Source organism: Imbroritus primus, assembly GCF_964332355.1.
Classification (GTDB): domain Bacteria; phylum Pseudomonadota; class Gammaproteobacteria; order Burkholderiales; family Burkholderiaceae; genus Imbroritus; species Imbroritus primus.
Genome location: NZ_OZ201293.1, coordinates 1,765,456 through 1,880,798, shown reverse-complemented (window position 1 = coordinate 1,880,798; position 115,343 = coordinate 1,765,456). Strand labels below are relative to the sequence as shown.

At 63.6% G+C, this 115,343-nt stretch carries 93 protein-coding genes, 4 tRNA genes and 1 other RNA gene (2 of these 98 only partly in view); 65 read left to right on the top strand and 33 right to left on the bottom strand.

What is annotated here, in order from left to right; genetic code table 11:
• The 3 genes in view from ACQ3C8_RS08570 to ACQ3C8_RS08560 are tightly spaced (at most 26 nt apart) and all read left to right on the top strand, a layout consistent with a single transcriptional unit that may run on beyond the window.
• Nucleotides 1-213, top strand: partial view of a choline/carnitine O-acyltransferase gene (locus ACQ3C8_RS08570; protein ID WP_428851281.1) — the 3' end only. It extends 1,539 nt beyond the left edge of the window; only the last 213 of its 1,752 coding nucleotides appear in the window; the start codon falls outside the window, past its left edge; the stop codon is at nt 211-213.
• Nucleotides 194-1,594 (top strand): methyltransferase domain-containing protein, encoded by a 1,401-nt coding sequence (locus ACQ3C8_RS08565; RefSeq protein ID WP_428851280.1) that lies wholly within the window; start codon nt 194-196, stop codon nt 1,592-1,594. Before ACQ3C8_RS08570 ends, ACQ3C8_RS08565 begins: the two co-directional genes overlap by 20 nt.
• A 26-nt stretch (nt 1,595-1,620) precedes the next feature.
• Nucleotides 1,621-2,772, top strand: coding sequence for a TauD/TfdA family dioxygenase (locus ACQ3C8_RS08560; protein WP_428851279.1), 1,152 nt, complete (start codon nt 1,621-1,623; stop codon nt 2,770-2,772).
• Here ACQ3C8_RS08560 and ACQ3C8_RS08555 read toward each other — a convergent pair.
• The 6 genes from ACQ3C8_RS08555 to ACQ3C8_RS08530 form a co-directional block, all read right to left on the bottom strand.
• On the bottom strand, nt 2,691-3,917 hold the full coding sequence (locus ACQ3C8_RS08555) for an MFS transporter (protein ID WP_428851278.1): 1,227 nt from the start codon (nt 3,915-3,917) through the stop codon (nt 2,691-2,693). The genes ACQ3C8_RS08560 and ACQ3C8_RS08555 overlap by 82 nt on opposite strands.
• Before the next feature lie 511 nt (nt 3,918-4,428).
• The gene (gene lysS, locus ACQ3C8_RS08550; RefSeq protein ID WP_428851277.1) at nt 4,429-5,946 is read right to left on the bottom strand and encodes a lysine--tRNA ligase; all 1,518 of its coding nucleotides are present in this window, start codon (nt 5,944-5,946) and stop codon (nt 4,429-4,431) included.
• Nucleotides 5,947-5,990: 44 nt separating this feature from the next.
• Nucleotides 5,991-6,734 (bottom strand): SDR family oxidoreductase, encoded by a 744-nt coding sequence (locus ACQ3C8_RS08545; protein ID WP_009521176.1) that lies wholly within the window; start codon nt 6,732-6,734, stop codon nt 5,991-5,993.
• An 80-nt stretch (nt 6,735-6,814) separates the two neighbouring features.
• Nucleotides 6,815-7,919 (bottom strand): peptide chain release factor 2 gene (gene prfB, locus ACQ3C8_RS08540; protein WP_138750372.1). Its coding sequence is split into 2 segments (ribosomal slippage): nt 6,815-7,837 and nt 7,839-7,919, totalling 1,104 coding nucleotides; the frame shifts between segments, so codons are not numbered across the junction.
• Nucleotides 7,920-8,129: 210 nt separating this feature from the next.
• Complete coding sequence (gene recJ / locus ACQ3C8_RS08535) at nt 8,130-9,827, bottom strand: single-stranded-DNA-specific exonuclease RecJ (protein ID WP_428851276.1); 1,698 nt, start codon at nt 9,825-9,827, stop codon at nt 8,130-8,132.
• Complete coding sequence (locus ACQ3C8_RS08530) at nt 9,824-11,038, bottom strand: hypothetical protein (RefSeq protein ID WP_428851275.1); 1,215 nt, start codon at nt 11,036-11,038, stop codon at nt 9,824-9,826. Before ACQ3C8_RS08530 ends, recJ begins: the two co-directional genes overlap by 4 nt.
• Nucleotides 11,039-11,241: 203 nt before the next feature.
• Here ACQ3C8_RS08530 and ACQ3C8_RS08525 point away from each other — a divergent pair, with 203 nt between their 5' ends.
• From ACQ3C8_RS08525 to ACQ3C8_RS08515, 3 genes are read left to right on the top strand one after another with little or no spacing between them, the layout of a single operon-like run.
• Nucleotides 11,242-12,492 carry a lipoprotein-releasing ABC transporter permease subunit gene (locus ACQ3C8_RS08525; protein WP_009521172.1) on the top strand — a complete coding sequence of 417 codons (1,251 nt, stop codon included), beginning with the start codon at nt 11,242-11,244 and terminating at the stop codon, nt 12,490-12,492.
• Entirely contained in the window at nt 12,485-13,171 is a 687-nt protein-coding gene (lolD, locus tag ACQ3C8_RS08520) for a lipoprotein-releasing ABC transporter ATP-binding protein LolD (protein ID WP_428851274.1), read from the top strand. Before ACQ3C8_RS08525 ends, lolD begins: the two co-directional genes overlap by 8 nt.
• Nucleotides 13,172-13,186: 15 nt before the next feature.
• Nucleotides 13,187-14,023 (top strand): TatD family hydrolase, encoded by an 837-nt coding sequence (locus ACQ3C8_RS08515; RefSeq protein WP_428851273.1) that lies wholly within the window; start codon nt 13,187-13,189, stop codon nt 14,021-14,023.
• A 413-nt stretch (nt 14,024-14,436) separates the two neighbouring features.
• Here the strand turns inward: ACQ3C8_RS08515 and ACQ3C8_RS08510 are convergent, their stop codons facing one another.
• Complete coding sequence (locus ACQ3C8_RS08510; protein ID WP_428851272.1) at nt 14,437-14,628, bottom strand: hypothetical protein; 192 nt, start codon at nt 14,626-14,628, stop codon at nt 14,437-14,439.
• A gap of 18 nt (nt 14,629-14,646) precedes the next feature.
• On the opposite strand from ACQ3C8_RS08510, the gene ACQ3C8_RS08505 reads away from it, so the two are divergent.
• The 12 genes from ACQ3C8_RS08505 to ACQ3C8_RS08450 all read left to right on the top strand — a co-directional run bounded on the left by ACQ3C8_RS08505 (nt 14,647) and on the right by ACQ3C8_RS08450 (nt 27,760).
• Entirely contained in the window at nt 14,647-17,070 is a 2,424-nt protein-coding gene (locus ACQ3C8_RS08505; RefSeq protein WP_428851271.1) for a DNA internalization-related competence protein ComEC/Rec2, read from the top strand.
• 201 nt (nt 17,071-17,271) lie between these two features.
• Nucleotides 17,272-18,732, top strand: a complete 1,461-nt coding sequence (locus ACQ3C8_RS08500; protein WP_009521167.1) for a circularly permuted type 2 ATP-grasp protein — start codon at nt 17,272-17,274, stop codon at nt 18,730-18,732.
• Nucleotides 18,733-18,778: 46 nt separating this feature from the next.
• Complete coding sequence (locus ACQ3C8_RS08495) at nt 18,779-19,759, top strand: alpha-E domain-containing protein (RefSeq protein WP_009521166.1); 981 nt, start codon at nt 18,779-18,781, stop codon at nt 19,757-19,759.
• A 122-nt stretch (nt 19,760-19,881) separates the two neighbouring features.
• On the top strand, nt 19,882-20,700 hold the full coding sequence (locus ACQ3C8_RS08490; protein WP_428851270.1) for a transglutaminase family protein: 819 nt from the start codon (nt 19,882-19,884) through the stop codon (nt 20,698-20,700).
• Between the two features lie 205 nt (nt 20,701-20,905).
• Nucleotides 20,906-21,724, top strand: coding sequence for a peptidase (locus ACQ3C8_RS08485; protein WP_428851269.1), 819 nt, complete (start codon nt 20,906-20,908; stop codon nt 21,722-21,724).
• A 12-nt stretch (nt 21,725-21,736) separates the two neighbouring features.
• Nucleotides 21,737-22,594 carry an alpha/beta fold hydrolase gene (locus ACQ3C8_RS08480; protein ID WP_428851268.1) on the top strand — a complete coding sequence of 286 codons (858 nt, stop codon included), beginning with the start codon at nt 21,737-21,739 and terminating at the stop codon, nt 22,592-22,594.
• 118 nt (nt 22,595-22,712) lie between these two features.
• Nucleotides 22,713-24,368, top strand: coding sequence for a CTP synthase (locus tag ACQ3C8_RS08475; RefSeq protein ID WP_009521162.1), 1,656 nt, complete (start codon nt 22,713-22,715; stop codon nt 24,366-24,368).
• A gap of 26 nt (nt 24,369-24,394) precedes the next feature.
• The gene (locus ACQ3C8_RS08470) at nt 24,395-24,685 is read left to right on the top strand and encodes a DUF1330 domain-containing protein (protein WP_009521161.1); all 291 of its coding nucleotides are present in this window, start codon (nt 24,395-24,397) and stop codon (nt 24,683-24,685) included.
• Between the two features lie 95 nt (nt 24,686-24,780).
• Nucleotides 24,781-26,070 carry a phosphopyruvate hydratase gene (eno, locus tag ACQ3C8_RS08465; RefSeq protein WP_009521160.1) on the top strand — a complete coding sequence of 430 codons (1,290 nt, stop codon included), beginning with the start codon at nt 24,781-24,783 and terminating at the stop codon, nt 26,068-26,070.
• 123 nt (nt 26,071-26,193) lie between these two features.
• On the top strand, nt 26,194-26,532 hold the full coding sequence (gene ftsB, locus ACQ3C8_RS08460) for a cell division protein FtsB (RefSeq protein ID WP_428851267.1): 339 nt from the start codon (nt 26,194-26,196) through the stop codon (nt 26,530-26,532).
• 6 nt (nt 26,533-26,538) lie between these two features.
• Nucleotides 26,539-27,102, top strand: a complete 564-nt coding sequence (pnuC, locus tag ACQ3C8_RS08455) for a nicotinamide riboside transporter PnuC (RefSeq protein WP_428851266.1) — start codon at nt 26,539-26,541, stop codon at nt 27,100-27,102.
• A 61-nt stretch (nt 27,103-27,163) separates the two neighbouring features.
• Nucleotides 27,164-27,760: an AAA family ATPase gene (locus ACQ3C8_RS08450; protein ID WP_428851265.1), complete on the top strand. Its 597-nt coding sequence runs from the start codon at nt 27,164-27,166 to the stop codon at nt 27,758-27,760.
• Between the two features lie 70 nt (nt 27,761-27,830).
• On the opposite strand, the gene ACQ3C8_RS08445 is transcribed toward ACQ3C8_RS08450, so the two are convergent.
• From ACQ3C8_RS08445 to ACQ3C8_RS08435, 3 genes are all read right to left on the bottom strand, one after another.
• Nucleotides 27,831-28,265 carry a hypothetical protein gene (locus tag ACQ3C8_RS08445; RefSeq protein ID WP_428851264.1) on the bottom strand — a complete coding sequence of 145 codons (435 nt, stop codon included), beginning with the start codon at nt 28,263-28,265 and terminating at the stop codon, nt 27,831-27,833.
• 89 nt (nt 28,266-28,354) lie between these two features.
• The gene (locus tag ACQ3C8_RS08440; protein ID WP_428851263.1) at nt 28,355-29,374 is read right to left on the bottom strand and encodes an Hsp33 family molecular chaperone HslO; all 1,020 of its coding nucleotides are present in this window, start codon (nt 29,372-29,374) and stop codon (nt 28,355-28,357) included.
• 2 nt (nt 29,375-29,376) lie between these two features.
• On the bottom strand, nt 29,377-29,901 hold the full coding sequence (locus tag ACQ3C8_RS08435) for a gamma carbonic anhydrase family protein (protein WP_009521154.1): 525 nt from the start codon (nt 29,899-29,901) through the stop codon (nt 29,377-29,379).
• A 74-nt stretch (nt 29,902-29,975) separates the two neighbouring features.
• Here ACQ3C8_RS08435 and ACQ3C8_RS08430 point away from each other — a divergent pair, with 74 nt between their 5' ends.
• On the top strand, nt 29,976-30,824 hold the full coding sequence (locus tag ACQ3C8_RS08430) for a ferritin-like domain-containing protein (RefSeq protein ID WP_428851262.1): 849 nt from the start codon (nt 29,976-29,978) through the stop codon (nt 30,822-30,824).
• Here the strand turns inward: ACQ3C8_RS08430 and ACQ3C8_RS08425 are convergent.
• Nucleotides 30,813-33,377 (bottom strand): AI-2E family transporter, encoded by a 2,565-nt coding sequence (locus ACQ3C8_RS08425; protein ID WP_428851261.1) that lies wholly within the window; start codon nt 33,375-33,377, stop codon nt 30,813-30,815. The two genes, ACQ3C8_RS08430 and ACQ3C8_RS08425, sit on opposite strands and share 12 nt — an antisense overlap.
• A 240-nt stretch (nt 33,378-33,617) precedes the next feature.
• On the opposite strand from ACQ3C8_RS08425, the gene ACQ3C8_RS08420 reads away from it, so the two are divergent.
• Nucleotides 33,618-34,544 (top strand): alpha/beta fold hydrolase, encoded by a 927-nt coding sequence (locus ACQ3C8_RS08420; protein ID WP_428851260.1) that lies wholly within the window; start codon nt 33,618-33,620, stop codon nt 34,542-34,544.
• Nucleotides 34,545-34,656: 112 nt separating this feature from the next.
• Here the strand turns inward: ACQ3C8_RS08420 and ACQ3C8_RS08415 are convergent, their stop codons facing one another.
• A complete protein-coding gene (locus tag ACQ3C8_RS08415; protein WP_428851259.1) occupies nt 34,657-35,697 on the bottom strand; it encodes an NAD(P)/FAD-dependent oxidoreductase in 1,041 nt (346 codons plus the stop codon).
• A gap of 407 nt (nt 35,698-36,104) precedes the next feature.
• Between ACQ3C8_RS08415 and ACQ3C8_RS08410 the strand changes: the two genes are divergently transcribed.
• The 9 genes from ACQ3C8_RS08410 to ACQ3C8_RS08370 all read left to right on the top strand — a co-directional run bounded on the left by ACQ3C8_RS08410 (nt 36,105) and on the right by ACQ3C8_RS08370 (nt 47,491).
• A complete protein-coding gene (locus tag ACQ3C8_RS08410) occupies nt 36,105-40,253 on the top strand; it encodes a hypothetical protein (protein WP_428851258.1) in 4,149 nt (1,382 codons plus the stop codon).
• A 159-nt stretch (nt 40,254-40,412) separates the two neighbouring features.
• Nucleotides 40,413-41,243 (top strand): 3',5'-nucleoside bisphosphate phosphatase, encoded by an 831-nt coding sequence (locus tag ACQ3C8_RS08405; RefSeq protein WP_428851257.1) that lies wholly within the window; start codon nt 40,413-40,415, stop codon nt 41,241-41,243.
• A gap of 21 nt (nt 41,244-41,264) precedes the next feature.
• Nucleotides 41,265-41,888 (top strand): L-threonylcarbamoyladenylate synthase, encoded by a 624-nt coding sequence (locus tag ACQ3C8_RS08400; protein WP_009521147.1) that lies wholly within the window; start codon nt 41,265-41,267, stop codon nt 41,886-41,888.
• Nucleotides 41,889-41,940: 52 nt separating this feature from the next.
• Nucleotides 41,941-42,606, top strand: coding sequence for a site-2 protease family protein (locus tag ACQ3C8_RS08395; RefSeq protein WP_009521146.1), 666 nt, complete (start codon nt 41,941-41,943; stop codon nt 42,604-42,606).
• 6 nt (nt 42,607-42,612) lie between these two features.
• Nucleotides 42,613-43,812: a tryptophan--tRNA ligase gene (locus ACQ3C8_RS08390; protein ID WP_428851256.1), complete on the top strand. Its 1,200-nt coding sequence runs from the start codon at nt 42,613-42,615 to the stop codon at nt 43,810-43,812.
• Nucleotides 43,812-44,399: a class I SAM-dependent methyltransferase gene (locus ACQ3C8_RS08385; protein ID WP_428851255.1), complete on the top strand. Its 588-nt coding sequence runs from the start codon at nt 43,812-43,814 to the stop codon at nt 44,397-44,399. Before ACQ3C8_RS08390 ends, ACQ3C8_RS08385 begins: the two co-directional genes overlap by 1 nt.
• Nucleotides 44,400-44,561: 162 nt before the next feature.
• Nucleotides 44,562-45,446, top strand: a complete 885-nt coding sequence (gene dapA / locus ACQ3C8_RS08380; RefSeq protein WP_009521143.1) for a 4-hydroxy-tetrahydrodipicolinate synthase — start codon at nt 44,562-44,564, stop codon at nt 45,444-45,446.
• 62 nt (nt 45,447-45,508) lie between these two features.
• On the top strand, nt 45,509-46,699 hold the full coding sequence (bamC, locus tag ACQ3C8_RS08375; RefSeq protein WP_009521142.1) for an outer membrane protein assembly factor BamC: 1,191 nt from the start codon (nt 45,509-45,511) through the stop codon (nt 46,697-46,699).
• Between the two features lie 15 nt (nt 46,700-46,714).
• On the top strand, nt 46,715-47,491 hold the full coding sequence (locus tag ACQ3C8_RS08370) for an MBL fold metallo-hydrolase (RefSeq protein WP_428851254.1): 777 nt from the start codon (nt 46,715-46,717) through the stop codon (nt 47,489-47,491).
• Nucleotides 47,492-47,764: 273 nt separating this feature from the next.
• Here the strand turns inward: ACQ3C8_RS08370 and ACQ3C8_RS08365 are convergent, their stop codons facing one another.
• A complete protein-coding gene (locus ACQ3C8_RS08365) occupies nt 47,765-47,983 on the bottom strand; it encodes a hypothetical protein (protein WP_037029172.1) in 219 nt (72 codons plus the stop codon).
• 288 nt (nt 47,984-48,271) lie between these two features.
• A complete protein-coding gene (locus ACQ3C8_RS08360; protein ID WP_428851253.1) occupies nt 48,272-49,474 on the bottom strand; it encodes a JmjC domain-containing protein in 1,203 nt (400 codons plus the stop codon).
• Nucleotides 49,475-49,485: 11 nt separating this feature from the next.
• Between ACQ3C8_RS08360 and ACQ3C8_RS08355 the strand changes: the two genes are divergently transcribed.
• Nucleotides 49,486-50,004, top strand: a complete 519-nt coding sequence (locus tag ACQ3C8_RS08355; protein ID WP_009521139.1) for an FKBP-type peptidyl-prolyl cis-trans isomerase — start codon at nt 49,486-49,488, stop codon at nt 50,002-50,004.
• Nucleotides 50,005-50,073: 69 nt separating this feature from the next.
• Here the strand turns inward: ACQ3C8_RS08355 and ACQ3C8_RS08350 are convergent, their stop codons facing one another.
• From ACQ3C8_RS08350 to ACQ3C8_RS08340, 3 genes are all read right to left on the bottom strand, one after another.
• Nucleotides 50,074-51,141 (bottom strand): hypothetical protein, encoded by a 1,068-nt coding sequence (locus ACQ3C8_RS08350; protein WP_428851252.1) that lies wholly within the window; start codon nt 51,139-51,141, stop codon nt 50,074-50,076.
• Entirely contained in the window at nt 51,141-53,711 is a 2,571-nt protein-coding gene (mutS, locus tag ACQ3C8_RS08345) for a DNA mismatch repair protein MutS (protein WP_428851251.1), read from the bottom strand. Before mutS ends, ACQ3C8_RS08350 begins: the two co-directional genes overlap by 1 nt.
• A gap of 100 nt (nt 53,712-53,811) precedes the next feature.
• Nucleotides 53,812-54,057 (bottom strand): transcriptional regulator, encoded by a 246-nt coding sequence (locus ACQ3C8_RS08340; RefSeq protein WP_037029205.1) that lies wholly within the window; start codon nt 54,055-54,057, stop codon nt 53,812-53,814.
• Nucleotides 54,058-54,543: 486 nt separating this feature from the next.
• Between ACQ3C8_RS08340 and ACQ3C8_RS08335 the strand changes: the two genes are divergently transcribed.
• The 4 genes from ACQ3C8_RS08335 to ACQ3C8_RS08320 all read left to right on the top strand — a co-directional run bounded on the left by ACQ3C8_RS08335 (nt 54,544) and on the right by ACQ3C8_RS08320 (nt 60,145).
• On the top strand, nt 54,544-56,148 hold the full coding sequence (locus tag ACQ3C8_RS08335) for a Re/Si-specific NAD(P)(+) transhydrogenase subunit alpha (RefSeq protein WP_428851250.1): 1,605 nt from the start codon (nt 54,544-54,546) through the stop codon (nt 56,146-56,148).
• 38 nt (nt 56,149-56,186) lie between these two features.
• The gene (gene pntB / locus ACQ3C8_RS08330; protein ID WP_428851249.1) at nt 56,187-57,599 is read left to right on the top strand and encodes a Re/Si-specific NAD(P)(+) transhydrogenase subunit beta; all 1,413 of its coding nucleotides are present in this window, start codon (nt 56,187-56,189) and stop codon (nt 57,597-57,599) included.
• 318 nt (nt 57,600-57,917) lie between these two features.
• Complete coding sequence (locus tag ACQ3C8_RS08325) at nt 57,918-59,588, top strand: L,D-transpeptidase family protein (RefSeq protein WP_428851248.1); 1,671 nt, start codon at nt 57,918-57,920, stop codon at nt 59,586-59,588.
• Nucleotides 59,585-60,145 carry a DUF882 domain-containing protein gene (locus tag ACQ3C8_RS08320; RefSeq protein WP_428851247.1) on the top strand — a complete coding sequence of 187 codons (561 nt, stop codon included), beginning with the start codon at nt 59,585-59,587 and terminating at the stop codon, nt 60,143-60,145. The genes ACQ3C8_RS08325 and ACQ3C8_RS08320 overlap by 4 nt, the downstream gene beginning before the upstream one ends.
• Nucleotides 60,146-60,207: 62 nt before the next feature.
• Here ACQ3C8_RS08320 and ACQ3C8_RS08315 read toward each other — a convergent pair whose 3' ends face one another.
• Nucleotides 60,208-61,026 (bottom strand): inositol monophosphatase family protein, encoded by an 819-nt coding sequence (locus tag ACQ3C8_RS08315; RefSeq protein WP_428851246.1) that lies wholly within the window; start codon nt 61,024-61,026, stop codon nt 60,208-60,210.
• A gap of 111 nt (nt 61,027-61,137) precedes the next feature.
• On the opposite strand from ACQ3C8_RS08315, the gene ACQ3C8_RS08310 reads away from it, so the two are divergent.
• Nucleotides 61,138-61,974, top strand: coding sequence for an RNA methyltransferase (locus ACQ3C8_RS08310; RefSeq protein ID WP_428851245.1), 837 nt, complete (start codon nt 61,138-61,140; stop codon nt 61,972-61,974).
• Nucleotides 61,975-62,125: 151 nt separating this feature from the next.
• Nucleotides 62,126-62,872: a serine O-acetyltransferase gene (gene cysE, locus ACQ3C8_RS08305; RefSeq protein ID WP_009521129.1), complete on the top strand. Its 747-nt coding sequence runs from the start codon at nt 62,126-62,128 to the stop codon at nt 62,870-62,872.
• 53 nt (nt 62,873-62,925) lie between these two features.
• On the opposite strand, the gene ACQ3C8_RS08300 is transcribed toward cysE, so the two are convergent.
• From ACQ3C8_RS08300 to ACQ3C8_RS08285, 4 genes are read right to left on the bottom strand one after another with little or no spacing between them, the layout of a single operon-like run.
• Nucleotides 62,926-63,696, bottom strand: coding sequence for a UDP-2,3-diacylglucosamine diphosphatase (locus ACQ3C8_RS08300; protein ID WP_428853053.1), 771 nt, complete (start codon nt 63,694-63,696; stop codon nt 62,926-62,928).
• Between the two features lie 42 nt (nt 63,697-63,738).
• Nucleotides 63,739-64,239 carry a peptidylprolyl isomerase gene (locus ACQ3C8_RS08295; protein ID WP_009521127.1) on the bottom strand — a complete coding sequence of 167 codons (501 nt, stop codon included), beginning with the start codon at nt 64,237-64,239 and terminating at the stop codon, nt 63,739-63,741.
• Between the two features lie 30 nt (nt 64,240-64,269).
• The gene (locus ACQ3C8_RS08290; RefSeq protein WP_428853052.1) at nt 64,270-64,845 is read right to left on the bottom strand and encodes a peptidylprolyl isomerase; all 576 of its coding nucleotides are present in this window, start codon (nt 64,843-64,845) and stop codon (nt 64,270-64,272) included.
• A gap of 16 nt (nt 64,846-64,861) precedes the next feature.
• Nucleotides 64,862-65,437 carry a tetratricopeptide repeat protein gene (locus ACQ3C8_RS08285; RefSeq protein ID WP_428851244.1) on the bottom strand — a complete coding sequence of 192 codons (576 nt, stop codon included), beginning with the start codon at nt 65,435-65,437 and terminating at the stop codon, nt 64,862-64,864.
• A gap of 228 nt (nt 65,438-65,665) precedes the next feature.
• Between ACQ3C8_RS08285 and cysS the strand changes: the two genes are divergently transcribed.
• The 8 genes from cysS to ACQ3C8_RS08245 all read left to right on the top strand — a co-directional run bounded on the left by cysS (nt 65,666) and on the right by ACQ3C8_RS08245 (nt 76,603).
• A complete protein-coding gene (gene cysS / locus ACQ3C8_RS08280) occupies nt 65,666-67,054 on the top strand; it encodes a cysteine--tRNA ligase (RefSeq protein ID WP_428851243.1) in 1,389 nt (462 codons plus the stop codon).
• Entirely contained in the window at nt 67,054-67,905 is an 852-nt protein-coding gene (locus tag ACQ3C8_RS08275) for a DNA-3-methyladenine glycosylase family protein (RefSeq protein WP_428851242.1), read from the top strand. The genes cysS and ACQ3C8_RS08275 overlap by 1 nt, the downstream gene beginning before the upstream one ends.
• Before the next feature lie 206 nt (nt 67,906-68,111).
• Nucleotides 68,112-69,083 carry an acetyl-CoA carboxylase carboxyltransferase subunit alpha gene (locus ACQ3C8_RS08270; RefSeq protein ID WP_009521122.1) on the top strand — a complete coding sequence of 324 codons (972 nt, stop codon included), beginning with the start codon at nt 68,112-68,114 and terminating at the stop codon, nt 69,081-69,083.
• A 142-nt stretch (nt 69,084-69,225) separates the two neighbouring features.
• On the top strand, nt 69,226-70,593 hold the full coding sequence (gene tilS / locus ACQ3C8_RS08265) for a tRNA lysidine(34) synthetase TilS (RefSeq protein ID WP_428851241.1): 1,368 nt from the start codon (nt 69,226-69,228) through the stop codon (nt 70,591-70,593).
• A gap of 263 nt (nt 70,594-70,856) precedes the next feature.
• Nucleotides 70,857-72,107: an aspartate kinase gene (locus ACQ3C8_RS08260; RefSeq protein WP_009521120.1), complete on the top strand. Its 1,251-nt coding sequence runs from the start codon at nt 70,857-70,859 to the stop codon at nt 72,105-72,107.
• 96 nt (nt 72,108-72,203) lie between these two features.
• A tRNA-Ser gene (locus tag ACQ3C8_RS08255) sits at nt 72,204-72,297 on the top strand.
• Between the two features lie 822 nt (nt 72,298-73,119).
• Complete coding sequence (locus ACQ3C8_RS08250; protein ID WP_428851240.1) at nt 73,120-75,309, top strand: TonB-dependent receptor; 2,190 nt, start codon at nt 73,120-73,122, stop codon at nt 75,307-75,309.
• 13 nt (nt 75,310-75,322) lie between these two features.
• The gene (locus ACQ3C8_RS08245; RefSeq protein WP_428851239.1) at nt 75,323-76,603 is read left to right on the top strand and encodes a PepSY-associated TM helix domain-containing protein; all 1,281 of its coding nucleotides are present in this window, start codon (nt 75,323-75,325) and stop codon (nt 76,601-76,603) included.
• A gap of 18 nt (nt 76,604-76,621) precedes the next feature.
• On the opposite strand, the gene ACQ3C8_RS08240 is transcribed toward ACQ3C8_RS08245, so the two are convergent.
• The gene (locus tag ACQ3C8_RS08240) at nt 76,622-77,638 is read right to left on the bottom strand and encodes a LacI family DNA-binding transcriptional regulator (RefSeq protein ID WP_428851238.1); all 1,017 of its coding nucleotides are present in this window, start codon (nt 77,636-77,638) and stop codon (nt 76,622-76,624) included.
• A gap of 130 nt (nt 77,639-77,768) precedes the next feature.
• Here ACQ3C8_RS08240 and ACQ3C8_RS08235 point away from each other — a divergent pair, with 130 nt between their 5' ends.
• The 6 genes from ACQ3C8_RS08235 to ACQ3C8_RS08210 all read left to right on the top strand — a co-directional run bounded on the left by ACQ3C8_RS08235 (nt 77,769) and on the right by ACQ3C8_RS08210 (nt 84,750).
• Nucleotides 77,769-79,475, top strand: a complete 1,707-nt coding sequence (locus ACQ3C8_RS08235; protein WP_428851237.1) for a thiamine pyrophosphate-binding protein — start codon at nt 77,769-77,771, stop codon at nt 79,473-79,475.
• 9 nt (nt 79,476-79,484) lie between these two features.
• Entirely contained in the window at nt 79,485-80,201 is a 717-nt protein-coding gene (locus tag ACQ3C8_RS08230) for an SDR family NAD(P)-dependent oxidoreductase (RefSeq protein WP_428851236.1), read from the top strand.
• 91 nt (nt 80,202-80,292) lie between these two features.
• Nucleotides 80,293-81,276 (top strand): Bug family tripartite tricarboxylate transporter substrate binding protein, encoded by a 984-nt coding sequence (locus tag ACQ3C8_RS08225; RefSeq protein ID WP_009524100.1) that lies wholly within the window; start codon nt 80,293-80,295, stop codon nt 81,274-81,276.
• A gap of 2 nt (nt 81,277-81,278) precedes the next feature.
• Complete coding sequence (locus ACQ3C8_RS08220; protein WP_009524101.1) at nt 81,279-82,049, top strand: SDR family NAD(P)-dependent oxidoreductase; 771 nt, start codon at nt 81,279-81,281, stop codon at nt 82,047-82,049.
• 197 nt (nt 82,050-82,246) lie between these two features.
• Nucleotides 82,247-83,713, top strand: a complete 1,467-nt coding sequence (locus ACQ3C8_RS08215; protein ID WP_428851235.1) for an NAD-dependent succinate-semialdehyde dehydrogenase — start codon at nt 82,247-82,249, stop codon at nt 83,711-83,713.
• Nucleotides 83,714-83,961: 248 nt separating this feature from the next.
• Nucleotides 83,962-84,750, top strand: a complete 789-nt coding sequence (locus ACQ3C8_RS08210; protein ID WP_428851234.1) for a hypothetical protein — start codon at nt 83,962-83,964, stop codon at nt 84,748-84,750.
• A 76-nt stretch (nt 84,751-84,826) separates the two neighbouring features.
• Here the strand turns inward: ACQ3C8_RS08210 and ACQ3C8_RS08205 are convergent, their stop codons facing one another.
• On the bottom strand, nt 84,827-85,735 hold the full coding sequence (locus ACQ3C8_RS08205) for an NAD-dependent epimerase/dehydratase family protein (RefSeq protein ID WP_428851233.1): 909 nt from the start codon (nt 85,733-85,735) through the stop codon (nt 84,827-84,829).
• A 450-nt stretch (nt 85,736-86,185) separates the two neighbouring features.
• On the opposite strand from ACQ3C8_RS08205, the gene ACQ3C8_RS08200 reads away from it, so the two are divergent.
• Both ACQ3C8_RS08200 and ACQ3C8_RS08195 read left to right on the top strand, forming a co-directional pair.
• Entirely contained in the window at nt 86,186-86,761 is a 576-nt protein-coding gene (locus ACQ3C8_RS08200; RefSeq protein ID WP_428851232.1) for a hypothetical protein, read from the top strand.
• A gap of 318 nt (nt 86,762-87,079) precedes the next feature.
• Nucleotides 87,080-87,634, top strand: a complete 555-nt coding sequence (locus ACQ3C8_RS08195) for a cytochrome b (RefSeq protein ID WP_428851231.1) — start codon at nt 87,080-87,082, stop codon at nt 87,632-87,634.
• 177 nt (nt 87,635-87,811) lie between these two features.
• On the opposite strand, the gene fabI is transcribed toward ACQ3C8_RS08195, so the two are convergent.
• Entirely contained in the window at nt 87,812-88,606 is a 795-nt protein-coding gene (fabI, locus tag ACQ3C8_RS08190) for an enoyl-ACP reductase FabI (protein ID WP_428851230.1), read from the bottom strand.
• Nucleotides 88,607-88,967: 361 nt separating this feature from the next.
• On the opposite strand from fabI, the gene ACQ3C8_RS08185 reads away from it, so the two are divergent.
• The 5 genes from ACQ3C8_RS08185 to ACQ3C8_RS08165 all read left to right on the top strand — a co-directional run bounded on the left by ACQ3C8_RS08185 (nt 88,968) and on the right by ACQ3C8_RS08165 (nt 95,529).
• Nucleotides 88,968-90,740: an extracellular solute-binding protein gene (locus ACQ3C8_RS08185; RefSeq protein ID WP_428851229.1), complete on the top strand. Its 1,773-nt coding sequence runs from the start codon at nt 88,968-88,970 to the stop codon at nt 90,738-90,740.
• Nucleotides 90,741-90,819: 79 nt separating this feature from the next.
• On the top strand, nt 90,820-91,875 hold the full coding sequence (locus ACQ3C8_RS08180) for a microcin C ABC transporter permease YejB (RefSeq protein WP_428853051.1): 1,056 nt from the start codon (nt 90,820-90,822) through the stop codon (nt 91,873-91,875).
• Nucleotides 91,876-91,910: 35 nt separating this feature from the next.
• On the top strand, nt 91,911-92,978 hold the full coding sequence (locus ACQ3C8_RS08175; protein ID WP_428851228.1) for an ABC transporter permease: 1,068 nt from the start codon (nt 91,911-91,913) through the stop codon (nt 92,976-92,978).
• Nucleotides 92,975-94,645, top strand: coding sequence for an ABC transporter ATP-binding protein (locus ACQ3C8_RS08170; RefSeq protein ID WP_428851227.1), 1,671 nt, complete (start codon nt 92,975-92,977; stop codon nt 94,643-94,645). The genes ACQ3C8_RS08175 and ACQ3C8_RS08170 overlap by 4 nt, the downstream gene beginning before the upstream one ends.
• Nucleotides 94,646-94,830: 185 nt before the next feature.
• Complete coding sequence (locus tag ACQ3C8_RS08165) at nt 94,831-95,529, top strand: C40 family peptidase (protein WP_428851226.1); 699 nt, start codon at nt 94,831-94,833, stop codon at nt 95,527-95,529.
• A 94-nt stretch (nt 95,530-95,623) separates the two neighbouring features.
• Here the strand turns inward: ACQ3C8_RS08165 and ACQ3C8_RS08160 are convergent, their stop codons facing one another.
• Nucleotides 95,624-96,550 carry a patatin-like phospholipase family protein gene (locus ACQ3C8_RS08160; protein WP_428851225.1) on the bottom strand — a complete coding sequence of 309 codons (927 nt, stop codon included), beginning with the start codon at nt 96,548-96,550 and terminating at the stop codon, nt 95,624-95,626.
• A gap of 213 nt (nt 96,551-96,763) precedes the next feature.
• Between ACQ3C8_RS08160 and ACQ3C8_RS08155 the strand changes: the two genes are divergently transcribed.
• The 5 genes from ACQ3C8_RS08155 (at nt 96,764) to ACQ3C8_RS08135 (ending at nt 99,980) form a co-directional block, all read left to right on the top strand.
• Nucleotides 96,764-97,795 carry a Fe(3+) ABC transporter substrate-binding protein gene (locus ACQ3C8_RS08155; RefSeq protein WP_009524114.1) on the top strand — a complete coding sequence of 344 codons (1,032 nt, stop codon included), beginning with the start codon at nt 96,764-96,766 and terminating at the stop codon, nt 97,793-97,795.
• A gap of 184 nt (nt 97,796-97,979) precedes the next feature.
• A complete protein-coding gene (gltX, locus tag ACQ3C8_RS08150; RefSeq protein ID WP_428851224.1) occupies nt 97,980-99,374 on the top strand; it encodes a glutamate--tRNA ligase in 1,395 nt (464 codons plus the stop codon).
• 174 nt (nt 99,375-99,548) lie between these two features.
• Nucleotides 99,549-99,624 (top strand) — tRNA-Ala (locus tag ACQ3C8_RS08145).
• Nucleotides 99,625-99,755: 131 nt separating this feature from the next.
• Nucleotides 99,756-99,831 (top strand) — tRNA-Glu (locus tag ACQ3C8_RS08140).
• Between the two features lie 72 nt (nt 99,832-99,903).
• Nucleotides 99,904-99,980 (top strand) — tRNA-Asp (locus ACQ3C8_RS08135).
• A 359-nt stretch (nt 99,981-100,339) separates the two neighbouring features.
• On the opposite strand, the gene ACQ3C8_RS08130 is transcribed toward ACQ3C8_RS08135, so the two are convergent.
• The 6 genes from ACQ3C8_RS08130 to trxA form a co-directional block, all read right to left on the bottom strand.
• Nucleotides 100,340-101,743, bottom strand: a complete 1,404-nt coding sequence (locus ACQ3C8_RS08130; RefSeq protein WP_428851223.1) for an MATE family efflux transporter — start codon at nt 101,741-101,743, stop codon at nt 100,340-100,342.
• A 20-nt stretch (nt 101,744-101,763) separates the two neighbouring features.
• Nucleotides 101,764-103,548 (bottom strand): ArnT family glycosyltransferase, encoded by a 1,785-nt coding sequence (locus ACQ3C8_RS08125; RefSeq protein ID WP_428851222.1) that lies wholly within the window; start codon nt 103,546-103,548, stop codon nt 101,764-101,766.
• A 141-nt stretch (nt 103,549-103,689) separates the two neighbouring features.
• On the bottom strand, nt 103,690-103,956 hold the full coding sequence (locus tag ACQ3C8_RS08120; RefSeq protein ID WP_009524118.1) for a type B 50S ribosomal protein L31: 267 nt from the start codon (nt 103,954-103,956) through the stop codon (nt 103,690-103,692).
• 149 nt (nt 103,957-104,105) lie between these two features.
• On the bottom strand, nt 104,106-104,933 hold the full coding sequence (locus ACQ3C8_RS08115) for a zinc-dependent peptidase (protein ID WP_428851221.1): 828 nt from the start codon (nt 104,931-104,933) through the stop codon (nt 104,106-104,108).
• 108 nt (nt 104,934-105,041) lie between these two features.
• A complete protein-coding gene (rho, locus tag ACQ3C8_RS08110; RefSeq protein ID WP_009524120.1) occupies nt 105,042-106,304 on the bottom strand; it encodes a transcription termination factor Rho in 1,263 nt (420 codons plus the stop codon).
• Between the two features lie 210 nt (nt 106,305-106,514).
• Nucleotides 106,515-106,841 carry a thioredoxin TrxA gene (gene trxA, locus ACQ3C8_RS08105; protein ID WP_009524121.1) on the bottom strand — a complete coding sequence of 109 codons (327 nt, stop codon included), beginning with the start codon at nt 106,839-106,841 and terminating at the stop codon, nt 106,515-106,517.
• A 367-nt stretch (nt 106,842-107,208) separates the two neighbouring features.
• Here trxA and ACQ3C8_RS08100 point away from each other — a divergent pair, with 367 nt between their 5' ends.
• Together ACQ3C8_RS08100 and ACQ3C8_RS08095 are read left to right on the top strand one after the other, a co-directional pair.
• Entirely contained in the window at nt 107,209-110,115 is a 2,907-nt protein-coding gene (locus tag ACQ3C8_RS08100) for a PD-(D/E)XK nuclease family protein (RefSeq protein WP_428851220.1), read from the top strand.
• 20 nt (nt 110,116-110,135) lie between these two features.
• A complete protein-coding gene (locus ACQ3C8_RS08095) occupies nt 110,136-113,708 on the top strand; it encodes a UvrD-helicase domain-containing protein (RefSeq protein WP_428851219.1) in 3,573 nt (1,190 codons plus the stop codon).
• 258 nt (nt 113,709-113,966) lie between these two features.
• Here ACQ3C8_RS08095 and ffs read toward each other — a convergent pair.
• Nucleotides 113,967-114,065: signal recognition particle sRNA small type (gene ffs / locus ACQ3C8_RS08090), an RNA gene on the bottom strand.
• Nucleotides 114,066-114,163: 98 nt separating this feature from the next.
• Here ffs and dnaX point away from each other — a divergent pair.
• A protein-coding gene (gene dnaX / locus ACQ3C8_RS08085) for a DNA polymerase III subunit gamma/tau (protein ID WP_428851218.1) crosses the window boundary here: on the top strand, nt 114,164-115,343 show its start. Its footprint extends 1,205 nt past the window's final position; 1,180 of the gene's 2,385 nt are visible here — the first part of the coding sequence; the start codon lies at nt 114,164-114,166; the stop codon falls past the right edge of the window.

The following is a 115,343-nucleotide window of genomic DNA, read 5'->3' as shown; positions in this document are numbered from 1 at the left end:
TCTGCGATCCGCTTCAGTACTTTCGCTCCGGCCGCGCCGGATGGATTTGGCATTGGCTACACGCTAAGGGAAGCGACCATGCGGCTCAGCGTCACGGCCACGAACGCCGCGCATGGCCGTTTCTGCGACCTGTTGCGGGCGGGTAGCTTGCAGTTGCACGAATTTCTGACTGACACATACACGGAGACCCCCCATGCGCTCGATCTTCAGTGAGAAAGAAACCGAAGCCTTCTATGATCGCGAAGACGCCAAGTACCGTTCCTTCTGGGACCACGAAGGCAGCCTGCACTGGGGATACCTGCCACCTGACCGTAGCGGGCCCGCGTCGCTGGTTTTCAAGCAAGGCTGCGAGCGATGGAACATGATGATGCTCGAAGCAAGCGGTATCACGGCCTCATCGCGCGTACTCGATCTTGGATGCGGCAATGGCAATACCGCCATCTGGCTCGCGCAGAAAACCGGTTGCGAGGTCGTGGGCGTGGATCTGAGCGGTGTGCGTGTACAGAACGCGCGCGACAAGGTCGCAGCCCTGGGTGGCGACCTGAATATCAGCTTTGTGAAAGGCTCGGTGCTCGATCTACCCCTGGAAGATAACTCCTTTACCCATGCGTGGAGTCAGGCCACCTTCTACCATGTGCCGCAGCGCATCGGCGCGGTGCGCGAGGCCTTCCGTGTGCTGCAGGATAGAGGTGTACTGGTGTTCGACGACCTGGTATCGCCCACCCGGGAAGTCAATTTCAACGCCTTACGATTCGTCTATGAGCGGCTGCTGTTTCAACCTGAAATGAGCCATGCCGACTATCTCTGCGCACTGCGGCAGCATGGCTTCTTCGTGCGACAGCATCTGGATCTCAGCCAGCATCTGGACGGAAATTACGACCTGCTGTCGCGCATGGCTGCGGAGCGCTATCCCGAACTCAGCGATGCCTACCGCCACATGTGCAAGGCTATCCATGAACGGCAGGTCGGCTGGAGTTTTTTCCAGGCCGTCAAGATCGCGGATTGCCTCAACTGGGTGTACGAGGGCGGCGAGGAAACGCCGCTGCACCAGAAGTACGATACATGGGCACACCGCTACGACAGCGACCTGGCCACGTCATACCGCAACTGCCCGGCGCAGGCTGCCGCGCTCCTGTCCCGGCTCGTGCCGCATGATGCAGCGATTCTCGATGCCGGTTGCGGCACCGGAATGGTGGCGGAAGCGCTGACCGGCTTCGGCCATGCCAATCTCACCGGCACGGACCAGTCGGCGGAAATGCTCTCGGCCGCGGCACGCAAGCGGCTGTACCAGCAACTCAAGCAACACGATCTGCACGACGACGCCTTGCCATATCCTGCCGATACGTTCGACGCCGTTACCGCCATCGGCGTGTTTACGTTCAATCATGTCCGCCCCGACGCGCTCGACAAGCTGGTTGCGATGCTCAGGCCGGGCGGGCTGCTCGTGGTCAGCGCGCGGGCCGACTACATGGCGCAGACTCCTGAGTTCACACGCCGGTTGAAGGCGCATTCTTTGACCCAGCTTGCGCGACGGGAGCTGCTCATCTTCGGACAGGAACAAATCTGCCTGTTTGTGCTGCGCAAGCAGGGATGACTGCCATGACTGCCTCATCCGCGTCGGTGCCTGGCTGCCTGGAAATCGGCGGTCAAACATTCCATCTGACCTGGTTGCGCGACAACTGTACCTGTCCGCACTGCCGCGATCCCAGTTCATTCCAGAAACTCTTCGACATCTCGCTGGTGCGGCGGCCACCCGGCATGCAGCATCACGCCATCGATGGTGATACGCTGCACATTGTCTGGGACGAGTCGCCGCCGCATGAAAGCCGGTATGCGCTGACCTGGCTGGCGCGGCAGCCGACGCGGATTGTGTCAGTCGAGCAGCAAATTCCTCCCGTCCTGTGGCGTGCCGAAACCTGGGGGCGGCAGCACCTGCCCTGGCATACGCTGCCAGCCGAGTCCGCAGAGTCGCAAACCTGGCAGGACGATCTGCTCCGCCTGGGTTTCGTGTTGTTCCGCGACGTGGAGCTCGACGCGCTCGATCGCTTCGTCTCGTCAATCGGCCCGATTCACTACACCGAGTATGGCCGCTTCGCGCACATCCGCTCATCGAGCGGCGCCCAGGATCTGTCCGAAAGCGGCTGCGCGCTGACACCGCATACCGACTACTCCACCTACATGCACACGGCGCCGCTGTTGCAGTTCCTCTATTTCAAGGTGAATGCGGCGAACGGGGGTGAAACGGTGCTTGTGGATGGATTCCAGGCTGCGACCGACTTCCGGCGTGACCATCCGGAAGCGTTCTCGATCCTCGTCGAGACACCCATCGAATTCCAGCAGTTCTATCAGGGCTGGCGCTACCACTTTATCCGACGCCGGCCGATCATCGAACTGAACGAAGCAGGGGATATCAGCGGAGTCTTCTTCGGGCATTCCCACTGCTTCAACTGGAAACTCGCACCCGAACGGGTCGATGCGTTCTATGAGGCGTACGTGGCGTTCTTCCGCTACCTCAAGCATCCGGATTACCAACTGGTCGTTAAGCTTCAGGCCGGCGAGTGTGTTGCCGTACAGAATGGCCGGCTGCTGCATGGACGGCGCGCTTTTGATCCGACTAGCGGCGATCGCCATCTGATCGATGCCTATGTTCCGTGGGAATACTTCATCGCACGCTTGAATTTCCTGCGCGATCAGGCCGACTTTTGCGCCGATTCTTGTGTTGACTCTTGCGTGCCCACGTCACCGATCCCGGCTGGCAGGATGATGGCCTGAAGAATGGCCAGCACGGCAATGGCGGCCAGGATGATCTGCAAGGAAAGATAGTCGCCGGCAACCCCGCCACCGGTCGCGCCGAGCGCCAGGCCTGCGGACGAGATCAGGTTATACAGCGCGCCGATTGCTCCGTGGGCAAGCGTGGCCGTGGAGCGTTCCATCGCGCGTGACATCATGTCCATAAGCGGCGACATCCAGTATCCCATTGAGATTCCCGTCAGGCCGATCGCTACGGCAAATCCCCACACCGACGCGGGCAGCCCTGCCACCAGTAGCAGCGCGGCCGTGACGATCAGGCCGGAGCGTAGCGCGGTGGTCACGGGGCGGCTGCGCTGGCGGTCCCAGTAGCGTGCGGCGAACAGGCTGGAGAGGCTGTAGCTGAGCGTGAAGACGGACAGCACAATGCCCAACTGGAACGGCGTGACTTGGAATGCTGATACGAGATAGCGCGGCAGCAGGATTTCGAACAGACCGAGCAGCACCATGCCGCTGGCCAGCAGCAGGATGACCGGCACGACTGCAGGCAGGCGCAGGAAACCCAGCATGGAAAAATGCGCGGTCACGGCTGCGTCGGATTGCCGTGGCTCGCGCAAAAGGATCAGCGCCGCGCAGGCCAGCGTGGCATACAGCACCGCGAGCATGTGGAAGGTCAAGGGGTAGCCGATCCGCTCTGCGATCCAGCCGGACACCACCGGTCCCACCAGCAATCCCGCCATGCTCGCGCTGCTGCAGATCGCCAGCGCCTGCGTGCGTTTTCCGTCCATGAACTGGCGGGCCACCATCGCCAGCGTGGAGGTCCAGAGCAGGGTGGCCGAGAGTGACTGGAGCACCCGGCCCATGAATAGCATCGGCAGCGTACTGGCCTGCGCAATCATCAGGCAGCCCAGCACGGCCATCAGGAGTGCGCCGCCGATCAGCCGATGCCGGGCGTGGCGATCTGCCAGCCGGCCGAATGCGAGGCTGAGCGACATCATGATGAGGGGATACAGACCGAGAAACAGACCCGCCATGGCGCCACTCATCCCGAAGCGTTGCATCAGCTCGGGCAGTAGCGGAATCATCGCGCCGTACATCAGCATGTCGACGAATATGACGATGGCGATCAGCGCGAGACCGGCGGGTGGGTGTTTCCACAGGTTCAACATGGGGCTCCTTCGTCGATGCTGTCAGCGATCCATTGCTGCTGATGTCGCACTGCTTACCGTGGTCGCTGGAGTAACTATAGATGTACAGCACGACAGTGAGTCATGTTTTTTGATTTGTTTGTCGCGCGAGATCGATTGAATGATCTCGCCCATCGATGTGTGCCGATCGCTTGAGCGCCGCGAAGTGTAAAGATGCTGCCGCGGTAAGAAAATTCCTAAGTGTTTGAACGGGAACCGACAAACGTGATGAGGATGGTGACGTTATCCGTGGCCGTTTTCAGCAAGCGGGGAGAGACTCGACACTCTGGTTGACGGGAGCGTCGGGATTGGGAGTGACCCGAGGAGCCGGATGGGACTGGCAGCCGCTTCGCTTATCGATTCAGCCTGCGGCAGCGGATCCATGCATGCGATAGACAAATAGTCTCGCGGCAATAAAAAAGCCTCCCAGGCGGGAGGCTTTCATCCGGCATCACGCTGCACCACGCAGCCGCCATGCTCATGGCCACATGCCTCAATCCTCTTTCCGCAGATGCGGGAACAGAATCACGTCGCGGATATTCGGGCTGTCGGTCAGCAGCATCACCAGCCGGTCGATACCGATGCCGCAACCGCCTGTCGGGGGCATGCCGTACTCGAGGGCGCGAATGTAGTCGGCATCGTAGAACATGGCTTCCTCGTCGCCGGCATCCTTCTGTTCGACCTGCTTGCGGAAGCGCGCAGCCTGGTCTTCCGGATCGTTCAGCTCCGAGAAGCCGTTGGCAATCTCGCGGCCGGTGATGAACAGCTCGAAACGTTCGGTAATGCCCGGCACCGTGTCCGAGGCGCGCGCGAGCGGTGATACTTCGACGGGGTAGTCGATGATGAAGGTCGGCTCCCACAGCTGGCTCTCGGCGGTTTCCTCGAACAGTGCCAGCTGCAGTGCGCCGATGCCGGCGTTCTTCAGGTTGGCGGCATCCGGATTGACGCCGAATTTGCGCAGTTCGGTGCGCAGAAATTCCGCATCGGCCAGTTGTGCATTGGTGTACTGCGGTGCGTATTTCTGGATGGCGCCAGTGATGGTCAGGCGGTGGAAGGGTTTGGACAGATCCAGCTCGCGGCCCTGGTAGGTGAGCACGGCCGAGCCCTGGGCATCGATGGCGGCATTGCGGATCAGGCTTTCGGTAAAGTCCATCAGCCAGCGGTAGTCCGTGTAGGCCGCGTAGAACTCCATCATCGTGAATTCTGGATTGTGACGCGGACTCACGCCTTCGTTGCGGAAGTTGCGGTTCACCTCGAACACGCGCTCGAAGCCGCCGACGATCAGGCGCTTGAGGTAGAGCTCCGGGGCGATGCGCATGTACATCTGCATGTCCAGCGCATTGTGGTGCGTGATGAAAGGCTTGGCTGCCGCGCCGCCCGGGATCGGGTGCAGCATCGGCGTTTCAACTTCCATGAAGCCGGCATCGGCCATATGGCGGCGCAGCGAGGAGAGGGCCTTGGTGCGCGCGCGGAAGGTGTTGCGCGTTTCCGGCGACACGATCAGGTCGACATAGCGCTGGCGGTACTTCATCTCCTGGTCGGCCAGGCCATGGAACTTGTCCGGCAACGGGCGCAGCGACTTGGAGAGCAGGCGCAATTCCTTCACCAGCACCGAGAGCTCACCCTTGTTCGTACGGAACAGTGTGCCGCGCGCGGCGATAATGTCGCCCATGTCCCAGTGCTTGAAGGCCGCGTAGGCTTCTTCGCCAAGGTTGTCGCGCGTGATGTAGAACTGGATCTGGCCGCTACCATCCTGCACCGTGGCGAAGCTGGCCTTGCCCATGATGCGCTTGAGCATCATGCGGCCGGCGATGGCGATCTGGATCTGCTTGGCTTCGAGCGTCGGCTGGTCGGCATCGACATAGCGTTCGTGCAGATCGGCCGCGTGATGCGTCGGCTGGAAGTCGTTGGGATAGGCGACGCCGTGCTGCCGCAGCGCCTGCAGTTTCTCGCGACGCTCCGCCATGATCTGGTTTTCGTCGGCGGCGGGAACGGGGGTCGGTTCGGTCATGATGGTCGTGAAATGTATAAGGCTTGAATCGGTGCAGAAGGTGCTTACTTGCGCAGGTCGTCGAGTTCGGTCGCGCCAAAATCGTCGCGTTCGAGATATTTCTTGATGGCCGCTGCAACCGTGTCGGGGGATGCGAGGTTGCCTTGCGACTTCAGGTCGCGGAAGCGCTCCACCTGGGCGAATTCCTGTGTGCGGATGATGTCCTGCATGCCGGTGTCGATTACGCCCGGCGCCAGGGCCACGGCGCGTACGCTTTTTCCTGCCGGGCGGGCGGCATATTCGGCGTTGATCGAGCGCACGAACATGTCGAGGCCTGCCTTGCCGGCGCAGTAAGCGCTCCAGCCTTCGATCGGCCGACGGGCAGCACCGGAGGAGATGGCCAGTACGCGGCGGGTGCAGTTCCAGCCATCAGTCGCCTGGATGAAAGCTGCCGTGGTCAGCATGGGCGAGACCAGGTTGAGTTGCAGATGTGGCACCAGCGTAGCGGCCTCGAGGGCAGCCAGGTCGCCGATCGGCTCCACCACGCCGGCATTGAGGATCAGCGTCGCCATGCCGAAGCCGCCGGGCAGAGCGGCGAGCGTGTCACGCGTCCACTGCTGCGCGGCGTCCGTGTCGGCGAGGTCGCGGCAATGCCAGTCGAGCGGTACGCCGGCCTGCTGCGCGGCTTCGCGCAGGGCGGGATTGTCGCGCCGTGCCACGCAGACCAGATGATGGCCGGGCTGCAGCAGGGCGCGGACCAGGGCCTCGCCCAGGCCGCGCGACGCACCGGTGATCACGAACAGTTTCATGGCAGCCCCTCGGGGTGTCGGTTACGGGTAGTGCAGCAGGGCAGTTGACGTGCTGCCCCGCTGGCCGGACTTGCAGTGACTTACAGCCCTTGCTTCAGGCTGGCGGAAATAAACGGATCTAGATCGCCATCGAGCACCTTCTGGGTGTTCGAGATCTCGACGTTGGTGCGCAGGTCCTTGATGCGACTCTGGTCGAGCACATAAGACCGGATCTGGTGGCCCCAACCCACATCGGTCTTGGATGCTTCCAGCTTGTCCTGCTCGGCCTGGCGCTTGCGCAGTTCGAATTCGAACAGGCGCGACTTCAGCATTGTCATGGCTTCCGCGCGGTTGCGGTGCTGCGAGCGGTCGTTCTGGCACTGCACCACGATGCCGGATGGAATGTGCGTGATCCGCACGGCCGAATCGGTCTTGTTGATGTGCTGGCCGCCCGCGCCCGAGGCGCGGTAGGTGTCGATGCGCAGGTCGGCTGGATTGACCTCGATCTCGATGGAGTCATCCACCTCCGGATAGCAGAACACGGAAGAGAAGGACGTATGGCGCCCACCCGACGAGTCGAACGGCGACTTGCGCACGAGGCGGTGCACGCCGGTCTCGGTTCGCAGGAAGCCGTAGGCGTATTCGCCTTCGATCTTCACGGTGGCGCTCTTGATGCCGGCTACGTCGCCCTCGGATTCTTCCAGCACCTCGGCCTTGAAGCCCTTGCGTTCGCAGTATTTCAGGTACTGGCGCAGCAGCATGGAGGCCCAGTCGCACGCCTCGGTGCCGCCCGCGCCGGCCTGGATGTCGATGAAGCAGTTGGCCGGGTCCATCGGGTTGGAGAACATGCGGCGGAATTCCATGTCTTCCACCACCGCTTCCATGGCCTGCGCATCGGCCTCGATGGCCTCGAGCGTGTCTTCGTCGCCTTCCTCGCGCGCCAGTTCGAGCAGTTCCTGGGCACCGTCGAGGTCAGCCTTGAGCTTGGTCAGGCGCTCGACCACGTCTTCCAGTGATTTCTTCTCGCGGCCGAGTTCCTGGGCGCGCTTGGCGTTGTTCCAGACTTCCGGGTCTTCGAGTTCCTGGGAAACTTCGATCAGGCGTTGGGCTTTGACATCGAAGTCAAAGATACCCCCGGAGCTCGGCTTCGCGCTCGGCGAGGTCGGCCAAAAGGGTTGCGATACTGTTGAGGCGCTCTGCTTCCATGATCTTCCAGCGATCCAAAACCTTGAATTATAACGGAATGACGGCCGTTCCTAGGGTTTTTGCGCGACTTTCCGCACCTGGAAAATGCGTGCGAAAGCACACGTGATGGCTCCGCATGCCGCTGCGGCCGTTCGGGCCGTGCGAAAAATCGGCTGCCGGGGCTGCGGCAGCCGTATGGGTGCGAAGCGTCCCCCAAGGTAGACGGCGGCGTTACTCAGCGTGCTCGACAATCAGCTGGACACGCGTGCGCCCGTTGAAGGTGTTGTTGTCGAGCCGGTATGCCACGAACGCGCTGCGCCCTAATTCCACTGCATGGTTGAACCAGATGGCGTCGAAGCGTTCGTTGCCGCGGCCCAGTTGCAGCTTCAGGTGCTTGTCTTTGAGCAGGGCCTGACTCAGTACCGCGAACTCGCCGGCAAACACCGGGGCGGGAAAGCCCTGGCCCCACACCAGTTCCTCGAGCATGCTGACGAACTGCGTGGTCATGTGGCTGGCATCGATGTCACCGTCGGTTTCGAGCACGCGCGCCAGGGCGTCGTCGTCGAGCCACTCCTTGCCGACGGCCTCGAAAGCCTGGCGGAACAGGCCAAAATCATCGGCGCGCAGGGTGAGGCCGGCAGCCATCGCATGTCCGCCGAATTTCACCAACAGGCCCGGATGACGTTTGGAAACCAGGTCAAGCGCATCGCGCAGGTGAAAGCCGGGGATGGAACGCCCGGATCCTTTGATGTAGCCGTCGTCACCCGGGGCAAACGTGATCGTCGGACGGTGGAATTTTTCCTTGATGCGCGAGGCGACGATGCCGATCACGCCCTGGTGCCAGGTGTCGTTGAACAGGCTGAGCGTGGTGCAGGCCTGGGGGTCGAGTCCGTCCAGCGGCTGCGCCATGATGGCCAGCGCTTCTTCCTGCATGCCGGCTTCGATGGCGCGGCGCTCGCGGTTCATGCCATCGAGCTCCTGGGCGATTTCCCAGGCACGCGCGGGATCGTCGGTGGTCAGGCATTCGATGCCGAGCGACATGTCGGCCAGCCGGCCGGCGGCATTGAGGCGCGGACCCAGCCCAAAGCCGAGGTCGAAGGTGGTGGCGCGCGATGCCTCGCGGCCGGCCGCGCGAAAGAGTGCGGCCACGCCGGCATGCATGCGCCCGGCGCGCATGCGCTTGAGACCTTGCGCCACTAGCGTGCGGTTATTGGCATCGAGCTTCACCACGTCGGCCACGGTGCCGAGCGCCACGAGGTCGAGCAGCGCATCGAGGCGCGGCTGGCTCTGCGCGGTGAAGATGCCGCGCTCCCGCAATTCGGCGCGCAGCGCGAGCAGGACGTAGAACATCACGCCCACGCCTGCCAGGTTCTTGCTGGGGAAGGTGCAGCCTGGCTGGTTGGGATTGACAATCACGCGCGCTGCGGGCAGTTCCGCGCCGGGCAGGTGATGGTCGGTGACCACCACGTCGATGCCGCGTTCATTGGCGGCGGCTACGCCATCTACGCTGGCGATGCCGTTGTCGACGGTCACGATCACGTCCGGCGAGTGCTGTGCGGCGAGCGTGACGATTTCAGGCGTCAGGCCGTAGCCATATTCGAAGCGGTTCGGCACGATGTAGTCGACCTGTGCCCCGAGCGCGCGCAGCCCGCGCAGGCCGACGGCGCAGGCAGTGGCGCCGTCGCAGTCGTAGTCGGCTACGATCAGGAAGCGCTTGCGTGCGGCGATGGCATCGGCCAGATAGACGGCCGCCTCGGCGATACCCTTGAGCTGTGCTGGCGGCAACAGCCGGGGTAGCTCGGTCGACAGCTCATCGGGTCCAGTGACGCCGCGTGCTGCATAGATCCTGGCCAGCACCGGGTGCAGGCCTTGGTCGGCAAGGAGGCTGGCGGTTTCCGCCGCATGCGGGCGGGTGGTAATGCGAGTCATGCCTTGCCTCCGAGAGTCAGCCAGCGCTGTCGCCAGTCACCCTGCAAGCCGCGCCAGAATTTGCGCAGCCCGCCACGCGTGATGGTACGGGCGGCCACATGCGTATCGTTGCTGACGACCAGCTGGAGTTTGCGGATCTGACCACTGCGCAGCGCGGCAAGTGCAGGTGCAAACCAGTTCGCTTCGAGCCGGCGCATGGTATCGAGCCAAACAGCCCAGTCGCCATTGGCGGCGCTGCCGCTGGCGTCGTCAAGCATGATGAGGGCGTGTCCTGCCGGGAGCGTACAGTCAGACAGTGCAGCTGGTGCCGGGTGTACTGGGGTGTTCGCAGCCAGTGCCAGCCCGCATGTGAACAGGTCATCAGCCCACACGGCCTCGGCGAGCGGCGATATCTTCCCCAGCGCGCCGGTGCCGTGCAGCCACACCGAGTTGACGGCGGGGCGACCGCTTGCCTCGCGTACCTGGTTGACCGGGTGATCGAACCAGATCATCTGCACTTCATTCTGGAAGCGGCGCCAGTCGCGTGCGCGCTCACCGGCCTGCATCCACAGGTCGATATTGCGGCCAATGGCGCGAGCGGGTGCGGCAGCCTCCAGCGAGCCAAAGGTTTCACCGGATACGAACCAGTGGCTGGGCAGCGGCCGCTCGAGCGTCATGCCGAGGTCGGCCACCAACGGCCGGATGGCGTCATGCAGGGCTTCGGCCTCGTCCGCCTGCAGGTCGAGCAGGGCGGGGTCTACCAGCACGAGATGGTCGCGGGCGGCGTGAATATGAACCGGCTGCAGGCACGCCCACGTCGCTGCCACGGTAGTGGAAGATGCGGCCGAAGTGACAGGAGAAGCGGCCGCAGAAGTGGTACCAGAAGCCGCGCTGGCAGGTTGGCCCGCCGCCAGGCCGGCGGCAAGCCGCATGTAGGGCGCCGTCGGCAGGCTATGGCCATGGGTCTGCAGCTTCGCCGCACGCGCGAGCCAGCGCTCGTGTGGCAGCGTCGGCAGGTAGGCGTCATCGTGTGTTTCGTCCTGGTCGGCGGTAGCTGGCTCCATCTGCGCAAGCAACTTTTCCAGCGCGGGAAGTTCCAACTGCCGGAGCAGGTCGGTGCCGAGCGTTTCGCGGTTTTCGCGTGGCGGCAGCACGCCCGGCAGGATGAGGGTCAGTTCGGTGGTCATGGCCCCGCCATTGTAATCGGGCGCCAGCGCACCGGCCATGCACATGTGCCATTCATGCCGGCCATTCGCACCGGCAATCGGGCCGATGCATTATGATTGGCCGCTGGCAGGAGGCAGGAGCGTCCAGCTGCGGCATTCCGGGAGCGCGATTCCGGGGCGCAGCATGGAGGGCACCGCTGCAGGACAAGGTTTCAGACGTCACACTAGGCATCACCCCAGGAATCAATACGCATGCACGAGGAGCTGCATTGAATTTTCCCTACGAATGGCAGATTGGCTGGCGCTACACGCGCGCCAGCAAGCGCGCCAGCCGCAACACCTTTATTTCCTTCATCTCGATGATTTCCATGTTCGGCATTGCGCTGGGCGTGGCGGCGCTGATCGTGGTGCTGTCGGTGATGAACGGTTTCCAGAAGGAAGTGCGCGACCGCATGCTGTCGGTGCTGTCGCATATCGAGATCGTGTCGCCCACGGTGCTGCCGGACTGGCAGGTGACAGCGCGCGAGGCGCGGCAGAATCCCGAGGTCATCGGCGCGGCGCCCTACATCGGTGCGCAGGCCATGCTGAGCCGCGACGAGACGGTGCGGGGCGTGCTGCTGCGCGGCGTGTCGCCGGCCGATGAGCCGTCGGTGTCCGACATTGGCACGACGGTGCGCGACGGCAGCCTGAACAGCCTCGTGCCCGGCAACTTCGACATCATCCTCGGCAGCGAACTGGCGCGCGCGCTGGGCGTGCGTACCGGCGACAAGGTCACGCTGATCGCGCCGCAGGGCACCATCACGCCGGCCGGCGTGCTGCCGCGCATGAAGCAGTTCAATGTGGTTGGCGTGTTCGACTCGGGCCATTTCGAATTCGACAGCGCGCTGGCGCTGGTGCACCTGCAGGACGCGGAAACCCTGTTCCGCCTCGCCGGTCCGACCGGCGTGCGCCTCAAGCTCAAGGACATGCAGCGCGCGCCGCTGGTGGCGCACGATCTGGCACGTACCATGTCCGGCGAACTGTATATCCGCGACTGGTCGCAGCAGAACCGCAACTGGTTCGCGGCGGTGCAGACCGAGAAGCGCATGATGTTCATCATCCTCACGCTGATCATCGCGGTGGCGGCGTTCAATCTGGTTTCCACGCTGGTCATGACGGTGACCGACAAGCAGGCTGATATCGCCATCCTGCGCACCATGGGCGCGCAGCCGTTCTCGATCATGAAGATCTTCATCGTGCAGGGCGTGGCCATTGGCTTTATCGGCACCGTGCTGGGCGTGGCGGGCGGGACGCTGATCGCTACCAATATCGATGTGATCGTGCCGGCCATCGAACGGTTGCTGGGGGTTCAGTTCCTGCCGAAGGACATCTACTTCATCAGCTCGCTGCCGTCCGATCCGCGTCTGAATGACATCGTCACCATCGGCGTGATCTCCTTTGTGCTGGCCACGCTGGCCACCCTGTATCCCAGCTGGCGTGCGGCGCGCGTCAATCCGGCGGAGGCGCTGCGCTATGAATAACGGAACCGTGCTGCAGGCAGAAGGCCTGACGAAATCCTTCTCGCAGGGTGGCCTGCATGTGGATGTGCTGAAGGGCATCGATGTACGTGTCGAGGCGGGCGAAAAGGTCGCCATTGTGGGCGCTTCCGGCTCAGGCAAGAGCACGCTGCTGCATGTGCTCGGCGGGCTGGACGAGCCGACGGCCGGCACGGTTGCCCTGCAGGGGCGGCCCTTTACCTCGCTGTCCGAGAAGGAGCGCAACCGCCTGCGCAACGAGAAGCTGGGGTTTGTCTACCAGTTCCACCACCTGCTGCCGGAGTTCACGGCACTCGACAATGTCGCCATGCCGCTGCGCATCCGCGGGCTGCGCCAGAACGACGCGCGCGAGCAGGCGCAGGCCATGCTCGCGCGCGTGGGTCTGGCCGGGCGTTCTGCGCATCGCCCCGGCGAGCTGTCCGGTGGCGAGCGCCAGCGCGTGGCCATGGCGCGGGCGTTGGTCGGGAATCCGGCCTGCGTGCTGGCGGACGAGCCCACCGGCAACCTCGATGACGTAACCGCCGGCGGCGTATTTGACCTGATGCTCGAGTTGTCGCAGACGCTGGGCACCAGCTTCATCATCGTCACGCACGATCCGGAACTGGCCGGCCGCTGCGACCGTGTGTTGCGGTTGCGCGAAGGGCATCTGCACATGGAACGGTAGAGCAGGGCAACTGCCATGTGGATCGACACCCATTGCCATCTCGACGCCACGGAATTCGACGCCGATCGCGATATGGTGGTGGCGTCGGCGCACGCGGCAGGCGTGGGGCATATCGTGATTCCTGCCGTGGCAGCGTGGAATTTCGAGCGCGTGCGCCATCTCGCGCACCAGTATGCGGGTTGCGTCTATGCGCTCGGCATCCATCCGATGCTCGCACCACAGGCTACGGATGCCGATCTCGGGACGCTGCGGCGTGAGATCGAGGCTTCGCTCGACGATCCTCTCTTCATCGGTGTGGGCGAGATTGGGCTGGACTATTTTGTGCCGGGCCTCGATGCCGAACGGCAGATGACCGTGTATGTGGCGCAGCTTCGATTGGCGCGCGAGTTCGATTTGCCGGTGCTGCTACATGTGCGCAAGTCGCAGGACCAGGTCGCAGCGCAACTCCGCAAGCTTGGCGTCCATGCCGGCATTGCCCACGCGTTCAATGGCAGCCCGGAGCAGGCCTACCGTTTCATCGCCCAGGGCCTGAAGCTTGGCTTTGGCGGCAACATGACATTCTCGCGTGCCAACCGTATCCGCCGTCTCGCTACCGAGTTGCCGCTCGATGCCCTGGTGCTCGAGACCGATGCACCCGACATTGCGCCGGCCTGGCTGGCGGACGACCAGTTCGGCGAGCAGGGCAAGGTTCGCAACGTACCGGGCGAGGTTGCCGGGATTGCGCGTGAACTGGCTAACCTGCGCGGTATGAGCCTCGCGGACCTGTCGCGCCACATGCAAAACAGTTCGCTGGAGGCACTGCCCCGCCTGCGGGCTGCATTTTGCGATCCTTCTGGCGCTCGCGATGAATGATATGGCCGGATGGCCAGGAACGCCATTCCTGGCCATCGGTTCGTCTTAGCGCTTGGCTTGCGCGCCAGGCAGCGGGGCGCCGGTGGCGGCGCTCCAGAATCTCACCGTGCCGTCTTCCGCGTCAGAGGTGTGCGCTTTCCGTTCGCGGCGGGAACGATCATGCATGCGTCCCTAGGGCATGTCGGACGTGCGGAAGGTTTTTTCGCCATCCGGCGAGATGTTTGCCGGGCGCTGCGTCCCAGATCGGAATAACCCCCCGGAGCGCGCCAACTCGATTCATGACCCATCCCCCATTTATTGATTAAAAGACTGATTGAAAAACAGAGGTGTCCGATGCCAGGTTGATGAAAAACCTCGGATGCGTGTCGGATTGGAGTGACTTGTATATCACAAACGTGAGGGTAAAACGTCACTTACTGTTTCCGGAGGAACGGAATCCGTGATGAGGTAAGGAAGCGCGAAAGCATCTCTGCACATTTGGGATGAGAGGCGATTGAATGTGCGCGGATCGGCTGCGCAAGCGGGTCGGCGTGCCCGCATGGCAAATCATCCACCAGGGCGGCGCGCTCCTCGAGGTCGCGCGTTGCAAAAGCGTTGTCGATCATGCTCAGGAGCAATTTTCGATGCGCGGACTGTTGGCAGCCTTTATCGCAGGAACTTGGTGGTTGCAGCAACAGCAGGCGTTATCGCTGGTCTGGCCGGCTGGGCTGTGCGCCGCTTGCGGCATGACCGCCTGGCTTTGTCGCCGGCATTATCGCCCGGTGACGATTGTCGCGTGGACATGTTGCGCATTTCTGGGCGGGCAGGCCTGGGCCGCACTGCGCGCGGATATCCGGCTGGCTGACAGGCTCGATCCGGCGTGGGAAGGGCGGGATGTGGTCGTACAGGGCGCGGTGGCTTCATTGCCCACGCCATTCGAGCGCGGCGTACGTTTCCAGTTCGATGTGCTGGCCAGCACGCCGCCTGGCGTCGTACCGCAGAGGCTGGCGTTGACGCGATATGACGCGCCCGATGCGGCGGCCTCAACCATGCTCGCACCGCTCGTGCCGGGCGACCGATGGCAGTTGCGCCTGCGCCTGCGCCAACCGGTCGGCAGCGCTAATCCGCATACCTTCGACTATGAATACTGGCTGCTGGAACAGGGCGTGCGCGCGACGGGCTATGTGCGCGCCGGGCCGGACAACCGGCGCTTGTCGGAGGCCGGCATGCGCGTTGGGTGGCGCATCGAACGCTGGCGCGATGCAGTACGCCGGCACGTGCTGGCGAGCATGCCGGCGGAGGCACCGTATGCGGGCGTACTGGTAGCGCTGGTGGTCGGCGACCAGAGGGGGATCGATGCGGCGGACTGGAACATGTTTAACCGGACAGGCATTGGTCACCTGATCAGCATTTCCGGCCTCCACATCACCATGATCGCCAGCCTGTTCGGTGTGGTGGTGGCATGGTTGTGGCGTTACTCGTTTGGCCTGGGACGCTGGTTGCACCGGCCACTGCCATTGCGCTGGCCGGCGCGTTCCGCAGGCATCGTCGCCGGGATGGTGGCGGCGACGCTGTATTGCCTGCTGGCAGGCATGCAGGTGCCGGCGCAGCGCACATTGATCATGCTCACGGTGGTGGGGCTCGGTTTTTTGGCCGGGCGGGGCAGCCATCGCGGCCACGTGCTGGGCTGGGCGGCAGTGCTGGTGGTATTGGCCGATCCATGGGCCGTGTGCGCGGCGGGGTTCTGGCTGTCCTTCGGTGCGGTGGCGCTGATTTTCCTGATGCATCCCGTGCAGTATGCACCGGCGTGGGGCACCCGCATGCCGCGGCGCTGGACGGGCGTGGCTGCGGCAGCGCGCCTGCAGTGGGTGCTGACGGTCGGACTCGTGCCGCTTACCTTGCTACTGTTTCAGCAGGTATCGGTCGTGTCTCCGCTGGCCAATGCTGTCGCGATTCCAGTCGTCAGTTTTATCGTCACGCCACTGGCGCTGCTGGGAGCCGCGCTGCCGGAGCCGGTGGCGATGCTCTTGCTGGCCGCGGCACACACGGTATTTGCGTGGCTGGTGGTCATCCTGGCGTGGCTTGGGACTCAACCATGGGCGGTCTGGCAGGCGGCTGCGCCACCGGCATGGGCGGTACTTGCGGGTATGGCGGGCGTCACGCTGTGGCTGGTACCCGGCGGCGTCGCCAGTTGGCCGCTGCGGGTCCATGCCTGTGTCCTGCTGTTGCCCTTGTGCCTGGTGCGCGCGCCGCGTCCCGCGCATGGCGAGTGGCGCATCACTGCGCTCGATGTGGGGCAGGGTACGGCGGTCCTGGTCGAGACTGCGCAGCACCGGTTGCTGTACGACGCCGGGCCGGCCTACGGGGCAAGCAGCGCGGGCGAACGTGTCATTGCACCGTACCTGCGCGGCCTGGGTGCCGCGCATCTGGACCGGCTGGTGATCAGCCATGAGGACAGCGACCATGTCGGCGGTGCGCCCGCCGTGCTCGACGCTGTGCATGTATCCCGTCTGCAGGCCGCGCTGCCGGCCGGGCATATGCTGTGGCAAACGGCAACGCAGCAGGGGACCGCAACCACGGTATGCGCTGCGGGACAGCATTGGGAATGGGATGGCGTGCGCTTCGAGATCCTGCATCCGGCACCCGGCGACGGGCAGCGGGAAACCCTGGCGAGCAATGCGCGCAGTTGCGTGCTGCGCGTCGCCAACATCCGTCATGCAGCACTGCTCACGGGCGATATCGGCCTTGCGGAAGAACTGCAGATCATTGGCCGGTCTATACCTGGGCATTTGCTGGCAGATATCTTGCTAGTTCCGCATCATGGCAGCGGTACTTCATCCGGTAGTCGCTTCCTGGAGGCTGTGGCGCCATCCCTGGCAATTTTCCAGATGGGTTACCGCAATCGCTATGGGCACCCGCGCGCCGACGTGTGGGCGCGCTACGGTGCGTACGGGGTGCAGCGCCTGCGTACGGATCGTGCCGGCGCGGTCATGGTGGACAGCGCCGGCCCGCTCCTGGAGGTCAGCGCCTGGCGTGACATCGCGCCGCGATACTGGCATGTGCGCTGACCGCTGTCATGGCGGGGAACAGGTGGGTGTGGGGATGTGTGGCGTCAGACTTGGCATGAGGCCCGGAGCACGCCGGGGCGGCGGTTGATGGCGTCCGGGCCACAGGGGATGGCATCGGGCGCATGCGTTGACGCGCCCCGTGCGACGCGTTATACCTGTCGCATACCCAGCGGCCGGGGAAATGACAGTTCGGGAGATTCCATGCAAGTGCGGAGTTACGACGAAATGGTCGACTGGCAGGAAGGGCAATCGACGCGCTTTCAGCCGGGAACGGCGTTGCCAGCGGGAACCGTACGGCAGCACTACCAGCGCTTTGCGGACTGGCTGGGGCGGCAGACGCCCGAGGCCATGGAAGACAAGCGCGCGGAGGCCGAACTGATCTTCCAGCGGGTTGGCATCACCTTCGCAGTCTATGGCGATGCCGGTGGCGGTACCGAGCGGACCATTCCGTTCGATGCGATTCCGCGCATCTTTCCGGCCCACGAGTGGGCGTTGCTGGAACGGGGCCTGCGCCAGCGCGTGCGCGCGCTCAACATGTTCCTGCACGATATCTACCACGACCAGAACATCGTGCGCGCCGGGGTGATCCCGCCCGACCAGATCTACAACAATGCCCAGTACCGGCCGGAAATGCTCGGCGTGGCGGTGCCGCGCGACATCTATGCGCATGTCGCCGGCATCGATGTGGTGCGCGCTGGCGAGGGCGAGTTCTACGTGCTGGAGGACAACCTCCGCGTGCCGTCTGGCGTATCGTACATGCTGGAAAACCGCAAGATGATGATGCGGCTGTTTCCCGACCTGTTTGCGCGCAACCGCGTCGCGCCGGTGGCGCATTATCCCGACTTGCTACTGGACATGCTGCGCAGCGTCGCGCCATCGTCGATCAACGATCCCACCGTGGTGGTGCTGACCCCGGGCATGTACAACTCGGCGTACTTCGAGCACGCCTTCCTGGCGCAGCAGATGGGCGTCGAGCTGGTCGAGGGGCATGACCTGTTCGTGCAGGACCAGCGGCTCTACATGCGCACCACGCAAGGTCCACAGCGTATCGACGTGATCTATCGGCGGGTCGATGACGATTTTCTTGATCCACTGGTGTTCCGGCCCGATTCGGCGCTAGGCGCGGCCGGGCTGATGTCGGTCTACCGCGCCGGCAACGTGGCTATCGCCAACGCCATTGGCACTGGCGTGGCGGACGACAAGTCGATCTATCCCTACGTGCCGGACATGATCCGCTTTTATCTCGGCGAAGAGGCGCTTCTTAACAACGTGCCGACCTATATGTGCCGCAAGCCGGATGACCTGGCCTACGTGCTCGACCACATGCATGAGCTGGTGGTGAAGGAAACGCACGGCGCGGGCGGCTACGGCATGCTCGTAGGTCCGGCGGCCACGCAGGCCGAGATCGAGACCTTCCGCGAGGTCGTCAAGAGCCGTCCCCATCAGTACATTGCGCAGCCGACGCTGGCGTTGTCGACCTGTCCAACCTATGTCGACGCTGGCATCGCGCCGCGCCATATTGATCTGCGGCCGTTCGTGCTGTCCGGCAAGGAAGTGCGCATGGTGCCAGGCGGGCTGACGCGCGTGGCCCTGCGCGAGGGTTCGCTGGTGGTGAATTCCTCGCAGGGCGGCGGCACCAAGGATACATGGGTGCTTGAATGACATTGTTGCGCGCACTTATGCCCACGACGCTCCGGGAGACCGCATCATGCTGAGCCGCACGGCTGACCACCTGTTCTGGATGGCGCGCTATACCGAACGTGCGGAGAACACCGCGCGCATGCTCGATGTTAACTACCAGACCTCGCTGCTGCCGCAGGCCGTGGATGAAGCCGAGCAGGGCTGGTGGGCGATGCTCGACATCAGCGAGCTGACCCAGGTATACGACGAGAAATACGGGCTGCTGTCGCGCGACGATGTGATCGATTTCATGGTGCGCGACATGACCAATCCGTCGTCCATCATGAGTTGCCTGCGCTCGGCGCGCGAAAATGCGCGGGCGGTGCGTGGTTCGCTGACGACGGAAGTGTGGGAGACCATCAACACAACATGGCTCGAGGTACAGAAACTGATCTCGGGCAATATCCTGCGCGACGATCCGTCGCAGTTCTTCGAATGGGTCAAATTCCGGTCCCACCTGTCGCGCGGCGTCCAGTTCGGCACCATGCTCAAGGACGAGGCGTTCCACTTCATGCGCCTTGGCACCTTCCTGGAGCGCGCCGACAACACGGCGCGGATCCTGGATGTGAAATTCCGCTCCGCCAGCACGCCGCTGCGAGCGCTGTCGCAGGCCGAGGCGCCGGCTGAGGCGCAGGACCGGCAAGCTGATTTCTACCAGTGGGTCGCGGTATTGCGCTCGGTCTCTGGCTTCGAGGTGTATCGCAAGGTATATCGCGATGTTGTCACGCCGCGCCGCGTGGCCGAACTGTTGATCCTGCGCGCGGACATGCCGCGCTCGCTGGCGGCGAGCATGGAAGAGGTCGTTGGCATCCTGCAACTGGTCGCCAACGCGCAGTCGGGCGAAACGTTGCGGCAGGCCGGCAAGCTGCATGCCGACCTGCGCTTTGCACGTATCGACGACATTTTCGGCGTGGGCATGCATGCCTACCTGACCGATTTTCTCGAGCGCATCGGGACGCTGGGCAACGGTATCAGCGAGGATTTTCTCGTGCCGCTGGCGTTCAGCTGAGGTTAGCCTGGAAGTGGGGCGAAGGTCGGTCAAGAGGCTGCCAGAATGGGCGGGGAACCGGAAACCGGTGTGGTGTCACTTCATTCAGTCACAATATGGGGCCCTGACAGGATCGCCTTGCCGTGAAGTACCGTATCCATCATAAAACCGAGTACCGCTATGCCGAGCCGGTGCACCACAGCGTGCACGAGCTGCGGCTGACGCCACAGTCCGGCCCACTGCAGCAGGTCGAGGCGTGGCAGGTGCGCGTGCCGGGCACGCTGCACGAGACGGTGGATGCGTTCGGCAATCTGGTGCAGACCTTTTCCCTTTCGCGCCCCACCACGCGGATGGCGATCGAGGCCAGCGGCATTGTCGAGGTCCGGTCGGGCAGTGCCATCTTCAACGATGCGCCGCTGGCGGGGCAGTACCGCGTTTCGCCGCTGTATTTCGCCTCGGGCACGCCGCTGACGCAGGCGCCGCCGGACATGGTGGCATTCGCGGCTCCCTATCTGGCGGGCGGCGTGACGCCCGCCGCGCTGCAAAGCCTGGTGGAAGCTATTGCAGACCGTGTGCAGTACGTTTCGAACACCACGGATGTCGGCACGACGGCGGCGGAAGCCTTTGCGCTGGGCATGGGTGTGTGCCAGGACCAGGCGCAGGTCATGGTCGCCTGTTGCCGGGCCTTCGGCATTCCGGCACGCTATGTCAGCGGCTACTTCTACGCGGTGGATGCCCCCAATCTGGCAAGTCATGCGTGGGCCGACATCTGCCTGGATACCGCGCAGCACACCTGGACCAGTCTCGATGTCACGCACGCCTGCCCCACCGATGAGCGCCATGTCCGCCTGGCGGTGGGCCGCGATTACCAGTCGGCCGCGCCTATCCGTGGCGTGCGGCAGGGCGGCGGGGCCGAATCGATGGAGGTGTCGATCCGCATCGACGTCACGGATGCCGGGTAGCCTGCGCGGCCTGACACCATTGTTTGCATCCATCGCCAGGATTTGAGCCCCGCGTCTAAAGCATCTGCCGCCAGCCGCGCTAGAATGCCAAAATAGGTGTCGCGTACAGGCGCCCGCCAGGCTGGAACGGACATTGCATCACAAGCAATGCACCCGGCGCCCGGTGCCGATCCTGTCCAACCAACTGCCCACGATTGCGATTTCCATGACTTACTGTGTTGCCATGTGCCTCGATGACGGGCTCGTGTTCCTCTCCGACTCGCGTACCAATGCCGGGGTCGACGCGATCTCGACCTTCCGCAAGATGACCGTGTTCGAGCAGGCCGGCGACCGCGTCATGGTGCTGCTGACTGCCGGTAACCTGGCCATCAGCCAGTCGGTCCGCCAGTACCTGATGGAAGGCCGCGAGCAGCGTTCGCTGTGGGAGGCCCGCGACATGTTCGAGGCCGCCACGCTTGTTGGCGACGCCATCCGCGCGGTGCACCGGCGCGATGCCGAATCGCTGAAAGGTTTCGGCATCGACTTCAATATCAGCATGATCTTCGGCGGCCAGATCAAGGGCGAACGCCCACGGCTGTTCCAGATGTATTCGGCGGGCAACTTCATCGAAGCCACGCAGGAGAACTGCTATTTCCAGATTGGCGAGGCCAAGTACGGCAAGCCCATTCTGGACCGCGTGCTGACGCCGCAGATGCCGCTCGACGAGGCCGCCAAGTGCGCGCTGATCTCGATGGACTCCACGCTCAAGTCGAATGTGTCGGTGGGGCTGCCGCTGGACCTGCTGGTCTATGGCGTTGACGAACTGGCCGTGTCGCGCTTCGTTACCGTCGACGAAAACAATGCCTACTTCAAGATGATCCGCAAGGCCTGGGGCCAGCGCCTGCGACAGGTGTTCGACGAGGTGCAGGATCCGGTATGGGATGCCTCCGTCTCCGCCGAGCATCCGCTGCGCATGAGCGGCGGGACGCATGGCAGCGTGCCGCTGTATGCGGTCAAGCCGACCGGTACCGGCAAGGGCAACTGAACGATCGGCGCCATGGGCGACATCCTGCATTTCTCGCATGCCAACGGGTTTCCGGTGGCCACATATCGCAAACTGTTTGCGGCACTCGAAGGGCAGTTCGAAATCCGCGCCGTCGACCGTTTCGGGCACGATCCCCGTTATCCGGTCACGCGCGGCTGGCCGCATCTGGTGGATGAGCTGCTGGCTGCGATTACCGAGGGTTACCGCGAACCGGTGTGGCTGGCCGGGCATTCGCTGGGTGGCTTCCTGTCGCTGATGGCGGCGCTGCGCGCGCCCGAGCGGGTCAAGGGCGTGGTGATGCTCGATTCGCCGATCATCGCCGGATGGCGTGCGCGGGTGCTGCGCATGGCGCAGACACTGGGCCTGGACGAGCGGCCGTCGCCTGCGTACCGTACCAAGACGCGCCGTACCCACTGGGATAACGCCGATGCCGTATGGCAGCACTTCAAGGCCAAGCCGAATTTCGCTCGCTGGGATGACGACGTACTGCGCGATTACGCCCACCATGCGACCGAGCCGACCGGCCGGGCCGCCGAACGGACATTGCGCTTCCAGCGCGACATCGAATACCGCATCTACCGGACCTTGCCAACCCGGCTGGGCCGGCGCGTCGCCGAGGGAACGCCATTTCCCGTCGCTTTCGTGGCCGGGACGCGCTCGCGCGAACTGCGCCAGTGCGGGTTGGCCGCCACACGCCGGCTGGTAGGCGCGCGGCTGCGCTATCTGGAGGGCGGTCACCTGTTCCCGATGGAGCGCCCGCTGGATACCGCGGAAGCGATTCTGGCACTGATTGACGAGATGCGCACCTGCCCGGCACGCGCCGGTAGGCCGTTCCAAGGTAGGTCCACGCTGCCGCTCTCCGGGCGCTGACCCGGGGCATCCGGCTTTTTCCGGATGCCTCGCAAAAAGGTGGCCGAAGAGGGCGATGGGGGCTGTGGTCGGGCGGGGTGCTGAGGTATAATCCCGATTTCCTCGGCAAGTCAGGTTTATGACCAAATTCGTCTTCGTCACCGGCGGCGTCGTTTCTTCCCTGGGCAAGGGAATCGCCGCCGCGTCGCTTGCGGCTATCCTCGAGTCGCGTGGTCTCAAAGTCACCCTTCTGAAACTCGATCCCTACATCAATGTCGATCCGGGCACCATGAGCCCGTTTCAGCATGGCGAGGTGTTCGTGACCGAGGACGGTGCCGAAACCGATCTGGACCTGGGGCACTACGAACGGTTCATTTCCGCCAAGATGCGGAAGTCGAACAACTTCACCACCGGCCAGATCTACGAATCGGTGATCCGCAAGGAGCGCCGTGGCGAGTATCTCGGCAAGACGGTACAGGTCATTCCGCACATCACCAACGAAATCCAGTCGTTCGTCGAACGCGGCGCCTCGGCCACCTTCGATGGCAAGGCCGATGTGGCCATTATCGAGATTGGCGGCACGGTGGGCGATATCGAGTCCCTGCCGTTCCTCGAGGCCGCGCGCCAGATGAGCCTGCGCCTGGGCCGTCACCAGGCGGCCTTTGTGCACCTTACGCTGGTGCCGTTTATCGCCAGCGCCGGCGAACTGAAGACCAAGCCGACCCAGCACTCGGTGCAGAAGCTGCGCGAGATTGGCATCATCCCGAGCGCGCTGCTGTGCCGCGCCGATCGCCCCATCCCGGACGACGAGCGCGCCAAGATTTCGCTGTTCGCCAACATGCCGCAGGAATCGGTGATTTCTGTCTGGGACGTGGACACCATTTACAAGATTCCGCAGATGCTGCACGACCAGGGCCTGGACCGCATCATTTGCGACGAGCTGCAGATCGATGCGCCGCCGGCCAACCTCGACATGTGGGCGCGCCTCGTGCACGCGATGGACAACCCGCAGCACGAGATCACCATCGGCATGGTCGGCAAGTATGTCGACCTGACCGAATCGTACAAATCGCTGATCGAGGCGCTGCGCCATGCCGGGCTGCACACCTCGACACGGGTCAATATCGAATACATCGATTCCGAGGAAGTGGAGGCGGGTGGCACCGCCGTGCTGTCGCGCCTCGATGCCATCCTCGTACCGGGTGGCTTCGGCAAGCGCGGTACCGAAGGCAAGATCGCCGCAATCCGCTATGCCCGGGAGAACAAGGTGCCGTATCTCGGCATCTGCCTCGGCATGCAGCTGGCGGTGATCGAGTTCGCGCGCCACGTGGCGGGCATGGCCGACGCCAACAGTACCGAATTCAATCTCGAGACCGAGCACCCGGTGGTGGCGCTGATCACCGAGTGGCTGGACCGAGAAGGCAAGGTCGAACAGCGGTCGGCCGAGTCTGATCTGGGTGGCACCATGCGCCTGGGTGCGCAGAAATGCCCCGTGACGCCAGGGACGCGCGCCGCGCAAATCTACGGTACGGAGGTCAACGAGCGCCACCGCCATCGCTACGAGGTCAACAATTACTATGTGCCGGCGCTGGAAGCTGCCGGGCTGGTGATCTCCGCGCGCACGCCGTCGGAGAACCTGCCCGAGATCATGGAGTTGCCGGCCGCCACGCACCCGTGGTTCGTCGGCGTGCAGTTCCACCCCGAATTCACGTCCACGCCGCGCGACGGGCATCCGCTGTTCAAGGCGTATGTCGAAGCCGCGCTGGCGCGGCAAAGCCAGGCGGCCACTGCCTGACCACCCTGAGACAAGCGGAGACCCCCATGCCAGCCGGATACATCGTAGCCTACGTCGACGTCACCAATCCCGAGCAGTATGAGCAGTACAAGGTGCTGTCGAGCCGCGCCTTCGAGGTGCATGGCGCGAAGGTGCTGGTGCGCGGTGGCAAGGTCGCGCCGGTCGAAGGTGAATGGCAGCCGACGCGGGTCGTGGTACTGGAGTTTCCCTCATTCGAGGCGGCCCGGTCGTTCCACGACAGCGAAGAATACCGGGCTGCCCGCGCCGCGCGCGAGGGCGCGGCCAAGATGAACATGATCGTGGTCGAAGGCATCTGAGCCCGAGCGACCACATCCGCGTGACCGCATGATTCGCGCGCACAGCCTGCGAACCGGCTGGCGCACAACGCTATACAGGTAACAGAGGACTATCCATGAGTGCAATCGTCGATATCATTGGCCGCGAGGTTCTGGACTCGCGCGGCAACCCCACCGTCGAATGCGACGTGCTGCTGGAATCGGGCGTGATGGGCCGTGCGGCCGTGCCCTCGGGCGCGTCGACCGGCTCGCGTGAAGCCATCGAACTGCGTGACGGCGACAAGAGCCGCTACCTTGGCAAGGGCGTGCTCAAGGCCGTGGAGCACATCAATACCGAGATTTCCGAAGCCATCATGGGTCTCGATGCGTCCGAGCAGGCGTTCCTCGACCGTACCCTGATCGACCTCGACGGTACCGACAACAAGGCCCGCCTGGGCGCCAACGCCACGCTGGCCGTGTCGATGGCCGTGGCCAAGGCTGCTGCCGAGGAAGCCGGCCTGCCGCTGTACCGCTACTTCGGCGGTTCGGGTGCGATGCAGATGCCGGTGCCGATGATGAACATCGTCAACGGCGGCGCGCACGCCAACAACAGCCTGGACATCCAGGAATTCATGATCATGCCGGTGAGCCAGGGTAGCTTCCGCGAAGCACTGCGCTGCGGCGCCGAGGTGTTCCACGCGCTCAAGAAGATCCTGTCCGACAAGGGCATGTCGACCGCGGTTGGCGACGAAGGCGGCTTTGCCCCGAACTTTGCCAGCAACGAGCAGTGCCTGAGCACCGTGCTCACGGCCATCGAGCGCGCCGGCTACCGCCCGGGCGAAGACGTGCTGCTGGCACTGGACTGCGCCAGCACCGAGTTCTTCCATGAGGGCGAAGACAAGTACCGCCTGGAAGGCGAAGGCCTGCAACTGACGGCCGGCGAATTCGCCGATTACCTGGCCAACCTGTGCGACAAGTTCCCGATCGTGTCGATCGAAGACGGCATGGCCGAGAACGACTGGGACGGCTGGAAGCTGCTGACCGAGCGCGTCGGCAAGAAAGTCCAGCTGGTGGGCGACGACCTGTTTGTCACCAATACCAAGATCCTGCGCGAAGGTATCGACAAGGGCATCGCCAACTCGATCCTCATCAAGATCAACCAGATCGGTACGCTGACCGAAACCTTCGCCGCCATCGAGATGGCCAAGCGCGCCGGCTACACCGCCGTGATCTCGCACCGCTCGGGCGAAACCGAGGACAGCACCATCGCCGACATCGCCGTCGGTACCAACGCTGGACAGATCAAGACCGGCTCGCTGTCGCGTTCGGACCGCATCGCCAAGTACAACCAGCTGCTGCGCATCGAGGAAGACCTTGGCGATATCGCCAGCTACCCCGGCAAGGGCGTGTTCTACAATCTGCGTTAATGCCATGTGCCGGAGCCTGATTCCGGCACGCGCCGCGGCGCGGCCTTCTGGCGAGCACTGCCGGGATGGCCGTGGCGCGGCATTCGCCACTTCTCGCGTCTCGCTATCGTCGAACGAGCTGACATGCGCCTGATTTCCCTGATCCTGCTCGTGCTGCTGATCGCCATCCAGTTTCCGCTCTGGCTGGGGAAGGGCGGCTGGCTGCGCGTCTGGGAGCTCGACCGCCAGGTTGCCGAGCAGGATGCCAAAAACCAGACCCTGAAGTCACGCAACGCCAAGCTGGCCGGCGAGGTGCGCGATCTCAAGGAAGGCACGGGTGCCATCGAAGAGCGTGCGCGCCATGAGCTGGGCATGGTCAAGGAGGGCGAGGTCTTCGTCCAATTCGTTGCTCCTGCTCCCGCGACCAGCGCCACACCGCCGCTGCCACCACCGCCGCCGAAGCCTGAATCCGGCCGCCGGTAGTCCGCCATGAACTGGCTGGAAGCTGCTTCATTCGCGCTGTCGCTCGCCTGCGTCGCCTGCAATATCCGTCAGAATCCCTTGGGCTGGGTCTTCGCCATCGCCGGCGCGGGCCTGTATGCCATCGTGTTCTTCGAGGCGCGTCTGTATGGCGATGCAGGCCTGCAGCTATTCTTTATCGGGACCTCGGTGTTCGGTCTCTGGCAGTGGCTGTTCGGCCATATGCCGGATGCCGACGCGCCCTTGCGCCCGCGCCGCATGGATCGCCGTGCGCTGGCGATAGCCGGTGCCGGCTGGGCTGGCGGCTATGCCATGCTGGCGTGGTTTCTGTCGCGTCATACCAATTCCGACGTACCGCACATCGATGCTTTCCTCACGGCCGGCAGCATCGTCGGCCAGTTTGCGCTGGCGCGCAAGTTCATCGAGAACTGGTGGATCTGGCTGATTGTCGACGCCCTGTATATCGGCCTGTACCTGCACAAGTCGCTTTACCTGACGGCAGTGCTGTACGCCCTGTTCGTGGTGATGTGCGTGGCGGGGCTGCGGCAGTGGAAGCAGGCCCTGGCAAGATGAGCGCATGCAGCCATCCGGCCCGGCCGGCGCATGCGCGGCCATGCGTATCGCGGAGCGGGCGATGACATCGAACACGCCGTCCAGAGCCGGCCGCGCGTCTGGCCATGTGGTGACCGTCGCCATCCTCGGTGCGGAATCGACCGGCAAATCGGATCTGTCGGTGGCGCTGGCCGACCACTACCGCACGCGTGGCGTCAACGCCGTCGCGGTACCGGAGTACCTGCGCACCTTTGTCGACCGCAAGGGAGATGTCCCGGTCGAGCCGGAGCAGCGCCATATTGCCCGCATGCAGCGCGCGGCCGAACTGTGCGCGCGCCGCACGGTGGCCCAGCAAGGTGGCGGGATAGTGCTGTGCGATACCACGCCGCTGATGACGGCCATCTACAGCCGCTTCTGCTTCCACACCTGCGATGCCGAAACGGCACGGCTGGCGGCATTGCACGACTATGCACTGACGCTGATTACACTCCCGGATATTCCCTGGGTGGCCGATGGCCTGCAACGGGCAAGCGAGGACGTGCGCGATGCGATCCATCGCCGTGTGCTTGCGGCTTGCCGCGTGCATGGGGTTGATTATGTCCGGATCGGCGGATCGCCAGCCGAGCGGCTGGCACAGGCCACCCTGCAGATCGATCGCGTGTTGCGGCTCGAGGGATGAGCGTGACTGGCGAGTGGCGAGGTCAGTGTGATCGGATGGCTCGCCCTTTGTGATCAGGCTGTCATCCCGCTTACCACCAGCCCGGCCCCCAGTAATAGCCTGGGTATCCGATGCTGACACCCACCCCGCCGCGGTGCCGCCCCCGGCCACCCCAGTGGCCGTAGAAGCCGACGCCGCCGACATACGGCATGACATAGGCGGGGTAGGCCGGATAGGCCACATACGGATATGGATACGCGCGATAGGCATAGGCGCGGTAGGCGGCGCGGCGTTCCGCCGTGATGGCGGCTTCCTGCTCGCGCAGGATGCGGGCGTTCTCGGCATCGAGCTGCTGGCGCTCCTTGGCGCTCAGGGCTGGCGGCGGAGCCGCAGCCGCGCCATCCGGCAGGCGCGCCATGCGCGGGCTACCATCCGGGCCACGGTCGATCACGGTACATCCGCCCAGCGCCACAGCCAGTATCAGCGCCAGGGCCAGACGCCGGTTGGATCTGTCATGGTCATGCATGGTGAATGGCCTCCGGGTCGCGATAGCGGTTGGACGGTTGCCCTCTGGAACAAGTTTCCGGCGTCTGGGTCGCCAGTACGCCTGGATCGTCAATGATGCAGGTTCGACGCCGCCTTGACGGTCTGCGATACCGGTTTTTCGGTGAACAGGTGCGCACAGTCCACGGCATCGAAGGCATAGTGCTGGCCGCAGAACTCGCAGTTCACATCCACCTGGTTGCGTTCCGCCAGCACGCTCGCGACCTCTTCCTCGCCGAGCATGCGCAGCATGGCGCCGACCTTGATGCGCGAGCACGAGCAGTTGAAATGCGGTTGGCGCGGCTCGAACAGGCGCACGCCAGCCTGCTGGGTTTCCTCCCAGAACAGGCGGCGCAGCAGGGTTTCCGGCGGTACCTCGAGCAGTTCCTCGGTTTGCAGCGTGCCGCCGAGATGGCACACGCGTTCCCAGGTATCGAGGTCCTGCGCCGATACGCCCGGTGCGAGCGGCTGGCCGGTTTCGCCAATGACGGAGCCATCCGTTCCCGTCATGGATTTGCCGCCGTAGGTCGGCAGGCGCTGCAGCAGCATGCCGGACGCGACATTGCCGTCGGCCGCGAGCCACAGCCGCGTATCGAGTTGCTCCGAGGTCAGCATGTAATGCTCGAGGACCGCGCTCATGTCGGGCAGCGGGCCCTGGCGGCCAGACAACGGCACCACGCCCTGGTACGGTTGCTGGCCGGGCAGCTTGTCCTGCGGATCAAGGGTGATGGCGAAGCGACCCTGGCCATTCGCGTTGACCAACTCGGCCAATGTGGCGTCGTCGGCAATCTCGACGTCGTCGGCCAGCTTGGCAGTGGCGCGCAGCGACAGATCCGAGTGGCATTCCACCACCAGCATGCGCACCGGGCCGTCGCCATGGATCTGCATGACGAGCGCACCGTTGAACTTGAGGTTGGCGGTGAGCAGCGCGGCCGCCGCCGTCATTTCCCCGAGCAGGCGGCGCACGGCAGGCGGATAGGTGCGCCGCCGCATGATTTCCTGCCAGGTGTCGGACAGGCGGACGAGTTCGCCGCGCACCGGCGCGGCTTCGAACATGAATTTCTGCAGGGTGTCGGGTGTGGCTTGGGTCACGTTCAGTCGATTCGCTTCAAAGTAGTCTTGTAGGTGGCCTGGCGCTCGGCATAGCTTTCCGCGCCCATGCGCATGCGTGCCACATCGTCGTCCGTCAGTTGCCGCACGACGCGGGCCGGCGCGCCGAGGATCAGCGAGCGGTCCGGAAAGGTCTTGCCTTCCGTGACGATGGCACCGGCGCCCACCAGGCATTCCTTGCCGATGACGGCATGGTTGAGCACCACGGCCTGGATGCCGATCAGGCTGCCGTCGCCGATGGTGCAGCCATGCAGCATGGCTTGGTGGCCGACGGTCACGTAGTCGCCAAGCGTTAGCGGCGCGCCTGCATCGGTATGCAGGACGGCATTTTCCTGGATATTGCTGGCTTCGCCGATGGTGATGGGATCATTGTCGCCGCGCAGCACCGCGCCGGGCCATACGCTCGCGCGTGCCTTCAGGTACACATTACCGATGACGGTCGCACCGGGCGCGATATAGGCGGAATCGTCCACGGTCGGGGTGAGGTCGCCAAGCTGGTACTGCGCCATGAGGGAAGGGCTCCTGTCGTGAGGTATGGGCGATTGCATCTCTTACAATGCCGGATTCCCAGGATTTTACGCTGATGTCGACTTTCCCATGCATTCGCCGCGCAGCCCTCGCGGCCCTGTGCCAGACCAATCCGGCTGAAAAGGCGCGCACGGTCCGCGCGCTGGCCGCCGATGGCGCGACACGGCCGGATGCGGCGTTTGCGCCGGCGCTGCGGCCCGCTGATTTTCCGGCGGACTGGCGTGCGGCGGTTCCGGGGCGTCCCGCGCAGCCGGAACTGGTCTCCGCACGCTTTGTGCCGCGCCGTGCCGTGGTATCGCGTGAAGGCCGGGCGGCCTTGCTGCATGCGCTCGCGCACATCGAATTCAATGCCATCAACCTGGCGCTTGATGCGGTATGGCGCTTTGATGGCATGCCCGTGCCGTTCTACCGCGACTGGTTGAAGGTGGCGGGCGAGGAGGCGTACCACTTCAGCCTGCTGGCCGAACATCTCGCCCGGCTTGATGCGGCTTACGGGGATTTTCCCGCGCACAATGGCCTGTGGGAAATGGCCGAGAAAACGCGTGACGATGTGCTCGCGCGCATGGCGCTGGTGCCGCGTACCCTCGAGGCGCGGGGCCTCGATGCCTCGCCGCCGATCCGGGCGCGGCTGGCACAGGCCGGCGACATGGAGGCGGCCTCGATCCTCGATGTCATCCTGCGCGATGAAGTGGGCCACGTGGCCATCGGCAACCGCTGGTACCGCTGGTGCTGCGCGCGGGCCGGCGTCGATCCGCTGGCGACCTACGATGTGCTGGTCGAGCGCTACGACGCGCCGCGCTTGCGCGGGCCATTCAATTTCGAGGCGCGTGCGGCGGCCGGTTTCGATGCGGCGGAGCTGGCGCAGTTGCGCGCCACCGCACCGGATGTACCGTCACGCGGCTGAATCGCGTGACGGGTCGGGTCGTGTTGTGATGGGGGTAGCGGATCCTGCTGCGCCTGCAGCCGCGGTATCGACAGTGGTTGCAACCGCGGTTTCAGCTGGGACTTCCGTCGCCAGTGTCGCCATGAATTCCGTGGCCATGGTGTTCAGCAGGGCGATCTCCTCGTCGGACAGTTCGCGCGGTGCCGTATCGAGCAGCGCCAGGCAGCCCAGCACGTAGCCGTCGCGATCCTTCAGCGGCACGCTGCCGTAGAACCGCAGGCTATGGGCCAGCGTCAGCCGGCTGCCGGCAAAGCGCGGATCGCGCGCAATATCCGGGATGACCAGGGCATCATCTTCGTCGAAGATGCGTGCACAGATCGCTTCTTCACGCGCAATCCCGGCATCGCCGCCAGGCAACAGGCTGCCGGGCGTGTGAACCCAGTCGCGATCGAGCCATGCCAGTTGGGCGTAGCGTACGTCGAAGACATCCACCACGCGTTGCAGGAACAAACGGTAGCCCTCGGTGCGATGTGGCGCGAGCGCGCCGCTGGCGTACAGCCGTGCCACGCGTTCGCCGTCATCGGCGGGTTGGGGCATGGGCGCCTGAATGCCCGCCGTGTCGGTCAGTGTGGCCAGGCGCAGGACTAACTCATGCATGCTGTTCACGATGGCCGTGACGCCGAGCTGCTCGGGTGCAGACTCGGCGAGCAGGGCTGGCGGGGCGTTCCACAGGGCGAGGACAATGCGCAGGTCGGGCCAGCGGCGCGTGAGGCGGCGCGCCCAGTGTCGTACCTGCGCACCGGGCCGGGGATGGAACACAGACAGGCAGAGGATCTGCACGCCGTCGAGCCGGTGTGCTTCCGCCGGATTGGCGCCGGCGCTCAAGGCTATGGATTCGTGGCGCGCGTCGTGACCATGCAGGGCCAGCGCATGCGCCATCATGCCGGCCGCCAGCGCATCGACCTCCCAACGGCCGCCAATGCACAGGATCCGCGGTCCGCCTGCCGGTACGGCGGTTGTCGCGGCCGTGGGCGGATAGGCATCCGCCACTTCCTCCAGGACTTCCGACATGCCGTGCACCAAGCGCAGCCGGTGCTGGGCGGTAGCCACGTCGGCATAGCGCTCGCAGGCCAGCCGCAGCGCGGGGATGGCGATCTCGTCGAAGACCGTGGTCACCGCCGTGGCCGTACCCGCCGGGGTGGCGGGCGAGGGGAGTTCGGCGTCGATGGCCTCCGTGGTCATCTCGATGGCTTCCTCGACACCCCCGCCGAGCAGCCGCTGGTAGAGCCGTTGCGGCGGCGCCAGGACCGGATCGCTGCCGAGCAGAACCTCCATGAACTGCAGCGACGGAATATAGCGTCCGAGCACCAACAGGCAAACCGTCAGTGGTGTCGACAGGATCAGTCCGATCGGCCCCCAGATGGCGGTCCAGAACATGGCCGAGACAATGATGGAGAGCGTCGATAGCCCTGTACTCGAGCCGTACAGCCATGGCTCGATGACGTTGTTGCTGAGCAGTTCCAGCACCAGGATGACGCCCAGCGTCCACAGCAGCATGTCCCAGGTTGGATCGATGGCAAAGGCCAGCGCCAGCGGAAACGCCGCGGACAGCATCGGCCCGATGTAGGGCACGAAGCGCATGACCGCAGCTACCGTGCCCCACAGCACTGCCCCTGGTACGCCGATGAAATACAGCGCCACGCCCAGCGGAATGCCGTAGGTGGCATTGACGATCATCTGCATGCGCAGGTAACGACCGATGCGCTCGGCCGCGTCGTCAAGCGCATCGGTCGCGAGGTGCAGGTTGCCGCCCATGAGGCGCAGCAGACGTTCGCGCAGGTCGCTGCGTCCCAGCAGGATCAGGATGACGAAGAGCAGCACCATACCTGCCATTAGCACAGGCGCGCTGACGATGCCCAACCATTCCATCAGCTGCGCCATGGGCGCTTTCGGCGCCGGAATGATCTCGACGCGCTGGATGGCACGGCCTGTTGCCGTTGCGCCGGGTGCGGGCTGACCGGTGGTTTTTGCCAGTTCGCGCTCTACCGTGTTGTAGGTCGATAGCGCGCCATCAAGTGCGCCCGGACCCTTGACGGCCTTGCGCATGCGGGTGAACTTTTCGCGGATGGTGGTCTGGTAAGACGGCAGGTCCTTGCTCAGCGCTGTCACCTGGCTGCCAAGATAGGCACCGGCACCGCCCAGCGCCGCCACCGTGAGGCCGACGACCAGCAGGACGGCCGCCATGCGCGGCACACCCCAGCGCTTGAGGCGCGCCACCGCAGGATCGAGCAGGAAACTGAGCAGGATCGCCAGTGCGAGCGGGATCAGGAGATCGCGGCCGAAGTACAGCGCCGCGATAATCAGGGCGGCAATCAGCAGGCCGGTGAGCAACCGCAACGCAGGCAGTACCGTGACCAGTTGCGCGGCCGGTGTCTCGCTGTCGTAGTGTCCGGATTTCGCCGCCGTGTTCGTGCGATGCGGCGGCATGCCGTAGGCGAAGCGGTCGCCCCGGCCTGGGAGGGTGTCGCCGGGCGTCGCCGCGTCGCCGGTCCGGTTGGTGTCTGCTTGATCCATGCTGTCGCTGTGCCTCCCGTTCGCCCTGATTTTCTGCCGATCAGGTTGCCGGACCAGTGTAGTGGGCGTATACCGCAGAGTCTGTCAGCGTTCCGCCGATAGCCGCGTCTCGCAAGCGCTGACAATGGCCCGCCGCATGTTCAGTAAGCGGCACAGGCCAGGACGGAATATGCGAGAATAAAGAACGATCGTTCTATTTTGTGGGGCTCTATGCAGCAACCCGAGTCGACGGCAGCACCCATGCTGCACCCTGCGCCCGAGGCGGCAGCTTATCAACCGGTACGCCCGTCGCGTACCGAGGTCATTGCGATCCATGGTCTGGACTATCACGTCCGCCAATGGGGCGATCCGTCGGCGCCCAAGCTGTTCATGTGTCATGGCTGGATGGATGTGTCAGCGTCGTTCCAGTTCGTGGTCGATGCGTTGCAACGCGACTGGCACGTGATTGCCCCCGACTGGCGCGGTTTCGGCCTGACCGGGTGGACGACCGTCCATCCGGGGACGGTCTCCTACTGGTACCCGGACTATCTCGCCGACCTCGAGGCGCTACTTGATCACTACCAGCCGCACGCTCCGGTGAACCTTGTGGGGCACAGCATGGGCGCTAATGTCGTGGGCATTTATGCGGGTGTCCGTCCGGCGCGCGTGGATCGTCTCGTGTGCCTGGAAGGCTTTGGGCTCTCCGCCACCCAGGCGACGCAAGCGCCGGGACGCTACGCGCGCTGGCTGGACGAGATCAAGGCGGGAGCCCGCTTGCCCATCTATGACACCATGCAGGCTGTCGCAGCCCGGTTGCAGAAGACCAACCCGCGCCTGTCGGATAGCCAGGCGGCGTTTCTTGCACCGCACTGGGCGCGCCAGACGGCCGAGGGCAAATGGATGCTGCTGGCCGATCCGGCGCACAAGATCGTCAATCCTGTCCTGTACCGCATCGACGAGATCGAGGCCGTGTGGGCGGAGGTAACGGCGCCGGTCCTGCACGTGGAAGCGCGCGATTCGGCCACCCTCAAGTCGATCGCAGGCGATGTGCCACTGGATGCGTTCCGGGCGCGTTTCCGGTCGTTCCGCAACCTGCACGAAGCCATCATCGACGACGCCGGACATATGCTGCATCACGATCAGCCGGTCGCGGTGGCACGGCTGATCGAGGATTTCCTCACGCGCTGAACGTTGCGTGCATGCCTGCGAGCGAGCGCGAGATCCTGTTGCAAGACACCCGCGCGTCAATCTGCGCGCCGGCCTTTTGGGCTTGGCTCCGTCATGGCATTCAGCCGCGTATTCAACTGTGCTGGATGCGTTCGCGCAAGGTGGCGTTGTTGCTGGTGTGCACATGCACCAGTGTCTTGTCTGGATAGACGACGCGATAGGCTTTGCGCAGTGCCAGTGCAGCCTCGTGGAAGCCGGAGAGGATCAGCTTCTGACGGTGCGGATAAAGCGCAATGTCGCCGACGGCAAAGATGCCGGGCCGGTTCGTTTCATATGCTGCCGTGTCGACGACAATGCGTCCGGCCTGCATGTCGAGGCCCCAGTTGGCCAGTGGCCCGGGATCAGTCACCAGTCCATACAGCGCGATCAGGTCGTCGCACGGCAGTGAATGCGTGCCGTCCTTGTGCTTGACGACGATGCCGGTCAGGCGGCCATCCTGCGTCTGTAGCGCATCGAGCATCCCCACCACGAAATCCATCTCGCCAGCAGCGACGGCGCCGCGCATTTCCGCTACGGACGCATCGGCCGCGCGAAAATTGTCGCGACGATGCAGCAGAGTGGTGTGCGCGGCGATCTTGCGCAGCGCGAGCACCCAATCCAGCGCTGAATCCCCGCCACCTGCGATCACGATGCGCTTGCCCGCGAAGCGTGCCATGTCACGCACCGCGTAGTGCAGTGAATCGCCTTCGAGCGCTGCTGCTTCCGGAAGTGCTACGCGCTGCGGCACGAACGCGCCGGCGCCAGCGGCAATCAGCAGCACGGCGGCATCAAACACCATGCCCTGTTCGGTTGTTACGCGATAGCGGCCATCGGCCTGCTGTTCCACGCGCATGGCGCGCTGCCCGGTATGAATCGGAAAGCCGAACGGCCGGCATTGCTCCAGCAGGCGATCCACCAGTTCCTGCGCGGTGCATACCGGCAATGCGGGAATATCGTAGATGGGTTTCTCCGGGTACAGCTCGGTACATTGCCCGCCTGGGCGGTCGAGTGCATCGATGAGCACGCATTGCATCCCCAGCACGCCGACCTGGAAGGCGGCGAACAGGCCGACCGGACCGGCGCCGATGATCAGGATGTCGGTGCTGTGGGCTGTGTTCGGATGGGATTCGGTCATGTCAGGAGAAGCTCCGGGGCGGTGTGAGCAAAGAGAAGCGGCACAGTGCGACTATACCGCGCCCGGATGCCCGCATGCGCAGCGCGGGATTGCGCGACCGATGCGCCCGGATGGTCGGGATAACCCTGATTTCTCAAAACAATCAAGTGTATTGCGCGTAAGAAGAGGGGGGAAATACGAATCCACTTGCGAGGCCAACTGCAAGCTTTTTTAAAATCGCCGGACGTCACGCACCGTATTTGTTACATATGGCTGAAGCATGCAGAAAGCCAATTGTAAGTATGGCGGGAATCTGCCGGCCGGCGACGCGACCGTCGGGCAGCGCAATCCGGCAGGGCAACGGAGCGGCGAAGCGGCGGAACTGCACGGCGATGCCAAGACCAATAACGGCAGTCAGCGGAGGCGTGATGAAAGGAGACACAGCAAGAATCACGGGGGGCGGCTATGCGCCGGCGGTCTCGGCCGGCCAGCCGGGCTTGTCCGGCACGGCGCCATCGTCATCCGCCGGTCCGTCCACGAGCCGCTATCAGGCATTCACGCGCGAGGTGCGTGTCACGCTGAAGCTGCTCAGGCCCAGCGCCTATGCCACCAACATCATGTCGGGCCTGTTCACCTGGAATATGCGCGGCGGCAAGGGCAAGGGGCAGCCCAATCGGGATCTGTTCAGTCAGGACAACTCTCCCCCGTATGAAGCGCAAACGCAAGCGAAGGCCTATCTCGCTCCGGTCCTGAGTCGCCGCCAGAGGGCGGAGGCCGCCCGACAGCGCAAGCGTGAGCGTGCAGCCCAGGTATCCGGGCCCGGGCATGAAATGCCACGCGCAGCCAAGCGTCGGCTGTGGGGCTGTACCGCAGCTAAAGACAAGGCTGCACAGATGCGCAAGGCGGATGGCAAATCGCACAAGGTGGTGGAGAAGTTGTCCGACTTTAGTTGCCGACGGGTACGGCGGCAGCGAACGGGCAAGACAGACATGCCTGCTGTCCTGCCCGGTATGCCCAGGCTACCCGGGCGGCGGGGCACTGGAAGGGATATGCCGGTCGATGTGGCCGAGGGTGCGGGCGATACATTGAAGTCCCTCCCGCCACACGCAGGCGAAGATCGCGAAACGCTGCCTCCGCATGTCGAAGCGCCTGTGCGGAGCCGATCCCAGCTACATGGCGTGCACCGGGAACAATGGTATGAATATCGCCAGTTGCATACCGCGATCGTGCTGCGTTTCGGAGCGCGCCCCGCTGATCTGGCGATGGTCGATGATTTGCATCGTGACCTGCTGATGTTGTCTTCACTGGAGGAGGGGCTGCAGTGCGGCGAATGCGAAGCCATTGTCAACAAGCTGGCATTGGCCAGCGGGTATGACCTCCAGTTGGCCCACCAGATTCTCAAGGAACTCGGTACCACCTACGACATTGCCTGTAACGGGGCGCAGGCCGGCACGGTGAGCGAGGCGACCTGGCACGCGGCATTGCTGCTATCGCGCGATCCCGTTGGGCTCGGGCTGCTCAAACGTCTGGCGATCTGCCGGATGCAAGCCAGCGCAGCAGCCACCGCGCAACCTGGCGGCCAGCCGAAACTGCCGGATCAACTGGTGACGTTGCACGAGACCTGGCGTGCGTTCCTGTGCGCGCGCGAGCAACTGGAGCGGGCGGTGATCATGGCGCCCAAGCATGTGGCTGCGGCCAAGGCTGCATATGACACCGCCCAGGCGCAATGGACCAAGGCGAACCTGCAGTGGCGCGAACAAGAATACCAGCGGGCGCCCCAGTGCGATGCCTACCGCAATTTTCTGGAGGCGGCCGACGCCCTGTGTTCGCGCAAGGACTTGACCATGCAAACCGTGCTGGCAGCCCTGGCGGAAGAACCGGCGGAAGTCGCTGGGCAGCAGGTGGCACCCGTGCCGGCGGACGCGCACGATGTCGCCGGCAAACAGGAGGAACGCCCTCCGCTGGAGCGCAGGGTCATGCACGCAGCGCGGCAGGCGCTGCAGCACTACGGGACGGCGGCCAATCCAGGGACCCTGGCAACCCGGCTCGGCCGCCAGGCGACGCTGGACTATTTCATGTGGAACCAGGGATTCCGTGACGATGGGCCGGAGGGTGAATTCACGCGCGTCATGGCCCGGATCATGAAAATCGACAAATACGCCGAACGCGCGGTCAAACGATTCAATGGAGAGGCATCCGAGCTTGATCCGCGTCAGTGGATCGGCATGAAGAAGACTCCGATCACCGCCATGGGAGGCGATACTTTCAATTTCCAGTCTGCGCTGGCCCAGGCGGATCGAAGTACCTATGACAAGGCCCTGCTGGCACTGGGGGACTACAAGGTCGCGCTCATCAGAGAGGAGGCAAGAAGCACAACGCTGGCACCCGAAAAACTGGCCGAGTACGCCGTCCAGCTGGCGGTGGTGGCGATCTACAAGGAACAGCAGGCGTTGATGGCGAAAGACTACGCGGCCGGGAAAGACGGCACGCAGCGGCCCTTGATGAGCGAGCTTGATCCGCAGGAGGTACGCCGGAGGGTCATGGGAAGCGAGGAGGGCGGCCCAGGAACCTTGCAGGAGCTCCTTGAAGCCCAGGTGCAAACCAAGGCAGCACCGCTCAGCGAGACCATGGCAGGCAAGCAGCGCGTCGAGGAGGTTGTGATCACGATAACGTCCGAACCGGATGCGGAAACAATACAAGCGCTTGATGCGCTGCTTGGCAAGCCCATCAAGTTGTCCCGCGCGCAGCTCGAGGCCTGGCTGCCACAGGTGGCCGGCGAAGCCAGGGCGGTCGTCCGCGAGCGTGCGGGCAAGAAGGGCACCACGCGTGAAGCCAAGGCCGATGGCGTGCCGGCGGAGGCCGACGCGGAGCGCCGCGAGGCGCTTGCGATGGTGAAGCATTTCACCACGCTGCACTGGCTGGAGCGGGGCGGCGAGTTCATGAGCGTTGCCACCAAGGCCAAGATCTACGACTTCATGGCGCGAGCTGCCGAAGGCATGCGCAACAACACGCTGACGGGAACCACTGGCGCGGAAGTGGGCGTCGACCTCTCCGTGGTCGTCCCTGTCGCGCCAGCCGTCAACCTGCGTCCGCGGATCGCAGCCACGGGATCCCGTACGGCCACCATGACGCAGTCCCGCAACCTGAACGGCCTGTCGGTCTCCGTTTCCTCAGGTCGTGGCGGTGCAGGCGAACTGGGGCTCGAATCGATCTTTGGGGCTGATACTGGCTTTGCTGGCGTGGGCGCATATTTCGGCGCATCGGCCGGATACGAGGAAACCCGCAACAAAGGCGTGACCGTGCGGTTCAAGACCGACATCGTGCAGGATGCGAATGGCAAGCACAGTTTTGAGTCGGCGACGGATCCCTTCCTGAAGGATGCGGATGGGAAACCAGTCAAACTCGATGCCAGTCGTGTCGGCATGCGGCGTTTCTTCGAGTTCATGAAGCAGTTCGGTGAGGGTGAGATAACGCAGGCCACCGGCCACGACCGCTTGCAGGATTTCATGGCGGCATTCGCTGCCGAGTTTGTCGAGACACGGTGTCTTGAGCTCACGGGGACCCGCCAGTCATCCCGCTCAGTGCAGGTCACGACGCGCGAGCAGATCGGTCTACGCGTGGGTACGGACGATGCGCGCGCTTTCTTCGGCGTTGGCTCCGATCAGCAGGGCAAGGCCCAGACCAAGGTCCTGAAGGAAACCAGCAGGCGGGCGGCTGCAAATAATGGTGAAGCCGAACTCTATGGCGTGGTCCGGGGCACCGCAGGTGTGAGCCTGACGCCTGGCGGTGCAGGTACGGCCCAGGCCAAGTTGCCAGGCGTCAATGTACTCTCGGCCCAGGCGACGCCAGTCGAGTCCTCGATCAATGTGCAGATCAAGCAGCAGACCAAGGATGGCCAGCTGGATGAGTTTTGTACCTTCCATATCACGGCTGTCCGCAGTGTCGAGGCGCTACGTGCAGTACTCGGCCCGGATATCGATCAGTGGCGGGAATATGCCTCCGGTGATGCCACGCTGCAGAAGTTTCTGGATGAGTACAGCCTGGAGAAGAAGGGGGATAACAGCATGTTCTTCCAGTGCATCAAGAACCTGCGCAAGCCCGCCATCATGAAGATTCGCAACTATGACAGCCAACTTGATGGCCTTGAAACCGAACTGGTGATGGCGCGCAAGGCAGGGGACCGCCTGCGGATCAGCCAGCTGGAAATGCAGGTGGCGCATATCCGGTCTGAGCGCAATGCGGTATTTCATGATGACAGCAACTGGAAGCTGTACTCGCTGACGGCCCGCCAGTACATCGATCGCGGCAAGGGAACGGGGCCACGCGTTGGCATTGTTGTCCAGAAGAAAAAAACCAAGGCGATCACCGAGGAAATCGAGTGGTTCTCATGGTCTCTCGATACCCGAGCAAAGGCGGGGTACAAGATGGAGCAACGCGAGCTGCTGACGGCACGTATCGCGCAGATGCCCGTGCCCGCGCACCGGGAAAACGATGCCGAGGCATGGCGGGCGGAGCGCTACGAAGAACTCTGCGGGTTGTACGGGCTGAGCCGTCCGGCCGCGGCTCCGGCGGCGTGAAGCCAGCGGTACTGGATGCGGTGGCGCCCTCCAGGTTGCATGACTGCGGGCGGCATGGCGCATCCCGGATACCCCGCGCCCCGTCGGGCATCGCGGCGGCATGGCCTGCCAGCAGTGAGGAGTACAATAGCAGGACATGATTCCTGCCAATGTATTGCCATGTTGAACGCCGACCTGCATTGTCACTCCACGGTGTCGGACGGCATGCTGCCGCCGGAGGCGCTGGCGGCGCGTGCGAAGACCAATGGTGTCGAACTTTGGGCGCTGACTGATCACGATGAAGTTGGCGGCCTGGTTGCGGCTCGCCATGCCGCGCACGCCGAAGGATTGTCCTTTGTGCCCGGTGTCGAAATCTCCATCACCTGGGCGGGCCACACGGTCCATATCGTCGGCCTGCAGATCGATCCGTTCTGTCCAGCGCTGGTGGAGGGGCTCGCGCAGACCCGTTCCGGCCGCACGCGGCGCGCGCAGGAAATGGCCGATGCCTTGGCGCAGGCAGGCGTGGCAGGCGCATATGAAGGGGCCTTGCAGTATGTCGGCAATCCTGAGTTGATCTCCCGCACACACTTCGCGCGCTATATGGTCGAGGCTGGCATCTGCCCCAGCGTGAATGCGGTGTTCGAGAGCTACCTGTCGGATGGCAAGCCGGGTTATGTACCACATCGCTGGGCCACGCTCGAGGACGCGATCGAATGGATCCATGCGGCTGGAGGTCAGGCGGTGATTGCGCATCCCGGCCGCTACAAGATGACGGCATTGCAGCACGACAGCCTGTTCGACCGCTTCAAAGAACTCGGCGGGGAGGGCGTCGAGGTGACGACAGGCAGCCACACGCCAGCCCAGTACGAAACCTACGCCGGGTTGGCGCGCCGTTATGGCCTGCTGGCGTCACGCGGTTCCGATTTCCATGGGCCCTCGGAGAGTCGGGTGGACCTCGGCAAGCTGCCGCCACTCCCCGATTCCGTCACGCCGATCTGGCGCGGCTGGTGATATCCGACAGGTGAGACCCGCATGTCCCAGTTCTTCCAGATCCATCCCGATAACCCGCAACCCCGGCTGATCAAGCAGGCCGCACAGATCCTCCGCGATGGCGGCCTGGCCGCGCTGCCCACCGACTCGAGTTATGCGCTCGCCTGCCATCTCGACGACAAGGCCGCGGTGGAGCGCCTGCGACGCCTGCGCGGCATGGATGACAAGCACTTGCTGACGCTGATGTGCCGGGACCTGTCCCAGCTGGGTACTTTCGCGCGCGTGGACAATCGCCAGTACCGCTGGATCAAGGGGGCCACCCCTGGGCCATTCGTGTTTATCCTCGAGGCCACGAAGGAAGTGCCGCGGCGGCTGTCGCATCCGTCGCGCAAGACTATCGGCCTGCGCGTGCCGGAGCATGCCATTCCACAATGCCTGATCGAGGCCCTCGGCGAGCCGATTCTCTCGGCCACGCTGCAGTTGGCCGGCGAAGATGAGCCGTTGAACGATCCTGACGAGATCCGCGCGCGGCTGGAAAAGCAGCTCGATCTGGTGATCGATGGCGGGCCGGTGCCGGCCGAGCCGACGTCCGTGATCGACCTGAGCGGCGGCGAGCCGGAACTGGTGCGGCGCGGACGCGGAGATCCCGCTTTGCTGGGCCTCTGAGGCACGCCAAGAACATTCCGCGCGCGTCCGGCCCGCTTGTTACAATAGCTGGATGGATTCTTCAATCATTCAGACGCTCGCCGTCTACGCGCTTCCAGTCCTGTTCGCCATCACGCTGCATGAGGCCGCACACGGCTATGTGGCGCGCCATTTCGGCGACAGCACGGCCTACATGCTGGGCCGCGTGAGCCTCAATCCGCTGCGCCATATCGACCCGATCGGCACGATTGCCATGCCGCTGCTGCTGTATTTCGCCACGGCTGGCGCGTTCGTCTTCGGCTATGCCAAGCCGGTCCCGGTGGCATTCGGCAACCTGCGCAATCCGCGCTGGCACAGCCTGTGGGTCGCCCTGGCCGGGCCAGGCAGCAATTTCGTCATGGCGGTCGGCTGGGCACTGATGTCCATCGGGCTGGCTGTGATGGCCGTGGATGAACCATTCCTCGTCAAGATGGCGCAGGCCGGCGTGCTGGTCAACCTGGTCATGGCTGCCTTCAACCTGTTTCCGCTACCGCCGCTCGACGGCGGGCGGGTATTGACGGCGCTGCTGCCGGCGCGTCCGGCGATCATGCTGTCGCGCCTCGAACCCTACGGTTTTTTCATCGTGCTGGCACTGGTGGCCGCAGGTATTATCACGCAGGTCTGGATGCGTCCCGTCATGCAGTTGCTCGCCACGCTCATCCAGTGGATGCTGTCCCCCATCTTCTTTCTGATCCGATAACCATTCATGCTTCCCGAACGCGTACTTTCCGGCATGCGCCCCACCGGCGCACTGCATCTTGGCCACTACCACGGCGTCCTCAAGAACTGGATCCAGCTGCAGAACGAGCGGCAGTGCTTTTTCTTCGTGGCCGACTGGCATGCGCTGACGACCCACTACGAGTCGCGCGAGGTCATCAGCAAGGCCACGTGGGAGATGGTCATCGACTGGCTGGCGGCCGGTGTCGATCCGGAAAAAGCCACGCTCTTCCTGCAGAGCCGCGTGCCGGAGCATGCCGAGCTGTTCCTGCTGCTGTCGATGGGCACGCCGCTGGGCTGGCTGGAGCGCGTGCCGACCTACAAGGACCAGATCGAGAAGCTGAAGGACAAGGACCTGGCCACGTACGGCTTCCTGGGTTATCCGCTGCTGATGGCGTCCGACATCCTGATCTACCGCGCCGCCCATGTGCCGGTCGGAGAGGACCAGGTGCCGCATATCGAGATCACGCGCGAAATCGCGCGGCGCTTCAACTACCTGTATGGCCGCGAGCCCGGTTTCGAGGAGAAGGCACAGGAGTCGGCCAAGAAGCTCGGTGGCAAACGGACCAAGCACTATCTCGAACTGCGCAAGGCCTATCAGGAAGAGGGCAATGCAGAGGCCCTGGAAGAAGCACGCGCGCTGCTGGCGGCGTCGCAAAGCCTGGGCAATGCCGATCGCGAACGCCTGCTCGGTTATCTCGAGGGTTCGCGGCGCAATATCCTGGTCGAGCCTAAGGCGTTGCTGACGCAAGCCTCCCGCATGCCGGGACTCGATGGGCAGAAGATGTCCAAGTCCTACGGCAACACCATTGGCATGCGCGAGGACAAGGCAAGCGTCGAGAAGAAAGTACGTACCATGCCGACCGATCCGGCGCGCGTGCGGCGTACCGATCCCGGCACGCCGGAAAAATGCCCGGTCTGGCAGCTGCATCTCGTGTATTCCGACGAGCCAACCCGCGAGTGGGTGCAGAAGGGTTGCCGCAGCGCAGGTATCGGCTGTATCGAATGCAAGCAGCCGGTGATCGATGGCATCCTGCGCGAACAGCAGCCGATGGCCGAGCGCGCGCAGAAGTATGTCGACCAGCCGGGTTTGCTGCGCGACATCCTCGAGCATGGCCGAGAAGCCGCCAGCCGTGCGGCAGGCGAAACCATGCGTGAGGTGCGCGACGCCATGGGATTGAGTTACTGATGAGCGGCACCGTGCCGGGACATGCCGCCATCGCAGCGCCGTCCCCTTGGGTGGGGCGCTGGCTGTCCCTCGTGCGCCCGGGCGGTCGTGTCCTCGATGTGGCTTGCGGCGGCGGACGTCACGCCGTGCTGGCCGCACAGCACGGATATGCGGTGCTGGCAGTTGACCGCGACGCCGAGGCCTTGCAGGCACTGGCCGGCAGGGCGGGAGGGGTGCAGGTGCTGCAGGCCGATCTGGAGCAGGGCGTCTGGCCGCTTCCGCCCGGGGCGCGCTTCGATGCTGTGATCGTCACCAATTACCTGCACCGGCCCCTGTGGCCGCACCTGGTAGCCGCGCTGGGCGAAGGCGGCGTGCTGATCTACGAAACATTCGCTGCCGGCAACGAGACCGTCGGGCGGCCCGCCAACCCGGATTTCCTGCTGCAGCCGGGCGAACTGGCGGATGTGGCGCGCGCGGGAGGGTTGCGTACCGTGGCGTATGAAGATGGCTTCATTTCGTCGCCAAAGCCGGCCTTCGTGCAGCGTTTGTGCGCCATCCGCGAGGGAGCCGGTGCGGTGGCGGTCCGCTATCCACTGGATGCGTCCTGAGGCCCGTGTGACGCGTGCGCCAGCCTGTCAGCGAAACACTTGGCCGGCGCGTTGAACTGATGGCGCCCGGCGGGCTCCAAAAGTGCGGGACAACGTGCCGCGATCCGTTACAATCGTGATATTTATCCCATAATTCAGCCCCCCTGAATTGACGTAAAAACCATGACACAGATTTCCGGCAGCATTGTTGCGATCGTCACGCCAATGCATGAAGACGGCAGCCTCGATCTTCCGGCATTGCGCCGCCTGATCGACTGGCATGTGGACGAAGGTACCGATGGCATTGTCATCGTAGGCACTTCCGGCGAATCGCCAACGGTCAGCGTCGAGGAACACTTCGAACTGATTCGCGTGGCTGTCGAGCATACGGCCAAGCGCGTGCCGGTGATCGCGGGCACGGGCGGCAACTCGACCGCCGAGGCAATCGAGCTGACCGAGTACGCGCACAAGGTCGGCGCCGATGCCTCGCTGCAGGTCGTGCCGTACTACAACAAGCCGACGCAGGAAGGCATGTATCAGCATTTCCGCAAAATCGCGGAAAGCGTCGACCTGCCAGTGATCCTGTACAACGTGCCGGGCCGTACCGTGGCCGACATGCAGGCAGATACCGTGCTGCGCCTCGCACAGGTGCCGGGCATCATCGGCATCAAGGAGGCCACAGGCGATATCGACCGTGCGGCCCAGTTGATCAAGGGCGCACCCGCGCACTTTTCGATCTACAGTGGCGACGATCTGACGGCGGTCGCCCTGATGTTGCTCGGCGGCCATGGCAATATCTCCGTCACGGCCAACGTTGCGCCGCGCGCCATGCATGAGCTGTGCGCTGCTGCAATCCGTGGCGATGCGCTGACGGCGCGCCGGATCCACCTCGATCTGCTGACGCTGCACAAGCGCATGTTCATCGAGGCCAACCCGATTCCCGTGAAGTGGGCCCTGCAGGCCATGGGCAAGATCGAAGGCGGTATCCGCCTGCCGCTGACGCCGCTGGCGCCCCAGTATCATGGCGCTGTCCGCGACGCGCTGGCGGAAGCCGGGCTGCTCGCCTGATTGCGTTTCCTGGTTTCGCCTGGTTTCGTTTTGTATTCGAACTTTTCAAGGACCGTGTGTCAATGAACTATCAGCATCTTCGCGGTATTGCATCTCCTGCCACTGCACGCCTCACCGTGTCCCTCGCTGCCCTGGCGATGGTCGCCGGCTGCAGCACGCTCAACGATGCCATGCAGGCCGACAAGATCGACTACAAGTCGAATGCCAAGCGGACCGCGACCCTTGAAGTTCCTCCCGATCTGACTTCGCTGCAGGGCGATCGCCGCTATGCAGCGCCTGAAGCAGGCGGTGCCGCCACGCTGTCGGGTTATCAGCAACGCGTGTCGGCGCAGCAAGCCACCGGTACCGTCAACGCACTGCCAGCCGCCAAGGGCATGCGCATCGAGCGTGATGGCAATCAGCGCTGGCTGGTTGTCGACGACATGACAGCTTCCCAGGTCTGGCCGATCCTGCGTGAGTTCTGGCAGGAGAATGGCTTCCTGTTGTCCATCGATTCGCCCGAGACTGGCATCATGGAAACCGACTGGGCGGAGAATCGCGCGAAGATTCCGCAAGACTTCATCCGCAACACCATCGGCAAGGTGTTTGACAGCCTGTATTCCACGTCCGAGCGCGACCGTTTCCGCACGCGTGTGGAGAAGGGGGCGAACGGCAAGCTGGAGGTGTTCATCAGCCATCGCGGCGCACGTGAAGAGCTGACCGGTCTGAGCAAGGAATCCACCGTCTGGGTGCCGCGCCAGGCGGATCCGGAGCTCGAAGCCGAGTTCCTGTCGCGCCTGATGCAGCGTTTGGGCATGTCGCGCGAAGCCGCGCAGGCGACCTTGGCCGCTGCCGGTACGGGTGGTGCGGCTGCCGCCGCCGGCGGACAGGCTGCAGCTACGGCCCCTTCACTGATTCGTCAGGTCAACGGCGTCGATGTGCTCGCCCTAAACGAACCATTCGACCGCGCATGGCGTTCCGTGGGCCTTGCGCTCGACCGCGTCAACTTCACCGTCGAAGATCGTGACCGCGCGAATGGTGTGTATTTCGTGCGCTATGTCGACACGCGCGACCAAGCCAAGCAGCCCGGCTTCTTCTCGCGCCTCTTCAGCCGGAGCAAGGCCGAGGAAGCCAAACGCGCCAAGCGTTATCGCGTGGCAGTGCAGGGTAGCGGCAATGGCTCGATCGTGAGTGTGCTCAACGAGAGTGGCGCAGCGGAAAAATCCGACATCAACCGCCAGATCCTCACGCTGCTCAACGAACAGCTGCGCTAAGCCGCATCCCTCGCCGTGCGATTCGCCAGTCTGGGAAGCGGCAGCGAGGGCAATGCCCTGCTGATCGACAGTGAAACCAGCACGCCTACCCGCGTGCTGCTCGACTGCGGTTTTGGCATCCGCGAGATGGAGCGCCGCCTGGCGCGCCTGGGATGCGCCCCGGAGGCGCTCACCGGCATTCTCGTCACCCATGAACACAGTGATCATATCGGCAGCGCGTATGCGCTGGCGGTGAAGTATCGCGTGCCGGTCTGGCTCAGTCACGGCACCTGGACGGCGACGGCGCATATGCGCCATGCCGCTGCGGCGGACATCCGCTTCTGCGTGGCCGGGCAGCCGGTCGAGATCGGCGACCTGCAGGTTGCACCGTACACCGTGCCGCATGATGCCCGCGAACCGCTGCAGTTCGTACTCGGGGATGGCGCGGTACGCCTTGGGGTGCTGACCGATGCCGGCATGGAGACGCCTGTGCTGACGACGAGCCTGGCCAATGTCCAGGCGCTCGTGCTCGAGTGCAATCATGATCGCGGCATGCTGGCCGCGTCGCGTTATCCGCCTTCGCTCAAGGCGCGCATTGGCGGTGACTTCGGCCATCTGGCCAATGATGTTGCGGCATGCATCCTGGCCAGCATCCGGCATCCCGGCCTGTCGACCATCGTGGCGGCGCATCTCAGTCAGCAGAACAATACGCCGGCGCTTGCGGCCACCGCATTGGCGGAAGCGCTGGGGGCTGCGTGCGACGATATCGCCATCGCGGATCAGGAGGCGGGACTCGATTGGCGGCGCGTGTAGGCGCCCGGTTTGGGTCGCTCGGGAAGACAAGGGAAGCAACGCATGTCCCGATCTCTCCGATAGCGAGGCTGAACGCAGATCACTGTGGGAGTCGCGGACACTGGTAGTGGGTCCGGAGCGCAGAGGATGACATGCACTGACGGCAGCTCAAGCCATGCGCCGCGCAGTACAGGAATCGCTTGTCGAAGACGCCGGTGCAAACATTTCAGACACAAGAATTCCAGGCATAAAAAAGCCGACCAGATGGTCGGCTTTTTTACTGCGAGCCAGGAATTACTTGGCTTCCGAAGCCGGGGCTTCCGAAGCAGCTTCCGGAGCCGAGGCAGCGGTAGCAGCATCAGCAGCCGGGGCAGCCGGAGCAGCTTCCGGAGCCGAAGCCGGAGCTTCAACAGCAGGAGCTTCCGGAGCCGGAGCAGCGGCTTCTTCTTTCTTGCCGCAAGCGGCCAGGGCAACAGCGGCGAGCAGCGAGGCGATCAGGAGAGATTTTTTCATTTTTTAGATCCTTTCAGGATTAATGTATGAAACTGAAAACGGGCGAAAAATAATTACCGGTAATTATCGCTCTTCAACTTCGGAGGCAATCTGTAGAACTTCACAGCACCATCTGGCGACTGCTAGTACAACAAGTTTACCAACCAGCGATTATAGCGAGCTTTGTAATCGTTGTGTAGCAACACAATAGGGAATCAGCCCTATTGTGTTGCTTTGTTCCCAATAAGATGTAACGCCGTGTAACCCAAGGCTGGCAGGCTTCTCGCGGGGTATTGCCCGCTTCGGATTTCAGTGCTTGCCGGTCTCGATCCAGCCCGCTTCATACCACCCGAAGAGGGTATCCATCAGATCAGGCAGCGCAGCGTCGCGGGCCAGGTCCGAACCCGCCAGCTGGCGGGTGTCGGCAAGGCGTACCAGATGTGCTTTCAGGGCCTGGGGCGGCTCGTAGGTCTCGCCGTTGATGTAGAAGTGGCGTTCATCATAGAGCGCGATCGAGGCCGCCGCCAGGCGAATGCCCTGTGCGGTCGCCTGGCGCTCGAAGCGCTCCAGCGCAGGCCGCTTCGGGCTGCTGAAGACCGCGTTGGCCTTCGGTTCGCTGAGGTAGGCGCCCAGAAACTCGGCAATCATGCCGTCATCCCACTGCAACTTCCGTAGACGCTCCGCGAGGGCAACAGGCATGGCGGCGGGGATGCGTGCCGGTGTGGTGGTCGGTAACTGGTCGGGGTCGGCGTAGAGACCGGCGAAATCCGGATGGTCTTCCAGGCTGTCTGCCAGCCAGGCGAGGAAATGCCCGCTCAGTTCGCGGAAGCCGGGCGCCCGGAAGCCGATGGAATAGGTCATGCACTCGCCTTCGGCGACCCCGTCGTGCGCGCATTGCGGGGGCAGGTAGAGCATGTCGCCGGGTTCCAGTGTCCAGGTGTCTTGCGGTTCGAAATTGGCGAGGATCTTGAGTGGCAGGCCACTGCGCAGCGTCAGGTCGCTCTGGGTCGACACCTGCCAGCGGCGCTTACCGTGCGCCTGCAGCAGGAACACGTCGTAGGAATCGAAATGCGGGCCGACGCCGCCGCCATCGGTGGCATAGCTGATCATGACATCATCGAGGCGCGCATCGGGCACGAAGCGGAACTGTCCCAGCAACGCGGCGACAGCCGGATGGAACAGATTGACGCTTTGCACCAGCAGCGTCCATTGCTTCTGCTTGAGCGCAGGCAGATTGGCTGGCGCGAACGGGCCGTGATCCATCTTCCACCGATTGCGGAAAAAGGTGACCAGGCGCGATTCCACATCGTCCTGATCCGCCAACGCGAACAGGGCGCGCGGGTCGACCGGCGGCACAAAGTTGGGGATGGCCTGACGGACCAGCAGCGGTTTTTTCTGCCAGTATTCCTGCATGAACTGCCGCGGTGTCAGACCGCCCAGCAAAGTCAGCGGTGCATCCGGTGCGATGGAATCGAAGGGGGAGGCGGGCGCGTATAATGCAGAATCGTTCATGGAGCCAACAATTGAAAATTACGAAAGATACCGTGGTCTCGGTGATGTACAAACTGACCGATGCGCAGGGTGAGCTGATCGAACAGTCCGATGAGCCCATGGTGTATCTGCACGGCGGGTATGATGGCACGTTCCCCAAGATCGAGGAAGCGCTGGAAGGCCAGGAGCCGTCGTTCGAGACGCATCTGCAGCTCGAGCCGGATGACGCTTTTGGCGAATACGACGCCGAGCTCGTCAAGGTCGAAGCCCGTGACCGCTTCCCGGATCCGCTGGAAGTCGGCATGCAGTTCGAGGGCATCCCCGAGGACGGCGACGAGGAAGATTCGGTGATTTACACCGTGACGGACGTGGCGGACGACAAGGTCGTGCTGGATGGCAACCATCCGCTGGCCGGCATGGCGCTGCGCTTCTGGCTGCAGGTCAAGGCCGTGCGCGCGGCGACGCCGGAAGAGATCGAGCACGGCCATGCCCATGGCGCGAGCGGACTCGAGGTTGTCGACGAAGATCAGGAACCGCCGACCCTGCATTGAGTGGGTGCCGCGCGCGGTCCGTCATGCTGCCGCGCGGCGGCGTGCCGGACCCATGCGTAAGCTGGGCGCCTAGCGCCGCGGCCCCTTCCTGGCAGGTTGCGGCGAGGTGTCCCCGAGTGCCGCAGTACCGTCGCTGCCGATGCTGACCGGTGTCCAGAGCCGGCCTGCCGGTACCCCAATGCGCGTGAACATCCCGACCGTTTTCCCCTGCCGGTCGCGCAGCGGATGATCGAGCATCGGCTGATTGGTGCGTGAGTCATCCACGGTGTGCACGAGCAGCACCGGCCCGCCAAATTCCAGTGTCAGCTCGCGCAATTGCCGCTTGAACTCCAGGTAACCATCGCGCTTCTTCTGCGAGACGAGCCCATCCAGCAGGTTCGGGCCTGATTTTCCTTCCCATTTGTTCCCGAATTCCGGATCCGCATGCGTGGCGATGACCACGGCTGCCATGCGCGACTGGCGCGCCAGAAAGAACGCCCGGGCCAGCCATTGCCGGTTGGCCTCGCGGCGATCCTCGAATTCGCGGTTACGCCCGGCTTCATTGCGGTAGTTGTTGTTATTGCCGGACAGGTGCAGTCCGACGAACATCACATTGCCGCGCATCCAGCGCACGTTTTCCCGATAGCTGCGAAAGCGCGCCTGTTCCGACTGGCGCATCAGCTCGATCTGCTGCTGGCCTAGCGAAGCGTCTTCCGCATAGAAGATCTCGCGCACGCGTTCGAGTTGCTCGAGTGGGTCGGTGGTGCGCCCCCGCACACGCGGGCATTCTGCCCACAAGGACTCATCCGGCACCAGGATGACCGGCAGTGGCAGCGTGTCGAGCACCAGTTTGCGGGCGTACAGAGCGTTGTCGCTGCAGGCCGTGCGCCGGCCCTGCAGCGGTCCGAGCTGGATCAGGAAGTCGGGGCGCTCCTGGTCGAAGGCCTCCTGCAAGCGGTGCATGCGCGGCGATTCGTCATCGCCGGCAGGCAGCCCGGCCAGGACGGCGAAGCGCACCGGCTCGGCTTCGCGCCGTTCGCCGTCGCGCGTGCCGGCATGGCTTGTGGCGTGGCCTGTGGCGGGCAAGGCTGCGATTGGCGCGCCGCCCAGGAATAGTCCCAGCACCAGTCTGAACAGCACTCCCGGCAGGCGAGACATCAATGCGCCTCCAGGAGCCCCTTGAGGCGATAGAGGGCGTCGAGGGCCTCGCGTGGCGGCATGGCGTCCGGGTCGAGCGCGGCAAGCGCGTCGAGTGCCGGATGGCGCGCCGTACTTTCTACGTCGCTGGCAGGCGCTTCGTCCTCTGCCGGCGACAAGGCGAACAGATCCATTTGCGGCGTCGTCTCCGACCCGATTGCGTGCTGCTCGAGCCACGCCAGGTGCTTGCGTGCCGCGCGGATCACCGGCTGCGGCACACCGGCCAGTTGCGCCACCTGAAGGCCATAGCTCTGGCTGGCCGGGCCTTCCTGCACCGCGTGGAGGAACACGATGCCCTCACCGTGTTCGATGGCCGACAGGTGCACGTTGACAGCCTGCGGGAATGATTGCGGCAATTGCGTCAGCTCGAAGTAGTGGGTGGCAAACAGGCAATGGCTGCGATTGTGTCCCAGCAGGTGCCGGGCGATGGCCCAGGCGAGCGCGAGGCCGTCAAAGGTCGATGTGCCGCGGCCGATCTCATCCATCAACACCAGGCTGTTTGGCGTGGCGTTGTGGAGGATGCTGGCGGCTTCGGTCATCTCGACCATGAAGGTGGAACGTCCGCCGGCCAGGTCATCGGCCGCGCCGATGCGTGTGAAGATACGGTCGATCGGCCCGATGGTAGCGTGTGCCGCCGGGACAAATGCGCCGACGTAGGCGAGCAGCACGATCAGCGCGGTCTGTCGCATGAAGGTCGATTTACCGCCCATGTTCGGGCCGGTGATCAGCAGCAGCTTGCGCACGTCCGATAACTGGCAGTCATTGGCGATGAATTTCTCGACCTGGTTCTCGACCACCGGATGCCGGCCCTGCACGATGTCCACGGTCGACGTCTCGACCAGGTTGGGCTGGTTCCAGCCGAGCGTCTGTGCACGTTCGGCCAGTGCCGCCAGCACGTCGAGCTGGGCCACGGCCGCGGCGACGCGCTTGAGATCGGCGATGTAGGCCAGCAGTTTCTGCAGTAACTCGTCAAAAAGCAGCTTTTCGCGCGCTAAGGCACGGTCCTGGGCCGACAGGGCCTTGTCCTCGAATGCCTTCAGTTCTGGCGTAATGTAGCGCTCGGCGTTCTTCAGCGTCTGGCGGCGGCGGTAATCGTCCGGCACCTTGTCGGCCTGGCCGTTGGTCACTTCAATATAGAAACCATGCACCCGGTTGTATTCGACACGCAGGTTGGCGATGCCGGTACGCGCACGCTCGCGCGTTTCCAGGTCGATCAGGAACTGCCCGGCATTCTGCGACAGCTGCCGCAGTTCATCGAGTTCGGCATCGTAGCCGGTAGCGATGACGCCGCCATCGCGCACCATGGCGGCAGGTTCCTCGGCAATGGCTTGCTCCAGCAGGCCGAGGCAGGCCGGAGGACAAGGCAGGGCATCACGGAGGACCGCCAACAGCGATGACTCGCCAGGTGCGACGGCCTGCTGCAACAGCGGCATGCGCTTGAGCGAATCGCGCAGCGACGACAGGTCGCGCGGGCGGGCGCTGAGCAATGCCAGCCGGGCCGTGATGCGCTCGATATCGGCAGTCTGGCGGAGCACCGCCTGTATGGACTGCCAGTCCTGCGTGAGCAGGGTGGCAATGGCGTGCTGGCGCATCTGCGGGGTGCCCCGGTCGCGCAGCGGGTGGTGCAGCCAGTGGCGCAGCAGCCGGCTACCCATGCTGGTGGCGCAGGTGTCGAGCAGCGAGAACAGCGTGGGCGACTCCGTGCCGCGCAGCGTTTCCGTCAGTTCGAGATTGCGGCGCGTGGCGGTATCGAGACCGATGAATTCAGACTCGCGCTCGACGGTCACGCTCTGCACGTGGCGCAGCGTTTGCCCTTGCGTGTTCGCCGCATAATTCAGCAGTGCCCCGGCTGCGCCGAGCGCAGCGCCCAGGCCGTCACAGCCGAATGCCGCGAGGCTTGCAACCTGCATCTGGTCGCGCAGCCGTTTGTCGCCGGCCTCGATGTCGAAATGCCAGTCAGGTAGGTGCGTGGTGGTGGCCGGCAGTGCCATCTGCTGCCGCTCGCTGTCGGCCAGCAGGATCTCGGCGGGGCGGATGCGTTCGAGCTCGCGCGCCAGTTGCGCGGGCGGGCACTCCATCATGCGCAGCTCGCCGCTGGCGAGATTTAGCCATGCGAGCCCACAGGTCGCCGCCGTGCCGCGCCGGGCTGCCGTGCGGTGCAAGGCCAGCAGCAGCGTATCAACCTTGTCCGGCAACAGGGCAGAGTCGGTCAGCGTGCCTGGTGTGACGATCCGCACCACCTTGCGTTCCACCGGTCCCTTGCTGGTTGCAGGGTCGCCGATCTGCTCGCAGATGGCAGCCGATTCGCCGAGCTTGACCAGCTTGGCGAGATATTGCTCGAGCGAATGGAAGGGCACGCCCGCCATCGGAATCGGCACGCCGTTCGAGGCCCCACGTTTTGTCAGCGTGATGTCGAGAAGCCGTGCAGCTTTTTCAGCGTCGTCGAAAAACACTTCGTAGAAATCACCCATCCGATACAGCAGCAGCGTATCGGGGTGCTCGGCCTTGATGCGCAGATATTGCTGCATCATTGGCGTGTGCCCAGACGAGACTGTTTTGGTCATTGAAATCAGTAATTTATGAGGCAGCCAGGAAAACTCGCGCACAAGTTTTCCTGGTTGCGGGTGTCTATTATTTGTCGGCTGTCGCTGACGCTCGGGCCGGCTTGCCACTGCGCAGCGGCCACTGCTCAGTCTTGAGCATGAACAGTTCGAACAGGCCGGGCGGCATTGCGCGGTCATCCGCCTCCCACTGCTGCCATGCGCGTAGCGAGGCTCGAACGGTTTGGGCGGCTTCCATCTGGGTCAGGCCGGCAATGGTGCGGGCCTGGCGGATGACGGCGGGAGGCGGGCTTTGCGGTTTGGTTGCGTTAGGCATTGGAGCGAACGATTGGTCCACGCGGACGCGGACGGTACCAGATATTACCCGCTCAATGCGCGTATCAGCAACCGGCCGGCTCCCCTGGGAGAGGGGTGCCGCCAAGGCTGATAAGAAAGCCCGATGGACGCCGTTGCCGGGAGTTGACGTGGCTTGGAACGGCCCGCAGCCGCGCGCCGCCATGGCATCGTAAGCTTCTCATGGAGGCTGGTTTGTTCCGATCCATCCCGTATTCGCACCATTGAGCGGCAACTGTGCACTATTTAAGTGCTCGACCGTGTTCGCGAGATATGGCAAGATCAAGAGTGAACGACGTTCAAATGTGTCTTTGAACGGCTTCAGGCTGGCCATTGTCGGTGCAAAACCCTTGACCATGTCGACGGGTATCTTGCACTTGTTCCGAGTTCTCAAGGCGTACCTCCGCCAAGACGGAGGCGCTGCGCTTTTGTGTGCGGATTGCACAAGAGTGCTTGATATGGATTTTTCATGCAGACCACTTCAACCCAGCCGGTGCAGCGCATCGGCGTGCCGCGGGAAATCTTCCCGGGCGAAAAACGTATCGCCACCGTCCCCGACGTCGTCGAGAAATTAATCAAGCTTGGCTTCACCGTCGCCGTGGAATCCACGGCCGGTGAGGCGGCTAATTTCAGCGATGATGCTTACCGCGCCGCAGGCGCTGACATCGTCGAGGGTGCCGCCGCACTCTGGGCGCAGAGCGACATCGTCCTCAAGGTACGCCCCCCAAGCGCTGAAGAAGTGGCACTGATGCGTGAAGGTGGAACGCTGATCAGCTTCATCTGGCCTGCCCAGAACCCCGACCTGATGCAGCAGCTTGCTGCCAAGAACGTCACGGTGCTGGCGATCGATTGCCTGCCGCGTACCTTGAGTCGCGCGCAGAAGATGGATGCATTGACGTCCATGGCCGGTGTCAGCGGTTACCGCGCGGTGGTGGAGGCAGCCAATGCCTTCGGCCGCTACTTCAATGGCCAGATCACGGCTGCCGGCAAGGTGCCGCCCGCCAAGGTGTTCATCGCCGGCGCCGGTGTGGCGGGTCTTGCAGCCATCGGGACCGCCGCCAGCCTGGGCGCCATCGTGCGTGCCAACGATACACGCGCCGAGGTGGCGGACCAGGTCAAGTCGCTGGGCGGCGAGTTCGTCAAGGTCGATTACGAGGAAGAAGGTTCGGGCGGCGGCGGTTACGCCAAGGTCATGAGCGAGGGTTTCCAGGCTGCGCAGCGCAAGATGTACGCCGAGCAGGCCAAGGATGCCGACATCATCATCACCACCGCGCTGATTCCCGGCAAGCCGGCTCCCAAGCTCATCACGGCCGAGATGGTCCAGTCGATGAAGCCGGGCAGCGTGATCGTTGACATGGCCGGCGAGCAGGGCGGCAATTGCGAGCTCACCGTGCCGGGCGAAGCCGTGGTGCGCCATGGCGTCACCATCATCGGCTACACGGACCTGGCCTCGCGCTTGGCCAAGCAGTCGTCGACGCTGTACGCGACCAATCTGCTGCGCCTCACGGAAGAACTATGCAAGGCCAAGGATGGCCATGTCGTGGTCAACATGGAAGACGATGCAATCCGTGGCCTGACGGTCATTAAGGATGGCGCCATCACCTGGCCTGCGCCGCCGCTCAAGACTGCGCCTGCTCCCGCGCCCAAGGCGGCCGCGCCTGTGGTCGAGAAAAAGGGCGGCCACGGTCATGGCAGCACGGGGCCACTGCCGGCCAAGACGCTGGCGATCATCTTTGGCGTCGCTGCCGTACTGTTCTGGTTCATTGGCGCCTACGCGCCCGCCGCCTTCCTGGGGCACTTCACCGTGTTCGTGCTGGCCTGCTTCATCGGCTACATGGTGGTGTGGAATGTCACGCCGGCGCTGCATACACCGCTGATGAGCGTGACTAACGCCATCTCCAGCATCATCGCCATCGGTGCTCTGGTACAGATTGCACCGCCCGAAGCCGGCGTGGCCGGTCGTCCCGATGACCTGATCCGCTGGCTGGCATTTGCCGCCATCGTGCTGACGGCCGTCAATATGTTCGGCGGCTTTGCCGTGACGCGCCGCATGCTCGACATGTTCCGCAAATAAGAACGAGACAGAACCAGTACAAGGAAAGAAGAACGATCATGTCACAAAGTCTCGCTACGGTGGCCTATCTGGGTGCCGCCATTCTCTTTATCCTGAGCCTCGGTGGGCTCTCCAATCCTGAAACCTCGCGCCGCGGCAACCTGTTCGGCATGATTGGCATGGCGCTGGCCGTGCTGGCCACGGTGTTTGGCCCGCGCGTCGATGCCGCGGGCATTGCCTGGATCATCGCCGCCCTGGTGGTTGGCGGCGGCATTGGCCTGTACGCTGCCCGCGTCGTAAAGATGACCCAGATGCCGGAGCTGGTTGCGCTCATGCACAGCCTCGTGGGTCTCGCTGCCTGTCTCGTGGGTTTTGCCAGCTATGTCGATACCTCGGTGCAGTTCCAGGGCGCCGAAAAGATCATCCATGAAGTGGAGATCTACATCGGTATCCTGATCGGTGCGGTCACATTCTCGGGCTCGCTCATCGCCTTCGGCAAGCTGAACGGCAAGATCGGCGGCAAGCCGCTGCTGCTGCCTGCGCGCCACTGGCTCAACCTGGTCGCATTGCTCGTGGTGATCTGGTTCGGCCGCGAGTTCCTTAATGCCCATGACGCAAGCGCGGGCATGACGGCTCTGATCGTTATGACCGCGATCGCGCTGCTGTTCGGCGTGCACATGGTCATGGCCATCGGCGGCGCAGACATGCCGGTCGTGGTGTCGATGCTCAACAGCTATTCGGGCTGGGCGGCTGCGGCCACCGGCTTCATGCTGAGCAACGACCTGCTGATCGTGACGGGCGCCCTCGTGGGTTCGTCGGGTGCCATCCTGTCGTACATCATGTGCAATGCGATGAACCGCAACTTCATCAGCGTGATCGCTGGCGGCTTTGGCTCGGGTGGCGGTACGCCGGCCAAGAAGGGCGACGCGGCCGAGCCTCAGGGTGAGGTGGTGCCCGTGAGCGCGGCAGAGACGGCCGAGATGCTCAAGGATGCCAAGAGCGTCATCATCGTGCCGGGCTACGGCATGGCGGTGGCCCAGGCGCAGCATACGGTGTGCGAGATCACCAAGACCCTGCGCGAGAAGGGCGTGGACGTACGCTTTGCCATCCATCCGGTGGCAGGCCGTATGCCGGGTCACATGAACGTGCTGCTGGCTGAAGCCAAGGTGCCGTACGACATCGTGATGGAAATGGACGAGATCAACGAGGATTTCCCCGAGGCCGACGTGGCCATGGTGATCGGCGCCAACGACATCGTGAACCCGAGTGCCGCCGAGGATCCGGAAAGCCCCATCGCCGGCATGCCGGTGCTGGAGGTCTGGAAGGCGCGCAACTCCATCGTGATGAAGCGTTCCATGGCCTCGGGCTACGCCGGTGTGGACAATCCGCTGTTCTACAAAGAGAACAACCGCATGCTGTTCGGCGACGCCAAGAAGATGCTGGACGAGGTCCTGGGCGCGCTCAAGGGCTGATCGACCCTCGATCCCGGGCGGCGGCTGTATTCCACGCCCGGTCAATGAAAAAACCCCGCGGGGCCGCGAGCCATGCGGGGTTTTTTTCATGGGTTGCGTACGTCGAGGCAGCCCTTGAGCGGAGTCGTTGGGTACCTATTTTCTGTCGTGCGTCATCCCGCGGATGGCATCTCCGTCAGTTCGACGAGGAGGGCTGCACAAGGCCGATGATGTACTTAGGACAGCAGGGGGCATGGCGCCTTCGATGCAAGGTAGGGGCGCGCGTCTGTTATCCTCGCCGTCATGCCTACGTCAATTCTCCTAGCAGCATGGCGGATGATGGGGAGGCGACGGCGCACGACGTCGTCCGCATTCCGTCGTCCTCTGCTTTCCCCTTCACGCTCCACCGAGCTGGCCGTTTCCTGCCGGCGCGCCGTGCAGCGGATCTTGCTTGCCTGCCTGATGACCCCGGTGCTGGCATGGGCCGTCGAGCCGGGGCTGTGGCTCGATGGCGGGCGGTTACGGCCGCAGGCGCGGGTTGCTGTCGACATGCTGGCCACGGCCGATGCACATGGCCTCGTTCCGCAGGATTACAACGCAGCCGCTCTGCGCGCGGCCTTTGCACAGGCAAGTACGCCCGGGGCCGATACCGTGCTGCTGGTCGACTTCGACCAGCGCCTGACCACGGCCATGCAGCGCTACCTGTCCGACCTGCATGGTGGTCGGGTCGATCCGCGCAGCATCCATGAGCGCTACGATGTGGCGTCAGGCGTTGCCTTCGATGCGGCCGCCTATCTGCGTGAGGCTGTCGCCAGCAATCGCCTCGCTGAGGCCGTACGCGCCGCAGAGCCGGCGCTGCCCACGTATCGCCAGCTCCAGGCTGCGCTGGGTCGCTATCGCGCGCTCGACGCCGGGGCTTGGCAAACACCCCTGCCGCCCGTCGCGGGCAATAAGCTGGCACCGGGCGGCACCTATGCCGGCCTGGAAGGACTAACGGCCCGCCTTGTGACGCTCGGCGATCTGCCGCACGGCACGCCGGTGCCGGCGCGCTACGAGGGCGTGCTCGTGGATGGCGTGAAATCGTTCCAGGAGCGCCATGGACTGGAGCAGGACGGCGTGCTGGGCAAACGCACGCTCGACCAGTTGAATGTACCGCCCGCCCGGCGCGCCCGCCAGATCGAGTTGGCGCTCGAACGGCTGCGCTGGCTGCCCTTGCTGCATGGGCCGCGCATGATTGTGGTGAACGTGCCGGAATTCGTGCTGCGGGCCTATGAGATTCGCGATGGCCAGATCGACGTCAAGGCCACCATGCGCGTGATCGTCGGGAAGGCGCTGGATACGCGTACGCCGCTCTTCGAAGAGGACATGCGCTTCATCGAGTTCAGTCCCTACTGGAATATTCCGCCGTCGATCGCGCGGGCCGAGACGGTGCCGAAACTGCGGCGCAGTCCGGCGTATTTCGAGCAGCAAGGCCTCGAGTTCGTGACCGGCACGGGGCAGGTGATCCGCACGCTGTCGGAGGCCAATCTGGATGCCGTGCTGCGCGGCCAGATGCGTATACGCCAGCGGCCCGGGCCGAAGAATGCGCTGGGCGACATCAAGTTCGTGTTTCCCAACAACGAGAACATCTACCTGCACCACACGCCATCGCCGCAACTGTTCAAGCGCGACCGCCGCGATTTCAGCCACGGTTGCGTGCGTGTCGAGGAACCGGTGGCGCTCGCCAAATTCGTGTTGCAGAATGCACCGGAATGGAATGAAGCCCGCATCCGTGCCGCCATGGAGAAGGGTGCCTCATCCACGATCCGCCTGCAGGAACCGGTGCCTGTCGTGATCGTGTACGGCACCAGCCTCGTCAAGAACGGCGGGCGACTCTATTTCTTTGATGACCTGTATGGTCATGACAAGCTGCTCGATGCCGCCCTCAAGCGGCCCCGGCGGACGCCGACAGTTGGCGCTGCGGGGCAGGGCCGTGTCCCAGTATCCATTCGGGAGGGCGCACCAGCGTGACCACCAAACCTGATCTTCATCGCCGCCACGTGCTGCGGCGCGTCGCACAAGTGGCCGTGGCTGGTGCCACCCTGCCGCTCGTCACGCCTGCAATGGCGCTGGGTGCGGCGCCCGCACGCCACCTCGCATTCGATCACACGCATACCCGCGAGAAGATTGCGCTTGATTACGCTGTCGATGGCAGCTATGTGCCGGCGGCACTGCGCTCGCTCGATCATTTCATGCGGGATCACTACACGGGAACGGTAGGGCAGATCGATCCGGCGCTGTTCGATCTGTTGCATGCCTTACGCCTGCAACTGAGGCAGACGACAGCCTTCGAGGTCATTTCCTGCTACCGCTGCCCGGAAACCAATGCCCATCTCAAACGCACCCGTGGTGGCGGGGTGGCCACGCGCAGCCTGCATATGGACGGCAAGGCCATCGACATCCGGATACCCGGCGTGGCACTGGTGGATCTGCGGGATGCGGCGCTTGGCCTGCAGCTCGGGGGTGTCGGCTACTATCCGCGCGAGCAGTTCGTGCACGTGGACGTCGGGCGTGTCCGCCACTGGTAGCCTTTTACCGGTTTTTTTACCAGCTTGGCCAAAGACTTGCCTCCGGCCCGCCCGGGCCCACCTCAGGCCGGCTTGCGCACGCGGTCGAGCGAATGCTCGCTCAGCAGCTTCAGCATCTGCACGAAGATCTTCGGCGTGCCGGCCATCACCTCACCCTGTTCCATGAAGTGCGCTTCGCCATTGAAGTTGCCGATCAGGCCGCCGGCTTCGGTGATCAGCAGTGCGCCGGCTGCCATGTCCCACGGATTCAGACCACGCTCGAAAAAGCCGTCGAGCCGTCCGCACGCCACGTAGGCGAGATCCAGCGCGGCCGCGCCCGGACGGCGCAGGCCCGCGCAATTGCGCGACATGACTTCGAACATCTGCATGTAGGCAGGGAGATCGTCGCCATCGCGGAACGGGAAACCTGTGCCGATCAGGCAGTCGGCGAGGCGGTCGCGGCGCGTGACACGGATGCGGCGGCTGTTCAGGAAGGCGCCGCCGCCCTTGCTGGCGGTGAAAAGTTCGTCGCGCGTCGGGTCGTATACCACAGCCTGGAAGGGCATGCCCTTGTGCAGCAGGCCGATCGACACGCAGTACTGCGGAAAACCGTGGATGAAGTTGGTGGTGCCGTCGAGCGGGTCGATGACCCAGGTGTACTCGTGCGGGGTTTCGCCTTCCTGCCAGGACTGGCCGGATTCTTCGGCTAGAATGGCGTGATCGGGGTAGGCGGTACGGAGGACGTCGAGAATGGCGTGCTCTGCCGCTTTGTCGACCTCGGTGACGAAATCGTTGTGCTGCTTGCGCGTAACGCGCACCTGCTCGACATCGAGCGAGGCACGATTGATGATGTTGCCCGCCTTGCGGGCCGCCTTGACGGCGATATTCAGCATGGGATGCATCGACACTTCTCCAGGCCCGCGTTTGCCGAGGGCCGAAAACAGCACAACGAGTTGTATAAGAGCAAGCGCTGCGCGCCGAGGCCGCATCGCGTTTAATAGCCGTTATTGTATATGAACCCGGACACTCCGACGAGCCTGGCCTCTGGCCCCCCAGATTCCGCGGCGCTGGCGCGTTACCCGCTGTCGCTTTGTCGTTTCGTATTGGTCGAAACCAGCCATCCCGGCAATGTCGGCTCGGTGGCGCGTGCGCTCAAGACCATGGGGCTGGGCCTTGCGCCGCGCAGCCTGGTGCTGGTGTCTCCCCGGGATCCTGATGTGCTGCGCCATCCCGAGGCCGTGGCAATGGCCAGTGGCGCGGACGATGTACTGGCGAGTGCGTGCCTTGTCGATCATATCGACGAAGCTCTCGCAGGCGCGACGCTGACCGTGGCGTTGTCGGCACGCCCACGGGAATTCGGGCCGGTGCGCCTGGCGCCGCGTGAGGCGGTGGCCCAGGCCGTGGCCCAACTGCAGGCGCCGGAAGCTTGCGCCGCGTTCATCTTTGGCAATGAGCGTACCGGGTTGCCGAACGAGATCGTGGAGCGCTGTAGCCTCATCACGCATATTCCGGCCAATCCCGACTATGCCTCGCTGAACCTGTCCCAGGCGGTGCAGCTGATGGCCTATGAGCTGCGCTTGGCGGTACATGGCGCCACGGCGCCGGCCACGCAGGACGTCGGCTTCCAGGGTGTGCCCGCCACCGCCGAGCAGATCGAGGGCATGTTTGAGCATCTCGAGCAGGCCCTGGTGGAGATCGGTTTTCTCGACCCGGCCCAGCCCAAGCGATTGATGCCGCGCCTGCGGCGGCTGCTGGCGCGGACCGGTCTCGAAGCCGAGGAGGTCAATATCCTGCGCGGCATTGCCAAGCATATCCTGCTGCATGAACGCCGGGAGAACGGTTCGCGCTAGATGTCCGGCCGGTGACCGGCAAATGAGGCAGGAGCGTGCGGCAAGAACGTGCGCACGCCTGCACGCCGGCGGGGAATCTCTTACACTTTCATCTTGGCAGCCGCCTCGGCGCGGCGCGCCATTTCTTTCCGACTCCATACGATTGCACCCAATGTTCACACGCCTTAAGGAAGACATCGACGCCATCATGAACCGCGATCCCGCGGCCCGCAGCCGGCTCGAGGTGTTGACCTGTTACCCCGGCCTGCATGCGGTGCTGTTCCATCGTCTGGCGCACGGCTGCTGGAACATGGGCTTCAAATGGCTCGGCCGGTTCGTGTCGCACCTGGGCCGCTTCTTCACTGGCATCGAGATCCATCCCGGGGCGCGCGTCGGGCGGCGCGTATTCATCGACCACGGCATGGGCGTGGTGATCGGCGAGACCGCCGACATCGGTGACGATTGCACGATCTACCAGGGTGTGACGCTGGGCGGTACGTCGCTCTACAAGGGCGAAAAGCGTCACCCGACGCTGGGCACCGGCGTCGTGGTCAGTGCTGGCGCGAAAGTGCTTGGCGGCTTCGTGGTGGGCGATGGCGCGCGCGTGGGTTCGAACGCCGTGGTGCTCAAGCCGGTGCCGCCCGGGGCAACGGCGGTGGGCATTCCCGCGCGCATCATCCTGCCGGACAGTCCGCCCGCGAGCGACAGCGGCAAGAAAACCGAATTCTCGGCCTACGGCATCACGCCGAATGCCGATGATCCGGTGTCGCTGGCTCTGAAAAGCCTGATCGACCATTCCGAAGCGCAGACGGCGCGCATCAATGCCATCCTCGATGCGCTGGACCACCTTGGCGCGCACCTGGAAAATTCGCCGAACGATCCGTTCGATGCAGGTGAATTGAAGAAGATGCTGCGCTGAGACGCGGCTTGCCGCCTCGCGCCAGAGCGCCGCGAGAGATATTCTGACGCGCGCTACTTGGCGCGCAGGCGCTCGGCCAGCGGCACGCGTTGCAGGCCGCGTGCGTCGAGACGTAGCGCATCGGCGCGGACCAGCGGTCCATCAAAATCCCAGTCACTGAGCACCCAGCGTTCGCCGCCGGCTTCGTCATGGCGGCGTGGTCGGTGCGTGTGGCCATGAATCAGCGTCTGGCCTGTGCCAGGCTTCAGCATGGCATCGACGCCGATAGTCGTGACATCCCCCTGCATGCGCGTGCCGCCGGCACGTCCGGCTTCGCTGTCGGCACGCAGGCGGCGGGCGATCTTCAGGCGCCATGCCAGCGGCAGCGCGAGAAACAGCCGTTGCACCCAGGGCTTGCGGGTCCAGTGGCGAAAGCGCATGTACGGGATGTCGTCCGTGCACATGATGTCGCCATGGCTGAGCAGCACGCGGTGCCCCTCGGTCTCGATGCAGACCGGGTCCGGTAGCAGGGTCAGTCCTGCATCCCGGGCGAAGGTCTGGCCCAGCAGAAAGTCGCGGTTGCCGTGCATCAGGTATAGCGCTAGCCCGCGTTCCGAGGCCTGCCGCAGCAGCGCGATCACGCGCTGGTTGAACGGGTCGTGGCGCTCGTCGTCGCCGACCCAGAATTCGAAGAAATCCCCGAGGATTACGAGTGCGCGCGCATCGTCGACGACGCTGTCGAGAAAACCCTGGAAGGCCGCCAGTGTGCGCGGCATGGCGGGTGTCAGGTGCAGGTCCGAAATGAACAACACCGGCCCGGGCAGTACAAGCGGGGCCGGTGTCATGGCTGCAGAGGCGGATTGGGTATGCAGCAAGCGATGCGCTGCTTACTCGACGATCACCGCTTTTTCGATGATGACGTCTTCCAGTGGTACATCCTGGTGGAAGCCGCTGCTGCCAGTGCGCACGGCGCGGATCTTGTCGACCACGTCCATGCCGTCGGTGACTTCGCCGAACACGGCGTAGCCGAAGCCTGCGGGCGTGGGCGAGGTGAAATTCAGGAAGTCATTGTCGACGGTATTGATGAAGAACTGCGCGCTGGCCGAGTGCGGCGCGTTCGTGCGGGCCATGGCGATGGCGCCGCGGGTGTTCTTGAGGCCGTTGCCGGCTTCGTTCTCGATCGGTGCATCCACTTCCTTCTGCTTCATGCCCGGCTCGAAACCGCCGCCCTGGATCATGAAGCCCTTGATCACGCGGTGAAAGATCGTATTGCTGTAGTGGCCCTTGCGCACGTACGAGAGGAAGTTCTCCACCGTCTTCGGCGCTTTTTCGGCATTCAGCGCCAGGGTGATAACGCCGTGGTTGGTGTGCAGTTGTACGGTAGCCATGGGGATTCCTTGATTGAATAACTGAGGAGATTACTTGGAGAGAAGTTTGGCGGATTCGATCACGACCGGCGTGACCGGCATGTCTTTCATCGGGCCCGTTCGCATCGTACGGACCGCGCGGATCTTGTGGACCGTTGCCATGCCATCCACCACCTTGCCGAAGACGGCATAGCCGTGTCCATCCGGCAGCGGGTAGTCAAGGTTGCGGTTGTCGACGACATTGATGAAGAACTGGGATGTCGCGGAGTCCGGCTCATCGGTGCGTGCCATTGCCACCATGCCGGTACTGTTCTTCAGGCCGTTACGGGCCTCTAGCGGGATCGGCGGCTGCGTGGGTTTCTGGCGCATCTCTTTATCGAAGCCGCCACCCTGGATCATGAAGCCATCGATGACGCGATGGAACAGCGTGCCGTTGTAGTGCCCGCTCTTCACGTAAGCGAGAAAGTTCGCCACCGTGTGCGGCGCCTTGTCCGGATACAGCTCGACCGTGAAGCTGCCCGCACTCGTCGTGAACTGGACCTTGGGCAGCGCGGCAGCCAGCGCGCTGCCGCTGATGCACAGCGTCAGCGCCAGGGCAGCAAGAAAGGATTTTGGCAGAAATGTCATCATCGGTAATGGCAGGTCAGGGCGCTTCGGCGCCCAGCAGTTCATTGAGAGCCCGCAGGCGCTGGGCCGCGCCGGTATTGCCGGGCGCTGCGCGCGTGACCTGCTCTAGCGCGCGGCGCGCCTGCAGCAGATGAACGGTGGCGAGGTTGCCGTTCGCCACGGTGAAGTCGGGGCGCAGACGTACGGCCATCTGCAGCGCTTGCTGTGCGCCGGCCAGATCGCCGCGCTTGACACGGATCATGGCCAGGTTGTTGTAGGGTTCCGGCAGGTCGGGGAAATCCTGGGTCAGGCTTTCGAAGGCGGCTACGGCTTCGTCGGTACGGTTCAGCGAATTAAGGGCGACGCCACGCTGGAAGCGGGCCTGTACATTGCGCGGGTTGGCTGCCAGCACGCGCTCGTAGCTGGCCAGCGCGGCGGTGTAATCCCGTTCGGCAAGCTGCCGTTCGGCGACATCCATGCCCGGGTCCAGCGAAGCCACAGGCACGCCATGGTCCGCTGCCTTGGCCGATTTCGCCGGAATTCCCTGTGCCATCAGCATGCCAGCCGGCAGGGTTGCCAGGCACAGTGCAGCGAGGATTTGCTTGAAGCGCATGAAGAAGACTCGGTTAGGTTCCGTTATACTGCGCTGCATTCTAGCAAAGCGCTTGGGGACGGTTTCAAAATGATTTCCGGTTGGGCGTCATGTGGCGGCCCGGCCGTGCCGCCTGGCTTCATTTTGAAACTGTCTCCTGACCGCATGCAGCGGCAGGATCTCCCGCTGCGGCGCGCAGCGATGCATTCCGTTGCGCATGCTTTCCATTTCGTCGTCTGATTTCCATCCATGCAATCACTGATCATCTACAACACGCTGGCGCGAGAGAAGCAGCCTTTTGTTCCCATCGAACCCGGCAAGGTGAGGATGTATGTGTGCGGCATGACGGTCTACGACTACTGCCACGTCGGCCATGCGCGCGTCATGGTGGTGTTCGACATGGTACAGCGCTGGCTGCGCGCTAGCGGCTATGCGGTGACCTATGTGCGCAACATCACGGACATCGACGACAAGATCATCCGGCGCGCCGTGGACAACGGCGAAACCATCGGTGAGCTGACGGGCCGCTTCATCGGCTTCATGCATGAGGACGCCGATGCGCTCGGCGTGCAGCGTCCTGATCACGAACCGCGTGCGACCCAGTATATCCCGCAGATGCTTGGCATCATCGACCGTCTGGCCGACAACGGCCTGGCCTACCAGGCCAGCGATGGCGATGTGAACTATGCGGTGCGCAAGTTTGCCGGTTACGGCAAGCTGTCCGGCAAGAGCCTGGAAGACCTGCGTGCCGGCGAACGCGTAGCATCGAATGACGCCAAGCATGATCCGCTCGATTTCGTATTGTGGAAGTCCGCCAAGGAAAGCGAACCCGACGAAACCAAGTGGGATTCCCGCTGGGGCAAGGGTCGTCCGGGCTGGCATATCGAATGTTCAGCCATGAGCTGCGCGCTGCTGGGCGAACACTTCGACATCCACGGTGGCGGGGCTGACCTGCAGTTCCCGCATCACGAAAACGAGATTGCGCAATCGGAAGGCGCAAGCGGCCAGACCTTTGTGAATCTGTGGATGCACAATGGCTTCGTGCGCGTGAACGACGAGAAGATGTCGAAGTCACTCGGCAACTTCTTTACCATTCGCGATGTGCTGAAGGTGTACGATGCTGAAGTTGTGCGCTTTTTTATCCTGCGTGCTCACTACCGCAGCGAGCTGCACTATTCGAACGCCAATCTTGATGACGCCAAGGCCTCGCTCACGCGTCTCTACACTGCGCTCAAGGATGTGCAGCCCGATGGTCAGCCATTGGACTGGGACGAGGCCCACGCAGCGCGGTTCGCCGCGGCAATGAACGATGACTTCAATTCGCCGCTCGCCATCGCCGTGCTGTTCGAACTCGCCGGTGAAGTGAACAAGTCGCGCTCCGGTGCGCTGGCCCGCCAGCTTGCCGGTCTGGCGCAGGTGCTCGGTCTGCTGGATCGCGCTCCCCAGGATTTCCTCCATGGCGCAGTTGCTGCCGATGGCCTGCAGCCTGCCGAGATTGAAGCGCAGATCGAAGCGCGACGCGCCGCCAAGCAGGCGCGCGACTTCGCCGAAGCAGACCGCATTCGTGCGGCGCTGCTGAGTGCCGGTGTGGTACTGGAGGACAAGCCGGGTGGCGTGACTGAATGGAGGCGGAGCTGATGGCTGCTACTGCAGCAAGCAAGAAGACCGCGACAGCACCAGCGAAGAAAGTGGCGGCCAAGCGTGCCGCATCACCCGCGCGCAAGGCGCCGGCGCAGCGTGCGCCCAGGGTGGGACTGGTGCCCAGCGGTGGCGCGGCCGAGACGCCTGCGCAGATAGTGGAACAGGAGAAAGCGGTCAGCCGCAAGGCGCGCAAGCCGGTGGCCGATCCCGTGGTCGACCTCAACGCGGCTGTGCGCCCGCCATACTGGGACGAAGCCTGCCAGGACCTGATGAAGCGCGACCGCATCCTGCGCAAGATCATCCCGGCCTATGGCCCGGCGCATCTCGTGTCCCGTGGTGATCCGTTCGTCACGCTGGCACGTTCCGTGGTGGGGCAGCAGATCTCGGTCAAGGCGGCGCATGCCGTCTGGGAGCGTGTGGCCGCCGCCTGCCCCAAGCTTACGCCGGCGCAGATGCTGCGGGCGGGGCCGGAGAAACTTGCCGCGTGTGGATTGTCCAAGCGCAAGGCTGAATACATCCTTGATCTCGCCAGTCACTTCAAGGCTGGCCATCTGCATGTAGCCGACTGGGCGACGATGGACGACGAGGACGTCATTGCCGAACTGGTGCAGATTCGCGGCATCGGCCGCTGGACGGCGGAAATGTTCCTGATGTTCAACCTGATGCGCCCGAACGTGCTGCCGCTGGACGATCTGGGGCTGATCAAGGCGATCTCCGTCAACTATTTCAGTGGCGAACCCGTCACCCGAAGCGAGGCCCGTGAAGTAGCCGCCAATTGGGAGCCGTGGCGCACCGTGGCAACCTGGTACCTGTGGCGCAGCCTCGAACCGACGCCCGTGCTGTATTGAACGAGGCGGCTTCAACATGATTCACGCGTGATTGCGGAGCTTTGCCGTACCGTGCGTACCATCTGCGGCCAGGTGCCTGGCCAGAGCCGCTTCGCTTCATTTTGAAACCGCCCCTAGAGCGCCGCTGACACTTTTTGCAGCGGCTTCCAAAAATCCGGTAGAATTCGCCGCCTAATGGATACCTGTTGGGAGGCCTTGGCAGAACGATGAAAACCACCTTCCTTGACTTTGAACAACCGATTGCCGAACTCGAATCCAAGATCGAGGAACTGCGCTTCGTGCAGGACGACTCGGCCGTCGATATCTCCGAAGAAATCTCGCGGCTGGCAGGCAAGAGCCAGCAGCTTACCAAGGACATCTACGCCAACCTGACCCCCTGGCAGGTCGCGCAGATCGCCCGCCACCCGCAACGCCCATACACGCTCGACTACGTTCGCGAAATCTTCACGGATTTCCATGAGCTCCATGGCGACCGTGCCTTTGCGGACGACCTGTCCATTGTGGGCGGCATGGCCCGTTTCAACGGCCAGGCGTGCATGGTCATCGGCCACCAGAAGGGCCGCGATACGAAAGAGCGCGCCATGCGCAATTTCGGCATGTCCAAGCCCGAGGGTTACCGCAAGGCCAAGCGCCTGATGGAACTGGCCGACAAGTTTGGCCTGCCGATCTTCACCTTTGTCGACACCCCGGGCGCTTTCCCCGGCATCGATGCAGAAGAGCGCGGCCAGTCGGAAGCCATCGGCCACAATCTCTACGTCATGGCTGGCCTCAAGGTGCCCCTGATCGCCACCATCATCGGCGAAGGCGGCTCGGGCGGCGCGCTGGCGATCGCCGTGGGCGACAGCGTGGCGATGCTGCAATTCGCCACCTACGCAGTGATTTCTCCCGAAGGTTGTGCCTCCATTCTCTGGAAGACGGCCGAGAAGGCGCCCGAGGCTGCAGAAGCGCTCGGCCTGACGGCGCACCGCCTCAAGGCGCTCGGCCTGATCGACAAGATCGTCAACGAACCGCTGGGCGGCGCGCATCGCGACCCCAAGGGCATGGCCACCATGCTCAAGCGTTCGCTCGCCGAGTCGCTGCGCCAGTTGCAGGGGCTGAGCGTGAAGGAGCTGCAGGCCCGCCGCCATGAACGCCTCATGGCATATGGCAAGTACAAGGAGGCAGGCGCGCGCAGCTGACGCGTGCCGGGTTGACGACCGCGCCATGCGCACCGGAATCGCTGTGTCCGCCGTATCTGTTTCGCCAACCTTGCTCGACTCACCTCTCGCCCAAAAAGCCGCACGCAGTCTGCTGACGCGCGCGGCTTTTTTGCGTCCTGATATGCCTGCAGGCAGCGAGCCGGTTTCCCTCATCACGGATCCAGAAGCGGGCAGGCAGGCAGGGGCGTTGCTGAGCGTTGCGGTCGCACTCTCCGGTGGCCGTGACTCGATGGTGCTGCTGCACGTCATGGTGGCGCTGCTGCGCTCGCAGGAGGCTGCATTCGAGCTGCACGCCTTCCATGTCCACCATGGGCTCAGTCCCCACGCCGATCAATGGCTGGAATTCTGTGCCGCCGAATGCGCGCGCCTAAGCGTGCCGTTCGAAGCGCATCGCGTCGCCATCCAGCGCGCCGGCGGCGAAAGCCTGGAAGCCGTGGCGCGCGAACAGCGCTATACGGCGCTCGGCGACCTGTGCCGCCGCCATGGTGTGACGGCCTTGATGACGGCCCATCACCAGGACGACCAGATCGAGACCCTGTTGCTGCAACTCGTGCGCGGGGCAGGGGTGGACGGCCTCGCGGCCATGGGGCCGCAACGCAATCTGCACGGCATCACACTGCTGCGGCCCTGGCTGGACGTGCCGCGTACGGCCATCGAGGCCCTCGCCCGGCAGCATGGCATCACCTGGGTCGATGACGAATCCAACGATGATCCGCGCTTTGCACGCAACGCCTTGCGTCAGTTGTTGCCAGGGCTGGCCGCGGTTCATCCGGGGTATCGAAGCGGCATCGCCCGCGCCGCCGCACATCTGGCAGAAGCATCCGAACTGCTGGAGGCCCTGGCCGAGGCGGATTTGCGAGCGGCGTTGACGCCACGCGGACTCCGGCTCGACCATCTCACTGCCTTGTCGATGCCACGCCGCAAGCTGCTGCTACGCCGATGGGTGGAGCAGCGTACCGGCCGCCCTCCGTCCGCCGCGTGGATCGTGGAGGCCTGTGCCCAGCTGTTTGGCGCCTCCATCGAAGCGCAGGTTGCCGTCCGGTTGCCGGGCTGGGTGATGTATCGGTATCGCGGGCTCGCCATGCTTGCCCGCGAGCGTGGCGAGCCGCCTGACCGGCCAATGGCGGGCGCCTGGAATGGCGAGCGGGAGACGCATGTGGCGCCGTGGCACGGCACGCTGGTCTTTAGCCCCGATCCTGCTGGCGTGCCGGAATCTTGGTTGCGCCAGCCGCTTGAATTGCGCCCCCGGGCCGGCGCAGAACGGATCGCTGTTGCGCCGGGCGCCCACCGCCGTGGACTCAAGCAGGCGTGGCAGGATGCCGGCATCGCACCGTGGGAGCGGCTGTGGATGCCATTGCTGTGGCAGGGCGGGGAGCTGCTGTTCGTGGCTGGCATTGGCCTCAACCACCGGCCGCTCGACACCCTTGATCCGCTTGCGGTGGGCAAGCAGCCGCGCTGGCGCATCGACTGGATCCCCGATCCTGACTAAGTCCCGCACAGGAAAGCGCTATCACAGTCAAGTCAAGCGGCCCCTGCCAGATGGTGGAGCCCCGAAAGCGAAGCGGACCGCATCCGTCCGTGCAGCGGCAGATGTGTCCGGCAACAGGCAGCCGCCGACTGTACACGCCGTACGGCGCGTCGCAGCGATGCCGAAACCTCGCGATACCGCCTCCAGGCCGCGCCACGCCTTGCCAGACGGGCCCCTGCATGGTATTTTTAGGGGTTTTTCATTATTCGTCTGCGCGTACATTCATGGCACTCATCGTTCATAAATACGGCGGCACTTCGATGGGTTCTGTCGAACGCATCAAGAATGTCGCGAAGCGCGTCGCCAAATGGCATCGCGCCGGTCACCGCGTGGTGGTGGTTCCTTCCGCCATGTCGGGGGAAACCAACCGGCTGCTGGGCCTGGCGCGCGAGATTTCGGCGCAGCCCAATCCCCGCGAACTCGACATGATCGCCTCGACCGGCGAGCAGGTCAGCGTTGGCCTCCTGTCGCTTGCCCTGCAGGCCGAAGGCCTTGGCGCGGTCAGCTACGCCGGCTGGCAAGTGCCGGTGCGCACGAACTCCGCCTACACCAAGGCGCGCATCGAGTCGATCGACGACAAGCGCATTCTTGGCGACCTGGATGCGGGCCGCGTGGTTATCATCACCGGCTTCCAGGGCGTGGACGAGAAGGGCAACATCACCACGCTCGGCCGGGGGGGGTCCGACACCTCCGCCGTGGCCGTCGCTGCCGCCATCAAGGCCGATGAGTGCCTCATCTACACCGACGTGGACGGCGTGTACACCACCGACCCGCGCGTGGTCGAAGAAGCCCGCCGCCTGAACCGCGTGACCTTCGAGGAAATGCTGGAAATGGCCAGCCTGGGCTCCAAGGTGCTGCAAATCCGCTCCGTGGAGTTCGCCGGCAAGTACCACGTGAAGACCCGTGTGCTGTCGTCCCTGACCGACCCGATGATCCCGGTTGAAACCGAAATGCAGTCGGGTACGCTGATTACTTTTGAGGAAGATCCCACCATGGAAGCAGCCGTTATCTCCGGCATCGCCTTCTCCCGCGACGAAGCCAAGATCACCGTGATCGGCGTCCCTGACCGTCCGGGCATCGCCTACCAGATCCTCGGTCCGGTGGCTGAGGCCAATATCGACGTCGACATGATCATCCAGAACCAGTCTGTCGACGGCAAGACCGATTTCACCTTCACCGTGCCGCGCGCCGAATACCAGGCTGCGCTGAACATCCTCAATGGCGACGTCAAGACGCATATCGGCGCCGGCAACATCACGGGCGACCCCAAGGTCTCCAAGGTTTCGGTCGTTGGCGTGGGCATGCGTTCGCATGTCGGCATCGCCAGCAAGATGTTCCGTACGCTGTCGGAAGAGGGCATCAACATCCAGATGATCTCCACTTCGGAGATCAAGATCTCGGTGGTGATTGACGAGAAGTACATGGAGCTTGCCGTTCGCGCCCTGCACAAGGCCTTCGAGCTCGAGCAGGAATGATTTGCGCGGAATGCGCCGAGTTGATTGACCGGGCGCGCCCGACCCGCTAGAATTCGGGCTTCGCTGCGCTGCAAAAGCCACGCAGCATCTGTTTCCGGAGACGTGGCCGAGAGGTCGAAGGCACTCCCCTGCTAAGGGAGCATACGGGCCAAAACCTGTATCGAGGGTTCGAATCCCTCCGTCTCCGCCAAGGCAACACGCGAAAGCCGCTACCTGTAAGGGTTGCGGCTTTTTCGTTTTGGGTTGTCGTGTTTTCGTGTTGCCCTCCATTTTGCAGGCGCGGGGACCATGCGAGACCCAGAGACGTCCTGCGTGCGAAACATGATGCCTCATCAAGGTGGAGTTGCCACTTTGTGTCGACCCGATCAGATTGATGTTGTCGCGCGCTGTACAGCACACGCGACTACAAAAAACGACTAAAAACGGGGAAAGACATGGGGCGTCGCCGGCACGAACCATCCGTCATCGAGATTTTGTTGCGTGCACCTTGGTGGGTGGCGGTAGCATTTGCGGTGGGGGGATACATTGTCGGTCATGACATTCTGCAGGCGACCCTGGCAGCGAATTCGGTTCTGGTGCCGCTTGCGCAAATGATTCGGGCACTGGTGTGGATCCCTGCACTGATTTTTGCTGGCGTGGCGGTGTTGTCCTTCATTCGTGGGCGGCAATCGGAAGCCGGTACGTCCGATGTACCGCAGCGTCTGAGGCCGGTTTCGCGCAGTCGTTTCAGGAGCGCGTCAGGCTCCGTTGGAACAGCCTGTGGTATGCGGGGCAAGGAAACAGTTGCCGAGGAGGCTGCTGCCCGTCAGCCGGTGCCTTTGCCGCGCTGGCGCCGCCGTCATTACATGAGCAGACATGAGCGGCGCAACTGTTGGAGAGGCGTCTCCATGTAATCTGGGGCAGGCCATTTAGAGAGGCGCCGGAATCTGGACACCGACGAGACGCGCGGGGTTTGATTCCTCGTCGAATAGCGATATGATAGTGATAATTGTTCTCATTATTACTGGATGCCATGTCGACTGCTCTTTCCCGCCGGCCAATCACACTTGCCATCACGGCACTGACCTCATGCGCTGCTTTTGCCCAAGGGCAGCCTGGCCGTCCGGACACGCCCGTGGCCGAGCTGGAGACCGTGACGGTCGAAGCCAGCGCGGATGCCTCGGCGGGCGGCCTGGCCAAGCCATTCGCTGGCGGGCAGGTGGCACGCGGTAGCCGGGTGGGCGTGCTGGGCACGCAGGATGTCATGGATACGCCGTTCAACATCAAGAGCTATACGCGCGAACTGATCGCCGACCAGCAGGCACAGAGCGTGGCTGATGTGCTGCTGAACGATCCCTCGGTCCGGCAGGCGCGCGGCTTTGGGAATTTCCAGGAAGTCTATGTGGTGCGCGGTTTTCCGCTGTATTCCGATGATATTGCCTACAACGGCTTGTACGGGATGTTGCCGCGCCAGTATGTGGCCTCGGAATTCTTCGAGCGCGTCGAGGTCCTGCTGGGGGCCAATGCGTTCTTGAATGGCGCGGCGCCTGGTGGTTCGGGTCTGGGCGGTTCGGTGAACCTGCTGCCCAAGCGCGCTAGCGCGGAACCTCTGTCGCAGGTCAGCGCGGGCGTACAAACTGGAGGGCAGGTATTCGGCGCAATCGATCTGTCGCGTCGCTTCGGTCCCAACGAGAGTGCCGGCGTGCGCCTGAACGCCGTGCGCCGCGATGGCGATACGGCAATCGATGGCGAAAGCCGCGAACTGACCATGTTTTCCCTGGGCGTCGACTGGCGCAGCCGCGACGTGCGCCTTTCCGCGGACCTCGGTTATCAGGACAACGAGCTGCAGGCCGGGCGCCCCAGCGTGACCCCCGGCGCCTTCATTCCCGCCGTGCCGGAGGCCCGCCGCAACTATGCCCAGCCATGGACCTATTCGAGCGAGAAGGACCTGTTCGGCACGGTGCGTGGTGAATGGGATATCGTCCCCGGCCTGACAGCCTGGGCGGCGGGCGGCATTCGTCAGGGCAAGGAAAGCAACTCCCTGTCTTCGCTGAGCATCCAGAATGCGGCTGGCGACAGTACCGGTCGTCGTTTTGACAATCGCCGGGAAGACAATATCAAGACCGGCGAGATCGGTATCCGCGGTGCCTTCGCAACCGGCCCGGTGGGTCACCAGGTCACGGCGTCGGCCATGGTCTATGACGCCGAGGAGCGCAATGCCTGGGGCATGGGCGGCGCCAGTGTCCTGAATAACCTCTACAACCCGACAGTATCCTTGGCCCCGGCGTTGACGATGTTCGGCGGTGACCTGAACAATCCCCTGCGGGTCGGCGATGTCACGCATCGCAGCGTGGCGCTGGCCGATACGATGTCCTTCCTCGACGATCGCGTGCTGGTGACGCTGGGCTTGCGTCACCAGACCATCAAGCAGAACAGCTACAACTATGGCACGGGCGCGCTGGCTGATTCCTACAGCAAGTCGCGCGTGACGCCGGCCATGGGCGTTGTGTTCAAGCCGGCGGCCGGTTGGTCCCTGTATGCGAACTACATTGAAGGACTGGCCAAGGGCGAAGTTGCGCCGGCCAGCGCCAACGGGCAACCGGTCGTCAACGCCGGCCAAGTATTTGCTCCGTATCGCACCAAGCAGAAGGAGATTGGCGCCAAGTGGGAAGGACAGCGCGTCGGTGCGGGCCTGGCGCTGTTCACTACCGACAAGCCATCGGCCTATGTCGTCAACCAGGTGTTCGATGAGTATGGCAAGCAGCGCAACCGCGGCGCCGAGCTCTCGGTCTATGGCGAGCTGTTCAAGGGTTTGCGCCTGCTGGGCGGACTGACGCTGCTGTCTGCCAAGCAGGAAAGCACGCCGGGTGGCATCAACGATGGCCGCTATGCTATTGGTGTGCCGAAACGGCAGCTGAGCCTGGGCGCCGACTGGGATGTGCCCGGCGTACGAGGGCTGGCCGTCAATGCGCGCGTCGTCCATACCTCGAGCCAGTTTGCCAATGCCGCCAATACCTTGTCTGTCTCCAGCTGGACGCGCACGGATCTCGGCATGCGCTATCTGGTACCAATCGGGCAGGCGCGTCTGCTGACCCTGCGGGCCCGTGTGGATAATGTATTCGGCAAAAACTACTGGGCCTCGGTCGGCGGCTTCCCGGGTTCCAATTATTTGGTGCAATCTGCGCCGCGTACGGTGGCACTGACGGCCACGCTCGATTTCTGAGGAGATGGTTGCAGTGCGCGCATTCTGGACCATCGTCCATCGCTGGCTCGGGCTCTCGATCGCCTTGTTCCTGATCGTCGCTGGCCTGACGGGGGCGGTCATCTCATGGGACCATGAACTCGACGAGTGGCTCAACGCTGACATCATGCATACGCCGGGCCGCGGCCCGCTGCAGCATCCCAATACGCTGGCTGCGGCGGTCGAGGCAGCCGATCCACGCGTGATGGTCAGCTACATGACGCTGGGCCTGGAAGAGGGACATGCCGCGTCATTCCTGGTGCGGGCGAAAATCGATCCGGCCACGGGCCGGCCTTATCGCCTAGACTACAACACCGTGTTTGTCGATCCCGTGTCCGCGCAGATCACCGGGCATCGCGATTCCAAGAGCGTGGCGCTGTCCAGGCGCAACCTCATGCCATGGCTGCGGCATCTCCATGAAAGCCTGCATATTCCGCCCTTCGCTGGCTCGGACCGCTGGGGATACTGGCTCATGGGCGGCGTGGCGCTAATGTGGTTTCTCGACAGCTTTGTGGCGATGTACCTGACATGGCCGAGTCGCTTGCGCCGACGCATGTCGTCGGCGGAATCGAACAGAGTCCAGTTACGTGCGCGCGCCGTTTCGTGGCTGGCGCGGTGGAAACCCGCGTGGCTGGTACGCTGGCGCGCCGGCGGCTACAAGGTCAATTTCGACCTGCATCGCGCAGGTGGATTGTGGGCGTGGGGCGTCATCCTGATCGTGGCGTTCACCTCGTTCTCGCTGAACCTGTATCGCGAGGTGTTCTATCCGGTGATGTCCACTGTATCCACCACCACGCCCGGACCGTACGAGACCCTCAAGCCTGCGCCGTATGGCACGTATCTCGAGCCCAAGCTGAGTTTTGCGCAAGCCATCGAGATTGCTGCGGCAGAAGGCAAGCGCCTGGGCTTCGAGCATCCGCCGGGCGGCATCTGGTATGGCGGGGATTTCCCGTTCTACAACGTATCGTTCTTCGATCCGGAAAACGAACTCGGCGCAATGGGCATGGGGTTGTCCAATATCTATGTCAGCGCCGAAGACGGACGGATTCTTGGCATGCATCGGCCGTGGCACGGCACTGCTGCGGATGTCTTCGTACAGCTTCAGCTGCCGCTGCACTCCGGCCGCATCCTCGGCCTGCCGGGCCGTATCCTGATGTCGTTGATGGGGCTGGTGGTCGTGATGCTGGCAGTGACCGGCATCGTCATCTGGGAGCGCAAGCGTCGCGGGCGCCAGGCCCGACGCATGTCCTGGAAACCCGTGCTGGAACGGAGCTGACTGGCTCTGCCGCGATGGCTACGGTGTGGTGGCTGCTGGCGCAGTTGAACTGCGCTGTACCAGAGTCGTCGGCAGCATGAGCGCTGGCGGCATCCGCTCCGCACCCTCGATGGCAGCCAGCAGGGTTTCCGCTGCAGCCGTGCCGATCTCGACCGACGGAAAACGGATGGTCGTCAGCGGCGGGTCGACGAAGGCCGAGAACTCGCTGTCGTTGAAGCCAATCACGGACATGTCGTGCGGAATGCGCAGGCCGCGCTCGCGCAGTCCTGCCATGGCGCCTAGCGCCAGATAGTCGTTGCCGCAGACCAACGCCGTAAAACGCTGCCCGCTTTCGAGTAGCTGGAGTGCCGCCCGGTAGCCTTCCGAGAATGCATAGTCGGCCTCGATCACAAGCTCGCGCGGCAGCCGGCCACCGCCCGCGGCGATGGCTTCCAGCAATCCCTGGTAACGCTGCTGCGAACGCTGGTTGGATGCGAGGTATCCACTGATGAAAGCAAACTCGCGGTGTCCCAACTGCAGCAGATGCTCCGCTGCCTGCCGTCCGGCAACGCGGTTGTCGAAGCCGATCGCGCCAGGCGGCGCATCGCTGGCATCCGCCCAGATCGTGGTCATGGGCAGGCCATTTTTCTCGATGATTTCCAGCCAGGCTTGTGGGCAGTCGCTGCCGAGCAGCACGATGCCATCCACACCGCGCTCGATCAGGCGGCGCAGGGGGCGCAGGTCGGATTGCTCGTTGAGCGGCGGCTGTGCGAGAAGCAGGGTGTAGTTGGCCTGGCCGAGGCCCTGGCGTAGCGCTTCCACTGTTTGTGCGAACGCCGAGACACCGATGCGTGGAATCACCGCGCCGATGCTGTACGTGCGGCGCGATACCAGCGCGCGGCCCACGCCCTGCGGCACATAGCCGAGCGCGCTCACTGCCGCATTGACGCGTTCGCGGGTATCCGCGTCGACCATCTCGGGCCGGTGCAATGCGCGGGACACCGTACTGATCGAGACTCCGACCATCCGGGCCACATCTTTCAAACCAGCCGCCATGCGCGTTCCAACATCCTTTTGCAAACGATGGTCATGACTATAACACGTTGACCAGTATTTTCCATGAAGATACTGGTTGACATGCAAATGCAAACGTTTGTATTCTAAAAAAACAATGGAGGAGAAGCACATGAATGCAGTGACTGCTGTACCGGCCGGCGAAACCACCAAGCACGCCATGGTCCGTACCCTGACCGAGCTCGATGTCGAATATGCGTTTACCTTGCCGGGACTCGGCGTGACGTGGATGCTCGATGAGTTCTACGCCAAGCGTAAGGATGTGCGCGTGGTGCTCACGCGCGGCGAACAGGTGGCATCGATCATGGCGCAGGTAGTGGGCCGGCTGACCGGCAAGCCGGGCGTGTACATGGGGCAGGGGCCGTTTGCCAGCACCACGGGGGCGTTTGGTATCCTGGAAGCGTATTTCTCGGGTTCGCCGATGCTGGTGCTGACCGATACGTCCTGCTACGACGGCTTTGGCATGTACGGCGTGTACCAGACCATGACCGGCGACTACGGCGCGGCCGACGTACGCAATGTCATGAAGACCATGACCAAGGCCACCTACTACGCGACCGAACCGCACGAGGCGGTGTACGCCATCCAGCAGGCCTACAAGCAGGCCAACCTGCCACGCCAGGGCCCGACTGCCGTGGTGCTCAAGTCGCCCATCATCCGCCGCGAGATGCCCCAGCAGGAGCGCGTGCAGCTGTATCCGGCGCAGGGTTACCAAGAGGTCGTGATGCCCAAGCCAGACGGCAAGGGGCTGGCCGCGCTGGCGGAGATGGTGCGTGGCGCCAAGCGGCCGGTACTGGTGGTCGGCAATGGCATGCAGAATGCGCGCGGCCGCAAGGCCGTGGCGGCGCTGGCGGAGCGCTTCGGCCTTGCTGTGGCGACCAGCTACAACGGCAAGGGCATCGTTGATGAAACATCCGCCGTGTCGGTGGGCATGCTCGGCACCTGGGGCATGAAATCAGCCAATGCCGCAGTGACCTCCGCCGACGTGCTCGTGGTGGTCGGCGCGAGCCTCGGCGCCGACTATATCAAGTTCCGCAGCGCCGACTTCATCAAGCCAGGTGTGCAGCGCATTGCCCAGATCGACGTCGATCCGCGCAATGCGGGCTGGGTGTATCCGGTCGAACTGGCACTGTGCGCGGATGGTAGCGATGCACTCGAGGCGCTGCTCGAACACGACCTCGGCGCCGCCCAGCGCGATGCGCGCCTGGCGTGGATCGCGGACGTGAACGCTTCCCATCCGGTATCGCTCGATGTGCCGGCTGCCGCGCCTGGCATGCTGAACAATGCCGACATCATCAAGACGCTGGACACATTCCTCACGCCGGACGACCTGCTCACGCTGGATGCCGGTACCAACCGTATCTGGGCCACCACCACACTGAAGATCCGCACGCCCGGCCAGTTGATCGTGCCCGGCGGCATTGGCGGCATGGGCTGGGGTGCGCCGGCCGCGGCAGCGACCAAGCTTGTACATCCGGAGAAGAACGTGGTGTGCCTGACCGGCGACGGCGGCTTTGCCATGACCATGAACGTGATGGCGACCTGTGTGCAGGAGAACCTGCCGATCACCGTGGTCGTGGCCAATAACAGCGGCCTGGGCATGGTGCGCGACAACCTCAAGGAGCGTCGCATCGCGGTCGATTTCTCGACGACCGATTTCGCGCAGATCGCACGTGGCATGGGTTGCCGCGGTGTCAACGTCACGACACGCGAACAGCTTGCCGCGGCGCTGGCCGAAGCGCGCGCCTCGGGTGTGCCGACGGTCATCGATGTCACGGTCGATCCGGCTTCGAGCCATGTCGATGTTTCCGACTACTGAGGACCAGCCATGAAACCTGTTGCCATTGTCACGGGCGGCGCACGCAACATTGGTCGTGCCATCGTGCAGCGCTTTGCGGCGGATTACCGCGTGGTGGTGGCGGATCTGGCCGAGCCGCAGGACGCATTGCCTGAAGGGTGCGAGTTCATCCGCACCGATGTCTGTGATCCGACCCAGGTGACGCAGCTGGTCGAACAGGCCAGCCGTCTCGGAACGTTGCAGGCGCTGGTGCATTCTGCGGCGATCACGGCGCCGGTCAAGTCCATTGCCGAGACGCCGCTGGACGAGTGGAAGCGCATTCTCGACGTGAACCTGACCGGCAGCTTCATCGTGGCGCAGGCTGCGATCGCGCCGCTGACACGTGCGCGGGGCAGCATCACACTGCTGACGTCGCGTGCTGGTAAGACGGGCTTCGCCGCACTCAATGCCTCGCGCAGCGGGACCAAGGCGCACTACTGCGCCTCCAAGGCGGGCGTGATCTCGCTGATGAAATCGCTAGCCACCGAGCTGGCGCCGGACGTGCGGGTGAATGCCGTGGCGCCCGGGCCGATCGAGGGCGAGATGATTCCGCGCGACCGCTGGCCCGAGATCGCCGCACGCGTGCCGCTCGGCCGCCTCGGGCGGATCGAGGAGATTGCCGATGCAGCGTACTTCCTGGCCAGCCCGGCCGCGTCCTTCATTACCGGCCATGTGCTGGATGTGAATGGCGGCACGCTCATGGACTAGCCCGGCTCTTGAGCACCATGCCGGCTGTCTCGCTCCGCGCGGGGTGGCAGGCATCCTGGATCCACCAAAACATAAAACCAAGGAGACTGTCATGAAACTGTTCAAATCATTGGCGCTGCTGGTGTGCATGTCTACGCTGCCCGGCCTGGCCGGCGCGGCATCCGATCCCGCTGCATCCTATCCGGACAAGCCGGTGCGCGTGATCGTGCCATTCCCGCCGGGTGGTGCGACCGACATCGTGGGGCGCGAGATCGCTGATCGCCTGTCGCGTGCGCTGGGCCAGCCGTTCGTGGTCGAGAACCGCAGCGGCGCAAGCGGCAATATCGGCATGGAGGCGGCCGCGCGTTCAGCTCCCGATGGCTACACGCTGGTCGTCGGCGCGCCACAGACGCTGACCATTAATCCGTTGCTGTTCAAGAACAGCAATTTCGATCCGCAGAAACGCCTGGATCCCATCGTGGTCGTGGCCACGGTGCCCAACGTCCTGATCATCAGCCCCAAGCTGCAAGCCAAGTCGGTAAAGGACGTGATCAACCTTGCCAAGCAGAAGCCCGGCAAGCTGAACTACGGCTCGTCCAGCATCGGTGGCACGCCGCACCTGTCGTCGGAGATGTTCAAGTCGATGACCGGCACGTTCATCACGCATATTCCGTATCGCGGCAGCGCACCGGCCCTGGCTGACCTGATGGGTGGCCAGATCGACCTGATGTTCGACAACCTCCCGGCAGCCTTGCCGCATATCAAATCCGGCCGCATCAAGGCACTGGCCGTGACGACTGCGCAGCGCAGCCCATCGGCCCCCGATCTGCCGACCATGATCGAGGCAGGCGTGCCGGGCTTCGAGTCGCAAGGCTGGTTCTCGCTGCTGGCACCCGCCGGCACGCCGCCAGCCATCCTGCAGAAGATCAATACCGAGGTGAACAAGATCCTCGCGACCGATACCTTCAAGCAGCGTCTCGACAATGTCGGCGGCCAGGCGAAGGGCGGGTCGATTGCCGATTTCCGCCAGTTGATGGACGCCGAGATGCAACGCTGGGCCAAGGTCATCAAATTCGCCAATATCACGGTGGAGTGAATATGCGCGGCTTGAGAGGCAAGACAGCGTTCCTGACCGGCGCAGGCGGTGGCATTGGCCGGGCTACGGCCATCCGCCTCGCGCAAGAGGGCATGCAGGTGTGGATTTCAGACCGCGATGGCAACGTGCTCGAAGATGCGGTTGCAGAGGCTGCGTCCCTGGGACTTGCACTGCATGCGATCCAGGCGGATTCCACGCGCGAGTCGGAAGTCCGTGACGCCGTGCAGGCCGCCTTCGACGCCAGCGGCCGGCTTGACCTGCTCGTGAACAACGCCGGCGGCTCGCTGCACACGCCGTATCGCTTCATGGATGAAAGCGATGATGACTGGGCACGCGTGATGAACCTCAACCTGATGGGGGCGGTGTGGGCCTGCCGTGCAGCGCTGCCGCTGATGCAGCGGGGCGGAGCGGGGCGCATCGTCAACTACGGTTCCAAGGCCGGACGTTTCGGCAGCTTCATCGCCGGTCCGAACTACGCAGCAGCCAAAGGCGCAATGGCCGCACTGACGCGTCAGCTGGCGATGGAGTACGGACCGTCGGGCATCACCGTCAATTGCATCTGCCCGGGCGTGGTTCTCACGCCGCGTACCTCCGGACTGTGGGCCGAGCGCCGCACGCCGGAAGAGCGCGAGCGCATCGTGTCGGAGATTCCGCTGCGCCGGCACGCCGGTGTGGATGATATCGCCGGCGCGGTTGCATTCCTCGCCTCTGACGATGCGGCTTTCATCACCGGAATTTCGCTGGATATCAATGGCGGGCAGGCCATGGCGTAGCCTTCACCTGACAGGGCGGAGAGATGCCAGTCGGAAGGTTCAGCCACCGGTCGCCTTGATGCTGGAGTGGCGCCGGGCTGCGCAAGCCCTGCATGGTTGCTTCCCGTACGCGATGACAACGCCCGGGATGGTCCGTGATGGATCGTCCTGGAAATCTTCTTTTTTTGATCCCACAGCCGCATGGCGGCCTTTCTATCATGACACTCTCCAAACACCTGCAGGATCCGAGCTTGCTCAAGAACCGTTACCTGTGCGATGGCCAGTGGCGCAGTGCCCTCACTGAGTCGGTCTTTGCCGTGGACGACCCCGCGACGGGCGCCACCATTGCCAGCGTGCCCAATGCCGACGCCGCCGATGCCCGGGCCGCCATCGATGCGGCACATCGCGCCCTACCGGCGTGGCGTGCGCTGACCGGCAAGGAGCGCGCACGGCGCATGCGCGCCTGGTATTACCTGCTGTGCCAGCATGCTGGCGACCTTGCCGCGATCATCGCCGGGGAGGAAGGCAAGCCGCTGGCTGAAGCGCGTGGCGAAGTGGACTACGGCCTCTCGTTCGTCGAATGGTTTGCGGAAGAAGCCAAGCGTGTCAACGGCGACGTGCTGCAGAGCCCCGCGGCCGACAAGCGCCTGGTGGTGATCAAGCAGCCGATCGGCGTGTGCGTATCCATTACACCGTGGAATTTTCCGCTGGCCATGATCACCCGCAAGGTCGCACCGGCGCTTGCCGCAGGCTGCACCATCGTCGTCAAGCCGGCTGAGCAGACGCCGCTCACGGCACTTGCGCTCGGTGAGCTGGCCATGCGCGCCGGCATTCCGGCAGGCGTGCTCAATATCCTCACCGCCGACAGCGCCAATTCGATCAAGGTGGGCGAGGTGCTCACCACGGATCCGCGCGTGGCGCATGTCTCGTTTACCGGCTCGACGGAAGTCGGCCGGATTCTCATGCGTCAGTCGTCATCCACGGTGAAGAAGCTGGCGCTCGAACTGGGTGGCCATGCACCGTTCATCGTGTTCGACGATGCCGATCTCGATGCCGCCGTGACTGGCGCCTGCATGTCCAAGTACCGCAACGCGGGTCAGGTCTGCATCGCGCCCAACCGCTTCTATGTGCAGGCCGGCATCCATGACCGCTTCGTGGCTGCGCTGGCTGCACGCTCCGAGGCCATTTGCCTGGGCAACGCCTTTGAAGAAGGCGTCACCATGGGGCCGCTGATCGATGATCAGGGTTTGAACAAGGTGCGTCAGCACGTCGAAGATGCCTGCCAGCGTGGCGCCAAGGTGGTGACTGGCGGCAAGGCCGGTGAAGGGCGCTTCTTTGCACCGACCGTGATGACCGGCGTGACCGACGAGATGCTGATGTTCCGCGAGGAAACTTTCGGGCCGGTGATCGGCATCGTCCGTTTCGAAACGGAGGAAGAAGCCTTGGCGCTAGCCAATCATGCGGAGTACGGATTGGCCTCTTACGTCTATACCCGTGACCTGTCACGCGTATGGCGGATCGCCGAAGGTCTCGAGTTTGGCATGGTCGGCATCAACGCCGGCGCCATCTCGAATGAGGTCGCGCCGTTCGGTGGCGTGAAGCAATCGGGCCTGGGGCGTGAAGGCTCGAAGTATGGCATCGAAGAGTATCTCGAGCTGAAATATCTGTGCATGGGATTGTCGTGATGTAAGTGGTATTCGCGATGTCTCCCTGTTGGGTGATGACGCGAGTACCAGATCCTGCTTGCCATGTCGATGCCTGCCGGGCCGCTGAGACGCGCCAACGATGTCACGTTTCAACACGATGCTTTCATGCATTTGTTAAGCATCGTGGATCTTTGCATTGCTTAGCAGTCATTGCGGTGTGTTCCTCGTACGATCCGTTGCGCGAATCCGCGTAACGGGTCGATCAATCAGCAACGGGGAACAGCTACATGAAAATCAAATTGGCAGGTAGTGTGATGGCGCTCGCCTCCATCCTGACGGCATGTGGCGGGTCGAGCCATGATCCCGCAGCCACGAACGGGGCTGCAGCCAGCCAGCCGGCTACGCAGTACGATGCCTCGACGCTGGGCGCGGAGTGCCTGGTGTTGCCGGCAGCAGGGCAGAAGCTGCAGTTCAGCATGTACATGAACGGCGTGCCGGCAAGCTTCTATAGCGCCGATTTCAAGGGCGTGGGCCCGATGTCGTTCGAAGGGGCGGACTATCAGGGTATCGAGATCGATGCCGTCAGCGGGTTCTTCTATACCGCCAACGACGTGAAGCAGACCGCGCTGTTCAAGCCCGAAGCGCCGATGATCCCGCTGGCCGCGATCTCGCATATGGATCCGGGCACGACGGCGGATGACAAGCGCTATCGGTACACCTTTCAGGATGAGGCCACTGGCAAGTTCGTGACCCCCGATGTCACCGGGTTGCCGCTGAATGCGTCACGGACGTATGCGGTTTATCAGGAGCGAGGTGTGGGCGGCGCTCCGCTGTCGGCGCCCGAAAAGGGCACGGATGTCACGGTGACTTACCTGGGGCGCGAAGACATCACCGTTCGTGGTGTAGCGTACCGGCAAGCATGCAAGGTCGACGTCGCGACGAACGGCAAACTGCGGCAGTATCGGGCAACCGCCTGGCTGGCGCCCCAGCATGGGATCGTCAAGGTCGAAGCACGCTCGCTGAACAAGCCGGTATCCGGTTACCTAGAGACGAGCGGATTGATATCAGCCAAGTAAGGCGTGGGGTGTCCGGTGCGCAGCGCACCAGACATCCTGTTTTCTGAACATCAATGTCGGCGGCAATGCCGTATGGCTACAGCCAGCCCAGCGTCCGTAGATCGCGACGCAATGCTTCCGGCACTGTCACTGCCGGACTGACGCCCAGATCCGTTTGCAACCGGGTCAGGTCGAGCGGCCCCGCACCGCGCGCCGATCCGGCCCAGTGCACGGCGCCGGCATGCGGCACCAGGGCGCGCACGGCTGCGTGATAGTCGACCAGTGTCATATAGTTGTCGATGGGGCCGGCCACGTTGTAGACCGTATGTGCCGGGCCCGGATGCAACGCCGCTGCGACGGTGGCGGCGGCGGCGTCCGATACATGGGTCAGATGGACTGTCTCGCGCCCGCTGGCATCGTCGATGGTCACATCCTTGCCCGATGCCGTGCTGCGGATCTGTTGCCGCACCATGGCCATGCCGGCGCTATGCAGTTCCTGCGGACCGATGACGCCTGCATAGCGCAGCGCGACGAACTCCATGCCATACAACGCACGGTAGCGCGCACCGAGAATCTCGCATAGCCGCTTGGTCTGGCCATACAGGCCGACATCGTCGGGGATCGGATCAGTTTCCGACATCCGGTCCGTACGGCGGCCATACACTGCCATGCTGCTGCCGAACACCACGCGCCTGATTCCTGCAGCGCGGCAAGCTTCGAGCACATTTACCGTACCGTCCACATTGATGCGGATCGCCTCGGCGGGCTGCTGGTCGCATGAGAACTGCAGCAATGCTGCCAGATGGATGACCGCCGCCGGGCGGATAGATGCCAGCGTATCGCGTACCGCCGCAGCATCGGCAATTTCGCATGCCTTCCAGGGCAGGTCCGGGAGATCAGCTGCCGGACGTCGGGAGAGCAGGGTGACAGTGTGGCCGGCGGCAACCAGCTGCCGGGCAGTCTCGCTCCCGATAAGCCCCGAACCTCCGAGGATGGCGATATGCATATTTTGTCTCGTCCTTGTTGTTGTGTTTGGCGCCGCACCGTGACGTGGGGTTTGTATGCCCGGCGACCGCAATACGCCTTTCATTTTACGTTGTATCAGAAATCGCCGGAACAGCACGTGATATGTCAGTCGAGTGTCGCAACGTACTGATGTTTTTCATTTTCAGTTGTTTGGTGTTGTTGACCTTATTTGTCTTCATGATTGAGGTCATCGGGCATTAGCATGTCATGGACAGCGTAAGGCGTTGCCATACATGCGCCTGAGTTGCCTCTCCTACAAGTTGTCCAGATGTCCCCGAGCTGTATCCAGTTGTTCTCAAGTTGTTCTCTGTTTTTTGCCCTGTCTGTTTGTCGTGCAGTGAGGTGTGCCCATGCCTGCGGCGATATGCCGGTACGCATGCATGCAGTCGCCGGCATTTATCCATTCGTAATTGATCAGGAGAATCTGAGCATGAAAAAAATTGTATTGGTGAGTTGCACGATGGCATCTTTGTTCTTGGCAGCTTGCGGAGGTGGGGGCGATGGTGAGCCTGCCGCTTCGAGTACGACCGCGCCACCGCCTGCTCCAGTTGCCTCATTGAGCTGCCCTGACAGCTATAAGAAAATCACTGGCACGATTCCCAATGCGTCGCTCTCATTGACTGCTGGGGATGAGGCTGGGAACGATTTTGGCAAGCTGACGTTGAAGACGTCTTCGTTACCGGTTCCGTCTGCGGTTGAACCGGAGAACAAGGTATGCTTTGGCAAACTCACGAGCTTGCCGGCTGGCGCCGTGGGTGACGTAGCCTACGATGTGAGGGCAACGGATTTCTTTGAGAGCGCCACGGATCGCCAGGTCCAGATCACTGTGCCGACCGCAGGTATCCTTCCCAGCAATCCCACTGTCTACTTCTACACACTGGATGGCAGCGGCAATGCAGTGGCTGCGAGCCTGGCATCGAGCCCTTCGTTCAATATTGTCGATGGCAAGGTGACGGCTACTGTCGCAGCAGGTCTCCCGGGGCTGTATACGGTCAAGCTGCCGTAAGCATGAACCCGATTGGCAAGGGTGCAAGCCCAGGGCAATGCCCCTGGGCCTGCGCACGAGAGGTGGTTGGCGTGCCGACCCGGCCCGCCTGGGTTGCCCTTGCCAATAGCCATGCCACGCATCACCGCGGAACCCCATGCAAGTCGGTTGGAGTATTGACCCGGAGGGGTATGCGGAAGCCTTTGCGCTCGCTACACTACTTCCATTCGGCCGAGCTTGCTCCATGATTCGATCACGGGAGTCCGAGTGGCCGCTGCAGGTCTGACCTGACGGGTGTCATGTCGGGCCTGTGCCAGAATCAGGCCTGGTGGGGCAACCATGACATTGAAGAACTCGCAAGACCGCTACAGTACTTTGATCATTGGCCTGCATTGGTTAATGCTGGTGCTGCTTGTCGCTGTGTACGCGGCCATGGAGCTGCGCGACCTCGCGCCCAAGGGGAGCGCGTTGCGGGCGGATCTCAAGATCCTGCATTTTCTGCTCGGCCTGTGCGTACTCGGGCTCGTAGCGGTCCGGTTGGGCGGACGCTGGATTGGCGGTGATACACCGCCCGTGCGTCCACCGATGCCGGGGTGGCAGGACAGGTTTGCTCGACTCATGCATTATGCCCTGTATGCTTTCATGATCGTTACGCCGCTCCTGGGCTGGCTGACGCTGAGCGCAGCGGGCAAGCCGATCAACCTGTTCGGCGTGGCGGTTCCAGCGCTGATTGGCGCGGATGAGTCGCTCTCCCACCAGCTCAAGGACTTCCACGAAGCGCTTGCCACTGCCGGTTATTTCCTGATCGGCCTTCATGCAGCGGCGGCGCTGGTCCATCACTATGTCACCCGCGACAATACCCTGGTGCGCATGCTGCCCGGGAGACGCCTCTGACGGGCGTCGATCGTCGACGTGGTGGAATCGTGCCTGCCCGCGCCATGGACTCGTGCGACGGTCCTGCATGCCCCAGTCCCTTGCACTGAAATAAAAAAAGCCCGGGCATCCCGGGCTTTCTTGTCATGCCGCCAGGCGATTGAGGAAGGATCGCACTACAGGCAGCCGCGCGGGGGCTCAGCCCATATCGTCTTCCGTCAAGCCGCCGGAGATGATGTTGAAGCCCGCATCGACATGCGTGATTTCCCCGGTGATGCCGCTCGACAGGTCTGAGAGCAGGAAGGCGGCCGCATTGCCGACTTCCTCGATGGTCACATTGCGTTGCAACGGAGCGTTGTGTTCGGTATGCGCCAGGATCTTGCCGAAGCCCTTGATGCCGGAGGCGGCAAGCGTCTTGATCGGACCGGCCGAAATGCCGTTGACGCGGATGCCCTTGGGGCCGATGGCGCCGGCCAGGTAGCGGACGCTCGCTTCGAGCGAGGCCTTGGCAAGGCCCATGGTGTTGTAGTTGGGGACGAAGCGCTCGGCGCCGAGGTAGGTCAGCGTCAGCAGCGAGGCTTTGGGGGAGAGCAGTGGCATGGCCGCCTTCGCCATGGCCGGGAAGCTGTAGGCGGAGATGTCGTGGGCAATGCGGAACGATTCGCGCGACAGGCCGTCAAGCAGATTGCCAGCAATCGCTTCGCGCGGGGCGAAGCCGATGGAGTGGACGATGCCGTCGAGCTGCGACCAGGATTTGCCCAGGTCGGCGAACAGCGCATCGATCGCTTCGTCGCTGCCGACATCACATTCAAAGACCAGGTCCGTGCCGAATTCCTTGGCGAATTCGTTGATGCGGTCTTTGAAGCGCTCACCTACGTAGGTGAAGGCCAGGTCGGCGCCTTCACGTTTGCAGGCGGAAGCAATGCCATAGGCAATCGAGCGATTGGACAGCAGCCCGGTGATCAGAATCTTTTTTCCAGCGAGAAAACCCATAGTCACTCCAGTTCTTTCCTTGTTCGTTTCGGCGGAGCGGTGCTGCCCACGTCGTAAAACGTGTAAGCTACTGTGCACGCCACCGCACTCCCGGCCTCTGCAGATGCCGTGGTCTCCCCGGGCCGCATGGCGGCTCCGCAGGGCCTGCGCGCCAGTCGGGAGGTGGCCGGGCAGTGGGCCAAACTAAAATTGTCTCATAAACGGGGTCGGATTCGGCGTTCCGGCCCGGACTTTCGTACGGAGTGCTGCATCGTTGAGGACATTCCCGCGCATGCGATTTTCAGCGCCACGCCGGGTGGCATCATGGGTCGGAACGCTTCCAGGTCTGGTGCGCGCCACCACTGTTTGCTGTGCGGTTGGCATGGCTGCGCCCGTCTGGGCGGCGCATGGCTTCGCCCTGTATGGTGATCTCAAGTATGCGCCGGGCTTCGCGCATTTCGATTACGTCAACCCCCAGGCACCACGCGGCGGGACGCTGACGCTGGCCAATCCCGATCGGCGTACCAGCTTCGACAAATTCAATCCGATAACCATCAAGGGCGTGTCCGCACCGGGGCTGGAAAGCCTGATGTTCGAGACGTTACTGACGACGAGCGCGGATGAGACGGCGAGTGCCTATGGTTTGCTGGCAGAGGACGTCACCGTGGCACCCGATGGCTTGTCGATCACTTTCCGGCTGCGACCGGAGGCGCGTTTTTCAAACGGCGATCCGGTGCTGGCTGCGGATGTGAAGTATTCCTACGACATGGTACGCAGCAAGTTTTCCATCCCGGCGTATCGCAGCCTGACCGAAGATGTGGCGCGTGTGACCGTGACGGGGCCGCGCACGATCCGCTATGACCTGCGCCAGCGCAACCGCGAGATGCCGCTGATCCTTGGCGCGCTGCCGGTGTTTTCGCCAAAATGGGGAGGCGGCAAGCCATTCGATCAGTTGACCTTCGAAGCACCCGTCGCCAGCGGTCCTTACCTGATCGAACGATACACGGCTGGCCGCAACATCACATACCGGCGCAATCCTGCCTATTGGGGCAATCATTTGAACGTGCGGCGCGGGTTGTATAACTTCGAGCGCGTCACCTATCGCATGTATGCCGACGAAACCGTGCGGCTTGAGGCTTTCAAAGCTGGCGAGTTCGATGCCATTGTCGAGAATCGCGCCAAACTGTGGGTGAAGAGCTATACCGGCAAACGCTTTCGTAATGGCGAGTTGACGAAGCAGGAGTTTGCCCATCGCAACAGCGCCGGTATGCAGGGCTTCCTGATGAACGTGCGTCGCCCGCAGTTCCAGGATCGCCGGGTGCGCCAGGCGCTGGGGCTGGCCATGGATTTCCAGTGGCTGAACCGGCAGTTGTTCTATGGCGCTTATCAGCGGATCGACAGCTGGTTTACGAATAGCGATCTGGCGGCGGTGTCGAGTCCGGGAACGCGGCCGGATGCGGGCGAGTTGAAACTGCTCGAGCCCTTGCGCACCCGTGTCCCGGCGGAGGTATTCGGCCCCGCCGCGATCCCCCCGTCGACGGATCCACCTGGCTCGCTGCGGGAGAACCTGCGCGAGGCCCGCCGCCTGCTGGCTGAAGCCGGCTGGACCTATCGCGACGGCGCATTGCGCAATGCGGCCGGCACACCATTCCATATCGAGTTTCTCGAGGATGGCGGCGCTATGAGCCGGGTGATCACGGCATATGTGCGCAACCTGGACAAGCTGGGTATCAGGGTGACCCTGCGTACCACGGACTACGTGTTGTACCAGAAACGCATGGACAGCTTCGACTACGATATGGCCAGCATGCGCTTCCCCGATTCGCAGAGCCCGGGCAATGAGCTGCTCGACCGCTTTGGCAGTGCCGCTGCCGACGTGCAGGGCTCAAGCAACATCATTGGCGTGAAGTCGCCCGCCGTGGATGCCCTGGTCAACCACGTGTTGCGCGCCGATACGCGCGAGGAGCTGGTCACCGCAGCCCGGGCGCTTGATCGCGTGTTGATGCACAACTACTATGCGGTACCGCACTGGTACAGCGCGGTGCACCGTGTCGCCTATCGCAGGAGTCTTGGCATCCCGGCAACGCTACCCAAGTATTATGCTGCCGAGCCGTGGATCGTCGCCTTGTGGTGGGATGGCGCGCAGAAGAAGTAGGTGGGCGGTGGCTTGTGGCTGCAAGTGATCGCTGCCCCGTCGCGCTACCTGTTTGTCAACGCTGGAACTGTTCATCGCAATGCTGGCTTATCTGCTCAAACGCATCCTGCTGATGATTCCGACCTTGCTCGGCGTCATCACGCTGACCTTCGTCGTCATCCAGTTCGTACCGGGCGGCCCGGTCGAGCAGATGATCCTCGAGATGAAAGGGCGAGGCGCCGGCGGCGAGGCGTCCGGTGGCGGCGTGGGTGCCGACTATCGTGGGCGGATTGGCGTGGAGCCGGAGCGCATCAAGGAGATTCAGGCGTTATACGGCTTTGATAAACCGCCGCTGGAACGCTACTGGCTGATGCTGAAACGTTTTGCCCAGTTCGACCTGGGCCAGAGTTACTTCCAGCACCGCAGTGTCTGGGAGCTGGTCAAGAGCAAGTTGCCGGTGTCGATCAGCCTCGGGCTGTGGACCTTTTTTCTTAGCTACCTGATATCGGTGCCACTAGGCATTGCCAAGGCGGTACGCGCCGGCAGCCGCTTCGACATTGCCACGAGCCTGGTCGTGCTGGTGGGGTATGCCATTCCTGGCTTTGTGTTGGGGGTGCTGCTGCTGGTGCTCTTCGGTGGCGGCACCTTCGTCCAGTGGTTTCCGCTGCGCGGCCTAACGTCGGACAACTGGGAGCAACTGTCGCTGGCCGGCAAGGTGCTCGACTATCTCTGGCACCTGGTGCTTCCTGTCACGGCATCGGTCATCGGCAGCTTTGCCATCGTGACGATGCTGACCAAGAACGCATTCCTGGAAGAGATCCGCAAGCAGTATGTGCTGACGGCGCGCGCCAAGGGGCTCTCGGAGAAGCGGGTGCTGTGGAAGCATGTGTTCCGCAATGCACTGATTCCGCTGGTGACTGGCTTTCCTGCGGCATTCATTGGTGCCTTCTTCACCGGATCGCTATTGATCGAGACACTGTTTTCGCTTGATGGGCTCGGACTGCTGTCATATGAGGCGGTGCTGCGGCGCGATTACCCTGTGGTACTCGGGACGCTGTATCTGTTTACGCTGATCGGGCTCGTGACCCGGTTGATTTCCGATGTCTGTTATGTGCTGGTCGATCCGCGCATCCAGTTTGACGCGATGGGACGCTGATGCACGCCGGACTATCCTCCAATCGCAGCGTGCGCATGACCGCCTCGCTCTCGCCGCGCCAGCGTATCTGGCAGCGTTTCCGCCGTAACCGCCTGGGTTACTGGAGCCTGGTCATCTTCATCGTGCTGTTCGTCGTCAGCCTGTTCGCCGAGGCGCTGTCCAATGACCGTCCGCTGGTGGCACGCTATGAGGGGCAGTGGTATTTCCCATTGATCCATACCTATCCGGAAACCACATTTGGCGGCGATTTCCCGACGCCGACGGATTATCTTGACCCCTATATCCGCGAGCGCCTGAGCGCAGGGCGTAATTTTGCGCTGTATCCGCCCAATCGGTTCTCGTACGACACCATCAACTATTTCGCCAGTGCGCCCAATCCCGCGCCACCCTCGGCGGAGAACTGGCTCGGTACCGATGACCGTGGTCGCGACGTACTGGCGCGGCTGTTCTACGGGTTTCGCCTGTCGGTGCTCTTCGGGCTGACACTGACCGCGATCGGCATTTTCATCGGCACCATTACCGGCGCGCTCATGGGTTTCTTTGGCGGGCGGCTCGACTTGTACGCGCAGCGTGCTATCGAAATCTGGAGTGCCATGCCGGAGCTGTACCTGCTGATCATCTTTGCGTCAATCTTCGAGCCCAGCCTGTGGCTGCTGATCGTACTGCTCTCGCTGTTCGGCTGGATGGGGCTGTCGGACTATGTGCGCGCCGAGTTCTATCGGAACCGCACGCTGGATTACGTCAAGGCCGGGCGGGCGCTGGGCCTTTCCAACTGGCAGTTGATGATCCGCCATATCCTGCCGAACAGCCTGACGCCCGTCATCACCTTCCTGCCGTTCCGCATGAGCGCCGCCATCCTCGCGCTGACCAGCCTCGATTTTCTGGGTCTGGGGGTGCCGCCGCCGACGCCGAGCCTGGGCGAATTGCTGGCGCAAGGCAAGGCCAATCTCGATGCCTGGTGGATCTCGGCATCGACCTTTGGCGTGCTGGTCACGACGCTGCTGTTACTGACCTTTATCGGCGACGCCTTGCGCGATGCCTTCGATACCCGCATGGGCATGCTGCCGGCGGGCAAGCCGCGCCGCACGGAGGTGCGCGGATGAGCACGCGCAACCAGTCCAATGGCCCGCTGCTCAGGCTCGATCATCTGTCCGTCCGCTTTGGTGACGGGCCACAGGCCACCCACGCGGTGCGCGATGTGAGCCTGGAGATCCGCGCCGGTGAGCGTTTTGCCCTGGTGGGCGAGTCCGGATCCGGCAAGACGGTGACAGCGCTATCGATCAACCGCCTGCTGCAGGATGCTCATTACGGCGGACGCGTGCTGTATGACGGCCAGGATCTGCTGGCGCTCGACGAGCGCGCAGTGCGGCGGCTGCGCGGCGCAGATATCGCCATGGTGTTCCAGGAGCCGATGACGGCCCTCAATCCGCTGTATTCCGTGGGCAACCAGATTGTCGAGACGCTCCAGCTGCATGAGGCCCTCGACGCGCGCACTGCGACCGAGCGCGCCATCGCCTTGCTGGAGCGCACCGGTATCACGGAGGCCGGGCGGCGCTTCCACAGTTTTCCGCATCAGTTATCCGGCGGGCAGCGCCAGCGCGCCATGATCGCCATGGCCCTGGCATGCCGTCCGCGGTTGCTGCTCGCGGATGAACCGACCACGGCGCTCGATGTGACGATCCGCCTGCAGATCATGGCGCTGCTGCGTGACCTGCAAGAAGAGTTCGGCATGGCGGTGATGCTGATCACACACGACCTCAATCTCGTCCGGGCGTTTGCCCAACGAGTCGGCGTGATGGAGAAGGGCGTGCTGGTCGAAAGCGGCGAGACTGCTGCGATCTTCAACGACCCGCAGCATCCCTACACGCGCAAGCTGATCGATAGCCGGCCGCAGCGTGATGTGCTCCCGCTACTGCCAATTGCGCCGGTGCTGCTGGAAGCGCGCGACCTGCAGGTCGCCTATCCCAAGCCGCGCTCCGGATTTGCCGGATGGCTGCGCCCCGACCAGTTCGTGGCCGTGCGCGACGTGGCGCTGACGCTCCGCGAAGGCGAGACGCTCGGCATCGTGGGTGAATCCGGCTCGGGCAAGACCACGCTGGCCCAGGCGCTGCTCGCGCTGCAGCCGATCGCCGGCGGCGACATCCGTTTTCTCGGGCAATCCGTGCCCGCCATGCCGCGCACGGCGCGGCGCGACCTGCGCCGGCGCATGCAGGTGGTGTTCCAGGATCCGTATGGATCGTTGTCACCCCGCATGACCATCGAGCAGATCGTGGGCGAGGGCCTGGCACTGCATCATCCGGCCTTGTCGCCGGAGGAGCGCCGCAAGCAGGTGATCGCCACATTGCGCGAGGTCGGCATCGACCGGACGGCGCTCGAGCGCTATCCGCATGAGTTCTCCGGCGGACAGCGCCAGCGCATCGCGATTGCCCGCGTGCTGATCCTGCGCCCGCAGGTGCTCGTGCTGGATGAGCCAACGTCGGCGCTGGACGTGTCGATCCAGCAGCAGGTGCTGGCGTTGCTGGGCAGCCTGCAGCGCAAGTACAACCTGAGCTATCTGCTGATCAGCCACGATCTGGCCGTGATCCGCGCCATGTCGCACCGGGTCATGGTGATGCGGGAAGGAGAGGTAGTGGAGCAGGGCGAGGTCGAGCAGGTGATGCGCGCGCCCACGCATGCCTACACGCGCCGCCTGCTGGAGGCTGCGCACTTTGGCGAAGCGGTACAGGAACTGGTCACGAGGGTTGCCGATGAGGCGAATCCCCCAGGATGAGGGGATTTTCCGGCAACTCTCGGCAAACAACTGAAAAATCATCGCAAAACAGCCATTTTTGTTTTGACAAACATGGCGATAGCCCTTTACTATCGCCCGATGCAATTTTTTGCCGGGGCGATGGGCCGTGCCGGTGACTGAGCGATACATGACTTCCGGATCGATTCCGGCACTCAGGAGAACCCATGCAACGACGACGAACCGTTTCAAGCGCCCTTGCGGGCACCGCTTCCGGGCTGGCCGTCCTCTGCTGCACTCTCCTCGTTTCTCCCCAGGCGCAAGCCGACACCGTTTTCCGCGCTCCCGAATCTGCTGTTTCAGCTCGCAATGACGCGCCTGCGCAAGAGGAGCGCCGCGGTCTTCTGTCTTCCATGATGAGCTCCACCACCGCCGTGGCGTCCAACGTCGCCAACCGGGCGGGCGATCTCGTCATGAATGCGCTGGGCCTGATTGGCGTGCGCTACCGCTTCGGCGGCAACAGCCCCGAGACCGGCCTCGATTGCAGCGGTTTCGTCCGCTACGTGTTCAATGACACGTTCGGCTTCCTGTTGCCGCGTCGCGCCGAGGAAATGAGCCGGGTGGGCACTACCATCGATACGACCGAGCTGCGTCCGGGCGATCTGGTGTTCTTCAATACGATGCGCCGCACGTTCTCGCACGTGGGCATCTATATCGGCGACAACAAGTTTGTCCATGCACCGTCCAGCGGCGGCAAGATCCGTGTGGACGACATGCGCCAGTCCTACTGGGTGGCGCGCTACAACGGCGCTCGCCGTGTCGACGAGGCCCAGCGCCCCGACATGTCGCGCGGCCTCGATTCGATGGTCGAGACGCTGCAGCGGCTAGATGCTGGAAACGTCACTTCGCGCCTCGGCGCGCGTTGATCCTTTTCGGCATGCCGGCGTGGCCGGCGTGCATGCTTCCTTCCTGATTTCCGCAAGCTGATTCCGGCAAGCCTGCCAGGCGCAATCCGCCACCTCAGCCCGCAGGCGGAATCAATCCCAGTTGTGCCTTCAGTTCCGGCAGGATCGCGGCCACGGCCCTTTCTCCGGCCAGGATAGCCTGGTTGCGTGCGCCAAAGTCGCTGCTGCTCATGGCCGGCAAGTCGGGGCGGATGACGATATCGGCGCTGGCCAGGGCCAGCTTGTTGATGGTCTGCCCCATGATGGCCGTGGTCTGCAGCAGGACGCCGACCTGGCCGTCGGCACTCTGGCCAGCGGGGTCGGCCGAGATATTCACGGCGATTACGAAATCCGCGCCCATTTGCCGTGCGGCTTCTGTGGGCACGGGCGCTACCAGCCCGCCATCCACATACTGCTTGCCGGCAATGCTGACGGGCTGGAACACGCCCGGTACGCTGCATGAGGCGCGTACCGCCTGCCCGGTGTTACCGCGCCGGAAGACGATGGGCGTACCGCTTTTCAGCTCAGTGGCGACGATGCCGAGCGGCAGCTTCATATTGTCGATCGTGCGGTGATGCACGAGCTGATTGACGTAGCGCTGCAATGCCTCGCCTTTAAGCCAGCCGCCGAAGCGGCTGCCAAACGGCAACGCCCAGTCGGCGATGACTGCTTCGTCCATTTTCAGCGCCAGCGCATTCATCTCGAAACCGTCCATGCCGGATGCGTAGAGCGCTGCCACCACGCTGCCCGCGCTGGTGCCCGTCACGAGCGCCGGACGGATGCCTTGTGCTTCCAGCGCCTTGATCACGCCAATATGGGCAAAGCCGCGCGCCGCGCCGCCGCCGAGGGCCAGGCCGATGCGTGCCGGTTTGCGCGGGCTGGCGACGGGCGCCGTAGTGGGCTGGGTGGGCGGGGTGGCGTCACCGCCAGAGTGGAACATCGAGCAGCCGGTCAGGCCGCCGAATATGGCGCTTGCGGCACCGAGAAACATTCGTCTATGCATAGGTGTGCAGGGTAAGGCTGATGCCCTGGGAATGGGGCGTGAATGGTGGCAGTCGCGGAGCGCATATGATATCCCCCGAAATGAAGAGGGGAGTTATCGAGAACGAATCCCATTTTCATGCAGACTAAGGTAAGATGCCGTGCGAATGATAACCATTCTTTTGTCGGCGTTCTTCATCCATTCTTCAAGCAGCCATTGCAACGGGAATCACACATGCTGAAAAAAAGCCTCTTGATGCTCGCTCTCGCCTCCGTATCCTTGGGCGCTGCCGCCCAGGAAAAAGTTCTGAATATCTATTCGGCGCGGCATTACCAGACCGATGAAGCGCTGTATGGCGGCTTCACCAAGCAGACCGGTATCAAAATCAACCGCATCGAAGCCGATGACAATGCATTGCTCGAGCGGCTGCGCAACGAAGGCGCGAAGAGCCCGGCCGACGTGATCCTGATGGTGGATGCCGCACGCCTGTGGCGCGCCGAGAATGAAGGGCTGTTCCAGCCCGTGAAGTCAGCCACGCTCGAGAAGCGTATTCCGGCGAACCTGCAGGGCCGCGAGGCGGGCAAGGATCCGCAGTGGTTCGGCTTCTCCACGCGCGCACGCGCGATCGTCTACAACAAGGCCGATGTGAAGCCCGGCGATGTCGATACCTATGCCAAGCTGGCCGACCCGAAGAACAAGGGCAAGGTCTGCACGCGTTCCGGCTCGCATCCCTACATGCTGTCCCTGATCGGCTCGATGATCGAGCGCAAGGGCGAAACCGCGACCGAGGCATGGGCCAAGGGCATGGTAGCCAACATGGCCCGTGCGCCGAAGGGCGGCGATACCGATCAGATCAAGGCCGTGGCCAGCGGCGAGTGCGGTGTGGCGCTGACCAACAGTTATTACTTCGTGCGCCTGATGCGCTCCGAGAAGCCGGAAGACAAGGACGTCATCGGCAAGGTTGGCTTCATCTGGCCTGACCAGGCAGGCGATGGCACGCACGTAAACGTGGCCGGTGCCGGCGTGGCGCGCAATGCCCCGCACAAGGCAGAAGCCATCCAGTTCCTCGAGTATCTGGCAAGCGACCAGGCGCAGAACTACTTTGCCTCGGGCAATAACGAGTGGCCGGCCGTCGCTTCGGCGAAGGTGGACAATCCGGCGCTCGATTCGCTGGGCAAGTTCAAGGCTGAAAATGTTTCGATCGGCGCCATCGGCCGCAACCAGGTTACCGCGCAGAAGATTCTCGATCGCGTGGGTTACAAGTAAATATCCTGGCGCGCATGTGTCCCATGCGCATGCCATGCCCTTTGAGCCGCCGTCAGGCGGCTTTTTTCTTGGCAGCCCGGCATGGGGTCTGCGAGCCCGCTTGGTATAATTGCGCTCCGATTTTCATGGTTGTCCAGCAGGCGTGGCTGTTCGCTTGCTGGCCTCCTCTCTGGCTTTCTCCGACATGACACGACGCGTCCGTACCCGTTTCGCCCCCAGCCCTACCGGCTTCATCCATCTCGGCAACATCCGCTCGGCACTGTATCCGTGGGCCTATGCGCGCCGCATGGGTGGCGATTTCATCCTGCGCATCGAGGACACGGATGTCGAGCGCTCCACGCAGGAAGCCGTCGATGTAATTCTTGAGGGCATGGATTGGCTAGGCCTCGACTTCGACGAGGGGCCGTTCTACCAGATGCAGCGTATGGAGCGCTATCGCGCCGTGATCGCGCAGATGCTGGAGCAGGGACTGGCCTACCACTGCTACATGAGCACCGAGGAACTCGACCGCTTGCGCGAACAGCAGATGGCCGCCAAGCAGAAGCCGCGCTACAACGGCTTCTGGCGTCCGGAACCCGGCAAGACGCTGCCGGAACCGCCGGCTGGCGTGCAGCCTGTGGTGCGTTTTCGCAATCCGCTCGGCGGGAGCGTGGTGTGGGACGATGCAGTGAAAGGCCGCATCGAGATTTCCAACGACGAGCTGGACGATCTCGTCATTGCGCGCCCCGACGGCACGCCCACCTACAACTTCTGCGTGGTGGTCGACGATCTCGACATGGAGATCACGCACGTGATCCGCGGTGATGACCACGTCAACAATACCCCGAGGCAGATCAACATCATTCGCGCGCTGGGCGGCACGCCGCCGGTCTACGCGCACCTTCCGACCGTGCTCAACGAGCAGGGCGAGAAGATGAGCAAGCGCAATGGCGCGATGAGTGTCATCGGCTACCGCGATGCCGGTTTCCTGCCGGAAGCCGTGGTGAACTATCTCGCCCGGCTCGGCTGGGCGCATGGCGATGCGGAGATTTTTTCGCGCGAGCAGTTCGTCGCGTGGTTCGACCTCGAGCATCTGGGCAAATCGCCTGCGCAGTACAACCCCGAGAAACTGCTCTGGCTGAACAACCATTACATCAAGCAGGCCGACAACGCGCACCTGGCGACGCTGGTGCAGCCGCGCATCGAGCAGCGTGGTGGCCGCGTGGCAGGTGCGCCGCTCGCAGGCGTGATCGCACTCGTGAAGGATCGCGCCAATACATTGGAAGAGATCGCCGAGACCGCGATGCTGTTCTATCGTGGCGAACCGGTCATCGATCCCGCGCTGGCACAGGAGCACCTGAACGATGAAACGCGGCCTGCAATCGACGCACTCCGTGTGGTCCTCGAAGGGGTGAGCAGTTGGGACAAGGCGTCGATCAGCGCGGCATTCAAGGCCGTGCTCGCCGAACGCGGCTGGAAGATGCCGCGTCTTGCGATGCCGGTACGCTTGCTGGTGACTGGACAATTGCAGACACCTGCGATCGATGCGGTGCTTGAATTGCTCGGCCGCGATATCGTGTTGCGTCGCCTGGCGCAGTAGCAGGGACCGTAGCAGGAAGAGGGAGCGTCAAAAAATAACGAAATATTTGATGCCCCCTCTTTACATGATCGGGTGACCTACATATAATCTTGTTTTCCCAAGCAACGGGGAACGCAGCAAGAAGCAAGGCAGTACGATGCAGTTGGCAGCAACCCGTTGCAGTAGTCGGATTTTGGGGCTATAGCTCAGCTGGGAGAGCGCTTGCATGGCATGCAAGAGGTCAGCGGTTCGATCCCGCTTAGCTCCACCAAATACCGGAAGTTTTCGAATCAAAACATCGAATCTGAAACTTCCAAAATGCTGAAAAGCACGCTATAATAGCGGACTTCGCAGCACAGACAGAAATGTCGGCAGTCACTGAAAAGTGTTGCAGCAGGTTCTGTCCCCTTCGTCTAGAGGCCTAGGACATCACCCTTTCACGGTGAGTACAGGGGTTCGAATCCCCTAGGGGACGCCAATACATCGGGCGTGCAAGTCGCCCAGTTTTTTGCGGTCCAGAGCTTTACTGCTCCAGATGGCAGACCAACACGGAGTGGTAGTTCAGTTGGTTAGAATACCGGCCTGTCACGCCGGGGGTCGCGGGTTCGAGCCCCGTCCACTCCGCCAAAAAGAAACCCGCTGATGCAAATCAGCGGGTTTTTTCTTTTCTGTTTTTCCCTCTTGTTTATTTCGTGCTGCCGCTGTTTTCTTGCGGTCTCTTGCTGTCGCCTGTTATTGCCTTCCTGAAGTCGAAGTCGAAGTCGAAGTCGTCTGAGTCTGAGTCTGAGTCTGAGTCTGAGTCTGAGTCTGAGTCTGAGTCTGAGTCTGAGTCTGAGTCTGAGTCTGAGTCTGAGTCTGAGTCTGAGTCTGAGTGGTCGCGGCACAGGCGCCGGATCAGGCTGTCTTCAGCGGCGTATTTTTCGATGTTGCATGACGTGACGTATGGCGACACGGCATCCTGGCCTGCCGCTTTCTTCGGGCATTGATTACGCCTCGGTGGCGCGCTTCGGATCTACCGATGTCCCGGAGGACGCCAGGGCTTCTGCGCACGCCTGACTGCTGACACGGCGGAAGTATCCAACTAGCAACAGGCCGGCGACGGCCAGGCTCGTGCCGTTCGCCGCCCAGAAGCCAGTTGCGCCATGGAGAAAGGATGGCGTGCCGTCGATCAGCCCAAAGCCGAGTACGTAGCCGCCTCCCAGGCCAATCCCCCAGAGTGAGAGTGCGTAGATGACGGTCGGGACAAGCGCAATCTTGTACGCACGGAGGATGAACGCCGCCATGATCTGCACGGCATCTGCCAGCTGGTACAGCGCGATGAATGCAACCAACGGAAGTGCGGCAGTGATGACGGCCGCATCGTTGGAATACATTTGCAGTATTGCCGTGCGGCCGAGCCACAGGGCAATGCCCAGCACCGCCGCAAGCGCAACGGCAAAGATGATGCTGCTCCATGCAGTGCGCCTTGCCTCTTCGAAGCGTCGTGCACCGACCGCCTGGGCAACCAGTACCGAGGTGGCGATGGCCAGTGACAGTGGCACCATGTAGACGACCGCACCGATATTGGCGGCAATCTGGTGGCCGGCGAGGGACAAGGTACCGAGGCGTGCAATGAAGAGCGCCATGAGTGTGAACGACGTGATTTCGATCAGGTAGGTCATGCCCATCGGCACGCCCAGGCGCAAGAGCGCAAGCAGTGATGCGCGGCGCGGGGCAGACCAGCGGTTGAAAATCTCCAGGGCCTGGTAGGCATTGCCACGGTAGAGAATCGCGATGCCGGTGAGGCACCATCCCCAGGCGATTACGGTGGAGGCGAGGGCGCAGCCTGGTCCGCCCATTGGCGCGATGCCCAAGCCGCCATAGATGAACCACGCATTGAGCGGCACCTTCAGCGCCAGACCGCCGACCTGCAGCAATGTGACCATGATGGGGCGCGAAAGGGCGTTGTTGATCGCCTGATACACGCGGAATCCAAGCGCCGCCGGCAACCCGAAGGCGGTCAGGTGGAGAAACCGTTCCACCTTGCCGGTGAGGGCCGGCGGCGTGTCGGCGAGTGACAGGATGGGGCCGGGAAAGAGCAGCAGGAGTACGCCGGGAACCGCAAGCGCGAGCGCCAGCCAGGCGCTTTGCCGAACCTCCTCGCCGATCTGCCGCAACTGGCCTGCGCCATAGAGTTGCGCGGCGATGGGGGCCAGTGCCTGAAGCACTCCCGTGAGGCTGATATAGACGGTGATATAGATCGAGCTGCCGAGACCGATCGCCGCGAGGTCTTCGGCTGATGCGCGGCCAGACATCATGGTGTCGATGACGCCAAAGCCGATCACCGCCAGCTGGCCCGCAAGCAGCGGGCCGGCCAGCGCGAGAATGCGTCGGATGTCCTGGATCAGCATATCAGGGCAACGGCCGATGCTCAGTGCCGGCGCCGCCGGATATCCGAGAACGAAGGTGCGCGGGATGGCTTTTCTGCCAGCGGCTGGAGATGGTACATGCGGAAACGTTCATCGCGATCCGACGGCCGGCGCCCTTCCCAGATCAGCCGCCACTGGAAGCGCGAGACGCTGGTGGGTTCGCCGTAGTTCTGGGGGTCATGGCGCAGCAGCACATCGCAGTTGTCCTCCGGCCCCCCAAAGCGGATATGGCCGAAGTAGGCAAAGCTGGCCAGTTGCGCGTCACCCATGCGGATCGGCTGTACGCACTGGTAGGTCGAGGGCAGGGCCATGGCGGCCGCCTCGGCGACATCGCGGTACGTCTTGCCGTAGTTGATGGTGGGCAGCCACAGCGTCATCATCAGCACCCACATCAGCGTCGCGCCGGCAGCGGAAATCACCACGCTGCGCCAGATCATCTTTGGCGCGCGAGATACGCGCCAGCGCACGATCAGGATCCAGGCGGCCGTCACCAGCAGCGCGGCGATCAGGGCGATGACGCTGAACTCCGGCACATAGCCAGGCAGCAGACGATACACATTGCGGGCGATCTTGGGCGGATACCCGGTCAGCTTGGCGATCCAGATCAGCCAGACGAAGCCGCACAGGATCGTGAAGGAGAACACCGCGAACCAGTCGATCGCATTGATAATGCTGCGCTTCAGTGTAGGCAGGCCAAAGGTGGCGAGCATGGCCAGCGGCGGCAGCAGCAGGATGTACTGCATGTCCCCGCCGGTCTGCTGCATTGCCAGAAGCACGAGCTGTGGCAGCAGTAGCGCCAATGGCAGCACGATATGCGGTGCGCGACGCATGCCGTCCCAGCTGTGCCAGGCCCAGATCGCCAGCGGCCAGACTGGCCATGTATAGAGCAGCAGGTTGCGTGCGATGAAGCCCAGGACTTCGGGCACCGGCACACCATACATGCGCCGATCGAAGCGCGACCATTCGCGGATGAAGGCAACAGCATCGCTGCGTTCGTCCGCGCCAAAATAGGCGGCGGCGAACCATGCCAGGACGATAGCGAGCGCCAGCGGCAGGCTGATGGACAGTACGCGCCGCCATGAGCGTTGCGGGCATACCCACGTGGCGAGCAGCAGGCTTGCCGTGAGCGCCAGTGGCATGACCGGCCCGCTGGCGAGCCCGAAGGCGCCGAGGCCCAGGCCGAGCCAGAGCGCACCCTGGTTGGGTTTGTCGAGACTGCGGATCAGGCCATAGAGCATCAGCGCGATGCAGTACATCTGCCCGACCTGCGCCGTGGTCTCGTGCCCGCGCTGCGCGAGTCCAACGCAGGCGAGGAAGATCAGCAGCGCGCCATCGGCCAGCGTGCGGCCGTAGTCGCGCGCCTTGGGTTGTCCGCCGAAGGCGAATTCAAAGGGCTGTACCTCGGCGCGGCGGCCGAGCAGGTAGGCGCCATACCAGATGCTGGCGCAGGTGACGAAGAAGAAGAGTGCGGTGGACAGGCGCGCCGCATCGGCGGCACCCAGCAGCCAGCCGAACAGCTTGATCATCAGGGCGCCGATCCAGAACACCAGCGGACCATCCTCGATGTGCGGACGGCCGACGATATTGGGCAGGAGCCAGTCCTGCACCCCGCCTTGGGCCAGCGTCCACATCACGCCGAAGCCGGCGGCATCCTCGTTTTTCCAGGGGTCGCGCAGGAACAGTCCGGACAGTCCGTAGATGATGCACAGGGCGAGCAGCAGCCAGCGCGGCAAGGCGCTGGTGGCGGCGGCGGTCAAGTGAACGCGGGACGTCTGGGCAGGTGGCATGCAGCGCAGTGTAAGGCAATCGGTGAAAAAGCAAAAAGGCAGCTTGCGCTGCCTTTCCGGTTGGGGCGATCCGTCGGGGCGGGACTGTAGCCCGCAATCCCACGCGCCAGAGCCGAAGCCCCGGGGCCGGATGCAGCGGGATTACGCTGCCGAGGCCTTGCCGATTTTCGAGCCGAATTTCTGGCGGAACTTCTCGACGCGACCAGCCGTGTCCATGATCTTTTGCTGGCCCGTGTAGAACGGGTGCGATTCGGACGACGTTTCGATTTTGATCAGCGGATATTCCTTGCCGTCGGTCCAGGTAGTGGTTTCCTTGGACTTCATCGTGGTGCGCGTCTTGAACTTGAAGCCGCACGACACGTCTTCGAAAATCACTTCGTTGTAATCGGGATGGATGTCTTGTTTCATGATTTTTCCTGAGGTTGAGGTAGCCAGCCTGGCGAGGTCGGAGACCCGATACCAGACCACTTGCCGGAGCAAACCGCGATTATGTCAGAAAAACAAGGACTTGAGCAAGCGGCGTGGGGCAAAAGTGATGCGGGAGTTTGTCGCGCGGCTCACACTTGTGCGGGATCCTGCCGGTAGTATGCCGCCAGCAGGTCAAAAAGTGCCGGATATGCCGCTTTGAATGCCGGTCCGTCCACGAAAAATGCTTCCGAACTGACGGCAAAGAACTCGGCCGGATCGACCGCGCCATAGTGGTCGATCAGCAGGGCTTCCAGCGCCGCGTGATATGCCTCGTCGTCAGTCAGTGCATCGGCGGACTCTACCTGCGCGACAAAATGCAGGTAGGCGGCATCGAAGCCGGTCTGCCAGGCCTGCGGATCGAGGTCGCCATGCAACTGGCGCGAAAAGGCTGGAATGCCGTCGGGCTCGCCGTTCAGCATGTCCAGCTTGTGGGCGAACTCGTGGATCACGACGTTGTACGGCAGATCGCTGGCGATCTCCTGCGCGGCGTCGGGCCATGACAGAATCACGGGGCCGTGCTCCCAGGCTTCGCCCGTGGCTTCTTCCTCCACGCCGTGCACCAGGCCGATCTCGTCGACCACGGTCTTGCGGATCAGGAACTCGCCCGGATACAGCACGATGCCATGCCAGCCCTGGTAGCACTCCAGGCCCAGGCGCAGGATGGGCAGGCACGCTTGCGCCGCCACGCTGACCACCATGTCGTCGGTCAGTGGCATGTCGTGCGCGGTGGAGAATTCCTTTTCGGCGATGAACAGCGTGGCCAGCTCGCGCAGTTCCGTCAGCGTCCCGGCGTCCCGTTGCTGCAGGAAGGGCAGGCTGGCAATGGTCCGGTGCCAGAGCGGATCGGCAATCGCGTAGCGTGCCAGTTGCCGTTGGCGTGTGCGGCGCCGCAGATAGGAGGACAGGCGTCCGAGCATGGGCAGGCGAATGAGGTAGCGATGTGAATCGGGAAGATCACCGCAGAGAGGAGCCGGGCAGTCCAGACAACAACACGCGCCGTGGCGCGTGTTGTTTGTTCGCGGCGGTCAGTTGCCGCGTCGCATCATGTCGAAGAACTCGGCGTTGTTCTTCGTGGACTTCATCTTGTCGAGAATGAAGTCCATTGCCTCGACTTCGTCCATGTCGGAGATGAATTTGCGCAGGACCCAGATCTTCTGCAGGATGTCCGGCTTGATCAGCAACTCCTCGCGGCGCGTACCCGACTTGTTCAGGTTGATGGCCGGATACAGGCGCTTCTCGGCGAGACGACGCTCGAGGTGCACTTCCATGTTGCCGGTGCCCTTGAACTCTTCATAGATCACGTCGTCCATGCGGCTGCCGGTTTCGATCAGAGCGGTGGCGATGATGGTCAGCGAGCCGCCTTCTTCCAGATTGCGCGCGGCGCCGAAGAAGCGTTTCGGGCGCTGGAGGGCGTTGGCATCCACACCGCCGGTGAGCACCTTGCCGGAAGCCGGCACCACGGTGTTGTAGGCGCGGGCGAGGCGGGTGATCGAGTCGAGCAGGATGACCACATCCTTCTTCATTTCGACCAGGCGCTTGGCTTTCTCGATCACCATTTCGGCAACCTGCACGTGGCGGATGGCCGGCTCGTCGAAAGTCGAGGCAACCACTTCGCCGCGCACCGAGCGCTGCATTTCGGTCACTTCTTCCGGGCGCTCGTCGATCAGCAGCACGATCAGCATCGCGTCCGGATTGTTGTTGATGATGGCGTGGGCGATGTGCTGCAGCATCACCGTCTTGCCCGACTTGGGCGAGGCCACCAGCAGGCCGCGCTGGCCAAAGCCGATGGGTGCGATCATGTCGATGATGCGGCCGGTGATGTTTTCCTCGGCCTTGATGTCGCGTTCGAGATGTAGCGGCCGGTTCGGATGCAGCGGCGTCAGGTTCTCGAACATGATGCGGTTCTTGACCGCTTCCGGCGGATAGCCGTTGACCTTGTCGACTTTTACCAGCGCGAAATAGCGCTCGCCGTCCTTGGGCGTACGCACTTCGCCTTCGATGGTGTCGCCGGTGTGCAGGTTGAAACGGCGGATCTGCGACGGGCTGATGTAGATATCGTCCGTGCTGGCGAGGTACGAGGTTTCCGGCGAGCGCAGGAAGCCGAAACCGTCGGGCAGCACTTCGAGCGTGCCGTCACCGTAAATCGTTTCGCCCATCTTCGCGCGCTTCTTCAGGATCGCAAACATCAACTCCTGCTTGCGCATGCGCTGGGCATTGTCGATCTCCAGCGTGGCGGCCATTTCGAGCAGCGCCGAAACGTGGAGCGATTTAAGTTCTGTTAAGTGCATAAACGTGAGTGTGTGTTGCCCGGACGGGCGGGGAAAATCTTAGAAGGGGGAGATGGGGAACGAATGGTGAGCGGGATGCTCAGGAAACCACTGGAGCGCAGTTTAGCATATCCATCGCTCCCGCCGGATTGGGGTAATTACGTATGCCGGGTGGCAGCCGCATACCGGCGGGGCGGGGTGCAAGGGCGTGTCCGCCCCCGCGCCCGATGCTTACAGGTGACCGTCGAGGAACGCGGTCAGTTGCGACTTGGACAGCGCGCCAACCTTCTGCGCGGCCACGGCGCCATCCTTGAACAGGATCAGCGTGGGAATGCCACGGATGCCGAACTTGGCCGGCACGGCCTGGTTGTCGTCCACGTTGATCTTGGCGACCTGCAGCTTGTCAGCGTAGTCCTTCGCCACTTCGTCGAGGATCGGCGCAATCATTTTGCAGGGACCGCACCATTCAGCCCAGAAATCGAGCAGAACCGGCTTGGACGATTGGAGAACGTCAGCTTCGAACGATGCGTCGCTCACATACTTGATTTGGTCGCTCATGGCGGAAAACCTCTGATGTCGTTATGGTCTGGCATGTAGCCAGTGGGTTACATTACACGAAGTCCGGACAGCATGCAGGACAGCGCCCGATGACATGCCCGCCGGCATGGACTTGCGTGCGATATTCCGGGTACGGTCTCGACCGTGTCCGGGCACGGTTCCGTACCGTGCCGGAAGATGCGTGACCGGCGCCGTGCCTGCGGGGCCGTGCGATGTGCAGGGCGCAGCCTGAGGACGGCCTGGCACCGCGTCTCGATCGGGCTTCCAAGGCCTATATATTACCAATACCACGTAAATCAACCTTGAATTCTCCCTATCAGACCCATAGCCCGCGTGATCGACGGCGGGCCTGGAGCACCGGTAGATCATGAGCCTGCTTACGACTCGCGATATCCAGCCCGGCCGGGGCTTTCTCGAACGGGCGGCCGAGGTTGCCTGGCAATACCTCGAGGCGCAGGATCAGCCGGCTGCCGCCGCGCATGTCGTGGTGCCGACCGCTGCCCAGATTCCCGCCACGCGCCAGGCGCTGCAGGCTGTCGCCGCACGAAGTGGCCGGGCCGGCCTGCTGCCGCGCATCCTCACCCTCGGCCACTGGCTGCTCGATGTACCGCCCTTGCCGGACGATCCGCTGCCGCGCACGCACCTGACCCGGCTGCTGACCGTGCAGCAGGCGATCCGCTCGCAGTCATGGCTGCAGCAGATCTTCGGCTTGCAAGGCGAAGGCGCGGCGTGGGGGCTGGCGCAAACCATACTCACTGTCGGTGATGAGCTGTCGCGGCGCTGGCTGACACTCGATGCCGCGTGGGCCGGCGCGGCCGACGATGACGCGGACTACGAGACACGGCTGCAGGCCGCGCTGGCGGTCGGGTACGACACCCTGGCGGAGCGCTTCCTGGGCGAGGAATCGCGCATCGTCATGGCGTTCTGGCGGACACTGGCTGACCGGGCCGATCCGGTGCCCGTGAGGCTGCAAGGCATGGCGCGACTGGCGGAGCAGGTCGATGGCCCGGTCATCTGGCTGGCCCCGACGCCGCCGGAGCATGCCGAGCAGGCGTGGCTGGAGCGGCTGGCCCAGCGGGTGCCGGTGCTGCAGATCGGCTACGCCTGGCATGCAGATGTCTCCAACGAGACTACACCATCACAGGCATCGGTGACAGAACTTGCAACCCTGTTGCAAGCCTGGCCCGAATGCCGCACGGACGACGCCGAAGTCCGCGAGGCACCTGCGCATGCGGAAGCTGACCATGGTGCCGCAGGTTTCTCGCAGGGCGACGAGCCGCCTTGGCCGGCGCCCGCCATCCGCCTGTGCGGCGCGGCACGTTTCGAAGACGAGGCGCTGATGGCTGCGCAGACGCTGGTCAACTGGCTGAATGAAGGCCGCAAGCAACTTGCGCTCGTGGCGCACGACCGGGTCGTTGCGCGCCGTGTGCGGGCCTTGCTGGCACGCGCCGGAGCGCCGGTCAGCGATGAGACTGGCTGGAAGCTCTCGACGACGCGGGCGGCTGCGGCGCTGATGCGCTGGTTCGATATCGTCGTGACTGGCGGCGACAGCCAGGCGCTGCTCGATTTTCTCAAGAGCCCGTATTGCCTGCCGGCAATGGAGGGGCGCAGCCAGCGCATCGGTGCGCTTGAGGCGTTGATCCGGCGCTACAGCGTGACTGGGGGTTGGGCGCGCCTGAAGCAGGTGGCGGAGCGTGACAGCCAGTATGCTGATCCCGATGCAGGCAACACCGCTCGGGAGGCGACGCAGCAGGTCGGCGCGATGCAGGCACTGATCGCCACGCTGGCGGACGAAGCGAGCCGTTGGGCCGAGCCTGGCAAGCGACCCTTGGGCGCATGGCTGGCGCTGGCCGAGCAGACCTTCGACCATTTCGACATGCGGGCAGCGCTCGTGGCCGACGAGGCCGGCCGGCAACTGCTTGAATGCCTGCGGCGGCTGGGTTTGCGCGGGGATGCCGTGCAGATGGCCTCCATCACGCTGTCGCTGGCCGAATGGCGCGCCCTCATTGGCGTAGTCCTGGAGAGCGAAGTCTTCAAGGAGCCGGCGCCCGCAGGCGACTGCCGCATCGTGGTGCTGCCGCTCAATGGGGCGCGCATGCGCCGTTTCGAGGGTGTGGTCGTGGTCGGTTGCGACGATGGCCAGTTGCCATCCGCCGCACCCGAGCTGATGTTTCTCTCCAATGCCGTACGGCGCGAGCTGGGGCTGGCGGATCGCGAGGCGCGCTTTGCACAGCAGGCGCGCGATCTTGCCGAAGTGCTGCTCAACAATGCCGAGGTTGTGCTGACATGGCAGCGTACCGGCAGCCAGGGCGAGCCGCGCGCGCTGTCGGGTTGGCTGCAGCGCCTGGCCCAGCGTTATGCCGCGCATGGCGTGACGCTCGCCGCGAAAGTTGCGTTGCCCGTACTCACCACCCGCGCGACGCCGCAGAAGATGCCGCAGCCAATCGCGCCGACACTGGTACCGAACCGCCTCAGCGCCGCCGGTTATCAGGCCCTGCGGCGTTGCCCCTATCAGTTCTTCGCCACGCGCATGCTGCGGCTCGCGGAGCTGGACGAGCCCAGTGAACAACTGGAAAAGCGTGCCGTGGGCGAGCTATTGCACGCCACATTGCTGCGCTATCACCAGGCAGTTGCAGAAGCGCCGGCAGATCATGCCGGTGACGCTGAGCGGCTGGCATTGCTGACAGCCATTTCGCGCGAGGTCTTCCAGGCCTTGCTGACCTATGACGGCAATGTGCTGCCGTTCTATCACCGCTGGGAGCAAGTGATGCCCGGCTACGTTGCCTGGCAGCGCGAGCGCGAGGCGCAGGGCTGGCAATGGCAGGCAGGCGAGGTCGCGCGGGCGCGCGAGATGACGCTGGACGATGGCCATATCCTTACCCTGCATGGTCGCCTTGACCGCCTCGACCGGCAACGCGACGGTACGCTCGCGGTACTCGACTACAAGACGCAGCCGCTGCGTGTCTTGCGCGATAAACCGGACGAGATTTTCGAGGATTGCCAGCTGGCGTTCTACGGACTGCTGGAGCCCGACGTTGCTGAAGGCGCATGGGTGGCACTGGAAAACAGTGAGCGCGATGGCATGGATGTCAACCGCGCGGTGGAGCTGCCAGACTACGCCACCATCGTGGACTGGCTGGCACGGCAGTTGGGCGAAGACATCGTGCGGCTGCGCGCGGGCGAGCCGTTGCCGGCGTTCGGCGACGAGGCGGCCTGCCGTTACTGCGAAGCGCGCGGACTATGCCGCAAGGGATTCTGGGAGGGCACGGCATGAGTGCCGGCACGAGTACCGACATGAGTACGGACATGCAGCGGCACGATGCCGATTACGAATGCGACGGCCAGCCGGTGGCAGAAGCCCGGTTCACGCAGCTGGCTTGCGATCCGGCACGTTCCGTCGTGGTCGAAGCCTGCGCGGGCAGCGGCAAGACATGGCTGCTGGTATCGCGGCTGCTGCGCTTATTGCTGGCGGGGGCGCAACCGCACGAAATTCTCGCCATTACCTTCACGCGCAAGGCCGCCGAGGAAATGCGCGAGCGTCTGCTCGAAGTGCTCGCCACGCTAGCGAGCGGAGATGAGGCCAGTATCGTTGCCGAGTTGACCATGCGGGGCATGGAGGTAGCTGAGGCCACTGCCATGGCGCCGCGGGCGCGCGGCCTGCACGCGCGCGTCCTGGCCTCGCCCGCGCGCATCTCGATCGACACCTTCCACGGCTGGTTCGGTAGCCTGGTGCGGGGCGCTCCGCTGGCATCGGGGCTGATGCCGGGCGCAGCATTGCGCGAGGATGCCGGCCGCATGCAGCGCGAGGCGTGGGAGCCGTTGTGGCGCAGCCTCGTGCATGCGCAACATGCGGACGTGCGGGCAGCCTACGAAACGTTGCTGCGTGCCGTTGGCGATTTCAATGCGCGCCGCCTGCTCGATGCCATGTTCCAGCAGCGCACCGACTGGTGGGCGTTTCGTGCCGAGGCCGAGCGCCTTGGCGGCCCGCTCGCCGTCCTGGAAGATTTTCTGGGCGAGGATGTCCATCAGGATGTCGCGGCGCTGGCCTTGTCGGATGTCGCGTTACTGGCCGATATCCGCCGCATCGCGGCCGTGCTCGCCAACGCCGGCAAGGCGGAGCAGAATCGCGTGCCGGCGATGACCGAGGCACTCGCGCGTATCGAGGCACTTGGCGATGATGCCGAAGGTGCGGCGAATACGGACCAGACTGCTGCTATCTTCGGCATGCTTTTCGATGCGTTTCACTCCGGGCGCAAGCCGCGTGCGTGCAAGGCGAGCAAGGGTCTGCAGCAGGCGGCTGGCGGACCGGATGAAGCCGAGGCCATCGTGGCCCTGCACGGCACGATCTGCGAACGCCTGCTCGATTACGACCTGCGTCGCCATGAGCGCAGCGTGCGCGACGTGAATGCCGCCTTGTATCGCCTGGGCGATGCTTTCTTGTCGCGCTACCAGGAGGAGAAGCGGGCACAGCGCGCCATGGACTTTGCCGATCTCGAATGGCAGGCCGCGCAGCTGATGGCTGACGACGAAACCGCTGCGTATCTGCAGATGCGCCTTGATGCGCGCTACCGGCATCTGCTGCTGGACGAGTTCCAGGACACCAACCCGATGCAGTGGCGTATCCTGCAGGGCTGGCTATCGGGCTACAGCCATACCGGTGAGCGCCCGAGCATTTTTCTCGTGGGCGATCCCAAGCAGTCCATCTATCGTTTCCGCCGCGCCGACGCGCGGCTTTTCGAAACGGCGCGGCAGATGCTCGTGCGCGACTTCGATGCAACGGTGCTGCGCACCAACCGCACGCGTCGTAACGCGCCGGCCGTATTGCACTGGGTCAATGGCGTATTCGAAGCTGCGCGCGAGCGGGGCGACTATCCGATCTATGCGCACCAGTCGACAGCACTGACCGAGCCCGGCGGGCCGGTGCTGCTGCTGCCGCTGGTTGACGCCGAATCACTGCAGGAAGGCACGGCCGAACCGCAGCCGGCAACGCTGGCACCACGCGATTCCCTGACGCAGCCGCGTCCCGAGGCCACCGGCGGCGGCCGCGCGGAGCGGTATGAAGAAGGACGCCGCGTCGCGGCGTGGATGCAACATGTCATGGCGCACGTACGCGTGCCGGAGCGTGGCGGAAACCGGCCAGCGCGCTGGAGCGATTTCCAGTGGCTGGTGCGGCGCAAGACGTATCTGCTGGCCTATGAAACAGCCTTGCGCGACGCCGGCATGCCCTATGTCAGTCCGCGGCGCGGCGGATTGCTGTCGTCGCTGGAGGCGCTCGATCTGTGTGCGCTGCTGGAATTCCTCATGACGCCGGATGCTGATCTGGCGCTCGCGCATGTCCTCAAAAGCCCGATTTTCGGTGCGTGTGACGACGATCTGATTGCGCTTGCCAGTGCGCGCGAGGAAGGCGAGTCGTGGTGGCACTGCCTGGTGCGGATGGAGGCTCAGGCGCAACTGGGTGGTGTCCTGGCGGAAGCCTGCGCACGTCTGACCCACTGGCGCGACATCGCGCCCACCTTGCCGGTGCACGACCTGCTCGACCACCTGTACTACAGCGGCGAGCTGAAACGGCGCTATGCGGAAGTCGCGCCGCCGGTGATGCGCGAGCAGGTGCTGGCCAATCTCGATGCTTTCCTGCGGCTCTCGCTGGAACTCGATGGTGGCCGTTATCCCAGCTTGCCGAAGTTCATTGCCGAACTGAAGGACATTCGCCGCGGCAGCGAGGAGGAAACGCCGGATGAGGGTGATCTGGCCGAACTGGAGCGTGACGAAGCCAGTGCCGCCGAGACTAGCCTGGACGCCGTGCGGATCCTCACCATCCATGCCGCCAAGGGGCTGGAGGCGCCATTCGTGGTGCTGCTCGACTGCAACCACAGCGAGCCGCGTGCGGAAACGCTGGGCGTACTGATCGACTGGCCGCCGGGTGCGGACGCACCCACGCATTTTTCCGCTTTTGGCAAGGCCGGCGAACGCGGCGTGCGGCGTGCGCCCTTGTTCGAGAATGAGGCCGCGCTGGGCCAGCGCGAGAACTGGAACTTGCTGTACGTCGCCATGACGCGTGCGAGACAGGGTTTGATCGTTAGCGGCGTGGCGCGCAAGACAGCCTCGGACAGCTGGTACGAGCGCCTCGCTATGGCGCATGCTGGCGAAGTATCGGCACCATATCCGGTTGATGCCATGCCCGAGGGCGTGGTGTCTGTTGCGACATCGGCTGCAGTGGAAGGTGGTGAAGGGGCGGTGCCTTATCAGGATTTTCGTCTTGTCTGGCAGGGCAGACCTGAGGCCACAACCGACACGCCGCCGGAACTGGTTCATGACGCCGAGGCTGCCGCGCAGGGCGAAGCACTGCATGCGCTGCTTGAGCGCGTGACGCGTCAACGTATGACCCCGGCCCTGCCGGATGCTGCGGAAGCGTCGCGCTGGCTGGGGCTTGAGCCGGCCGAAGCGGAACAGGCGATGGCAGCCGCCCGGTGCATGCTGGCCAGCGAGGCGCTGGCGCCGTTGTTCGATCCTGCGCGTTACCGGCAGGCCTTCAACGAAGTCGAACTGTTCGATGCAGGCGGTCGGCTGTTACGTATCGACCGGCTGGTCGATACCGGCGATATGCTGCTCGTGGCGGACTACAAGGTCCGTCTGCTGCCGCAGGAGCATGCCGCTTATGCGGCCCAGCTCGATCGCTATGTGGCGGCGGTGCAGCGTGCATATCCCGACCATGCGGTGCGCGCCGGACTGGCTGTGGCAGATGGCCGCTGGGTCGCACGCGAGATGCTGTCAGAGGGCAGGGGCCCGGCGGAAGCCAGGGGTAATCCGGACACCACCATTCCTGCCGCCGGAACACCGGCCGGCATGACGCAGCAGTCACTGTTCTGATCTGTGCCCCCAATGGAATACGGTCACCATGCTATCGGCAGTAACGGTCGGCATGCCGGGTTTGCCGGATGCCGCACGTTACGGCAGGCAAGGGCCGTACGCGGGGCAGAGGTGCCGCTGTGGTGACAGGACCGATTGCGCAAGGCAACTGCAGATGTCGAGCCCTCACCATGTTTCGGCAGGTGCAAGGGAATGGAGGCAGGAGATATGTTCGGCGGGAGAGATGCTGTGATGACCGGCGCTGCACATGGCAGCGAGGTGGACGAGCCCGACCCTCGGCACTGGCGGAAAACGGTTGTGGCTGCTTCGTTCCCGACCTGACCAGGTTGGCCGCGCCACCATGCGAGGAGGCCCGTCCGGGACGAATTGTACCGCAGAACGGACACGTGCGCCGCGGCGGATTGCGTCACGCATGACGATGTCTGGCGGTGCCGGCCTTTTGCTACAATCGCCGGATGAGTTATCAAGTCCTCGCGCGCAAATGGCGCCCCCGTGATTTCACGACGCTGGTTGGCCAGGAGCACGTGGTCAAGGCACTGACCCATGCGCTGGAGCAGCAGCGCCTGCACCATGCCTATCTGTTCACCGGTACGCGCGGCGTGGGCAAGACAACGCTCTCGCGGATCCTGGCCAAGTCGCTGAATTGCATCGGCCCCGATGGCAATGGCACGGTCACGGCGCAGCCCTGCGGCGTGTGCCGCGTCTGCACGGAAATCGATGCGGGCCGCTTCGTCGACTATATCGAGATGGACGCGGCCTCGAACCGCGGCGTGGATGAAATGGCCCAGCTGCTCGACAAGGCCATCTACGCGCCGTCCTCGGGCCGCTTCAAGGTCTACATGATCGACGAAGTGCACATGCTGACCAACCATGCCTTCAACGCCATGCTGAAGACGCTGGAGGAGCCGCCCGCGCACGTCAAATTCATTCTCGCCACCACCGACCCGCAAAAGATTCCGGTCACGGTGCTGTCGCGCTGCCTGCAGTTCAACCTCAAGCAGATGCCGCCGGCGCAGATCGTGGGGCATCTCGAACATATCCTGCAGGCCGAGCAGATCGCTTTCGAACCGACCGCGCTGCGCCTGCTCGCGCAGGCCGCGCAGGGGTCGATGCGTGATGGCCTGTCTCTGACCGACCAGGCCATCGCCTACAGTGCCGGCGAGGTTACCGAGGCGGCCGTGCGCGGCATGCTTGGCGCCATCGACCAGAGTTACCTGATCCGCCTGCTCGATGCGCTTGCCGCGCAGGACGGGCCGGGCGTGCTGGCCGTGGCCGACGAGATGACCGGCCGCAGCCTGTCTTTTGCGGGGGCCTTGCAGGATCTTGCCTCGCTGCTGCACAAGATTGCACTGGTCCAGGCCGTGCCCGAGGCACTGCAGGACGAATGGCCGGAAGCACAGGATATTGTCCGTTTTGCCGGCATGTTCGATGCCCAGGAAGTCCAGCTGTATTACCAGATTGCCAACCTCGGCCGAAACGAACTGGCGCTCGCGCCGGACGAGTACGCCGGCTTTACGATGACGTTGCTGCGCATGCTGGCGTTTCGCCCGCTGCAGCCGGGCGAGGGCAGTGGCGATGGTGGTTCGCGCAGTGCCAGCGCGGGCGGCAGGCCTGCTTCGCTGGCCGTGCGGCCGG

Excerpts from the sequence above, each read along its gene's own strand:
- ACQ3C8_RS08415 (WP_428851259.1), bottom strand. The coding sequence starts at position 35,697 with ATGACCGAATCCCATCCGAACACAGCCCACAGCACCGACATCCTGATC.
- ACQ3C8_RS08285 (WP_428851244.1), bottom strand. The coding sequence starts at position 65,437 with ATGCGCTTCAAGCAAATCCTCGCTGCACTGTGCCTGGCAACCCTGCCG.
- ACQ3C8_RS08335 (WP_428851250.1), top strand. The coding sequence starts at position 54,544 with ATGCAGACCACTTCAACCCAGCCGGTGCAGCGCATCGGCGTGCCGCGG.
- ACQ3C8_RS08365 (WP_037029172.1), bottom strand. The coding sequence starts at position 47,983 with ATGAAAAAATCTCTCCTGATCGCCTCGCTGCTCGCCGCTGTTGCCCTG.
- gltX (WP_428851224.1), top strand. The coding sequence starts at position 97,980 with ATGACACGACGCGTCCGTACCCGTTTCGCCCCCAGCCCTACCGGCTTC.
- cysE (WP_009521129.1), top strand. The coding sequence starts at position 62,126 with ATGTTCACACGCCTTAAGGAAGACATCGACGCCATCATGAACCGCGAT.
- ACQ3C8_RS08555 (WP_428851278.1), bottom strand. The coding sequence starts at position 3,917 with ATGTTGAACCTGTGGAAACACCCACCCGCCGGTCTCGCGCTGATCGCC.
- ACQ3C8_RS08340 (WP_037029205.1), bottom strand. The coding sequence starts at position 54,057 with ATGCCTAACGCAACCAAACCGCAAAGCCCGCCTCCCGCCGTCATCCGC.
- ACQ3C8_RS08480 (WP_428851268.1), top strand. The coding sequence starts at position 21,737 with ATGGGCGACATCCTGCATTTCTCGCATGCCAACGGGTTTCCGGTGGCC.
- ACQ3C8_RS08410 (WP_428851258.1), top strand. The coding sequence starts at position 36,105 with ATGAAAGGAGACACAGCAAGAATCACGGGGGGCGGCTATGCGCCGGCG.
- mutS (WP_428851251.1), bottom strand. The coding sequence starts at position 53,711 with ATGATGCAGCAATATCTGCGCATCAAGGCCGAGCACCCCGATACGCTG.
- ACQ3C8_RS08390 (WP_428851256.1), top strand. The coding sequence starts at position 42,613 with ATGCTTCCCGAACGCGTACTTTCCGGCATGCGCCCCACCGGCGCACTG.
- ACQ3C8_RS08450 (WP_428851265.1), top strand. The coding sequence starts at position 27,164 with ATGACATCGAACACGCCGTCCAGAGCCGGCCGCGCGTCTGGCCATGTG.
- ACQ3C8_RS08430 (WP_428851262.1), top strand. The coding sequence starts at position 29,976 with ATGTCGACTTTCCCATGCATTCGCCGCGCAGCCCTCGCGGCCCTGTGC.
- ACQ3C8_RS08485 (WP_428851269.1), top strand. The coding sequence starts at position 20,906 with ATGACTTACTGTGTTGCCATGTGCCTCGATGACGGGCTCGTGTTCCTC.
- ACQ3C8_RS08270 (WP_009521122.1), top strand. The coding sequence starts at position 68,112 with ATGAAAACCACCTTCCTTGACTTTGAACAACCGATTGCCGAACTCGAA.
- ACQ3C8_RS08205 (WP_428851233.1), bottom strand. The coding sequence starts at position 85,735 with ATGCATATCGCCATCCTCGGAGGTTCGGGGCTTATCGGGAGCGAGACT.
- ACQ3C8_RS08475 (WP_009521162.1), top strand. The coding sequence starts at position 22,713 with ATGACCAAATTCGTCTTCGTCACCGGCGGCGTCGTTTCTTCCCTGGGC.
- ACQ3C8_RS08385 (WP_428851255.1), top strand. The coding sequence starts at position 43,812 with ATGAGCGGCACCGTGCCGGGACATGCCGCCATCGCAGCGCCGTCCCCT.
- eno (WP_009521160.1), top strand. The coding sequence starts at position 24,781 with ATGAGTGCAATCGTCGATATCATTGGCCGCGAGGTTCTGGACTCGCGC.
- ACQ3C8_RS08225 (WP_009524100.1), top strand. The coding sequence starts at position 80,293 with ATGAAACTGTTCAAATCATTGGCGCTGCTGGTGTGCATGTCTACGCTG.
- ACQ3C8_RS08160 (WP_428851225.1), bottom strand. The coding sequence starts at position 96,550 with ATGCATAGACGAATGTTTCTCGGTGCCGCAAGCGCCATATTCGGCGGC.
- ACQ3C8_RS08470 (WP_009521161.1), top strand. The coding sequence starts at position 24,395 with ATGCCAGCCGGATACATCGTAGCCTACGTCGACGTCACCAATCCCGAG.
- ACQ3C8_RS08515 (WP_428851273.1), top strand. The coding sequence starts at position 13,187 with ATGTGGATCGACACCCATTGCCATCTCGACGCCACGGAATTCGACGCC.
- ACQ3C8_RS08220 (WP_009524101.1), top strand. The coding sequence starts at position 81,279 with ATGCGCGGCTTGAGAGGCAAGACAGCGTTCCTGACCGGCGCAGGCGGT.
- ACQ3C8_RS08100 (WP_428851220.1), top strand. The coding sequence starts at position 107,209 with ATGAGCCTGCTTACGACTCGCGATATCCAGCCCGGCCGGGGCTTTCTC.
- ACQ3C8_RS08125 (WP_428851222.1), bottom strand. The coding sequence starts at position 103,548 with ATGCCACCTGCCCAGACGTCCCGCGTTCACTTGACCGCCGCCGCCACC.
- ACQ3C8_RS08350 (WP_428851252.1), bottom strand. The coding sequence starts at position 51,141 with ATGTCTCGCCTGCCGGGAGTGCTGTTCAGACTGGTGCTGGGACTATTC.
- ACQ3C8_RS08130 (WP_428851223.1), bottom strand. The coding sequence starts at position 101,743 with ATGCTGATCCAGGACATCCGACGCATTCTCGCGCTGGCCGGCCCGCTG.
- ACQ3C8_RS08155 (WP_009524114.1), top strand. The coding sequence starts at position 96,764 with ATGCTGAAAAAAAGCCTCTTGATGCTCGCTCTCGCCTCCGTATCCTTG.
- ACQ3C8_RS08275 (WP_428851242.1), top strand. The coding sequence starts at position 67,054 with ATGGCTGCTACTGCAGCAAGCAAGAAGACCGCGACAGCACCAGCGAAG.
- ACQ3C8_RS08565 (WP_428851280.1), top strand. The coding sequence starts at position 194 with ATGCGCTCGATCTTCAGTGAGAAAGAAACCGAAGCCTTCTATGATCGC.
- ACQ3C8_RS08435 (WP_009521154.1), bottom strand. The coding sequence starts at position 29,901 with ATGGCGCAGTACCAGCTTGGCGACCTCACCCCGACCGTGGACGATTCC.
- ACQ3C8_RS08315 (WP_428851246.1), bottom strand. The coding sequence starts at position 61,026 with ATGCATCCCATGCTGAATATCGCCGTCAAGGCGGCCCGCAAGGCGGGC.
- trxA (WP_009524121.1), bottom strand. The coding sequence starts at position 106,841 with ATGAGCGACCAAATCAAGTATGTGAGCGACGCATCGTTCGAAGCTGAC.
- ACQ3C8_RS08310 (WP_428851245.1), top strand. The coding sequence starts at position 61,138 with ATGAACCCGGACACTCCGACGAGCCTGGCCTCTGGCCCCCCAGATTCC.
- ACQ3C8_RS08505 (WP_428851271.1), top strand. The coding sequence starts at position 14,647 with ATGCGCGGACTGTTGGCAGCCTTTATCGCAGGAACTTGGTGGTTGCAG.
- ftsB (WP_428851267.1), top strand. The coding sequence starts at position 26,194 with ATGCGCCTGATTTCCCTGATCCTGCTCGTGCTGCTGATCGCCATCCAG.
- ACQ3C8_RS08175 (WP_428851228.1), top strand. The coding sequence starts at position 91,911 with ATGACCGCCTCGCTCTCGCCGCGCCAGCGTATCTGGCAGCGTTTCCGC.
- ACQ3C8_RS08290 (WP_428853052.1), bottom strand. The coding sequence starts at position 64,845 with ATGACATTTCTGCCAAAATCCTTTCTTGCTGCCCTGGCGCTGACGCTG.
- ACQ3C8_RS08210 (WP_428851234.1), top strand. The coding sequence starts at position 83,962 with ATGAAAATCAAATTGGCAGGTAGTGTGATGGCGCTCGCCTCCATCCTG.
- ACQ3C8_RS08530 (WP_428851275.1), bottom strand. The coding sequence starts at position 11,038 with ATGTGCATGGCCGGTGCGCTGGCGCCCGATTACAATGGCGGGGCCATG.
- ACQ3C8_RS08300 (WP_428853053.1), bottom strand. The coding sequence starts at position 63,696 with ATGACACCGGCCCCGCTTGTACTGCCCGGGCCGGTGTTGTTCATTTCG.
- bamC (WP_009521142.1), top strand. The coding sequence starts at position 45,509 with ATGAACTATCAGCATCTTCGCGGTATTGCATCTCCTGCCACTGCACGC.
- ACQ3C8_RS08170 (WP_428851227.1), top strand. The coding sequence starts at position 92,975 with ATGAGCACGCGCAACCAGTCCAATGGCCCGCTGCTCAGGCTCGATCAT.
- cysS (WP_428851243.1), top strand. The coding sequence starts at position 65,666 with ATGCAATCACTGATCATCTACAACACGCTGGCGCGAGAGAAGCAGCCT.
- ACQ3C8_RS08195 (WP_428851231.1), top strand. The coding sequence starts at position 87,080 with ATGACATTGAAGAACTCGCAAGACCGCTACAGTACTTTGATCATTGGC.
- ACQ3C8_RS08510 (WP_428851272.1), bottom strand. The coding sequence starts at position 14,628 with ATGATCGACAACGCTTTTGCAACGCGCGACCTCGAGGAGCGCGCCGCC.
- lysS (WP_428851277.1), bottom strand. The coding sequence starts at position 5,946 with ATGACCGAACCGACCCCCGTTCCCGCCGCCGACGAAAACCAGATCATG.
- rho (WP_009524120.1), bottom strand. The coding sequence starts at position 106,304 with ATGCACTTAACAGAACTTAAATCGCTCCACGTTTCGGCGCTGCTCGAA.
- ACQ3C8_RS08295 (WP_009521127.1), bottom strand. The coding sequence starts at position 64,239 with ATGGCTACCGTACAACTGCACACCAACCACGGCGTTATCACCCTGGCG.
- ACQ3C8_RS08165 (WP_428851226.1), top strand. The coding sequence starts at position 94,831 with ATGCAACGACGACGAACCGTTTCAAGCGCCCTTGCGGGCACCGCTTCC.
- ACQ3C8_RS08120 (WP_009524118.1), bottom strand. The coding sequence starts at position 103,956 with ATGAAACAAGACATCCATCCCGATTACAACGAAGTGATTTTCGAAGAC.
- recJ (WP_428851276.1), bottom strand. The coding sequence starts at position 9,827 with ATGACTCGCATTACCACCCGCCCGCATGCGGCGGAAACCGCCAGCCTC.
- tilS (WP_428851241.1), top strand. The coding sequence starts at position 69,226 with ATGCCTGCAGGCAGCGAGCCGGTTTCCCTCATCACGGATCCAGAAGCG.
- ACQ3C8_RS08235 (WP_428851237.1), top strand. The coding sequence starts at position 77,769 with ATGAATGCAGTGACTGCTGTACCGGCCGGCGAAACCACCAAGCACGCC.
- ACQ3C8_RS08400 (WP_009521147.1), top strand. The coding sequence starts at position 41,265 with ATGTCCCAGTTCTTCCAGATCCATCCCGATAACCCGCAACCCCGGCTG.
- ACQ3C8_RS08360 (WP_428851253.1), bottom strand. The coding sequence starts at position 49,474 with ATGAACGATTCTGCATTATACGCGCCCGCCTCCCCCTTCGATTCCATC.
- ACQ3C8_RS08260 (WP_009521120.1), top strand. The coding sequence starts at position 70,857 with ATGGCACTCATCGTTCATAAATACGGCGGCACTTCGATGGGTTCTGTC.
- ACQ3C8_RS08495 (WP_009521166.1), top strand. The coding sequence starts at position 18,779 with ATGCTGAGCCGCACGGCTGACCACCTGTTCTGGATGGCGCGCTATACC.
- ACQ3C8_RS08445 (WP_428851264.1), bottom strand. The coding sequence starts at position 28,265 with ATGCATGACCATGACAGATCCAACCGGCGTCTGGCCCTGGCGCTGATA.
- ACQ3C8_RS08395 (WP_009521146.1), top strand. The coding sequence starts at position 41,941 with ATGGATTCTTCAATCATTCAGACGCTCGCCGTCTACGCGCTTCCAGTC.
- ACQ3C8_RS08325 (WP_428851248.1), top strand. The coding sequence starts at position 57,918 with ATGGGGAGGCGACGGCGCACGACGTCGTCCGCATTCCGTCGTCCTCTG.
- ACQ3C8_RS08185 (WP_428851229.1), top strand. The coding sequence starts at position 88,968 with ATGGCTGCGCCCGTCTGGGCGGCGCATGGCTTCGCCCTGTATGGTGAT.
- fabI (WP_428851230.1), bottom strand. The coding sequence starts at position 88,606 with ATGGGTTTTCTCGCTGGAAAAAAGATTCTGATCACCGGGCTGCTGTCC.
- ACQ3C8_RS08240 (WP_428851238.1), bottom strand. The coding sequence starts at position 77,638 with ATGGCGGCTGGTTTGAAAGATGTGGCCCGGATGGTCGGAGTCTCGATC.
- ACQ3C8_RS08545 (WP_009521176.1), bottom strand. The coding sequence starts at position 6,734 with ATGAAACTGTTCGTGATCACCGGTGCGTCGCGCGGCCTGGGCGAGGCC.
- ACQ3C8_RS08180 (WP_428853051.1), top strand. The coding sequence starts at position 90,820 with ATGCTGGCTTATCTGCTCAAACGCATCCTGCTGATGATTCCGACCTTG.
- ACQ3C8_RS08420 (WP_428851260.1), top strand. The coding sequence starts at position 33,618 with ATGCTGCACCCTGCGCCCGAGGCGGCAGCTTATCAACCGGTACGCCCG.
- pntB (WP_428851249.1), top strand. The coding sequence starts at position 56,187 with ATGTCACAAAGTCTCGCTACGGTGGCCTATCTGGGTGCCGCCATTCTC.
- ACQ3C8_RS08115 (WP_428851221.1), bottom strand. The coding sequence starts at position 104,933 with ATGCTCGGACGCCTGTCCTCCTATCTGCGGCGCCGCACACGCCAACGG.
- dapA (WP_009521143.1), top strand. The coding sequence starts at position 44,562 with ATGACACAGATTTCCGGCAGCATTGTTGCGATCGTCACGCCAATGCAT.
- ACQ3C8_RS08095 (WP_428851219.1), top strand. The coding sequence starts at position 110,136 with ATGAGTACGGACATGCAGCGGCACGATGCCGATTACGAATGCGACGGC.
- ACQ3C8_RS08500 (WP_009521167.1), top strand. The coding sequence starts at position 17,272 with ATGCAAGTGCGGAGTTACGACGAAATGGTCGACTGGCAGGAAGGGCAA.
- lolD (WP_428851274.1), top strand. The coding sequence starts at position 12,485 with ATGAATAACGGAACCGTGCTGCAGGCAGAAGGCCTGACGAAATCCTTC.
- ACQ3C8_RS08405 (WP_428851257.1), top strand. The coding sequence starts at position 40,413 with ATGTTGAACGCCGACCTGCATTGTCACTCCACGGTGTCGGACGGCATG.
- ACQ3C8_RS08215 (WP_428851235.1), top strand. The coding sequence starts at position 82,247 with ATGACACTCTCCAAACACCTGCAGGATCCGAGCTTGCTCAAGAACCGT.
- ACQ3C8_RS08200 (WP_428851232.1), top strand. The coding sequence starts at position 86,186 with ATGAAAAAAATTGTATTGGTGAGTTGCACGATGGCATCTTTGTTCTTG.
- pnuC (WP_428851266.1), top strand. The coding sequence starts at position 26,539 with ATGAACTGGCTGGAAGCTGCTTCATTCGCGCTGTCGCTCGCCTGCGTC.
- ACQ3C8_RS08425 (WP_428851261.1), bottom strand. The coding sequence starts at position 33,377 with ATGGATCAAGCAGACACCAACCGGACCGGCGACGCGGCGACGCCCGGC.
- ACQ3C8_RS08230 (WP_428851236.1), top strand. The coding sequence starts at position 79,485 with ATGAAACCTGTTGCCATTGTCACGGGCGGCGCACGCAACATTGGTCGT.
- ACQ3C8_RS08250 (WP_428851240.1), top strand. The coding sequence starts at position 73,120 with ATGTCGACTGCTCTTTCCCGCCGGCCAATCACACTTGCCATCACGGCA.